The following is a 115,343-nucleotide window of genomic DNA, read 5'->3' as shown; positions in this document are numbered from 1 at the left end:
AAAAGGCGAAGGTCGCGACCTGGCCGTGAAATATGGCATCCGCTCCTACCCTTCCTTTCTTTTTCTTAATGGCGACGGCGAAGTGGTGAAGAAAAACCTCGGTTACATGGGAGAAAATGATTTTCTTACCATCGCCAAAGAAGCCAATAACCCCAAATTTCGCACCGCATCTAATAAAGATCTTTTCGACAAGGGAGAAAAAGATCCTGATTTTTTGCAGAACATGATGCGTTTGTACGTGGATAGTGATTATGAGCTGGCAAAAAAAGTATCTGAACGGTATTTCGATGTAAAAAAAGCCGAGCCTCTAACCAAAGATGATCTGGGACTGCTGTTGTATTTTGTGAAATCAACGGGAGATCCCAACTACAAAATTTTTGTAGCAAAAAAGCCGGAGATCATTCAGTTAATGTCGGAAGATGTTTACAATCAGTTTGATGCAAACATTAAGATCTCAAAAATATTAGAAAACGCGCTGGATCAAAAGACCGGCATTATTAATGACGATTATTTTTATAAAAATGCTGTCCCTTTAATCGGACAAAAAGATGCAGAAACTGCGATCAACCGGATGAAAGTTTTGTTTTATCCAACTGTAAATAATTTTACGGGTTACGAAAAAGCGGCCTTAGCCTATTACAAAGATTCTGAAGCTTTTGATGCGGAAGAATTGCTGAAAGCCGCCTGGATTTTCAGTGAACACGTTTCCAAACCTGCGTCGCTTAAAAAGGCCGAAGAATGGGCCGAGAAATCCGTAATGAAAACAGAAACTGCCGAAAATACATACATTCTCGCAAAATTATATTCCAAAACCGGAAAAAAGGAGAATGCGAAAATGTACGCGGTCATTTCTCAAAACCTTGCGGCGGTACAGGGAAAAGATGCCTCGTTAGCTACTCAACTTTTAGAAACCTTAAAATAAAGTATCTTGAAAAAATTACTTTTTGCTTCTGCATTTTCACTTTCGTTTTTCGCAAATGCACAGGCACAGGATTCAGTTGCTCCCAAAAAACTTTATATTAAAGCCAATGCACTTTTTCTTCCCTTAGGAATGCTGAATGCGGGCTTGGAATATCAGTTAAATAATAAAATGACTCTTCAGGGAGATATTTTCATTTCCCCCTGGAAATCCTTTGCCGGAAAGTACGCCCAAATCTATATGATGGGTTTAGACGGGCGTTATTATTTCGATGAAGCTTTCAAACATTGGTATGTGGGAGCAAATATTTCTGCAACCCGTTTTATCCTCCAAAAATATAATTACTGGAGTGACAAACCTGCCCAACATACTCCGGACTCGCCAATTTATAAGGCTTCGGACCTTTATCAGGACGGCTATTCTGTAATGGTGGGCGCTACCGTCGGGTATCAGTTCGAATTGAGCGAAAACTGGAATATGGATGTATACTTAGGCGCCGGCACAGTGCAAAGCATTTACAAAGGTTACCACAAAAAATTAGGCGTTAGATATGATGACGACGGCCGTACGTGGGACCGAAGCGGCGAATTCCTCCCCTACCGCGGCGGCGTAATGATCTCCTATAAACTCAGATAATGAATATAAAAAGTACAAGATATGCGGTAATCGCCGCGCTCACATTCATCATTCTATTCCTTTTTAATTATGTGGGAAATACCGAACCCGATAAACTGGAGCGCGCCTTGATGACCGCTGTGGCAGGAGTTGTGGGCTTAACCATCGGGATGTGGTTTGTCTATAGAAATTCCAAAGACGATACGCACCACGATTTCGATTAAGAAATTTTACAGACAGAGAATTCTTTCGGATCGTTGATTTCCACGGCCTTGGTAGTCTTTCTAGGTGAGGTGCGCCGGAGTTTTTTTACTTTTACTTTTTGCCTTTGTGCTTTACAATCCCGCGACTTCATTTTTTCGCCGGAATTAATGTTTTTCGTATTCTTTCATAATTCAATATCTTTGCACCATGATAAAAATCGGTAATATCGACCTGCCCGAATTTCCCCTTCTTTTGGCTCCCATGGAAGATGTTTCGGATCCGCCATTTCGCAGACTCTGCAAAATGCACGGTGCCGATATGATGTATTCGGAATTTATTTCGTCCGAAGGTCTTATTCGCGATGCCATGAAAAGCATGAAAAAACTCGATATTTTCGATTACGAGAGACCTGTCGGCATTCAAATCTTCGGCGGCGACGAAGAAGCCATGTCGCTTTCGGCAAAAATTGTGGAGGCCGTTAATCCCGATATCGTCGATATTAATTTCGGCTGTCCCGTAAAAAAAGTGGTCTGCAAAGGCGCTGGTGCGGGTGTTTTGAAAGATATCGATCTCATGATCCGCCTCACAAAAGCGGTCGTTAATTCCACGCATTTGCCGGTTACGGTGAAAACGCGTTTGGGTTGGGACACGGAAAGCATTAATATCATGGAAGTGGCGGAACGCCTGCAGGAAGTTGGCGTGAAAGCCTTAACCATTCATGCGCGAACGCGTGCCCAAATGTACAAAGGCGAAGCGGACTGGAATTACATCCACGCCGTAAAGAATAATCCCAATATCGAAATACCCATCTTCGGCAACGGCGACATCGATTCGCCCCAAAAAGCCCTGGAATATAAAAACAAATACGACTGCGACGGTATTATGATCGGCCGCGCCGCCATCGGTTATCCCTGGATCTTCAACGAGATCAAACACTTTTTCAAAACCGGAGAAATTTTGCCCGAACCTACGATCACCGACCGTCTGGAGGCTGTTCGTCAACACGCCGAATGGAGCACCGACTGGAAAGGCGAACGTTTAGGCCTCATCGAAATGCGCCAGCATTACAGCAATTATTTCCGTGGAATCCCGCATTTCAAAGATTTCCGCCGCCAGTTTCTGGAGGTTTTCACTTTAGAAGAAATGGACGTCGTTATCGAAAAAGCCGATTCCTTTTACTCCGAATACAGCTTCGACGCCTAAATTCAGTTGCAGATCTTTTTTAGGAGCAGAACATTTTGTTCTTCTCTGAAAAGTGTACGCGCTTTCCACTTTATCTTTTTATCCGCCGCGGCAGATAAAAAGGATGCCGTTCCAATCGCGGCTAAAACCAAGTTTTGTTTGGCTCCCGACAGATTTTAATTACCGTTTTTTATACATGAAACCCCACCCATAGCCCTGATTGAACGGCATGTTTGAGCTCTTTTTGCCAATTTCGGCGTTGATTTCAGCGTGGCGGAATTGGCAAAAAAGCGAGTAGTGAAAGCAGGTTCCCGGCTCCTGAAGATTAATCCGGGATTCGGTAACTTTACGCGTTTTTAAAAGACTAATCCTTTAAATATATTTCGATGCTGAAAGCAGAAAATGTGACCAAAACCTATAACGCAGGCAAAAAACTGGCGTTGGAGGATTTTTCAATCGATGTTCCCGAAGCCAGTATTTATGGGCTTCTTGGTCCGAATGGCGCGGGAAAAACCACTTTTATCCGAATCATCAACCAGATTACCCAAGCCGATTCCGGAGACGTTTATATCAACAGTCAAAAACTGAATCCCCAGCACATTCGCGAGATCGGGTACATGCCGGAAGAACGCGGCCTGTATAAAAACATGGGCGTCGGCGACCAAATCCTCTATTTCGGCGAGTTGAAAGGAATGAGCCGAAATGATGCGCAGGCGCAGGCGAAATATTGGTTCGAGCAGCTGCAGATCGATCAGTGGTGGAAGAAAAAACTCAGCGAACTTTCGAAAGGAATGGCGCAGAAAATCCAGTTTGTGGTAACGGTTTTGCACCGCCCGAAACTGCTGATCCTGGATGAACCGTTTTCGGGTTTCGATCCCGTGAACGCCAATTTAATTAAAGACCAAATCCTGAATTTAAAGAAGAACGGAACCACGATCATTCTATCCACACACCGCATGGAAAGTGTGGAGGAAATGTGCGATTATGTTGCCCTCATCGACAATGCGAAAAAAGTTTTGGACGGCAAAATATTCGACGTGCGCGAAAAATTTAAGAAAAATATTTTTGGCGTTACGCTTTCCGATGTTCAGCCTGAAATGTTTGAAGGTTTTAAAAACCGCTTTCAGATCAACGATTTTACGACGGAAAACCAACTGGTTTCCTTTGATTTGAAAAACGATAACGACCAGCAGCTCATATTAAATGAACTCATGAAAGTCGGCAAAATACGGTCTTTCGACGAGAAAATCCCGAGCATGAATGAAGTGTTCATCAACGCAGTTAATAGTAACTGATCGCCGGTTGATGATGACTGATGTAAAAATCGATCATCATTTAAACATATCAATAATCCATTTTCTATAAAAATTTATGAAAAATATATTTCTCATTACCAAAAGAGAATATCTTACGCAGGTAAAGAAAAAATCTTTTGTTATTCTTACGCTTTTAGCGCCCGTTATGCTCATCGGTTTCGGTCTTTTAATCGCCTTCATGTTCAAAGCGAATGAGAGTTCGAGTACTTTTAATGTTGTGGATAAAAGCGGACTTTTCGTCGGAAATCTAAAAAGCGACAAATCCGTCAAGTATGTTTTTGTGCCGCAGGAAAATGAAAGAGCCTTAAGAACCACACTGAAAGACATGACCGGGATTGAAGGTCTGCTCGTGATTCCTGCACTGAAAGAAAATAATTTCGTAGATCTGGAAAAGAATTCGAAACTGCTCCTCAATAAGAAAATCGGTTTCGATACGAAAATGAAAGTGGTGGCGGACCTGTCTAAAATCATCAAAAAAGAAAAAATAAAAACGCTTGGCATTTCGGAGGCGCAGCTGAGTAATCTAGATGAAAATTTCGAGCTGAACACGCAGAATGTTGTTGATAATAACAAGGGCGATTCGGATCTGGATTTTGGCGTGAAATCGGGCTTGAGCATGGTTTTAATGTACGCGGTCTTCATGTTCATCATTATTTACGGCGTTCGCGTGATGCGCAGCGTTTTGGAAGAAAAAAACAATCGCGTCGTCGAAATTATTATTTCGTCCGTAAAACCATTTGAACTGATGATGGGAAAAATCCTGGGCGTTACCTTGGTTGCGGTCACGCAGTTCAGCGTTTGGATAACGATGTCGGTGATTGGTGCGGTGTTTTTAAATACCGGATTTTCCTCGATGCAAAGCCAGATTCCAGGTGGCGGACAGTCCGCGGAAATGGTACAGAAATTCGATTTTAAACAGACGGCGACGGAAGTTTCGCACATTCTTTTAGATTTGAATTTTCCGCTTATCATTTTTGTATTTATCGTCTTCTTCTTATTGGGCTATATTTTTTACAGCTCCATGTATGCCGCTATCGGTTCTGCGGTGGACAACGAAACGGAAACGCAGCAGTTTACGCTTTTCGCGATTATTCCTTTGATGGTGGGGATGTACGGCAGTTTCACCATTATGAACAATCCGGAAGGCCCATTGGGTTTTTGGCTCTCCATAATTCCGTTTACGTCGCCGGTGGCGATGATTGCGAGAATTCCGTTTGGCGTTCCGGCCTGGCAGATTGCGCTTTCGATGGTTTTGCTCATCCTTTCGACGTTGCTGATGATTTACGTGGCGGCAAAAATTTACCGTGTCGGGATTTTGATGTACGGCAACAAGGCAAGCGCGAAGGAGCTTTGGAAATGGATTAGAAGTTAGAAGTGCGGCGTTGCATGATGATGGAAATAATGCGTTAACAGGTTTAAAAATTAATTCGCCTTCACTTCTATAGATAAAACAAATCCCATCAGGAAAAATTGATGGGATTTGTGTATGTATGAAAAGCTGTTTTACTGAAAAATATAACTCAGTCCTAAACTGAAGACCTGTTCCGATTTTTTCTTCTGGATGTTCGAATCGGTTCCCACTTCGTTCATCAGCCCCGGGTAAGTATTGCTTAAACCGAGATCATAGCGTCCTGTGATTTCGAGCATCCGTTTGAATGAAAAACCCAAACCGAAACCGACGGCAAAATTAAAACTTGCGGCTTTACCGTTAACGCCCGTCGCCGGGTCACCCTCGATGGTATATCTTAAGGGTGCATCGGTCACATTTTGGCTGATGAGAAAATTAAATTTCGGGCCCACCATTGCAAAGAATTCAGATTCCGCTTCGGAAAAATATCCTTTAAAATAAATGGGTACGCTCAGGTAATTGTTCGCATAAACCGCGTTGTAACCTGGTGTAGTTTTCGCATCCTTATCTTTTCCGGATTCTCCCGCGCCCAGATATTCAACCTCGGGCTGAATGTAAAACTGGTCGTTACTGCCCACCGGAATCAGCGCCAAAAAACCGCCGTAGGCCGAAAATCTCGACCCGGACGGATTGTGCGCGTTGCTGACGCCGGAATAAGTTGCGCCGGCCGTCACTCCAAATCTTGTGCTTCTAAGGTCAATTTGCGCAGACACAAAAGTAGCCGCGCAAAGTGCCGAACTGATTAAAAATTTTTTCATATTGTGTTGTGTTGTGTTTTATCCTAGAACCTTGGCGACCGTAGCCCCAATTTCTGCGGGAGAATCTACGACGTTGATGCCGTTTTCGCGCATAATGGCCATTTTCGCCTGTGCCGTATCTTCGTCGCCACCTACAATTGCGCCGGCGTGACCCATTGTTCTTCCTTTTGGTGCGGTTTGGCCCGCAATAAAGCCAACAACCGGTTTTTTAGAACCGCTTTCTTTGTACCATCTTGCCGCTTCGGCTTCTAAATTTCCACCGATCTCACCAATCATTACAACGGCATCAGTTTCGTCATCGTTGATGAATAATTCCAAAGCTTCTTTTGTAGTAGTACCGATAATGGGATCACCACCAATTCCGATTGCCGTAGAAACGCCATAACCTGCTTTTACTACCTGATCTGCAGCTTCGTAAGTTAAGGTTCCGGATTTGGAAACGATTCCTACTCTGCCTTTTTTGAAAACAAAACCTGGCATAATACCGATTTTGGCTTCGTCGGAAGTAATAATTCCGGGGCAGTTCGGACCAATTAATCTGCTGTCTTTATCAGCAAGGTAAGATTTTACTTTAATCATATCTTCCACAGGAATACCTTCGGTAATACAAACGATTACTTTAATGCTTGCTTCCGCAGCCTCCATAATCGCATCTGCAGCAAATGCCGGCGGTACGAAAATAATGGAAACATTAGCACCCGCTTTTTCTACGGATTCGGCAACGGTATTGAAAACAGGTTTGCCTAAATGCTCAGACCCACCTTTTCCCGGTGTAACCCCGCCTACAACGTTGGTTCCGTATTCAATCATTTGACCTGCGTGAAAAGTTCCTTCGTTTCCGGTGAAACCCTGTACAATTACTTTAGAATCTTTGTTTACTAATACTGACATTTTTTATTTTTTAAATTTATTTAAACTTTATCTTCTGCAAAAATACTTAATAATATCTGTTTTGACTTCAAAACGTTATTGCAGATTTTTGAGTTTGATTTCTTTTTTGAGATAATCTTTGAATTCTTCCGCGAGCGGCCCGAAATAAGTGCCTTTTTTCAGATCTTTGTTGACGCCGGTTTTGCCTAAAAGAACCGTTCCGCTTGCGACACGCACGCCGGAAGCCATGCCCACCTGGCCCCAAACCGTTACCTCATCTTCAAGAATGCAGCAGCCTGCAATTCCTGTGAGAGACGCGATCATGCAGCGTTTCCCGATGACAGTATCGTGACCGATCTGGATCTGGTTGTCCAGAACCGAACCTTCGCCGATAATGGTGGAATCTGTAACGCCACGGTCGATGGTACAGTTGTTCCCTATTTCTACGCGGTTTTGGATGATAACATTTCCCACGGAAATTAAACGGTCGAATTCGCCGTTGTGTTTTCTATAATAAAAAGCATCGCCGCCCAAAACGGTTCCGCTTTGGATGGTCACGTTGTCGCCGATGATGGTTCCGTCGCCGATAACCACGTTGGGGAAAATAAGACAGTTTTTGCCGATCTGCACCTCGTTGCCGATCACTGCTGACGGATGGATGTGCGTGCCGTCGCCGACTTCGATGTCGTGAAGTTCTTTCGTAAAATTAAAGATGCGTTTGAAGTGCGTATTAATTTTGTTAAAATCGCGAAAAGGATCGTCCGAAATTAAAAGTGCTTTTCCCGGAGGACAATCTACTTCTTTATCGATTAAAATAATAGTCGCAGCGGAATTCAGGGCTTTTTCGTAGTATTTTGGATGATTCACAAACACGATTTCGCCGGCTTTTACGCGGTGAATTTCGTTGGTTCCGAAAACCGGAAAGTCTTCGTCGCCGATCATTTTTGCGCCGATGATTTCAGCGATGGATCTGAGTGTTTGTGGTTGGTTAAAAGTCATATACTGCCGGTTGTTTTATTTTTCGCGGACTTTGCAGCCCGACTTGAGCGGAAATCCTTTTGTGAGGAACGAACAAAAGATTGGGAGCGGAAGGCGGAAAAAGCTGCCCAAATTAAGCCCGCAATACCATTTATTTTACGCGTTCCAAATAACTTCCGTCTTCGGTATTAACCTTAATTTTGTCGCCAGCCTCGATGAACAGAGGAACCATAACGCGCGCGCCGGTTTCTACTATGGCGTTTTTCAAGGCGTTCGTGGCCGTGTTTCCTTTCACGCCCGGATCTGCTTCAATGACGTCTAAGTAAACGGTTGGCGGGATTTCGGCGGAAAGTGGGGACTCGTCACTGTCTTTCAGAATGATGGTCACTTCTTCGCCCGCTTTCATAAACTGGGCGTTTTCGATCATCTCTTTGCCGATATAAATTTGTGTAAAATCGTCGTTGTTCATAAAGTGATAGCCGTTGTCATCTTCGTATAAATACTGGAATTTTCGCGTGATTACCTTTACTTCATCAATTTTGTGACCGGCGGAAAAAGTATTGTCGAGGACTTTTCCGTTGGTTACGGATTTCATTTTAGTTCTTACGAAGGCCGGCCCTTTGCCGGGTTTAACGTGCATGAATTCGATAACTTTAAAAATATCGTTGCTGAATTCGATACACATTCCTTTTTTAATATCGTTGCTTGTTGCCATTTATTTTGATAGTTGAATTTGATTATTGATGGTTGATTATGGAAATTGCTAACCTTAAATCGATTGTATTTAGTCTTTTCCGGTGCCGTAGCCTTTTACGATGCCGCTTGGGGAATTTTTGATGAACTCGAGGATCTCGTCGCGTTCCGCAGTGGGAAGCATTTCTTTCTCCACAAAGCTCATCGCCTGTGAGACGTTCATTTTCATCTGAAAAATTGCGCGGTAAATTTTTTGAATTTCGAAGATCTTTTCGTTTGTAAAACCTCTTCTGCGAAGGCCTACCGAATTAATTCCTGCATAGGAAATCGGGTCGCGGCCGACTTTTACATAGGGCGGAATGTCTTTCCGGATGAGGGATCCGCCGGAAATCATGGCATGTTTACCAATTTTTCCGAACTGCTGAATGGCGGAAAGCCCGCCCATGATGGCGTAATCGCCAATTTCGACATGTCCGGCGATGCCGCAGCCATTTGCGATAATCACATTATTTCCCAGAACGCAGTCGTGGGCGATATGTGAAGTCGCCATGATGAGGCAGTTTTCGCCAATTTTCGTATATCCCAAAGCTTTTGTCCCCCGATTTACGGTAACGCATTCGCGCAGTGTGGTGCCGTCGCCGATCATTACCTGCGTGTCTTCGCCGTCAAATTTAAGATCCTGTGGAACGGCAGAAATAACAGTTCCGGGGAAAATTTTGCAGTTTTTACCAATTCTTGCTCCGTCCATAATGGTGACGTTGGAGCCGATCCAGGTGCCTTCGCCGATTTCTACATCAGCAGCAATGGTTGTAAAAGGATCTACAATGACGTTTTTTTTAATCTTTGCGCGTTTATCGACGGCTGCTAATTGATGTACCATTTAATCGGTTTTGTTTTTTGCGACCTGTGCCATCAATTCTGCTTCTACAACTACACTGTCGCCAACGTACCCATAACCCTGCATGTGAACAATCCCGCGGCGGATGGGAGAAATTAGTTCTATTTTAAAAACCATGGTATCGCCGGGTACTACTTTTTTCTTGAATTTTACTTTATCGATTTTAATAAAATATGTAGAGTAATTTTCGGGATCGGGCACGCTGGCCAGGACCAAAATTCCGCCGGTTTGTGCCAAAGCTTCGACCTGCAAAACTCCCGGCATCACGGGTTCCTTCGGGAAGTGACCGACGAAGAAGGGTTCGTTCATCGTTACGTTTTTCAACCCGACGACATGCGAATCTGAAAGTTCTAAGATTTTATCGATCAAAAGAAAAGGCGGACGGTGCGGCATTAATTTCATAATACCATTGATGTCGAAGACCGGTTCTTTATAAATATCGATATCGGGAACATTTTTCTTTTTCTGCAGTTTCCACTGTCTGTTCAGTTTTTTTGCAAACTGGGTGTTTACAAAATGCCCCGGCTTGTTGGCAATTACTTTACCTTTAATTTTAACTCCTACCAAAGCCAGATCGCCAATAACGTCGAGCAATTTGTGGCGCGCAGCTTCGTTTGGATAGTTTAAAGTAAGATTATCTAAAATACCGTTCGGTCGGATGGCGATATCATCTTTTCCGAAAGCTTTTTTAAGTTTGTCTGCGGTTTCGGGCGTTAATTCTTTATCTACATAAACAATCGCGTTCGAAATATCGCCCCCTTTAATTAAACCTGCGTCTAAAAGCATTTCCAGTTCGTGCAGAAAACTGAAGGTTCTTGCGGAGGAAATTTCGTTTTTAAATTCGGAAATATCTTTTAAAGTAGCGTTTTGCGTGCCCAAAACCTTTGTGCCGAAATCGACCATTGTGGTGACTTCGTAACTGTCGGAAGGGATAATTGTCAGTTCAGAACCCGTTGCCGGATCGGTATAACTAAGCACTTCCCGTACTACCAAATATTCGCGAATTGCATTCTGCTCAGAAATACCCGCTTTTTCGATGGCTTCTACAAAAAACTTAGAAGAGCCGTCCAAAATGGGCGGTTCTGCACTGTTCATCTCCATGATCGCGTTGTCGATATCGCAGCCAACCAATGCTGCAAGAAGATGTTCGCAGGTGTGAATTCTCACGCCTAGTTTTTCCAGGGTTGTGCCCCGCTCGGTTGTAGTTACGTAATTTACATCGGCCTCCACATGTGGACGTCCTTCCAAATCCGTTCTCACAAAAACAAAACCAGTGTTTTCTTTCGCGGGTTTAATGGTCAGTTTTACTTCGCGTCCGGTATGAAGTCCTATTCCGGAGAGGGTAACCTCTTCCGTTAAAGTTTTTTGTTGATCACTCACTCGTTTTATCTTTAGAGGTGTTTTCTAAATTATTAATCCGTTTTACAATTTCTGAAAAATTTCGGAAATGAACGTAATTTCTTCTGTAATCTGCAGCATTTATGGCGGGCGAGCCATAAAGGATTTCGCCGTCTTTCGCACTGGAGTTGACGCCGCTTTGCGCCTGAATTTTCACCTGGTTACCAATGGTGATATGTCCCACAACTCCAACCTGACCGCCAATTTGATTCCAGTCGCCGATAACCGTAGAACCTGCGATGCCCGTTTGTGCCGCAATAACATTGTTTTTGCCAATTTTTACATTGTGAGCGATCTGAATAAGATTGTCGATCTTAGTTCCTTTCCCAATAACGGTGGAACCGATGGTGCCACGGTCAATCGTACAATTGGCGCCCACTTCCACATCATCTTCCAAAATCACATTGCCCAACTGCGGAATTTTTTGATAGCCTTCTTTCGTAGGCTGAAAACCGAAACCATCAGAACCTATCACCGTATTGGAATGAACGATGCAGTTATCGCCAATCACACAATAATCGTAAATTCTTACGCCACTGTAGATAACGCAATTTTTTCCAATCTTCACATTTTTGCCTATAAAAACCTGGGGATATATTTGACTTCCGTCACCAATTTTTACCTTTTCGGAAACACAGGTGAACGCGCCAACATACACGTTTTTACCAACTTTAGCAGTTTCATGAAAAACGGCACCATCTTCGATACCGGATTTTCTGCCCTGCATTTCTTTGTAGAGATTCATCAAAATCTGAAATGAGAGATAAGCATCATCTACAGCGATAATGGTGGCCGGATAAGAGTCTTTGGTAATTAGTTTTTCGGAAACAATAAGAACGGAGCATTTTGAAGTCTCAATAAATTCTGCAAAGCGCTCCTGCGCAACGAAAGAAAGGTGGCCTTTTTCGCCACTTTCAATAGGGGAAACCCCGCTAATAGCGGCATTTGCGTCGCCTATAATTTTTCCGTTAATAAATCCTGCAATCTGATATGCTGTAAACTCCATATCCTGCAAATATAGGAAATTCCCAAATATCTCAATTTGTTTTCAGCGAAAATTATTCCGTTAGATTTCCCTCGGAAAGGACAGTATAAACTTCGTATTCTGCTGGCTGATAAAGGAGGAAAGAATCTGATTTTCAGACTTCTCCAGCGTAATACGTGCGCCATTTTTCAGCAACAAATAAATAGGTTGGGTGTCGCGGTTGTATGGCAGTAAACTGCGGGAAATCTCCTCCACCAGTTCATCGCCATTCGTAATATTGAACTTTAAATTTACCTTTTCTACTTTTTCTTTAATAAACTCAGGATCAAAGGGTTTTGAAGAAATAATGGTCTTCGGAAACTCGCGGCGGATCACACATTTGCAAAGATAGGACAAAAGGAAATCTTCATTTTTGGTCCAGAATTTCATTGCCTGAATCAGGTCGTTATCATCGAGCTCCGTAAAGCGCTGAATGTCTTCTTCCGTCGCGCAGTCGAATTGATTTTTATGCAAAAAATATTTCAAATTCTCCGAAGCCGGCAACTCCTTCCCTTCCGACGTTAAAATTTTCGCGCGGTCCAAAATCTTAACCAGCAGGTGTTCTGCCAATGCCGAAGTTTTATGATAATACACTTGCCAGTACATAAACATTCGGGCGGTAAGGAAATTTTCGATTGAATAAATCCCTTTGGCATCCACAACAAGTTCATCGGCAGAGACATTCATCATCGAAATGATTCGCTGCGTGTTCACATTTCCTTCGGAAACTCCCGTGTAAAAACTATCGCGTTTTAAATAATCCAGCCGATCTACATCGAGCTGAGAAGAAATAAGCTGATTGAAAAATTTTCGTCTGTACTTGCCCTGAAACATTTCTATGGCCATGGAAAGTTCCCCCTTAAATTCTAAATTCATCTTATCCATCAGCAAAAGCGAAAGTTTTTCATGATGCCAATCATCCATCAACATATTTTCTAAAGCGTGCGAAAAAGGACCGTGACCAATATCGTGAAGTAAAATAGCCAGTAAAGCAGATTTTTCTTCTTCTTTCGAGATCTCGATGCCCTTTAGTTTTAAAGTTTCCAATGCGGTAAACATTAAATGCATGGCGCCTAGGGCATGATGAAACCTCGTATGCGTGGCTCCCGGAAAAATTAAATTTAAAAGACCTGTTTGAGAAATTCTGCGCAGTCTTTGAAAATAAGGATGTTCAATAACATCATAAATAATTTCAGAAGGTATTTTGATAAAACCGTGAACCGGATCGTTGATGATTTTGAGCTTATTGGTCATTAGGAAAGGCTTGGAGGTTGATGAGGGCTAATAATGGGCAAATTTAAAGGTTTTTAAATTGAAATACTCTTTAAACCAAAATAGTTTAGGGCGAAAAACGAGGTTCAAACCAGTTCTGGAGTGAATCATTTGAGGATTTTGGCAATTTTGAATTAACTCAACTTTAACTTTATTCTAAAAACCTTTGGGCAAAATTTAAGAACAAATGGTTGTAATTTTGAGGATCTCAAGAAGGGTTTCACGCAGAACCCAAAATAAATATTGAAATTATTTTATGACAAAACTTATTTGGATAGATGATGAAGTAGATTTACTAAAGCCTCACATTGTATTTTTAGAAAATAAAGGCTATCAAATTTCCCCCGTGAATAACGTGAATGAAGCCCTGGAAATGATCGAAAAAGAAAATTTCGTTTTGGCTTTACTGGATGAAAATATGCCCGGAATTTCCGGGTTGGAAGCCATTCCGATGATCAAGAACATCGATTCGGCCATCAAAATTGTAATGGTAACGAAGAATGAAGAAGAACAGATTATGGAGCAGGCCATCGGCTCGCAGATCGCTGATTACATTTTAAAGCCGGTAAATCCGAACCAGGTTTTACTTTCCCTGAAAAAAAATCTGCAGGAAGATACTTTGGTAGAACAAAAGACCATTTTGGAATATCAGCAGGAATTCCGTAACCTTTCGATGGAACTTTCTTATCTGAGAACGTACCAGGAGTGGGCAGAATATTACAAGAAAATTCTTAACTGGGAAATAAAATTCGACAAGGTTTTTGATAATGAGTTTTCCGAACTTTTGCAGTCTCAGAAAGAAGAAGCCAATATTCAGTTTTCCAAATTCATTGAAAACAATTACGAAGACTGGCTTCATACGAGCGATAAGCCGATGATGAGCCACACCTTATTTAAAGACAGAATTAAAACAGAAGTCGAGAAGGATAAAGTTTTACTCTTGGTGGTCGATAATCTGCGGTATGACCAGTGGAAAGTGATCGAACCCTTATTTACAAGATTTTACAACAAAACTTCGGAAGATTATTATTACAGCATTTTACCCACCGCCACGCAGTATGCGAGAAACTCCTTCTTTGCAGGTTTGCTTCCGTCGGAAATTGAAAAAAGATTCCCGCAATACTGGTTTAACGATAATGAAGAAGGCAATAAAAACGAGCATGAAAGAGATTTTCTGGAGGATCAAATGAAACGTCTTGGCCTTTCGGGCAAAAGCATGAAATATCTAAAAATACTAAATTCCGATTTTGAGCGGAAGGTTTTAGAAGATTTCAATCAGCATAAAAACAATGATCTTTTGGTCATTGTATATAATTTTATCGATATTTTATCGCACGCAAAAACCGATAATGTAATCGTAAATCAACTCATCAGAGACGATAAAACTTTCCGATCTTTAACCTATAACTGGTTTGAGAATTCCTCGCTCTTAAAAATCATTAAACAGGCCGCAGAAAATGGGTTCAAACTCGTGATCACAACTGATCATGGAACGATTTACGTGAAAAAACCGAGTAAAGTGGTGGGCGACAGAGAAACATCTACCAACATCCGTTATAAAACAGGACGTAGTTTAACGTATGAAAACAGCGATGTATGGGCGGTTTCCAATCCGGAAAAACTGTTTTTACCGAAAGGAAATTTAAGTTCAAAATATATTTTCGCGAAGAACAATTTCTTTTTAGCCTATCCAAAAAATTACAATCACTTTGTGAATTATTATAAAGAAACCTATCAACACGGCGGGATTTCCTTAGAGGAAGTCATTATTCCGATATGCGTTTTAGAACCCAAGTAGGTTTTTCATAGTTTATTTTATTTGGGTTCTATTTGGGCGGTAAAAATCTTCGGTTTTTACCGCCCTTTTTTATTTCCTGCAGCGCATTCTTTATGGGTGATAAATTTGGACTGAAAGTTAAACTGCGCTGAATTAACAGTGACTTCGCAGACAGCAAAGTCCTATTATTCGTACTTTTGAGAAAATTATTTCATGAAAATTATTTCTTATAACGTAAATGGAATTCGTGCTGCATTTACAAAAGATTTTTTAGGCTGGTTGAAAGTTGCAGACCCCGATGTGATCTGCATTCAGGAGAGTAAAGCCGGAAACGACCAGATCGATATTGAAAGTCTGGAAAAAAGCGGCTACTTCAGTTTCTGGCATTCGGCGCAGAAAAAAGGCTATTCCGGCGTTGGTATTGCCTCAAAAATACGGCCGAAGCACATTGAGTACGGGTGCGGAATTGAACATTACGACAGCGAAGGAAGAATTATGCGCGCGGATTTTGAGGATTTTTCGGTGATCTCCGTCTACGTGCCCTCGGCCTCGAATATTAAAAGGCTGGATTTTAAAATGAAATTTTGCTACGATTTTCTGGAGTACATTAAAGAACTAAAGAAAACAATACCAAACCTTGTAATATCGGGAGATTTTAATATTTGCCATCACGCTATCGACATTCACAACCCGGAAGGTTTAAAAAATACTTCCGGCTTTTTACCCATGGAAAGAGAATGGATGACGAATTTTATAGAAGAGTGCGAACTGATCGACAGTTTTCGGTATTTTAATTCGCAGCCGGAATATTATTCCTGGTGGAGTTACCGCCAGAATTCCCGCCTGCGGAACAAAGGTTGGAGGCTGGATTATAATTTCGTGTCTTATGCTTTAAAAGAGCGGCTTTCGCGGGCGGTTATTTTAAAAGAGGTCGTTCATTCGGATCATTGCCCTGTTTTGGTGGAATTGGATTTTGTTTAAATATAAACGAGATAAAATCCTTTAAGATGGAAAAGCTGCAGCTGAGCAGCTTTTTCGGGCCTATTACTGATATCAAAAATGACAGGAAGCCCTTCCAAAAGCTTAGTATCAAATAAAGGAAAAAAAACAACCAAATAAAAAGCCGACTCTAAAAGAGCCGGCTTCTGTATATTTTAACTTCAAGTTAATCGTTGTCGATAATTTCGTATTCAACAGGCATTGTTCCGCGGGACGGATTTCCAATGGCCTTAAACGCAGCTTTCGAAAGATCCAGTGCTCTGGAGGAATGGAAAGGACCACGGTCGTTAACTTCTACTACTACACTTTTTCCTGTTCTTAAGTTGGTTACTTTCAGCATAGTGCCGAAAGGGAGCGTTCTGTTGGCAGCGGTCATTTTCGAGTTACTGAAAAGGTCGCCGCTCGCTGTTTTTCTACCGTTAAATTTATCGTGATAGAAAGATGCGAAACTAGTTTTAGCATCATCGGCATTATAATTGTTAAAAGAATAAATACCGAGCGTTGAAATCATCATTATGATTAGGAGTATTCCACTTTTCATCATTTTGAATTATTTTTATTGGTTTTGACTGTGCAAATTTATTCCGAAATCATTACTTGCAACCCCAACACTGTTAAACCCTCTTAACGAATTGTTAATATTTTGTTAAGAGTCTCTGTCGATTCACTTCTGATGGGCGTTAACAAAGATTGTTAATTTGTGTTAAAAACGGTTGTTGAAAGTTAATTTTATTAACAAACCATTGCATAATATCCACCAATTGAACCTACAAAACGCTGATAATCAACACTCAACATAAGAAAAAACTTCCGAATAATCCGGAAGTTTTTTAGTGTTAATTTCTTGATGAATAATCAAAAATCGACCCGTTTATTACCTTTTTGCTAAACCAATTCGCCGTATAAATCAAACTCTTCAGCAGACGTAATTTTAATATCCGTAAATTCTCCGATGGATAAGTACACATTTTCCGCTGCTACCAAAACGGTATTATCCACATCCGGCGAGTCGAATTCTGTTCTGCCTACAAAATAATTCCCTTCTTTACGGTCGAAAATGCATCGGAAGGTTTGTCCAATCTTCGCTTGATTTTTTTCCCAGGAAATTTGGGACTGTAATTCCATAATTTCTTCCACCCGCGCTTCTTTCACTTCCTGTGGCACGTCATCTTCCAAAACGTACGCGGTAGTATTTTCTTCGTGCGAATAAGTAAAACACCCAAGGCGGTCAAAACGCTGCGTACGAACCCACTCTTTCATCTCCTGAAAACGCTCTTCTGTTTCTCCCGGAAAACCCACAATTAGCGTTGTTCTAATGGCCATATCGGGCACTTTCTCGCGGAATTTATTTAAAAGGGCATTTGTTTTCTCATGCGACGTTCCGCGTTTCATGGCTTTCAACACTTCGGAATTGATGTGCTGTAAAGGAATATCGATATAATTACAAACTTTGGGTTCAGTTTTAATGATATCGAGAAGATCCTCCGGGAATCCCGTGGGGAAGGCATAATGCAGACGAATCCATTCAATTCCTTCCACTTTCACCAAGCGCAAAAGTAAATCTCCCAGAGCTCTCTTTTTGTAAAGGTCCAACCCGTAATAAGTTAAATCCTGCGCGATTAAAATAAGTTCTTTGACGCCCTGTTTGGCTAATTTTTCGGCCTCGATGACCAAATTTTCGATCGGCGTGGAAATGTTTTTTCCGCGCATCAAAGGAATGGCGCAAAAAGAGCACGGCCGGTCGCAGCCTTCGGCAATTTTTAAGTAAGCGTAATGTTTGGGCGTGGTAAGTAAGCGCTCGCCTACCAGTTCGTGTTTATAATCGGCGCCTAAATGTTTCAGCAACAAGGGAAGATCGCGCGTGCCGAAATATTGGTCAACATCCGGGATTTCACGCACAAGGTCCGGCTTATAGCGTTCGGAGAGACATCCGGTAACGAAAACCTTTTCTACTTCACCCCTGTTTTTAGCATCAACAAAATCGAGAATGGTATTGATGCTTTCTTCCTTTGCATTGTCGATAAATCCACACGTATTGATGACCACAATATCGCCGCGGTCTTCGTGTACGACCTCTTTTCCATTCGCTTTTAACTGACCCATTAAGACCTCAGAATCGTACACATTTTTGGAGCAACCCAGCGTTACAATATTGATTTTCTTTTTTCCTACTGATTTTGTGCGCATTATAAAATTTATTGGGCGCAAAGGTAAGCATATTATCGTAAAAAATTATTTTTCTGAATTTTTGTCTTTTCGGAAGCTGGGGAAGCCTAAAAAATCGGGTTTGGCTTTTTTCTCGAAGATGAGGCCAATCATCATCACAAAAGTGGTGAGCAAGATAACCTGAATGACAACCGACTCATTAAGATACGGAAAGCGGTCTTTCGGCGTGATGCTTAAGAATAGGAGCACGGTGATTAAGCCTCGCGGCGCGATGTAAAACAGAGGCTGCATATCCATTTTCCCTAATTTTAAGAAAATTGCGCGAAAAACATAAATAGAAATTACGATGGATAAAGACCAGACCACGGAATCTTCATTGATGATGTCTTCCGTTTTCAAAACAAATCCAAAAACGATAAAAAAGAGCGTGCGAACGATAAACGTGGCTTCTACAACAACATCTTTAAAGTGCTTGACTTCTTTATTCAGTTTCGTGAAACTGAACTTTTTCAGAAATTTCACGCCCTTAAGTTCATCAATATTCCCGAGGATCAGACCAAAAAAGAGAATGAAAATTAAAGCCGGAAGGTGATAAATCTTCGAAATCTGATAAATTAAAATATTCAGAATGATGATGGGTCCGTATTTAATGTGGTGATCGATTTTTGCCAGAAGAAAAGCCAGTACCAAAGATGCAACCAAGGAAATAAGTAACATCAGCATAAACTGACCCACAAAATGGAAGGCACCCGTTAAGGTAATGGCTGTACCGAAGGTGGCAAAATTAAAGAAAATAACCCCGATGATATCCGACAAACTGCTCTCGTACGTAATAAATTGGCGTTTTTCTTTGGACAGGTTAATGGCACTCGGTATGGCGATGGAACTGCTGATGATGCAAAATGGGATAATATTGATCAAGCTCTGCTTGAACGGTATTTCCCACTCCAGATTAAGAAATAGGGAAAACCCGATAGCGATAATCACTAAGGGAAATAAGGCAATTAGTGCGGATTTCTTGACGACGCTTTGCGTAGAGCGGTTTAGTTCAAGCTCCAGAGAACCTTCCAAAACAATTAAGATAAGCCCGATGGTCCCAAGAATAGGCAGAATTACATTTAAATTCGGGATGATGATGTTGAACAAACCACCAACCTGATTTAAGAGCCAACCTGTTGCCAGCAAAAAAATAACAGAGGGAACTTTTGTGAATTTCGAGGTAATATCGAAGAGGTAAGACACCAGTAATACCAGGCAAATTCCTATAATAAACATTTCAGCCATTGGGTAAATATATAAAAAAAAACCTCAAATGCTTTTGAGGGTTTTTGAAGTTCAAAGTAAGACCTAGAGACAAAGGTGGAAAAGAAGATCATTTCTCGCCTCGCCGTTAAAAATTTAAAGAGGCCTTTTTCAACGGAACACCTTAATGTCGTTTTACATGGAATTTACCTGACTAAATTTTTAAGGTAATCGCCGTAGCCACTTTTTCCATATTTTTCTGCAGATTTCAGCAACTGTTCTTCGTTGATAAAGCCTTTTTTGAAGGCAATTTCTTCGATGCAGGAAATTTTGAAGCCCTGTCTTTTTTCCAAAACCTTCACAAATTCGGAGGCGTCGTGCAGAGAATCGAATGTACCGGTGTCTAACCAGGCTGTTCCGCGGCTCATCACGCCTACTTCCAAGTCGCCTTTTTCCAGATAAATTTTATTAACATCGGTAATTTCCAATTCGCCCCGGGGCGAGGGTTTTAAGTTTTTTGCAATTTCCACCACAGAATTGTCGTAGAAATACAATCCCGGCACGGCAAAATTAGACTTTGGTTCATTCGGTTTTTCTTCGATGGAAATTGCTTTTTGATGTTCATCAAATTCAACCACCCCATATCGTTCCGGATCCGAAACCTGATAGGCGAAAACGCACCCGCCTTTCACATTCACTTTGCTTGATAAAAGCTCCGGCAATCCGGCACCGTAAAAAATATTATCACCCAGAACCAAGGCTACAGAATCGTCTCCAATAAACGCTTCGCCCAAAATAAAGGCCTGCGCCAACCCATCCGGACTTGGCTGAACTTTATAAGATATTTGGCATCCAATGGAAGAACCGTCTCCTAATAACTTTTCAAAACCGCCAATATCATGCGGCGTAGAAATAATTAAAATTTCCTTTATTCCTGCTAAAAGCAAGGTTGAAAGTGGATAATAGATCATCGGTTTGTCGTAAACCGGCATTAACTGCTTGCTTACGGCAATAGTAAGCGGATAAAGTCTTGTACCGGAGCCGCCGGCTAAAATTATTCCTTTCATTGTATTTTCAAATTACGCGAATTTTCCGAATTTATAAAATTCGCCAGGTTATAAATTGATAATTCTTTTATATTTTAAAGATTTTTCTCCAAAATTAATAAGAATCCCTAATTTTTTATTGGTCGCTTTGAGGTAGTTTTGCAATTGGTACGAGAAAATATCATGTAAATAACTGACTGATTTTATTTCGATAATGATCTGATCGAAGCACAGAAAATCTGCCCGGTAAGTTTTCGTTAATCTTTCTCCATTATAGAAAATTTCTAACTTCTTTTCTTTTTCAAAGGGAATGTTATTTTTCTTAAATTCTTTTTCCAAAACTTCGCAATATACAGCTTCTAAAAACCCATTTCCCAATGTAGAATGGACATTCATACAAATCCCGATAATTTGATAACTTTCTTCTCTAAAAATAATCTTGTCATCCACAATTCGTCAAATTCGGGTAAATTTGGTTAATTCGAATATTGCTCTCTATAATAATTCTGATAATCTCCGCTCGTTACATGATCCAACCAATCTTTATTCTCCAGAAACCAGTCGATGGTTTTTCCTAAGCCTTGCTCAAAGGTAACGCTGGGCTTCCAGCCTAAGGTTTCATTTAGTTTGGAGGCATCAATCGCGTAGCGTAAATCGTGACCGGGACGATCTTTTACGTACGTAATTAATTTTTCTGAATGACCTGCGGGATTTCCCAGTTTCTCATCCATTTGTTTGATGAGTTCTTTTACAAGATCGATATTTTTCCATTCATTGAAGCCGCCAATATTGTAGGTTTCGCCGGTTTTAGCTTCAAAAAATATTTGATGGATGGCTTTTGCGTGATCGATGACGTAGAGCCAATCCCGCGTATATTTTCCGTCTCCGTATATGGGAAGTGGTTTTCCATTTAAAATATTGGAAATACATAAAGGAATCAACTTCTCCGGGAAATGATTCGGGCCATAGTTATTGGAACAGTTGGAAATAATGAAGGGCATCCCGTACGTGTTACCGTAAGCACGCACCAAATGATCGGAAGCCGCTTTACTGGCTGAATACGGAGATTTAGGATCGTACGGCGTTTCTTCGGTAAACAGTCCGGTTTCGCCCAGACTTCCATAAACTTCATCCGTAGAAACATGGTAAAATAAATTTTTACGGTTACCGTCAGGGAAATTTCCGTGCTGATGATCCGGGTTTAAAGTCCAGAATTCGCGCGCTAAATTTAAAAGATTGGCAGTGCCGTTCACATTGGTGTTGATGAAGGCATTCGGATCCGTAATGCTCCGATCCACATGGCTTTCGGCGGCCAAATGCACAATGGCGTCGGGATTGTATTTTTCGAAAACCTTGCGAAGTTCTTCTACATTTGTAATATCGGCTTTTTCGAAAACGTAATTCGGTTCGTTTTCAATATCTTTTAAATTCTCCAGATTTCCGGCGTAGGTTAAAGCATCAAGATTGATGATTTTAGACTCCGGATTATTTTTCACGAACTCGCGAACCACGTGGGACCCGATAAATCCGGCTCCTCCGGTAATGATAATATTTTTCATAAATATGTTTTAAAAATTTCCGTCAGCAAACGAAGGTTGAATGCGGTCTTTTTCCGAAAGAATAATCTCTTCAGTGTTTAAATGCCAGTTGATGTTTAAATCTTTATCGCTCCAAAGAACGCCACCCTCAGCTTCCTTGTTGTAAAAATTATCGCATTTATAAGCAAAAACGGCTGTTTCCGTCAATACCGAAAAGCCGTGGCCAAAACCTCTAGGAACGTAAAACTGTAACTTATTTTCCGCGGAAAGTTCCACTCCGAACCACTTTCCAAAAGTCGGCGAATCTCTGCGCAAATCTACCGCCACATCGAAAACTTTGCCTTCCAAACAGGACACCAGTTTAGCCTGTGCATGTTCGCCTTTCTGTAAATGGAGGCCGCGTAAAACACCATAAGAAGATTTCGAAACATTGTCCTGCACAAAATGGCCGTTCATTCCCGTCAATTCCTCAAATTTTTGCTCATTGAATTTTTCATAAAAATAGCCACGGTCATCTTCAAACACGGTGGGTTCAATAATGTAGCAGTCTTTTAAAGGAGTTTCTTTAATTTTCATATTAAATTTTAATTCTAATTTTTAGCGCTGTATATATTTTCAATGATTTTCAGAACCTTAATGCTGTCGCAGGTCGTGGTCTGAATTTCCTTTCCGAAGCGAAGAAAATCAACTACATTTTGATAGAGGTAATGGTGGTTCTGGGCAGAACCTTTAAAACTTCCATAATCATTAGGATGACTCGTTTCGGGCAACACTGGCAAAATATAATCTTTGATGATGCATTTTTCCACTTCATTCATGTACTGTCCGCCAACTTTTACAGAGCCTTTTTCGGCAATAATGGTCAACGAACTTTCTAAATTTTCGTTCCAGACCGAGGTGGAAAAATTAAAACTTCCGATGCCGCCCGACGCAAATTCAAATGTTATAATGCCGCTGTCTTCAAACTCGGTTAATTCGGAATGATTGAAGTCGGCAAATTTGGATTTTATATTCGTAATATCGCCGAAAAGCCAGTACATAATGTCCAAATAATGCGAAAACTGCGTAAATAACGTGCCGCCATCCAAGGCTTTTGTGCCGCGCCAGGATTCTTTCGTGTAATATCCGTCATTGCGGTTCCAGTAACACGAGATTTGCACCATGAATATTTTGCCTAAAAGATCATTTTCCAGAAGACTTTTTAACCACACAGCCGGCGGCGAAAATCGGTTTTGCATGACGGGAAAAATATGGACCTTTTTTTCAGCCGCTAAACTTTCCAGGGCAATGGCTTCATCTGAATGAAGCGTAATGGGTTTTTCGATGATCACACTTATTCCGCTTTCGATGATCGTTTTTGCCTGGTCAAAATGCAATCCATTTGGCGTACAAACGGCAATAAGATCGACGGAAAATTCCTGACCCAAAAATTCCTGCAAGGATTTAAAAACGGGAACGGAGAAATTCTGCGTGTCTTCCGCCGCAAATTTCGAATCGATTAAGGCAATCAGTTCAAAGTTCGGGTTTTGGGCAACCATTTCGGCATGTTTTTTCCCGATATGACCGTAACCTAGAATTGCTATATTTATTTTTTCTCCCATTAATACGCTGCCTTTTATTTTTGCAAATCGATACTCTTACGCAGAAGTTTGGCTTAAAATCATCTCACTTCGTGTCTCTAAAAGTTTTCCGCCACAACTTTTTTGATTCTTTCACGGTCCTCATCGGTGAGGCTGGAACCGGAAGGCAAACACAAACCGTTATTGAAAAGTTCTTCTGCTACGTTTTCGCCGTAATAAGGCGTATTCTCGAAAACGGGCTGCAGGTGCATCGGCTTCCATAAAGGGCGGGATTCGATGTTTTCTTTTTTTAGAGCCGTATGCAACTCTTGTCTACAAAAACCTGCTGTGTTTGGATCAATTTCAATCGCTGAGAGCCAGTGATTTGAAAAGTAATCATCATTTGGTTCTTTAAATACTTTAACACCCTCAATCTCTCGGAAAATATCCTGGTAAAAGAGGTTATTATTTCTTCTTGCTGCTATTCTTTTATCTAGCACTTCCATTTGGCCTCTCCCGATTCCAGCAGAAATATTGCTCATGCGATAATTATAGCCAATTTCAGAGTGTTGATAATGAGGCGCCTGGTCTCTGGCCTGTGTAGAAAGGAAGATAGATTTCTCTTTTGCTTCTTTCGTTCTGCATACCAAAGCACCACCCCCCGAGGTAGTGATGATTTTGTTGCCGTTAAAACTTAAAACAGACATTTCGCCAAAGGTTCCACATTTTTGACCTTTATAGGTAGAGCCCAAAGCCTCTGCAGCGTCCTCTATTAATGGAATTTTATATCGGTCGGAAATTTCAACTATGTCGTCCATTTTAGCAGGCATCCCATAAAGGTGGACGACAATAATAGCTTTCGGTTTTTTGCCTTGAGCAATTCTGTCTTTAATTGCAGCTTCTAAATATTCAGGATCCATATTCCAGGTATTTTTTTCACTGTCTACAAAAACCGGCTTAGCTCCCAGATAAGCAATAGGATTCGCTGAGGCCGAAAAAGTAAAAGTCTGACAGATCACCTCATCTTCAGGTTGTACTCCTATGACTATTAAAGCCAAGTGCAGTGCGGCAGTGCCAGAACTTAGAGCCGCCACTTCTACATGATGATCTAAATATTGTTTTAAGTCGTTCTCGAAGTTATTAACGTTAGGACCAAGAGGAGCAACCCAATTTTGCTCGAAGGCTTCGTGAATAAAATTTAATTCAGTACCACCCATATGGGGGGAAGAAAGCCATATTTTATTGTGCATTATGTAGAAATATTATATTTTATTTTTTATTATTATTCCAGGATTACCCACAACAGTGGCGTAGTCGGGGACGTTTTTGATAATTACAGAGCCGGCGCCAACCGTTGCCCATTTACCGATTGTGATTCCTTGAATGACTGAGGCGCCAATTCCGATATGCACCCCTTCTTCAACGGAAACATTTCCGGCCAACGAGGCGTTAGGAGAAATATGTACAAAATCGGCAATTTTACAGTCGTGCTCCACTACCGCGCCGGTATTGATGATGCAGTGCATACCAATTTCGGCATCGGGATTAACCGCTGCTTGGGCCATTATGACAGTGCCACTCCCTACTTTTGCATATTTGGAGACACTTGCATCCGCATGAATTCCCCGAATGTAATGGAACGGATACTTTTCTACGATTTTTTTTCTGTCAGAATTATTTCCAATGGCGATAAGTGCTTCCTGCTGAAAATCGGAAATATGATTAGGGGAAACCGCTATGCCAAATAAATGTTTTGTCTGCGGGTCATCGTCGATGATCAGATCTACCGAAAACCCATTGGAAATAAGGATATCAAGAACTACTTTGCTATGTCCGCTCGCGCCAAAAAGAATCATAAAAAATTACCTTTAAATTCATCCGACGTTACGTGCCCTTCCTGAGTTATTCCCTCGGAGCAAAAGACTTTTTTTACTGTCAAAAGCAGTATTTTCATGTCGAGCTTAAAATTTAAATTATCTACGTACCAGACATCAAACTTAAATTTTTGATCCCAACTGATGGTATTCCTGCCGTTGACCTGCGCCCAGCCAGTAATTCCAGGGCGTACCAGATTTCTCCTTTTTTGAAAATTATTGTAAAGGTGTAAGTAATCCGGAAGTAGAGGTCTCGGGCCTACCAGAGACATTTCGCCTTTTAAGACATTAATAAGTTGTGGGATTTCGTCTATTGAAGTTTTTCTTACGAAAGCTCCCACTTTTGTGACGCGCGCGGAATCTGGCAACAGATTACCCTCCGTGTCGCTTTTGTCGTTCATGGTTTTAAATTTAATGATATTAAAAAGTTCGCCGTCTTTTCCCGGTCTTTTCTGAAAAAAGAACGGCTTGCCGCGGTTAGAAAAAAACAAAGCAAAAGTAGCCAGAAATAACAATGGGCTCAAAAGCACCAAGCCAAGCAAAGATACGCTAAAATCAAATAATCTTTTTAAGAGGTTTCTGTACATTTATAAAATATTTATCTAAATCTAATTTTTATATTTTGGATTTCATTCTTCGTTTTACGGATTTAACGAAATCAAAGAGTTGAATGCCTTCGAGTTGTATTAATGGCACCATAGATAAGTCTCCAAACTTTTGGTACTATTATTAACGAAAAGACTTTAAAAATATCGTACATATAACAATTTTTGAAGGACTTCCGAGTTTATTCATGTTTATAATATATTTTCTAAATGTTAATTGATATCGTAATTTTCAAGGTAACGCGTTTATTCATGGTGATATTGGCCCTTATTATATATCACTTCTGGTTTCGAGAATCACCACAAATTCATAATGATCATCTTAGCAGGATGAATAATTTAATCCTCATGCTAAAAATTATTTTCTTTAAAAAAAGGAAGCGCCCTGTCCTTTTCTGAAAGAATTATATCTTCCGTAGGAAGTTTCCAGTCGATTTTTAGATCGGGATCATTCCAGATTACACTGCCTTCCGCTCCGTCCTTAAAATAATTGTCGCATTTGTACGCGAAAATTACTTCCTCACTCAGTGTTGAGAAACCATGTGCAAAACCTCGGGGAACATACAATTGTGTTTTATTCTCTTCTGACAGTTCTACACCAAACCATTCGCCGAAGGTGGGCGAATTCCGGCGCAAGTCTACTGCCACGTCCAAAACCTTACCCTTTATACACGAAACTAATTTCGCTTGGGCATGTTCGCCTTTTTGCAAATGCAGTCCACGTAAGACTCCATAGGATGATTTCGAAATATTGTCCTGCACAAAATGACCGTTCATTCCCGTAAGTTCTTCGAATTTTTTCTCGTTAAATTTTTCATAGAAATAGCCACGGGCGTCCTCAAAAATAGTAGGTTCTATAATGTAACAGTCTTTGAGCGGAGTTCCTTTAATTTTCATCATCAATTATATTAGGAAGTTAAATTCGTCTTTTTATCTTTAATTTGATCAGTATATAAATTATTGCCAAAGGGAACAAAAGTACGAGAAGACATACCCAGTTGGGCCACTTCAGCGTGATGATCAGTGCGTTAATAAAGATCTGAAGGCTCGCATAGGTTGTACTGACATATAAATGCGAAAGTTTTTTATCGTTTACCAATAATTGGTAAAGATGCCGGCGATGGGCAGTAAAAATATTTTCTTTCAACTTTAATCTTTCCAGAATAGTAAATATGGTTTCGATGCCGTAGACGGAGAGGAACAAAATCCATTTTATTTGCCATGTTTTCAACATTAGCATTGCCAAGAGCGCCACAATCCAAAAAGCAAGGGCCATACTGCCGATATCACCGAGGAAGCATTTTGCTTTGAGCCTAAAATTAAAAAAGAGAAAAACTAAAGCTGCGAGCAAAGGATAGATAATAAAATTATCCCCAACAAATGTCACCACATAGTGATTTACATATAATAAGGAACCAAGGATGACGAGACTAAATAAGCCGGACATACCATTGATGCCGTCCATAAAATTATAAGCGTTCAGAATGCCAATGATCAAGATGTAACAAATGGGTATCGACCAAATTGGAAACAGCTGAAAAGCGTTTATAAAGTAGAGTAAGAGGGAGACCGATATAAAATGAAAAACCAACCTGATTTTGGTGGACAAATCCATAAGATCATCCATAAAACTGATGATGCAGATCAGCAGGAGGCCGAGACCAAAAATCAGAAAATTTGGACTTCCGTCTGCTTCATTTATCTTATGATCCCTGCTGAAGATCAAACTCCCTATGAAAAGTAAATACGCTATAGGGATAATAATTCCGGCACCCCGAATGGTAACCTCTGTGTGTGCACTGCGGTGATTGGGTTTATCAATAATGTTGAACCGATCGGCGATCCGGAAATAAATCAACATCATGAGGAAGAAGGCAGCGGTAATAATCAGATACTCCATTATTTTTTAAAACTTTTGAGGGTTTTTATAATTCCTTCTTCGGTGGTTAATGGCAGACTTTCTATATTCAAGGCTTTCTTTATTTTTTCGTTGGATACTACATAATTGTCTGTTAACTTGCTCAATCGCTCGGTATTCAGCGGAAGCTTTAAAACATCCCCTCCTTTTGAGAGAGCAAGAATAATACTTTTTGGTAAAGTCCACATTTTTGTTTTTTTACCCAGGCCCGCACTGATTAAATTGACCAATTGGTTGGTTGAAATTGCCTGATCATCGGCAAAATTGTACACTCCTGAAGGTAATGATTTTTTCTCAATAATTTCGGACACCAAAAAACTAAGATTGTCGATGCTTAAAAAAGAACGTTTATTTTCGAATGCTGCCAGGGGCCAGGGCAGCCCTTTCCGTATCATTTGGTAAAGAAGGTTAAGATTACCTTTATTTCCGGGACCATGGATCATGCAGGGACGAATGATAAAAAGTCTTTTGTTTTCCCGTAATTGCTTTGAAAATAAGTAATTTTCAGCTTCAAATTTACTTTTTCCGTAAGGCGTTTTCGGATCAGAAGGGTGGTTTTCGTGCAAAATCCCTTCAATAGTATCTGCGGTGGCCTTTACGCTGCTGAAGAAAATAAAGTCTTTTATTTCTGAATTTAAAAATTCATCAAAAAGTTTGATCGTTAAGTCTCTATTGACTTTGAAATATTCATCATCAGCGGAAGTATTCGCAGTATCATGAGCTTTTCCTGCGAGATGAATGATCACATCCGCATTTTTATTTAAAGTGAATTCTGGATTTCTCAAAGAAAGTTTTCCAACAATATTTCCTTTGTCTTCCAAATATTTTGAAAGATTAGAACCTACAAATCCTGTTGCTCCGGTGATGATAATTTTCATTTGAATTGCTGTAATGTAACTTTATTAATTCTACTTCTCTCCTTATCAAAAATACCACCCCATTTACTGAAATAATGAATAGCAGATTTTACAAAAATTTTGAAAAGCCTTTTATCTTTATTTGCTCCAGATTCATAACCATGAACTATAGAAACTTTCGGAAAATAAACTGTTTTATATTTCAAATGCATTCTTCTTGATAAATCCCAATCTTCGAAATACATAAAAAAACGATCATCATAAAAACCAACTTCTTCCACAGCCGACATTCTAAAAAGAGTAAAACACCCCGATAAAATGGGCGCATTGTATATAACATCTTTCTTTACATTCCTTAGCTCATAATTATTAATAAACTTTTCATAATAGAATTTAGGTTTTTTAAATTTTCTCATGAAAACAGAAAACGGTGAAGGAAGTAATTTTGGTAAATTCTGTACGGTACCATCTTCATTCAGAATTTGTGGCATCATCATACCAATTTGTGGGTTTTTCTCCATGCATTCTATCATTGGGCTCACAACATCTTCATGAAGTAGAACATCAGGATTAATTACAAAATGATATCTACTATGATTCTCAATAGCTTTCTTAAAGGCAATATTATGAGCCGCACCAAAACCCGGATTGTTTGGTAAATGTATATATTGAATGTTTGGATGAAGTTCGGCTAAAGTATGGAGGGTATTTTTTGGAGAATTATCTACCAAATAAAATACCGTGTTTTCTTGATATTTCAAGATATCAAGTGTTATTTTTTTTATTTCATTAAAATCACTTTTATATAATACTATCGATGCGGAAACTGTCATTACATTTTATATTTTTCTTCTTGATTATAAATTTTTTTATAATTTAATTTCCACTCTTTAGAAACTTAATTTTCAAGACGGTTAAAATGAATTTAAGCAATGAAAAAGTAATAAAAAATGGCAAAAGAAACAGATATTGCGATTTATTCCTAAAGTATTTTATATACATTCTTATTTCACCTTTTCGCATTCTCCAAATATTTGAACTTGCTCCACCAGAAGACAGAACCGCTCGATCTAGTTTCACCAATGGTAGATATACAAAAAGAGCCTTCTTTTCTTTATCGATGATTCTCAACCATAGATCGTGGTCTTCCGCATACTTCATATTTTCCTCAAACTTAAAATCAAGAGATTTTTTCATGATAATTGAAGGCGTTACCATGCAATTTCGAAGAAGTATATCTTTTAAAAATATAATTTTCTCTTTGGGATTTTTTGATAGTTGCTCAAACGGTTTGAGTGTAAAATTATGAGCTAATAAGGAAAACCCCGAATCAAAATACTTTGACATTATTTGCAATTTATCCATATGCCATATATCATCGGAATCCAAAAGTGCGATCCAATCACCTTGAGCTACTTCCATTCCGAGGTTTCTTGCTGAAGAAACTCCTCCGTTTTTTTTGTGTATTAATTGGATAGGAATATTTTTATTTTCTTCTTTGTATTTCTGAACGATTTGCAATGATCGATCAGTACTTCCATCATTCACAATCACAATTTCGTGCGGCGAAAAAGTCTGATTCTGTACAGAATCTAAAACATTAAGAATTGTTTTTTCCGCATTATACATTGGGATTACTACCGACACTTTCATTACGATTTCATATTTTCATTCAATACCCTTTTCATTTCCCTCACTTGTGAATCTGGCGAATAGCATTTTTGTATCAATGCAAACGCATTTTCTAAAATCTGATTTTTTCTTTCAGGATGATTCAAAACATCTTGAATTAATTCTACATAATGATCAATATTATTAAAATCTGCAATAAACCCTGTAAATCCATCCAAAACATAATCGGTAACTCCTCCAACGGCATTGGCAATTACTAAAGTTCTCAATGCCATTGCTTCCATTATTACTCTCGGTAAACCCTCAGTATCAGAAGGAAGCAAAAATAGACATGCTTCTTTCATGTATGGAAGAATGTTATTGGTATTAGCAATAATTTCAATGTAATCTTCTAACTGAAAATCTACGATTTGTTTTTTTATTTCCTGAAAATATCCTGGTGAGCCATCTGCTTCATGAACTTTTCCGGTAAGATAAATTTTATGTGGGACACCGAGTTCTTTTAGTTTTTTGGAAACGCCGAGGGTGATATGATGACCTTTTTCAGCAATAAAACTTCCACTGTGGATAATGGTGAGGGTTTCATTCTTTTCTTTAGGTTCTTTAAAAATAGGTTTATTAAGATCGATTCCGTTCTTAACTACATAAATTTTATCAAGAGGAGCCATTTTCCCACTAAATAGTGCTTGTCGTGTAGATTGCGAAACCGCCATAAAAATGTCTGCTTTCTTGTAAACGTATTTATCCTTCAAAGAAATTTGTGAAGGGATAAACCACCCCCGTGCAAAGAGAACTTTTTTGTAGTTTGCACTTTCAGGTATTAAAGACAAGGTTTTGGAATTATTTACGATAAAAAAATCAGGTTTAAAATCATCAATAATCTTCTGTAGTTTTTCTTGTAACTTCTTCCTTTCAGCAAAAAAAGTGAGATAATTTGAGAGTTCTTTTAACTTATTTTTATCTTGAATAATAAAAGGTTGATCTCGTTTGTCCAAGATTCGACATTGCACCGTACTTTGTTCAACATCTTTAATAAAATCTATGTTAGACCCATAGAAATCTACGATTAAAGTATTGATTCCCGTTTCGGAATCTAATCTTTTGGCAAGTTCAATTGTGCTTTTCCTCGCGCCTCCGTGGTCTTGTACAGCTTCTAAAAAAATAATGTTCATAAGCCACTGATTATTAATTTCTCACCTTTTTTTAAAGATTCTGAAAGCTCTTTATTTTTTTTGGTGGTCAATTTATATTTCTTGTTTTTTTTGTCGACAAAAACAACGTTTTTCAAACCTAAATTAACGTTGCTTCTTTTACCTGGATTGGTAGCTATAGGAGCTTTTGAGTTATTTTGATAATTCAGATCATTGACGATAATGTTTCCGGATAATTTATTATCTGGAATTTTTTTGAAACCACGATCAACGAAAAATTCTAAGGCGATATCTGAGCCATAATCTTTATGTTTATTGACTAGCACATTAATATTTTTTTGTTTATCACCGATTAAATTATCAAAAACCATTAATAAACCTCTTTTGGCATTGTTGAAAGTGTACAGGTTTTCTATAATGATATTTTTAACATCATCGTTATTCGTATTAGGTTCAATATCTACTCCAGCTTCTGGTTCAGTTCCATTGGTATTGGATACAATTGCATTTTTTATGGTAATATTTTCCCCGCTTATAATTGATATTCCATTTCTCCTATTATTGTCAACGAATGCGTAATTGATGAATATGTTTTTGGAGGTTATATTTTTTTGATTTCCGATGTAGATTCCATCTCCCCAGCAGTTCGTTACTTTGGGGGAATATAAGTTGATATTTTCACTATGCTTGATCCAAATTCCCATGCCCCACTCTCCTTGTGTATCAAGATGTTGGTCTCTGTCTCCTTCAATATTAGCATTATAAATATCAATATTTTTCACTCCATCAATAAGAAGAATATGGTAGGTGTTTTTATTATTGGGCAAAAGCTTTAGTAATGTATTGGTTTGGAAAATCACCTTTGAATTACTTTTTAGTTTAATTCCATTAGGGTTTACTGCAATTGGAAAATTAGGAAGAAGCACCACGCTATGGTTATCAATCCCCTTTTGGAGATAATCGGTATAATCGATGTCTCCTTTTTGAGAAAATCCCTGAGGCAAATATTTAATAATATCCGTTGCGGAAGTAAGAATTTGGGAATCTACTTTATCATCACAGCGCTGAGTGCGATATGTTTTTAATATATTTTCCGGTACATTCTTATTGCTAAAAACTTGAGCATTTACATTACTTATAATAAATAATAATATTATAAGATTTAATTTACGTGATATTTTAGTCATTGCTTTTTTCTACATTAAACGATTCCCACATACTGTGAATATATAACTTCTCTCTATCTACATTTTCTACGGGTTCAAATATTGAATAGTAAGGATAATACATATCATACTTATGTGTACCTTTCATCAAATGATCGTAGGATATTAAATAATAAGAAGCTTTATAATAAAAAATAACGGAAAGTGAAATCACCACAAAGCCAAATTTCATTAAATTCAAACGATAAATTTTATGTAAATTACTAAGCGTGTTGGTAAAATATACAATCATAAATATACCAAAATAGTTAATAAACCTTCCAAATCCAGATATTAATACAAAAATTGTGGCAAAAAGAAAGTATGCAAACATTAAGTTTTCAAATTTTTGCTCTTCATTTTTCTTGTTAAGTTTTATGATATAGATTGGAAAAATGATAAACAATAAAGTATTCAAAATAATTCCATTAATATTCGCACTAATTCCCGAGTACACAGTGAATTTTTCAGACAACGCATCAGTAAACATAAAAGCTTGGATGGCTTCTGGAACAAATAAGAATGTCACAGATAGTATTAATACAATGGAGATAAGCAGAACGACACTTTTGGAATTCAATTTAATCTTATGTAATAAAGGAAATATCAATAAAACAATGGAAGAATAATGAAAAAGTATTGCTATGATATTAAGAAGATAATATTTTTTCAAATTCTTTTTTTCCAATAAAGGGTACATTATTAAAAAAATTGCCACGGCAATAGATTCTCGCAAAATTTCCATATTAAAATAAACGAAATACACGAAAAAGTAGAGTACCAAAGCAAAAAATTTGTATTCACAATTCTTTTTAATAAATCTAAAAATGACCGTATTTATAAAAATAGCATGAATAATCTGAAATACCCAAAACTCTTTTGTGAAAGTTTTTACTAAAGATAAAGACAGGGTGAATAAAGGTTCCCAAGTATAATTTGATCTGGCTACATATTTTGCCAAACCTTCTAAGGGCGGGGTGCGATCAAAACCATATTGATAATTAATAGTATCTCCTCCCACTTTCCATCGAAGTCCGGAAAAAAGAATGAAAATAAGCAACCATAAGTTATAAAATCCATCATCTTTAATTTTGACTTTTCTAAAATCAAAAATTAAAGAGGAGAGTAGTAAAAACAGGAAAATTAATATATAAATCATCTAAATAAGTCTTTTAATTTGTTTATAAGATTTATAAAAAAACAAACCATAAAACAAAAATATAGCGAAGCATACTAATAATTTATATCCTAAATATAAATTGATAAACATCGAGACTATTGCAATAATCAATGCAGGCAAAAATAATATTAAAAAATATAACTTATCAAAATTAATAGGATAAAGCCGCGAAGAGGTAAACCAAGAAACCAGAACTAAACCCAAGTTTGTTGAAATCATTGCAAACACCACTCCTTTCAATTCAAAAGCATGAGTAAACAAATATAATGTGATAAAATTTACCAATAAAGACACCACAAAATTATAACTTAAAAACTTGGTTTTTTCAGTTATTTTAGGTCCAATATCGATGCATTCTTTTACGATATATAATGCAAAAAACAAAGTTAATCCTCCAACATACTTTGATGAATCTAAATAGTCGTTACTAGCTAATATACTTACCAATTCTGAACTGAAGATACTAAAAATACATACAATCAAAAAAACGATACTTGATACGAAAGGCAAAACTTGTTTAAATACTTCCTTATTATTCACATTTTTAAATTGTTGATGCATAAATGGAGCCCAAGCCATAATGAAAGCAACATTAGCAAGCTGCATTGCAGATGCAATTTTCATTGATATTGAAAAAATACCAATAGACGTTAAACTAAGGATTTGTAAAATAAAAAACCGATTCGCTTGGCCGAGCAAAACGCTTCCAATTCTGGCAGGAAACTGAGGAAGAGCATACTTAAAATTCCTTTTTAACATGGAATTCGAATAAATATTCACAAAAAGATGTCTGTTATAATAAAATGCAAGGCATGAAGATAGAAACAAAGCGATTATTTGGGCCAAAAGCGCCCCTTTTATTCTTAATTCATAATAAAATACTAAAAAATAAACCAAAGCGATCATTAATATCACTTTCACAATGACGGTTTTTAAAAAACTAAGATTATTTTTCTCGTATCTTAAAAGTAATAATAAAAGCACACTTACGTTGAGCAAAGGAATTTGTATAGAAACAAGATTAATTATCGAAGAATAATTTACACTATGAAATAACAAGAAACTAATGGTTTCGGAAAAGGCGAAAACAAACAGCCCCGTAATGGATGATAGGACAAAAACCATAAAGATCACATTGGTAATAAGAACCTTTTTCTTAAAAGTGCTTACTTCATAGTAATATCGTTGCAGTGCTGTCTCAAGTTGTAAGGTCCCAAAAACCGATAATATAGCCAGCAATACTGCCATTAAATCCAGAACCCCATATTCTGTTGGATTAAAGATTTTCGTGTAAAAAGGCAACAAAGCAAAGCCAAGCATCGCTTCTATAGAAGTTGCAAGTCCAAAAAACAAAAAAGATTTCCCTAACTCTTTCATAACTAAGAACAGAAGTGCAATGACCAGTTTTTAAATTCAAGTTGAGTTAGAGTGTCCTTTCGATCATTGCTTTTTTGATGAAAAAGAAAACATGAAAATTTTACCAATACAAATTGAAGATGTGCACCAATTAAGAATGTATTCTTATCAATAGGCACAATCTCTCTTTGAATAATCATTTTAATTAAATTTTTTTACCACAATCTTGTTATAACCGAAAATTTCTACCATCTTAGAAATTTTTGTCGTTAAAACTCTTCCGCTTCTTCGAAGTGATGAGCACTCTTCAAACATTCACATGATTTTCAGTTTTTTTAAAGCTCCAAAGTCTTAAGAAACTTCACCATGATTATTTTCAATAAAAAAATTCTTTAACCAACTAGAAACATCATATTTTCTAATAATTTCAGTATTGATTTCTTCGTAATTCTTATTCATAAAATCGACAAGAGAATTGTGATCATCGACCTCTAAAATAAAAATGTTTGAAGGATTATAAAAATCGTAATTCTTGATATTCCTATCATTCGTTATAAGTTTCTTCTTAAAAAAGATAGATTCTAAAGGTCTTAGCGTAAGGCCTGATTGACCTTTTGGTTGCATATCAATTAATCCTTTGGTAGAAGACACATATTTATATAAGTATTCTTTATATGATATCGGAACCAACTGCTCTACATGGCTTTCATCCTTATCTGGAACTATATAAAAACGGCTTACCAATTTATTATCCGTAACAACGGTTTTGATATAATCTAAATATTGCCTTCTTCCTTTATTGTTTCCCAAGAAAAATGCATCATACTTCGGTTCACTTTGCTTGAGCTCTATATTATCAAAATAAAACTGATTATTATAATGGAGATTATACTTTTTGCAATCCTCCATGTCAAAAGACCATTTTTCACATAGTTCTTCAGGTACTTTATCGGGATGGATACACCTGAACGCAGGATTCCAATACCATAAAATAATTCGAATATTAGGATGCTTTTTTTTATATATTTCAAATGATCAATACGGTTTTCAGCAAAAACAATAACCGTGTCAGTATCATCTAATTTATTTTTCCAATCCGAAAACCAAAACTCGAATCCAATTTTTGTGAATTCTGAGAACTTTCGGAAAATTTTCTCAATGCCGTTCACTTTTTTAAAGCTTTTGTAAACAGAGATTTCTTTTTCCTTAAAATTCTGTCTAAAATAGCTTATAGAATCGTATAAGATAATAACTTTACTCTTATCATAATAGTCCATAAAAAGATTTATTTAGAGTCTTATCACATTATCAAAATTTTCCAAAACACCTTTCACATCATAAACAACTCCATTGGTATTCAGATATTTATCCCAATCTAATTTTTTAAATTCGTCATGCGAAACTCCTAGAACAATTGCCTCATATTTTGCATCCGGAAGTTGGGTGATGGTGGTTAAGCTATATTCGTGTTGTACTTCATCAGGATTTGCCCATGGGTCGTAAGAAGTAACTTTTGTTCCGTGATCTTCCAATGCTGCTAGAACATCTACTATTTTGGTATTACGAACATCGGGACAGTTTTCTTTAAAGGTCATTCCAAGCATCAATATATGGGCGTTATTCTATTCACAGGGATATCTTTTTTAATCATTGCCTTCACTACCTGCCCTGCTACATATTGAGTTCATCGGAAACCGCAAATGTATCATCATGGCCTTGCTTTAAATCGTTTACACGTTTTTCGTTGATATTAAAACCAACTACTGGAAATTTTGCAGCAAATAATCTTGCTAAAGGAAATCCTACATATCCGAGACCTAATACGGTGATTTTGTACTGCATCATAATAACAAGTACTAATTAAAATTTATCGCGAAGTTTCTGCCAAAAAGATCTTTTCTCAGCGCTATACCCATATCCGTATTTATTTCCGTAACCAAAATGTTCTTTGCTTACATCGTTCAATACAAATCCAACATTTTTAATTTTATTTGAATTAATTTGAGTATTAGCAAAATCAATTAATGATTTCTCTGTTATACCGGATCTAGCTACATAAAGAGTAACATCAGCAAATTCGGTAGTAAGCAAGGTATCGGTAACCAACATCAGTGGTGCCGTATCTACAATGATATAATCATATTTCTTTTTCAATTCACTGATGAGTACTTCATATCTGCCGTTAGCCAATAACTCAGTTGGGTTCGGTGGAATACTTCCGGAATATATCAGATCTAAATGTGGATTAAATGTAGAAACATGAATAATATCTTCAATTCTTTCATCTTCTTTATAGAGAAACTCTGTTAATCCATCTAATCCTTTTCTTTCAGGATTATAACGTTGCAATTGTGGATTTCTAATATCCGAACCGATAATAATGGTTTTGTTTCTCACAGAAGCTAATGTTAAAGCTAAATTCACGGAAGTAAATGTTTTACCTTCACCTTTCACAGATGATGAAACAAAAATTACTTTGCCTTCTGCTTTCTTAGGCAACATGAAATTCATATTGGTGATAAGGATTCTGAATGCCTCTGCCATTGGCGACAAATCATTCTGTACCACAATTTCGTTATCGCCTTTCTCTAAACTTGGCAATTCACCGATAACTGGAGCTTTAGTATTCTTCTCAATATCGTGTTTAGAGCGTATTTTATCATTAAATAATTCATGAAGGTAGATATAAGCAAACGGGAATAAAAGTCCCAACAATAAAGCTACTGCAGCTATGATCATTTTCTTAGGAGAAACCGGCTTATCCGATGGATACGCTACATCAATCACTCTTGCTTTCGGAGCGGTAATTGCCAAGGAAATAGCAGCTTCTTCTCTTCTTTGCAATAGCATTAAATAAAGATTTTCTTTAATCTGTTGCTGTCTTTCAATACTTCTAAAGAGTTTTTCTTGTGCCGGTATTTTATTGATTTTGCTGTTGATTAGGTTTTGTTCCCCTTCAATTTGATTAATTGAGGTTTGCATCGCTACTTTATTTTTCACCAACGCATCAATCACAGACGAGCGCAATACTGCAATCTGTTTGTTCAAATCCGCTACTACAGGGTTCTGGGGTGTCGCGTTTTCTAACAGATTGTTGCGTTCTAAAACCAATTGGTTATAAGCATTGATATTGGCAGAAGCGGTAGGATTGCTTAATCCAACACTTGAAGGAAAAGTTTGGTTACTTCCAAGTTTCGAAGCGTATGAAATAAGGTCATCGGTCAATTGAAGCTGAGTCTCGGTCTCCAGAAGTCTTCTTTGTATCGAAGCAGAATTTCCTAATGCCAAAGATGCTTCAGCAGGAATATCAGTAATGTTATTAGCTACTTTGAACTGTTCTTTCTGGCTTTCAACCTCTCCTAATTCATTGGCAATAATTCCAATTCGTTCATCGATAAATTCTTTGGTTTTTTTGGATTCTGAATTTTTATCCTGAATTGCATCGCTATTGTAGTTATCAACCAATTTATTGATGATATTTTTCCCTTTTTCGATATGTTCATAAGGAAGAGAAAGTTCAACTACCGTTGCGTCTTTGTTAACCAAATCTATTGTTATATTTTCCTGAAAACTGCTGATGGTAGCTTCCGTTGGCGAATAATGAATTTCCAAATCTCCTAATTCATCCTTTGGCTTGGGTGCATAATTCACATTCTTACGAATCATGATGTTTGCATAAGGCAAACTAATGGTTTTATTATAAGTAGTAATAATTGTTTTGGAAAGCTCTGGTGAAGAAAGCTCTAATTTATCTCCTGAAATTTTCAATGATAACGGCTCTTCGATGGGTTCATCATATTGCTTTTCATTAATAAGCTGAATGATAACCGGAGAAGATTTTCCATAGAGTTCTCTGGTTTTAAGTCCTTCTTTGCTATATAACTTTGTTTGAAGCCCCAACTCATTTACCACATCGCGCATTAACTTCTTGGATTTCAGCACCTCTATTTCATTATCGATACTGTTCGTCCCCATACTTCCAAAACCACCTAATTGAGAAAGCATCCCCATATCTGAAGAGGGAGCTTTTTTGGTGTCTTTTACCAAAACGGTTGAGGTAATTTTATACGAAGGGCTGGTTGATTTGATATACAGTATCGCTAAAATCAAGAATGCCAAAACAGAAAGAACAAACCACCACCATTTGGCAAGGTAAGGTTTGATGACTTCATTTAAATTAATATCTTCACTAGAAGCCGCAGCTTCTGAATTCTGTTGTAAACTCATGAATATGATAAAAAATTAATTCCTAAAAATAGTAATGAAGATTCCGGCAAGACCTACTACCATACCTGCTACAGCAATATAGATATTAATATTCGGATCCTGACGTGAGATTTTCTCTTTCTTTTCGTTTGAAGATACGTAAATCACGTCATTCTGCTTAAGCTGAAAATATGGAGAATTGATTAAATTATCATCCATCAAACTTATTCTTGCCTTTTCGATCGTACCATTCACATTTCGCACAATAAGAATACCATCTCTCTTAGCATACATCGTTACATCACCCACTAAACCCAATGCATTAAGCAAAGTAGTTTGACCTTCCGGCACTGAAATTTGTCCGGGACGCGCAACTTCTCCCAGGAAAGTGACTTTGAAATTGGCAAGCCGCATAGTAACGGTAGGATTTTTCACATACCTTGATACCCTGTCAGTTAATTCTGTTCTGAATGTTTCTAAAGTTTTATCGGTAGTATTTAATTTCCCAATTACCGGAAAATCTATGTCACCCTCACTATCAACCAGATACACCTTCTCACTATTAGGCGCATTAGAAATAGTAGGATCAGGTGAAGTATAGTAACCTTGGTTAAAAGGTCGTACCACTTCCATATTCCTGGCACTCACAAAAATCACCAACTGGTCTCCTTTCTGGATGGTGTTGCCCGCGGTTTTAAGAGCGGTCTCCGTAGCAACCTGCTCTACATTCTGCATGTAATTAAGCTCACTGGTCTTGTCTCTTGTTTTACAGGAAGTTACCAACAGCAGCATCGCGACGAAGAAGAGAAATATGTTTTTATTCATTATAGCCATTTAAAAAAAAGTCTTGCAAATATACAATTCTAAATTACTTATCCAAAACTTCGTAAATCGAGTTATTGCTTTTAAATTCCGGCACAACGTCTTTCAGAATTTGTACAACCTCTACCTTTTCGCGCCGTATGGCCGCCTTAATCAGATGGTTTGTAAATTTCTCTATTTCTCCGAATTCCATATTGGGATCTTTCGAGATCATAATCTTATCGTTATGCGTCGGCATCGTTTTCGCATCGTCGCTCAAAAGTTCTTCATACAGTTTTTCACCCGGGCGAAGACCAGTGTAGATGATTTTGATATCGATGTCGGGCTCAAAGCCCGAAAGTTTAATCATTCTTTTCGCAAGGTCAATAATTTTCACCGGTTCTCCCATATCGAAAACAAAGATCTCTCCTCCTTTACCCATCGTTCCCGCGTGCAGCACCAGTTCGCACGCTTCCGGGATCGTCATAAAATAGCGTACAATGTCGGGATGCGTAATGGTAACCGGACCACCATTTTCGATCTGCTTCTTAAAATGCGGAATAACCGACCCGTTCGACCCTAAAACATTACCAAAACGCGTGGTTATAAATTTGGTGACATTATTTTCGGAATTTTGCAGCGCCTGCACAAAAAGCTCCGCAACCCTTTTCGATGCACCCATGACGTTCGTCGGTTTCACGGCTTTATCGGTAGAAATCATCACAAAGCGGTTCACCTTATACTTGCTGGCTAACGTCGACAGATTCTTGCTGCCCAGAATATTCACCAGCACAGCTTCGTGCGGATTTTCTTCGATTAGGGGGACGTGTTTGTACGCTGCCGCATGGTAAACCATTGAAAACTGATATTTCTGAAAGAGCGGCTCGATGCGGTGGCGGTTTGAAATATCGGCAAGCACAAATTTAAAATTGATCATCGGGTACTTCTCCCGCATTTCGTGTTCTATTTCATAAAGCGGCGTTTCCGCCTGATCTAAAATAACAATCAACTCCGGATTAAACTGCGAAACCTGACGCACGATTTCGCTCCCAATAGACCCTGCACCACCCGTAATAAGAATAGTATTGCTGTAATGCCTTTTATTAACTTCCTCGTTTTCAATTTTGATGGGTTTTCGGTTCAGCAGATCTTCGATCTGGAGATTTTTAATGGAACCTCCCAGATCACTGTCCCGAAGTTTTTGTACCGATGGTGACGTATAGATCTGCAGATCTTTCTCCAGAAAAAGGTTCGCCCAGGAATTCATCTCTTCCTTCGACATCATTTCTTTAATAATCAGCACCCCATCTAAAGCCAGATTTTCTTTCGAATTATTTTCAATCTTATCTTTCGTGTAGATGGGCTTTCCTAAGAGATGCGCCCGGCGTGAATCCAGCCGCTGCGTTAAAAAACCTACAATCTGATACGGCAGATTCGGGTTATCGAGCACCGCTCGCGCGATGGCGATTGAAGTTTCGTCGATACCGAGTACGATGATGCGCTTCTTCAGTGTGCTGCGTCTGAACTCGCGAACAATGTGGAAAAATTCTTTCACAAAAAGGCGGAACATAAAAAGGATCATGAAAGAAGAAGCAAAGAAAATGGTAAAAAACGGGATGTGCGCGCTCACCAGTTTAAAGTCAGTGATCATGTAATACGTATAACTGATCACAAAAACCGTCAGCGTACTGCAAAAAGTAGAGAGCAGAAGTTTAAAAAGATCAATGAAGGTGGAATGGCGGATAATGCCCGCGTATGTTTTAAAAATATACATAAAGGCCACGCTGACGCCCACAATCACCGTAAACATGTGCACGTTATTATAAAAAACCTCCTTATTATAGCTGAGTTTTGAAATAATGTACGACGAGAAAAGGGTCGCCAGAAAGATGAGAAAAATATCGATCATCAAAATGATCCAGCGCGGCAGATATCTTACGTCGGAAAGATTGACAATATTATCGCCACTGTAAATTTTGCTCTTAAAACCCTTGCGGTAATTCATTATTCAGTAAGATTAGTTGATGCACCTGCCTTCCCCAACGATTTAATCTCGCGATGTTCAGTAGCGCGCAAATTTACAAAATAATTATCAGCCTTCAAATATTCTTTTTCGTTGCCGTGCTCTCAACTTTATCTAATGTGCAGACGTTCAGCCATTATTTTAAACAAAAAAACCCGGGAATTCCGGGTTTTGATATTTTAAGACTTTGTCATTTGTTTTTTCCTGTACGTCGTGTAAACGATAATGCCCACGCCGGTCAATAGGAGAAGCGGAAGGTAGTCGTCGACGGGAGTGGGATCTGCTGGATTTCCGACGCTATTAGCCGTCGGGGGCTCGATTTTTTGTCCATTATCCTTCGTACCGGTTTCATTGCTTTCATTTTCCGCGGCCGCAAATGGGTTAGTCTCCTGCTGCGCAGGGACCGCGAGGTAAAACAAAAGCATGAAGACCGAAACAAATTTTCTCATCAAAAGCATAATATAGGCAAAGATATAAATCAAATGTAATAAATTGATAAAAAACGACGAAGATTATTTTATAATTTTCTTCGCACTCACCTGGTTACCCTGTTCAATTCGCAGGAAATATATTCCATTTGATAACGAGTCCGCCTTAATTCGTGCCATTATTTCGTTGGGTTGAAGACTTAAAATTAATCTTCCGCTTGTATCCAGCACCTGGATTGACGTTATTTTTTTTGTTGAAGATTTCACGACGAAATCACTTCCATCTCTGTACACAAGAAGGTTTTCCTTTGTAACCCCATCCGTTGCCAAAACCGTTTCCGGCTGATAAATAATTTCAAATCTGCCTGTACTTTCCCCTGCATTTGCGGCGAATGTATAACTTCCCTGACTTAAATTCGTAATAATGCCTACTTGTTTGTCTTTAAGATAGATTGACTGTCCGTTGGCAAAAACACCATCTAATTGTTCACCGAGAGCAATCGTATAATTTCCGCTGACGAAATGTTTGCTTCCTAAGGGCTGCACATCCGTATTCACACAAGAATTTTTACCATTGATGGAAATCTGTTGACCCTCGACGATACTGTAAATCGCATCTGAACCACCTAATGATCTTGAATCTTCCTTGGTATATCCATTATCACCCCCTTCGAAATACACCATTGCAATTTGGGAAGTAATATTACTCGGGCTCGTCATATTCAGCCAGTAACGGTCAAACGGAACGGCTCCCCTCGCTCCTTTTCCGAAAAAACCTTGGGAAACTTCTTTAGATCTCATTGTATTTTTAAAAGTAATAATTTTTGAAGCAGCTGTAGTTCTTGCCATAAATCCTTGACCTACTTTTACAAATCCGGTTGGTTCTTTAGTGCTCGTAATATCACCTGTAGCTTTTGTTCCACTCCCTTCCCCTGGTGGCGTCGCTGCATTCCACTGGGCATAAGCCTGGCCTGGGTAGCCATCTCCCGCTTGTATGTACGTATCATTGGCGGTGCTGTCCCAGAAATTAAAAGTGGGACTTAAATGCTCAGCATTTTCATTATAAAAAGCGTCTAAATCTAAATTGGAAGGGTATGGATTCCCTATTAAATTGAAACCGCGGTTACTATCTTCTGGTTTTGAATTGACGAGCGTATAAGGAAGATTACCATTCACGGGTTCGCCGGTAAAGGTGGCTTTCATTATTGGGCCCGCTCCCACGGGGAATGCAGCTGCGGTGGCTTCTTTCACCGCCAAAGCCCTGCCGGCAATATAAGCACCCGAAGAATTATAAAATTTATTGTTGGCTTCATTGTGATACAACACGAAAGGAACCTTCACAGGCCCGCCCTCGGCGTTTTTGTAAATATCTGTCAGACTTACATTTTTTACGGGCGAAATTAAATAATTGTATTGCTGTCTAGCTGCGGAAAATTTCAGATCGCGTTTTACGGTAATAATTCCCTTGTTTACTGCAATCGGATTTACCTGAATTAAATTAGCGTCGGATTCTACAGTCAGCGTTCCGGTACTCACGTCGAGATCATTTTGAATTTTAAAGTAATTCCCTGTATTGATCTTTACAACTGCATTATTGGTTATTTTCAAGGCACAGACTTCCAGATTAACACTTGAACTGTAGTTCGCCTGTATTTCCGCCGAAAGGGTGGGTGTTGGTTCAATCGTCCATCCGGTAATATTTTTGTACAGCGTCGTTTTTGTTTCTATGGTTATGCTTTCCGAGGTCACATGTGTATTTAATAAGCAGGAAGTATCATTAGAAGTCATCTCCACGGTAATAACGTCGCCTTTCAATAATTCTGTAGTAGCAAAAACAGAACTGTTATCTCCTTTATTGTTACCATTCACTTTCCATTGATAACTGGGCGCAGTTCCACCATGGGTCGGTGAAGCCGTAAAAGTAAACGAGCTCGGAGTTCCTTCGCAGATTATATTGGTAGGAACAGAAATAGAAACGCTCGCAATCATGATTGGTTTTACAACTATTGTCACAACATTAGAAGTCGCCGGTGAACCTATTGAACAGGGACTTGCATTCGAAATCATTACTACATTTATTTTATCATTGTTAGTTAAATCAGTAGTAGTATAGGTGGAAGAATTCGCTCCGATAATATCAGTATTATTAAGTTGCCACTGGTAGATTGGTAAAGTTCCACCGTTGGTTGGTAATGCTGTAAATGTAACTGAGCTGCCCGCACAAACAGCATCTGATGTTGAAGATACAATTGAGACGCTGGCCGAACTAGCAGCTAGCTGCGCTTCCACTTTGAAAGGAGAGCTAGTAGGTGATATACAACTCCCATTCCCAGTAGTAACTGTATAATTTGTTCCAACTTCTAAACCAGAAATTACTCCACCATTTCCAACAGTTGGTCCAGTGGGAGAAAATATGTAACTATTGGTGGCTATATAATTGTTAATTTTTGCGGTTCCCTGTATTGAACAGGTCGGTGCCGTAGTTGTTACAGTTGGTGCTTCCGGTGTTGTTAATTTCGCGGCAACAGAGAAGGAAGCGCTAGCTACAGAAGTACAATTTCCATCTGTGGTCGTAACTGTATAACTTGTTCCAGGTACTAAACCAGAAATTACTCCACCATTTCCAACAGTTGGTCCAGTGGGAGAAAATATGTAACTATTGGTGGCTATATAATTGTTAATTTTTGCGGTTCCCTGTATTGAACAGGTCGGTGTCGTAGTTGTTACAGTTGGTGCGTCCGGCGTTGCAGGTTGTGGGTTGATTACCACATTAGCCGAAGGCGGAGAATCACAACCACTTACAGTAAATAACTGTGCGGTCGGAATTATTTGAAGACTCTGACTTGTACTGCTCCATGACAATTTAGACACAGCACCTCCTGCATTTTCATAATATTCCAAGATAATATCGTATTTCACCCCGGCTGTGAGCAAGATGCTTCCTGTATTAGTTATTGGGGAGTGATCATTCCAGTTATCAATAAGTTTCACCCCATTCACCCATAACCTTATACCATCATCACTAAGTGTTGAGAAAGTATAGTTCTCGCTATAAATTGGTTGTACAAGGCCTGACCATCTTGCGGAAAAACCGTCAACGGGGATCACTGTATCAGGACTTCCATTTCCCCAGTCAAAATTAATTGTTGGATCCGTACGCGTCAATGTGGGCGGACCACCGAGGGTGATATTTTTGAAATAATCTGCTTTTAATCCATTAGTGAAACTGTTTACAGAAAAAGTATAGCTTGTTCCTGCGACAAGCCCTGTAATGGTTGCACTTGTTCCTGTTCCTGCAATGGTAACATTTCCAGGATTTCTGGTAAGTAACCATGAACCCACGGGTAATCCATTTAAAACAGTACTTCCTGTGGCAGTGGAGCAGGTTGGTTGTGTAACTGTTCCTATTGTGGGAGCTGAAAGTTTGGGGTTCACCGTGAGTAAAACAGCATTAGAAATGGTTGTACAACTTGTACTTGCTGATACTAAACATCTTATATAATAACCATTATACGCAAATGGAGTATTACTAAAAGTAACTGTTGCAGTGGTATAATTAGTGGCATTAGGACCAAGAGTAGCGCTTATATTTGTCCAGTTTGTGTTATCTTTCGAATACTGCCATTGATAAGTTGGATTTGTCGCCGAAGTTACTACGGAAAAGCTACCAGAAGTATTTTCGCAAATGGTTAGCGCCGTTGGCTGTGTAGTTAACAAAGGAGCGGGATTAACAGTTACAGTTGTGGATGACGAAGTTGCCACCGCACAAGCACCATTTTGTACCACGGCTCTAAAAAGAGTAGTCTGCGTTAGAGGACCAGAGATGTATGTGGAATTGGTATTAGGGATTGGCGACCATGGACCTGAAGCATTTGGGGCGCTTTCCCATCTCACTACATTTCCCGTTTGACCAGATAACGTCAATACTCCACTGGAAACTCCGGAACAAATGGTTGTACCACCGTTCACAGCACCTCCAACAGTGGCCGCGTTTGTATTTACTGTGATTATATTACTTACTACACCCCCGGTAGCATCATTTGAACCTCTTGATTTCACAAGTCTTCTGTAATAACGAACGGTATTTGTGAGCGGACTGAGTGCTGGCACGTCATAGTTCTGTAAATTCCCCGCTGAATTTATGTCGGTCCATAAAACATTATCAGAAGATGTTTGCCATTGATATCCAACGTTTGGTCTCGATGGGTTTGCGCCACAGGACGGTGTATACGGATTTGCACTTAAGGTCCCAGGCGAACTCCCTGAACATAAATTATAAGAAGTTGAACCTGTAATTATATTAGGATTATTATTTTCAACAAATGGTTTCAAGGTAAATTTAACCACATTTTGCCCACCGTTTTCGTAATAGTCGAGGATTAAGTTGCTATTGCCGTTCAAGTATATTAAATTATCACAGTAAGACGTGGCGCCCTGTTCTCTCCATTCATTAACAACCAAAACACCGTCAACATAAGCTCTCACACCATCATCGCCTGTTACATTTATGAAATAATAACCTGCAGGTCTTTTCGAATTCATCCGGTAGCGAACTGCAAATTTTTCAGTGTAGATTGTAGTCGCAGCAGAAGTCACTAAAAAACACGCATTATCTCCACCAAAACCTTCATTAATTTCTTCGTTAGCAGTAGAATAATAGCCAACATAATTTGAGTTTACAAATGGATCACTTGCCGTTGGTGTTTCCGATGAATTTCCGCCAGGAGGAATCCCGGTACCAGAACTTAAATTGTAAACATGTCCTATCCACTTATCTGTATTGGTTAGAGTTTGGTCATCCTTTTTATTCCCTATATTATTTAATTTAAGGGTCAAACTACCATTTCGATCATTTATAGTATTATCACAACTTGCGCGGGAAAGCTGTATTTTTACCTTTCCAGAAAAAGTTGATGTCCAATTAATATAAGCACCGATATTTCCACTGTTGTAGCTTGTAGTGCCAAGACCATTATTTGAATTGTTCTCTGCATTAAAGAGTGTTAAGTTTTCCTGAGAAGTAAAAATATCACCCACTGAAAATGTATAATTAAACCCTTGGACGACATTAACAACTACATATTGACCTGCGTGGACAGCGGGTGTTGCAATAGTATTAACATTATCAATACAGAAAGTATAGTCCTCTCCAACCTTAGGATTTGGATTTGTCAACGCTGTATAACTACACTGTGAGTATACAGACGTATTAAAAGCAATTAATAATACGAATGCTAAGAAAATATTTTTATTCGTCTTTTTTGGAATTTCAAAAAGTACAGTAGCTGAATTTTTCAGAAAATCTATACCTTTTTTTATCAATAGGTCAATTTTTTTCATATGTTGTGTTTATTTTTTAAAATCAAAGACGCAGTTTTTGTCGGCTTATAATTCAATTTGAGTTGAAAGATTCGAAATATTTAAAATGGAAGTATGAGCGTTGCTAAGTGCACTATTTTGAAATTTCACGCCTTATTTTAAATATTGAACAGACATGAAAAAAGCCCGACACACTTTGGTGCAGAGCATATTCCCGACACACTTTGGTGCAGAGCATATTAACGATAAGAAGTATAAGTGTAATAGGATGGACAATCCCTTTTATGTGCAATTCATGCGGAATAAGCGTTTTTTTTCTCATTATCGGAATGTCATTTGTGTTTAGCGCTAAAGTAAAAACAAATCTTACATTTTTTTTAGCGTGCACAAAATTAGTAATATTTTTGTTAAAAATCTCAAAAAATATGATATTTAATACATATCACTTCTTCGTGTTGCGAAATTTAATAAACAAAAGCATTAATTATACATTGTTAATAATAATAAGAACTTTAATAAAGAATAATAAAATACATTTTAAGTTATGAATACCGAAATAATAAAAATCGCTTACTATCTGATACATAAGTAAAACGTCGTAATTATACCCAACACTCAATCCTTTATCATTATAGACAGAAAAGCCCCAACCTTCAGAAAAGATTGGGACTTTTATAGAGCACTGAATTTTACTTAATAATTTTTCGTGCGGTGATCTCGCCATTCTGATTAACGCGTAGAATATAGATGCCGTTGCTGAATGCACCTGCGTCTATACGGGCTTGTACAGAGTGCGGCTGAGCAGCATACACTAACCTTCCACTGGTATCATATACTTCTATTTCCGTGATCTTTGTATTTTTCGCCTCCACCACAAAATCTCCGGCGTTGCGATACACGACCAGCTTCTCTTTCGAAACAGCATCGGTTGTTAAAACAGTTTCGGGTTGATAAATAATTTCAAATCGGCCCGTACTTTCGCCTGCATTGGCTGCGAACGTATAATCGCCTTCACTCAGATTGGTAATGGTGCCCGTCTGCTTGTCTTTTAGATAGATGTTTTGGGAACCTGCGAAAATGCCTTCTTTGTCTCCCGGACTTAACGTATAGTTGCCCGCTGCAAAATGGTGGCTGCCCAGATTAATTTTTTCGGTATCTTCAAAAACAGGGCGTCCTTCGATCTGCAAGCGGCGATCGTCTGCCAGACTGTAAAGCATGTCGGATGCATCCACATTCATTTCGGAATCGTCCATTCCGAAACTGGCGGAACCGCCCTCGTAATAAACCACACCAATCGTATTAACCAAACCGGTTGGCGTAATGAGACGCAGCCAGTATCGGTTCGTTGCAGAATCTGCCGGTTTGCTAAAGAAACTGGCGCCCGTACTGTCCGTCGTGCGGATGGAATTGTTAAACACCAGATTGGTGCCCGCACCAAGTGCTCTTACCATAAAGCCTTGCCCCACTTTGGCAATTGCGTTAGGTACCTTAGTATTAAGAGTTTCCTGAGGACTGAGAAGATAACCCGCAGCATTTCCCATTCCGTTGGAAGCATTAAGCACGGCATAAGCTCTGCCATTGTACCCGCTTCCCTGCTGTTGGTACACATTATTCGCAGCGTTGTCCCAAAAATAGATGGTAGACGATATTTTGCCGCTGTTCAGCGTATAAAAGGTCTGCAGGTTAATGTTGGAAGGATACGGATTTCCCACGAGGTTGTATCCATGCGCAGCGTCCGTATAGGCCATTGGGAAATTGATAATACCGTTGGCAAGAGCACCTTTAAAGGTGGCATCCACATTATTCGCGCTGACACCCGCCATGGTAGCCTCTTTTACGGCAAGGCCCCTGCCCGGAATATAGGCGCCGGAAGAGTTGCCAAACATATTATTGACCTCATTATGATACAGGACATACGAAATGCCTGGGTAGATGGTTTTCAGCCTTTGTCCAACCACAGGCGAGATCAGATAATTGTACTCAGCCCTCGCGTTATTTCGGAATTTTATATTTCGTGTGGCTGTAGCCGAACCCGTGTTGGGAGATGCCGGCACGTCGGTAACCTGTTTCAGGTTGCCATCTGAAGCGATAACGAGATCTGCATCTGTGGCCTGGTTGATGATGCCATCCGTAACCGTCAAAGATCCGTTAGCCGCAATGTTCAATTTGCCGGTGCTCTCAATACGAAGGTTTTTGGCTACCGCGTTCGTTGAAGATAAAATATTAACGGGCGATTTGATGATGACGCATTTGTCCGCTATCGGAACTGAGCTATTAGGCTTCCAATTATTTGTTAACCAGTCTGTGGCAGTTGTATTCCATATCTTGCTGTTGTTCGGAATTATTATAGTTGCGGTGGCGGAACATCCATTACTTAAATTCGCAGTGGCGTTAACGTTCCAGTTTTCCTTTACTTCTAAATCTGCACTATTTGGTTTGACGCAAACGGAAGCGGCTCCGCCGGATGGAACTGCTGAAACACAATCGGCAGCGTTGTAAATAGTACCTGTATCTCCTGACCATGTGAAATTGGTTGCAAGTGGCTTGTCGCCATACAGTCTAATGTTGTCAATCGCAACCCCATCAGCCCAACCCGCCATGTATCTGAACCGTAGTCTCAGATTGGGTTGATTAATGTATGCAGATAAATCAACTTCTTTGGTTTCAAATCGAGTTCCTATCCCAATATTTGAGTTAAAATTTCGTGCAGTAAACCACGTAGTACCATTTGTAGAAACCTCAACGAATAATCCTTCGCCGGATGTTCCAAAATATGAATAATATCCATCGAAGGATAATTTTAGATTTAGATATCCAGTCGTATTGATAACCACAGACGAATATGTTAAAGCAGTATTGATTGAATAATCAGGCTGCGAAACAGGCAATACGTCTGAAGTCGCGAAAGCAAATTTGTTAGAACCGGAGTTAATTGCCGGATACCAAACCGCTCCAGTCGGAATAAATGTGCTACTCTTGTTTTGCCAAACTGTTGCAGCGTTAACAGTCGTACCATTATCGATTAAAGAATTTGAAGTAAATTTTCCGAGACCACTTTCGAAAGTCTCTGTAAATAACTCCACCTCCTGTTTATCACCTGAAGATGTAACTATTATTGAAGCTACATTACCACATATATCAGGATTAGAGGTGGAAAATGTGATATTTGGTGTAGGACTAACTACGGCTTTTACTGGTGTTCTTTTACCAGAGATACAAGTCCCATTAGTTGCACTAACATAATAAGTATAAGTGCCCTCAGAAAGAGCAACTGTGGTATATGTATTTCCAGTACCTAGAACACTCCCGCCAAATTCAGAACTGTACCACTCAAATCCTGTGGCCGTTGCAGATTTTGTTGCAGATAAAGTGACTGTACCCGAACCGCACCGTTGACCATTTGTTACGCCAGTAATTTTCGCCGCACAATCTGGAATTACATCGAAACTGTAATCTTCTGTTTCTCCATTTGCTCGGGGACCGCAAGGTCCAAAATAATATCCATCATTATCATATTGATAGTCGTAGTAATAATTTCGTAGCCTTATATTATAATTTCCGGCAAGAGTACCCAAAGGCACAACGTAGCCAAAGGTGGTTGAAACCGTCAAAACACTTCCCGAATCAAATACTTTTTCAGTAACCGGATCATAAATGCCATCTTTATTCCAATCAACCCAAGCCTTAATATAACTTGGACGGACTGAAGCACTACCAGTCGTGTTTATAAAAACATTAATACCTCCTCCTGGTATCTGCTTTGCTTTCGCGCTTGCCGCTCTGTAATCTTTATAACCTGGGGAGGTGTAATCAGAAGTTTGATCTGTATCAGGATTTAACGTTCCTAAAAATTTTACGTCGTTAATATATCTGTCTGACGATGCAGATGTAATGGTAGAACATGCAGAAGTATAAGTTATATTAAGATATGGCTTTCTGTTAGTAGCAGCACTGTAACCGTAAAAAACTCCATAATTGCCTGCGCCATTTATTGGAGTCCAAGCATTTCCAGTCGGATAAAATAAAATATTTACATACCCATCTGCTAATCCATTTTGCACATTCGTCCTACCGGCAGCACTAAATATGTTATCTTTAAACTGATTATTAGTATTGAAGTTTGTAGAATTGGCAGTAGAAAGATTTCCTGTATACGAATAAAACATATCTTCATAATAATAGCCAAATACTCCTGAATTTTGATAAGCCAACCAATGACGAGGATCTAGATTACTGCTTCCGGGAATATAGTTTCTACTGCCACTCATTACGCCCTGACCATTATATCTCCACAATCTTGATGTAGTTGAAGTAATGGTAGAACCAGCGGGAATCGCTGAGAGATCAAAACGAACATACCCATCAATTTCATCATTATACCAGTATCCAATTTGGATAATGTCATCAAAACCGACACCGCTCGAATCACATAGACCCGAAGAATAAACCTCATTTTTGGGATACGCACTAATGGAGGGATCAATAGCTAAAGGAAATATTCGCGAATCATCGTTCAGCCAACTTTGTTTTATTTTGAGCAAATAAGTAATTATATTTCCTTTGACTTTAACTTCAATATGAACAGGTTTATCTTTTGTCAATTGAAATTTTTCACTGCTCAGATATTCTTCAAAAACAACCGGCGCATGATAAAGAAAAACAGGTTCATCCTGTGTATCTTCAAGCAGAAGAACATTGCCATTTAATTTGTACTTCCATCCTTGTGGTAAATGAATATCTTCCGAAAAGACCAAATATTCTGCCTCTGCGGGAATTTTGCCGAGTGCTAAAATATCGGGAATGACATAAGTGAGTTTTCTTTTTCCCGTAAGCGATTTAAACTCTGCCGAAATCGTTCCATAGATATTTTTGTAATAAAGTTCATCCGCTTTTAGGGTCGCGGGCGCTCCTGAGTTTGCAATTTTATTAATAGCAACTCCATTTTTTTCCCAATACATGCTAGTATTTAGAAACTCTGTCAGTTCGCCTTCTTTTATGACAGATTTTATACCCGTTCTCGAATTTTCACCATAGTAGGACTCCATTATATTGGCTTTGTTACTGTAACCGTAAATACCTGCCTTTTCTTTTTTGATGGAAGTTACAATATCTTCCCACTTTCCATTATTCCGATAATGGATAGGGCCTGCAGCAATCAAAGAGGTAAAGCTATCATCCTCATTTACAAACGTTTTTGAGGTGGCGTTCCTTCTGGATAAAACTTCTCTCTTACTTTTCATTACATCCAACGGCAAACTATCAGATGTTACAAGTACTTTGTTTAAATCTTTGGACTTGAGAGTCTGCAAAGTCCTATTGCTAAGTCTTCTGATATCAATCCTGTTTGAAACTTTGTTAAGTTGTGCCGCTTCAGTTCTGGTTTGTCCAAGCAGCAGAGGTGAACTGAAAAGCACGCACAATAGCAATGACACCCGCAATGGGAGTAAATAAAAATTTTTCATCAATTTGTGTTTTGTGTTGGTTTGTATTTTATAGAATCTGTACAATCACTATAAAATACTACCAAATTTAGGGAAAGAACACCTTCACTTTCAGGGTGAAAACACCTTTTTTGATTAACAATTTTTATCTCAATACCTATTTTAACGAAAAATATTTTTCGCAATAATTGAAATTCCTAAGAATTAATTCCGTCCATAATGGCACAGCGCGCTCACAAAAAAAATCTCAAACCGAAAAGATTTGAGATTAAAGACACCAGCATGCAATGTTTTTATTTCATCACCTTTTTCATCGTCAGCAAACCGTGCTGGTCAATTCGCAGGATATAAACACCACCCGGGAATCGTTCCGCCGGAACGGTGACCTCGGTGGTGTTTGGCCGCGCTTTGTATAGCAAACGTCCCACCGCATCGTACATTTCCAGCGTAGTTATTGCTTTCGAGGCGGCTTTTACAACGAAATCACCGCCTTTGCGGTAAACCAGAACATCGTCCTTCACGGCCGAATCCGTGGCTAAAACTGCCTCGGGCTCGTAGATGATTTCAAACCTGCCCGTACTGGCGCCCGCACTTGCGGCAAAAGTGTACGATCCGGCACTTAAGTTCGTAATAATGCCCGTCCGAACGTCCTTCAGATAAATGTTTTGCCCGTTCGCGAAGCGGCCTTCCGCCGCATCCAGGCTGAGCGTATAGTTGCCCTCTGCATAATGCTGCGTTCCCAACGGTACTTCATCCGTCTTCACAAAAGCGCTTCTTCCGTCGATGGCAACTTTTTCACTTTCCACGCGGCTGTAAAGGGCATCGGACCCGCCCAGGCTGCGGGAATCTTCCGCGCCGAACAAATTGTTGCCGCCCGCGTAATAAACAATCGCGATCGTCGATGTAATTCCCGACGGTGCGGTCATTTGAAGCCAGTACCGGTCATCTTGTATTCCCGCTTGTCTTTGGCCTAGAAAATCAACCACGGACGTAGAATTTGTTCTGATGCTGTTATTGAATTTGAAATTATACGCGGCGATCAGAGATCTTGTCATAAAGCCCTGCCCTACTTTCACGATATTGGTCGGCACTTTCGAACCGAGCATCGATTTTGTTCCGGTTCCGTTTACACCGGACAAAACGTTGAATATCGCATAGGCCTGACCGCCGTACCCGCTTCCCTGCTGGGTCATCTGCGTGTTTCCCGTATTGTCCCAGAAGTAAAATGTCGCACTGATATTCGGCGATTCAATCTGAGACGAACCTGTTCTGCCGCCATTAAGATCATACAATTTCAGAAGATCGATATTGGACGGATAAGGATTTCCTATCAAATTATATCCATAGGTATTAACGCCCGTATCTTTATTCGCCACCGCAATCGTGATCGCTCCGTTTTGCGGCACACCTTTGAATATTCCCGTTGTATTGGTAGCGGTTGCCGGAATGGCAGCAGAAATGGTGGGCTCTTTTACCGCCAAACCACGTCCCGGAATATTCACGCCGGAGGAAGTTGAGAAATAATTTGTCGCCTGATTATGATAAAGGACCGTTGTGCTGGAGCCGGGGAAGATGGTTTGGAACGATTCTCCCGTCTGGAAATCGACCGGTGTTCCCAAATAATTGTACTGGTTGCGCGCACTGCCAATTTTTATAAGCCTTTTCGACGTAATATTATTCGCGTTCACAATACTGTTTTCTTCCTGCAGCAGGTTACCGTCGCTTTCTACAATAAAGTTGTCCGCCGCTCCTGCGTTGATGATTTTATTACGCACACTGAGCATTCTGCCCGCGGGAATGGTAAGATTAACGCCATTGTTAACTTCACATTCACATACTGACAAATCTGACGCCTGGCTTCCTGCAAAATTATAATTTCCTGCAAATACTGCTTTCTCGCGCGACGTCGGCCGGCTTGTATCGTCTCCTGTCCAGGCCGCGCCGGTCCACGTCTTGGATTTGGCGTTTCCGGCATCAACGTGAACGTTGTCGATGAGCCATAAATTTCGGTTAAATTGCTTGCCTGTATTAACTTTATCACGAGACCTTCCGGTCCTTGCCACGATTCGAAATTTAAAGTTATTAGTAAGTTCTGAAGTTGGAATATTAAGTTTAAATTTACCGTATTTCATCGTGCCTGTATTGTTGATGGTTACCAACACTCCATCAAAAGAACTTTCGGGAATTAAGGTTCCGCCAAGGCCATATTTATAAGATCTGTCAGCCCATTCATTGGAAGCATTTGAACCGGATCCGTACAATTTAATTTCATCAGACCAAGTTATACCATCTTTTTTCAATACCTGCAACAGAACGTAGTCATATCCATTTACACCTGATCCAGTAGTATTGCCACTTGACCCCACATTCGAACTCGAAAAAGCAGCGACTTCAAAATTCACACTTACTTCCTGTTGTCCGGTGATATCAATCGGTCCAAATTCTAAAGTGACGTCATTTGTTCCCGTTACGCCACTTTCGTCTGTACCATGACCCCTTACAAATAATGATCTGGTAGACGATCCTGCCGCAAATAAATTGGTAGAAGACGGATAAAGACCACTAACTCCTTGTATAATGGGGTTAGGAGAATTAGATGTATTACCTGTTGAACCAGGGATTCCACTAATCAAAACAGCACTGAGATTTGATCCCGATGTTTCAAAATTTTGAACTAATATGGGAACAGGTTCAAGGTTGCAGCTTTTTCCATTGCCTTTAACTTCAAAACGGAACGGATTATTAGGTGTAATGTTCGCTGCAATAACAATTTCTGATGTTGCTATACCCTGATCTGCGGGAACAAAGCGTACCGTAAAGGTTGCGTTTTGGCCTACAGAAATGGTATTTGGAACAGTTCCTATTATACTGAATCCGACATCGTTTGGGATCAGTTGAAGTGAACTTATTTTCAACGTCCGCGAGCCTGTATTTGTTATGCGATATGTTTTATCCACCGGGATGTCACTAGTCAGAACACTGCCAAAATCAGTATCATTAATTACCGATGCAGGATCATTATGGTTAATCAATGGAGGTTGTGGAACCTTGGTACCTCTAACGGAAATAGAGGTTACATCCTTAACTAATTTTAGATCATTGACTCCAAAAAAATTAATTGTAGCACCGCCTGTGCTGCTCGCTCCAACAACTCTTATTTTAACGAGGGAATTTACAGTTAAACCTGTAAGAGCAATTGAAAAATCATCCGCATCACCTCCCGCAATAAAAACCGATGCATTTAGATTTTTTTCTCCAATGAGGGCTTCCGGAAGACTGTCAACCTGCATATAGACTTTTATATTCCCGCTTACAGAACCAAAACCTAATCCGCCTATTCCGATGTGAAGTTGAAATATAATACCATCACTATAGGTTGAAGGAGCATTAAAAGAAAATCGGACTTCATCTAAATTGTTCTGAAACAATAAATGGTTAAGAAAAAAAATTGGTGCTACAACATTCGGTGGATCATAATATCTTACACTTGGATTGGTGATATCTATAGGACCTTGATTGGCATTCAGATTATTTGCCAAAGGGATATCCAACCAGTGTCTGTCCGAAATAACACGTGGATATAAGAGTAAAACAAATTATCAACACGTATTTTTTAAAAAATAGTATTTGTGTTTTCATCACCTAGGTTTTTGTGTTACCACAAAATTACCAAAGGCCCAGAAAAATATACGCGTGAAAACACCTTAATAATGAACGGTTTAAACCAGAAAATTACCTATATAGATTTTACTTTATTTTTAAGCAGATAATACCTAAAAAATTTCGTTTAACGGTATTCCCCGTTACGGTCCCGCAAAAATTAGATTTACTTTATATTCCGTTCGCAAATTTCACATCGATATTAATGTCCTTAAGGAATTTCTTTTTTATTTTAGCGAATTGGTATATCGAATACTACAATGTCAAATCAGTTTTATTTATTTTTTGCAGCGGACGTTATAAATAATTTGAACTTTTCTACGCCAGCTTTACTCCCGTCTTCATTTCCTTCCAAAAAGTTTCCAACATCGCATTAAAAAAGTCTTCCTAAGAATTGCTCACCAACCGTCTATACCATCAAAATACTCCACCTGCACATTCAAAAACCTGCAAAAATTTGCTGTAGCGCACCTTTAACGCTTCACTCCAATTTCCTGCCCAAAAGCCGTTTTCCGACCACACAATGGAATGGTCTACCGCATCTCGTCCGCAGCGTCCAGGTAATCTTTGAGATTTTCGCTGAGTTGATGAAGAAATTTAGTTCGGTCTATTTTTCGGTTTTTTATTTCTCCCATGGTGTTATGGTAATTCCCCAGATTAACGGAAAAGTGTTCCTCAAAAAACTTCACCGTTTCAGCCAGTGTTGCGGAACCTCCGTTAAAACAGCGGGTATGGTGCAGCGCATACACAAGTTCAGTAAGAGCAGCTTTGGACGCGGTCCACTGCAGGCCGCTGACCTTTGCCCGTTCACCCTCTGAAGCAAGCTCAAGATTCCGGATCTGTTGTTTAAGAAAGGCTTCGTAGTCATCATTGGCGAGGATATGAGCGATCAGGTGATCATGCGAGGTCGAAAACCTGTCGTCGTAGCTGTGAATATCCGTTGCGAGTTTTACATCAAGGTCATACCTGAAACGAACAAAATATTTTAGATCTAGATAAGACGCTTTCCGCCGGTAATAACTGATAAAAGCACTGTTTTCGCGCGAGAACTGCTGCAAAGTTTCGAATTCGGCCTCATACATTTTCTTTTTATACTTAGACCCAGACATGGGAAGAGACGACAGCAGCGATACAATCCGGGAATAATAAATAAACCGCGCGATGAACTTAGGCTTGAGCTCTCTAAAGAACAAAATCTCACTTTCCCAGCAGTCAAAGCGGTGTTCAAGAACCCACGACTTCAGCTTTCGGATCACCTCATCCGTTTCCGCCAGCCCATACTGTGCCTGCACAAGGTCATTATGATCTGTCCTGTTTAAAGACCTGATTTTATATTGCAGTTCATTCCATAATTCGGCGGTCTGTTCAAGAAGTATTTTTGAATTCATAGGCATTTTTTGGTAGAATCAGCTTCGATTTCAGTTAATATTTAGTTCTTTCTTTTTCTCACGGATAAAGTCAGATGGTTTAATACCGTTAATCTCATGAAACATCCTCGAAAAATGCTGCCGTGACCGGATACCGCATTCCTCTGCGAGACTTTCGTTATGAAACTTAAGGTACTTCGGGTCAGTATTCATCAGGTGCGTGATATAATTGATCCGAAGTGTTGTAAGGTAGGTGCTGAAGTGCATGTTCCTGTACTCGTTAATTACATAGGACAAATGGTTTTTGTTCGTGCCTAATTTTGCCGCGAGACTCAGCAGGGTAATTTTAGGGGAGGTGAAACCGGCCTCTTTTTCAAACTTTTCGAGTTTTATCAGTATTTTCTGCACAATTTCAGGACTGTATTCCATCCTGCGACCGGGATCAGGCTGCTCCGTTACAGTCAATGCCGCTGCTGCCTCTTGCTGAAGCCGCTGCTGGAGCTTTTGGTAATTTTGCACAATAATGCGCTGTCTGATATAGGCGTTCAGCAGAAATACAAGCAGCGCTCCGCTGAGGGCGAGCGAGAAAATTATAAATCCGTTGTCAGCAGCCCTAGCCTTCTGCAGCTCTTCCTTTTCACTCCGCAGCGTCTTTGTGTCATATTCCCGGTAAATACGTGACGACAGATACGGCAGGTCTACCTGAAAAATGCTGTCGGCTTTCAGCAACTGAGCCGTGTGTCGGGCCGTTTTATCCGGTTTCCCGGTGGTCTCCGCATCCTTAAGCAGAAATTCATAGGCTGCACGCACTTCTGGAAACATAACACCGTTTCTCCTGAAAAGGGAATCGACCTTCTCCATATAGGGTATGCCTCTTCCCCGTTGCTGCTGTTTCAGGTAGGCTGTGCCGATATAATAGTAAGTCACTGCCAGCACACCTTCATCTTTTTTACTTTTAATGATGGCGGCAGCCGGAAGCAGAGCCCTCAGGGAGGCGCGGAAATCCCCGCGGTGAAAAGAAAGAATACCTTGTTCTTTCAGAAAATAACCGTTCTCCTGCGCGAAATCGGGTTGATCCCGGTACGGGGCGGTGCGTTCGAGCAGGCTGTCCACCTTGTCAAGTTCCCCAAGCTGACGGTGGCTGATGCACATCTGATGAAGGCTGTTCAGATACCCTTTTGTATTGTTGTAGATGAAAGTGGGATGTTGCGCAGATTTCAGCTCCGCCGCGAAAAATTGGTTGCATGCCCGAAAATTTTCCAGTGCCTCACGGTGGTAGCCCAAAAAACTTTTTACAGCTCCAATATGATATTTTACTTTATAGATCAGATATTTATCCCGGCTTTTCTGCGCGTGCGTATCCGCCTCCAGATAATTGTGCAGTGCTCTTCCGTACTGCCGATAATTAAAATACCACACAATACCTCTTCCCAGCAAGGCCTTGCTGATTAGGGCTTCATCCTTCGTTCTGTATGCTGCCTGCACAGCACTGTCCGAATATTTGAGTTTTACTTGCCTGTCGGGTGAAAAATAAATCGCGTCTTCGTAGGCGTACACCAGATGTCTGAAATTCCGGTTCTTTCTTCCCACTTCAATGCTCTTCCGTACCGGGAACATCGCCTGCCGGTCATTTTCACCCAGGTGTGCGTACGTTTCGCGCATCGCGGTGTATTGCATAACCGGATTTTGCGCAGTGCACACTGAGCAGGTAAGGATGATCAATAAAAGAAGAATGTTTCTACACATATCCCACTTTTTAGACGCTGCCGTCCTTCCTCCGGCTGTTTCGGAATTCGCATTCTGGCGCAGCCTAACAGCAAAACAATATACGAAAAAAGATGACCGACACGCAAAACTGTACGGATGGACAGTGGAACCAGGTATCTATGATGCTACACTCATAGATACGTCCTGCCACCAAACACTTTTTTTATTGGTTTTGCCGTCCTAATTTCGGGATAGAATTCTAACGGTATAAACCGGCGCCGGGATAACTTTTAAATCTTAAAATTATGAAAAAAGTAATCTCAGTCTTAAGTTTCTTATTGATTATCAATGCATCGTCCTGCCGCGAAGTTCACGGAGCACCCGATGACCTCAGTGCAGAAAATGCCCAACCCATCCAGGCGCCCTCTGTGCAACGCGATTCGGCCGACGACTCCGCAGCTGGCGGTGGCCAGGACGAAGAACCGCCTCGTAAAGACATTCAACAGTGGAAACACAGGTAGTGGAATGGCAAAACAGAAACCGCATGAAGCTGGGCGCGGCGGCTCCCGCAGGCGGCTTAAACTTACCGCCAGGAGCGGTACCGCCTGTCCGCGAAGCGGCGAATGGGAAATTGCGGGCCCTGTGTCTACCGCCAGGGTGTTCGCGAAAGGCAGTATCATGCCTGAGCATTATGGCAAAAAGGTCATATGGATACTGATCCGTGCGGGCTGACATCACGGATGTCCGCCTCTGGTTCCTAACAAATTATAAACTTCAACACTATGAAAGCTACCGCGGCCAGGTGGGCCAGTTACTTTTTCACTCTGCTGTTTGTCTATGCAGCATTCAGCAAACTGCTGGATTTTGAGAATTTTCAGACCCAAATGGCTCAGTCCCCGTTACTCAGTGCTTATGCAGGATGGGCGTCCATCGGGATACTCGCGCTCGAGCTTATGACGGTGCTGTTGCTGGTATGGGACAAAACAAGGCGGGTTGGGCTTTACGCCTCGTTCGGACTGATGACGGCCTTCACGCTGTACATTTATCTTATACTTAACTACGCGGAAAATATCCCGTGCTCGTGTGGCGGTATTTTCGAGAAAATGAGCTGGGATCAGCATTTATTGTTTAATATCACAGGTGTGCTTTTGGCCCTGCTGGGGATTGTTTTCATAAGGAAAGAAGACGCGCGCGGCTGGATCCGCTCCGCTGTCGCCACGGTTCTTACTGCGGTAGTTTCAGGCGGCAGCATTATCGCCCTGTTTTTTTCATCCGAGTACCTCATGAAGAGGGAAAATGCTTTTATTAGGCGGTTTCCCCAGCATCCGGTCACCGAAGAACGCACTTTTGATGTAAAAGTCAATTCCTATTACTTTGCAGGCTTTGACCGGAATTATCTCTATTTAGGAAATCTTACATCACCTTTCCGGCTTCGCAAAATTAATTTTCAACTTAACGCAGAGAGAACCATGTTCATCAAACCGAAAATGACGGTACAGTTTCACCAGCCTCCACGTCTTCACGTGATGAATCAGCATTTTTTCTTTTATGACGGTTCTGCCCCTGTCATTTACCGCGGTAAAACAGATGCTCCTGAAGCTGAGCTTCTGATGTATAAAAATGCATATTTCAATCAGCTTGTCGTTCTGGATTCTGCTCATTTTGCTTTCCGTACCATTGTTCCCCAGTCCAAGCATTTTGCAGTCGGTACATTAGGATTTAACAGCCAACAGGGGATGATCATCCATAAGAATTTTTTACCGGGCAAGGTCAGCAGCTTATTTGAGACGGACGGACAGCTTCTCACCGACCCTGTTAATCAGGATGTGGTTTATCTCTATTCCTATCAGAACAGGTACACCGTGGGCAACAGATACCTTCAAAAAACGCAAACGTATAACACCATTGTAAAGGCCGGGTTGCAGCACATGAAGTACCGAACGATGAAAAATGGGGATAAGCGTTTAGAGACGCCACCGCTTAAACTTAGCGGAACAGCGGCCGTGTACGGCAATGTACTTTTCACGGTATCTGCCCTTATGGGACGGTATGAGCCCAGAAAAGCTTGGAAAGAAGCGAATATTGTGGATATGTATTCCACCGCAGGACAGGAATATCTGGGAAGTATTTATCTGTACCATCACGGTCAGGGTAAAATAACAGATATGGTGATTACCGGGGATTACCTTTTTGTATTGAGAGACGCGCTGATTACGCGATACCGTCTGAATACCGCTATTACGAAACATTTCCGGACAGGGGAAGTCGAAAACCTGAAAAAAGAGTAGGCATTAACAACCAATTTTTTTATTATGAAAAAATTCATTTTGCCGGTAGCCTTATTTGTATTTGGCGCCGGTGCAGCATTCGCAACGAATACTGCAAAGCCAGGAGAAGCTGCGACAGAAAATGGTTACCGCATTACCTCCAATCCAATGGAACCGTGCCAAAAAACGGAGGTTAAATGCAGTACTATTCCTTCGCAGGAACTCTGTACAGACGGCAGCGTAACGCTGCACCGCATTGGCGAAACCAGTTGTGGAAGTGACTTATTTAAACTTTAAAAAAGCTGCCCCGAAAGGGGCAGTTTAATTTTAAAACCACTTGGGCTTTTCTCCGTTTTTAAGATAATAGCCGAACCACCCTAGGATTTTTTCTGTGGCGTCGATTTGATTTTTCGGTTTTGTAAGTACATGCACATCATCCGGAAACAGCACCAGGCGTACTTCTTTTTTAAGACTCGATAGTGCCATAAACATTTCAACACTCTGCCGCCATTCTACATGTTCATCTTTATTTCCGGACCATAGCAGGAGAGGGGTTTTTATCTGGTCTGCCATTAGGATGGGGTTATTTTCCAGATACTCTTTTTTTAGCGCAAAGAAGCCATCCGAAAAGCCGAACTGTTCGTTGGTATATCTTGAAATATTGGAGTTGAGGTACATTTTATGAACCGTAAAATAATCGGCGATAATGTCCGCAATTCCGCTTCCGCTTACTGCGCTTTTAAAGAGCGATGACTGTGTGAGGATGTAATTGGTTTCGTAACCGCCAAACGAGTGTCCGATGATTCCGATATTCGCGCTATCCACCGAATACAATGACTGCACTTTCTTAACCGTTTCCTCCACTGCCCGGACCGCAGAATTTCCCACTTTATTTTTTGAGTAGATAATTCTGGGGAGAATAACGATATAGCCGTTCATGGCCATCAACGTTCTGTTAAAACCAGTGGCGTTGCGGAAGGTGGGGAACTCAAATTCCGTGTATCCTTGAGCCTCGTTTTCATATACCCGAACGATGGCCGGATATTTTTTTTCAGGTGAGTAGTCAGGAGGCAACACGATGGTAGTATAGGTCTTTTCACCGTTACTGTCCGTCCATTCGCACAGTTCGGTCTTCGGAAAGTGCGAATAATTCATCCCCTTACCGCTGTCATACGTGGTTTTTCCAACAATTTTACCGAATGGGTACACGATTACTTGAGGCGGCAGATTTGCATTCTGTTTAACATATGACATGGCGTGCTGTCCCATTCTAACATAGGTTACGGACTGTATCCCAGGAGGTAAAATGACGCGCAGCCTATGGTCTTTCCACAATGCTAATCCCTGCCTAAGACCAGATTTATCAGAAATCTTTAATGCCAGATGTTTCGTTTGAAGAACAGGGTTCTGGTGCCATTTCATTTTCGATACTCCACCTCCTCTGAAAGGCGCAACAATTCTGAATGAATAGTTCGGTCCGGTATGATCTGTGAGTTGAACAATCAGTCTTTTCTTAATATCATATTGCCAGATGTCATTTTTGGAAGTCAGGTAGATAAACCGGTAATCGCACGAAAACCACGGGGAGTCAACGGGGAACAATACCTTGGTATTAAGGCGGTCGAATGAATAAAAATCTGCCTTCAAAGAGGACGTCAAATTAACCGTTTTGCGGGACAATACATCATACCGGTACCAGTCCCGACCTTTAAAATAGAGCAGGTAGTGCCAGTTGCCCGACGGGTAAACACCGCGCACTTCTTGCACCTCCATTTCTATTTCGTCGGTTTTCCGGTTCCGCAACCGGATTTTTGGACGGGGTGAGATGTCATTAACTTTATAGTCGTAATTTTCCAGTTCTGCGACTTCCAGTATATAGTCCTCCCCAAAAACAACGTAAGGCTCGGTCAGAAATTTTCTGTATGTTTTCGGTGGTGACCCGCATCCCGAGACATCGTACAGCGTAATATCACGCGCAGTGGAAGCCATATTGATCAGTCTCGGTTTTACAGCTTTGTCGGCACTGCTCCAAACCTCTACACTATCGGTTACTATCGAACCCCCACTTATCAGTGGTTTTTGCTCCATGAGCGTATTGCTGCTCAGGAAGGACAGTGCACCCACAGAAGTACCGAATTCCATTTTCTCCGGAGATGTCACGCTGTTTCCAGAATGATCTACGGTCTGCATCCAATATCCTGTTTCGTTCTCCCACAATAGTTTTATATTTGGTTTGTCAGTCTCTGCCACGGCGGATACCAATTTATCTTTTACGTCTAATACACGCACTAGTTTTCCATAGGCCCGGTTCAGCAACAGAATTTGTGTTTCATTCCATAACAGAGAGCATGGTGATCCTGTAATGTCCTGGGTCTTGATGATGCTGTCGAACAGGTGTTGGGTGCCTTTTTTGAGATCCAGCCACCGAATCGTTGCACCGGTCTTAACAATCAGCGTTTCAAAAGAAGTGTCATATACAAAATCGGACACATCCGGATAAATTTTGCTGGTACCTCCACGTAAATCTTTCCATAACAGCTCCCTTTTCCCATTCAGGACGATGAAGTGGTGATTGTCCAGATCGAATTTTCCTGCTGCTTCAATGATGAGAGGTTGCAGCGTATTGGTGTTCTGAAGTACCCCTTCTGATTTTCCGCCATCATAAATTCTTGTAAAAAATGTCCATTTGCCATCATCAGAAACAGCACCGTTATACAGCCTATGCCAGCCCCGCTGATACACGGTTTCCAGAGATTGGGATTTCAAAGCCCACGGAAGACAAAAAAAAGAAAGATGGTGCAGCACCATGTTTTAATATCCATCGTTCTGCGGTTTAAGGTTGCTGTTCACGAGCAGTTCACGCTGGGGCAGCGGCCAGTTTTTCATAAAGGTCTGCCACTGCGGTTTTACAGATTGCATGGTAGTAGTAAGAAGATCCCATCTTTTGAGGTCTAAAAACCGATGGCCACCTTCTGTAAAAAATTCGTGACGTTTTTCCTGAATTATAAGATCCTGTATCTCCTGCGCGGTACTAGAGGAAGGGATGGTAAGGCCTGCCCGTTCGCGGATTTTGCTTAAATTCTGCAGTGCTGCAGTTGTATTTCCCATTCTGTTTTCAGCTTCTGCTGCAATCAGGTAGGCTTCCTCTATCCTTAACATCACAGAATATTCAAGAGAAGCTGGTGTTTTAGCATACTGCTTATATTTGTAGGGATAAAAATAGGTGTCTGTACCGGCCACTATCGCCTTCGTCCATTCACCGAGTCTCAAATCCCCTGTTTCAAATGAAGAAAGCAGGCCTGTGCTTAAAAAAGCATAAGGTGGCGGTGTATCCCGGATAATATACGTCTGCCCCTCTAGGGTATTGGCACCCGCTTCCACTGGTGCAAATTGCCACACCGTACTTTTGGCTCCTTTCAGAAATACATTAGCAAGGGATGTTTCCAGCGAGTAGATCGGGTCAGCTGTTACCAGATTTGCGTATCGGCGTGCCTTTTCCCAGTCCTGATGATAAATAAACACCCTGGCCAAAAGGAGACGCGCTGCCGTTCTGTTGATGCGCGTGCGTTCTGGAGTGGCGTAGGAGTCGCTCAGCAGATTTTCAGCATGTAGAAGGTCGTTCTGCAATTTCGAATAAATCTGAGGCAAGGTGTTTTTAGATATAGTCTGATTAACCTTATATTCTGTTGTTTCTACGTAGGGCACTTCTCCATACAGACCCGTCAGGTAAAGATGAAGGAGCGCCCGTATGGCCAGGGATTCTCCTGTAAGCATATTTCGCGTAGACTCATCCAGATAATCACCACTGCGCGCAGCTCCTTCGATTATATTGTTTACGGCATAAATATTCCTGTACGAACTGATCCAGATATCGTCCACTGCAGGAGTGGTACTTTGCAGGGTCAGGTCATAAAAAGCTTTCATTCCGTTTTGCTGCGTGTTATTCGTCTGAAGTTCGTCCGTGTAACATCCTGTCAGGAAAGGTACACCGGAAATATCGCCGGCTAGAAGACTGTTGCTGCGTAGGTTTGCATATACGTCGGCTAACGCCGAGAGCGCGGTAGCCCTATCTTTGAAGACCGTGAATTGGGAAATCTGGTTGGTAGGATAATCTACTTCTACGAAACGTTCACAGTGAACAAAAAAGCAGAGTAAGGTACCGGTAAGGACGTGTGAAAATATGTACTTTGTTTTCATTGTTTAGAATTTTAATGTTGCGGTCATACTGTAGGTTTTTAAGGTGGGCAGATATGTACCTCTGACCTCCGGATCCAAACCTTTAAAAGGAGTGATGGTAATCAGGTTCTGGCCGTGAAGCCCCAACTCAAGAGTCTTCCCGGAGTGCCCATAGGGCACGTTCCAGCTTAGCTGAAGTGAATTGAGCCGGATAAAGGAAGCATCTACGATAGCTGCGTCGCTGTACTGGTAATCCGTGAAAGCCTTTAAAACTGCGGCATTAGCTCCGGTGGTGGGCCGCTGATATTTCGCATCTGGGTTGCCGGGAGTCCAGTAATCCAGCATATAGGTAGCCACATTAGCCATCGTGCCGGGAGCCCCAAGACTATAAAGCAGATCAAACTGCTGCTGCTTTACAAACTGCCACAGAAACTCCAGCGACAGATTCCCGTACGAGATGCTGTTGCTCAGTCCACCAAAGAATTTTACGCCCATATCGACACTCTTCTTCCGGTCGTCTACCGTAATCTTTCCGTCGCCGTTCATATCGGTAAATTGGTAAATACCTGTTGCCGAATCAATTCCGGCGTACTCATACACCTTACGGATATTCATAGACCTGCCCACTTCATACGTATTCGCATACGTGCTGGTTTCTATATTCGGAAACTCAAGAAGCTTTGAAGCGGGAAACGATATATTTGCACTCACATTCCACCGTAACTCCTTTGTCCGGATCACCGTGGAATTTGCATCCAGCTCAAGCCCGGTATTCTGCACGGTTGCGGGAAAATTCTGCTGTAACGTGTCAAAACCCGTAGTAGCAGACAATGGTATTCCTACAAGCTGGTTGGAGGACCGGTTCCGGTACCACGCTGCAGTAAAATACAGTGCATCCCTGAACAGGCTCAGTTCCACTGCTGCTTCAAGTTTACCTGTTTTCTCCCATGTAAAATCCGGATTGTAAAGCCGCGATGGATACAGTACAGGTATTCCTCCATAGTTAGCAGTACCTGATGTATACGTGTTGAGATACTGATAATCTCCGATCTGATCACTGCCTGTGATACCGTAACTTCCGCGCAGCTTACCGAAACTTAGCCATGAGACCTCTTTTAAAAACTGCTCACGCGAAAATATCCATGCGACACCTGCCGCTCCGAAATTTGCAAAACGGTTATTCGGTCCAAAGCGGCTCGAGCCGTCGCGCCTTGCCGTCAGATTCACTGTATATCTGCCGTCAAATGTATAATTCGCCCTGCCATATAGTGCCTGATACCGGTATTTGATTTCAGTATCATTACTCACTTTCTGAACCTTGGCATTCGAAAGATTGTACAGCAATTCGTTCGTAGAGAAATCACTTCCCTGTACCGAGAATATATCAGTATTTCTTTCCTCAAAGGTGCTTCCTATAAGGGCGCTAATTTGATGTGCAGACCATCGTTTATCAAAGTTGACCTGCGGCTCCGCAATCCAGTTTCCGTGCTTGGTATTACCCACGGTGACCGCAGAATATTGCGCAGTCGCACCGTAAACAGGATTATATTGCGTGGACGGACTCGTCTTAAATTCCTCCAGAAGCGTTTGGGTGTAGCCGGCATTGAGACGGAAGGTAACTTCAGGAAGCAGCCTGTATTCAGTCAGAATGCGGCTTGCAAGCGTTTTTGTTTTCACGAGGTATTTGTTCTCCAGCTGTGCCAGTGGGTTTTCAAAGGTGTTGCCCTCCCAGTTCAGGCTGCCGTCCGCCTGGTACAGCGCTGGCGCATTGGGCGGGCGGAACGCCTGCCGCGTAAGGTCGGCCACTGCGAGCTTATTGTCTTCAGTGGTGTACTGCACCGAGGGTACAATCTTCAGTTTACCATCTTTCGAACGAATATTGGAATTCAGCGTAAATCCCGAGCGTTTGTATCTAAAACCGTGGCCGTAAACCGTACCGCGCTGTCCGTTAAAAATACTCACACGGGTTTGGTGCTGTACATTTCCGCCACTCAGTACAAGTTCCTGCTGTTGGTTCAGGAAGGTGCGGCCGATAAGCGTTTTGTACCAGTCCGCGTAGCGTGTGCTGTCCCACTTGCCGTTCATGTCGTAGGCGATGGCGGGGTATGCGGTGATGCCGTCCAGACTGAATGCATCTTCGCGCAGTTTGCGGTATTGTTCCGTGCTCGCCAACTCAACAAACTGGTTTGCATAAGACAGCGAAGTGCTCAAGGTAAGCGCGGTCTCAATATCTTTTGACGTCCCGTTCTTGGTGGTAATCAACACCACCCCGTTGGCACCTCTCGATCCGTAGATGGCCGTTGCGTCCGCATCTTTCAGTATTGCTACACTTTCAATATCGTTAGGATTTATTGCGTTGAGTGGACTCGACTCTCCTTTGGAGAGGATGCCGGTGGACAAGCTCAGAACCGAATTTGAATTGGAATTGAGCGGAACACCGTTGACGATGATCAGCGGAGCATTGCCGTCGAACCGCACGCTGTTCTGCCCACGTATGGCAATATCAAACCCACCGCCTGCATTACCGGTATTATTAGTAATCGATACGCCGGACATCCTCCCCTGCACGGCCGACAGCACATTGTTAACAGGCTGGTTTTCGATGTCTTTGGCGGTAACCTTCGCAATGCTCCCCGTGCTTTCTCTGGCTTTTACATTATAGTAACCCGCATTCAGCACCACCTCCTGAATAGTATTTATTTTTTCTTTCAGGGAAATCACAAAAGTGCTTTTTCCGCCGGCCGTTATTTTCTCTTCCGCATACTCCGGATGCCGGAAGATCAGTACCGGGTTTTCGCCCGTAGTTTGGAGACGAAACTTTCCCGAGGCTGACGTGGTGGCCATCTGATTCGTTCCTTCCTGCGTCACGGTCACGCCGCTGAGGGGTTTTTCTCCACTGTTTACCTCTCCCGTGACTGTACGGGTCTGTGCCTTGACCTGCGAGTGAACCGCTGAATATATAAGGCAACAGGAAACAGCTCCTACGTTTAATAGGATTTTTTTCATAGTTTTGTTTTGGTTTTAGTTATACGTTAATTAATTCCGCGCTCTTTCCTCTTGGGTCTGCAAACTTTAGGGAAAGGGCTTTTTTTTGTCCTCATTGTGCGCCGTTGTCATCGCGGGCGCAGCGAAGCGATCTCTTTTGCGAAGCAAAAGCCGGATTGTCCCAGGGGAAAGCGTGTAGAAACTTATGAAGGGGCACTTTCCCGCTGAAGACGAATCCTTTTAAATAGCTTGGTATGAAAGTTTACTTTTTTTACGAACTATCGTTAAAATAATATTGGTCCATTATTTCTGTTGCTTAAATTAATAATCGCTGCGCTCCGACCTGGGAGATTTTTGCGTTAAGGAAAAATTGAATTTCTTCCCATCCTGTACTCTCAACATTTACAATATAAAAATTTCCACTGTTTGAGTGGCGGCAAAAATCTTCGTACACAAAAACCCATCTTCTTTCCGCCCGAGTTTTGGAAATTTTCTTAGAAGAAATTCGATTTTTTTTGCCAAAAGATCCATGTCTTAAACTTTTGGTTCTTTTGTGTCAAGACAAAAGAACGAAATCCCGGATTGCTTCAGGGGAAAGCCAAACACAAATGATGAAAAAAAAGAACACTTTCCCGCTGAAGACGAATCCTTTTAAATAGCTAGATATGAAAACTTACTTTTTTTACGAACTATCGTTAAAATAATATTGGTCCATTATTTCTGTTTCTTAAATTAATAATCGCTGCGCTCCGACCTAGGAGATTTTTGCGTTAAGAAAAAATTATAATTTCTTTCTTAACCGATTTCTCTAATTTGAAACCACCTAAAAATTTCCACTGTTTGAGTGGCGGCAAAAATCTTCGTACACATAAACCCATCTTCTTTCCGCCCGAGTTTTGGAAATTTTCTTAGAAGAAATTTAATTTTTTTAGTAAAAAGATCCAAGTCTTGAACTTTTGGTTCTTTTGTTTCAAGACAAAAGAACTGAAAAAATATAGTCTGCATTTTTGGTTCATTTTTCATCAATGAAAAAAAATTTAAACTCGGATTGTCCCAGGAGAAGCCAAGTAAAAATTTATGAAGAGGGTACTCTCCCCCTGAAGACCAATCCTTTTGAAAGTAGTGATTTTTGATTATTACGTTCCTTAGGAGGTGTTGTTGAAAACATAAGTAATCATCATATCTAACTTTTTAATTAATAAACATGCTACTGCACTATACCGCGACCTCGGAGATTTTTGCGTTAAGAAAAAATTATAATTTCTTTCTTAACAGATTTTTCTAAGTTGAAACCACCTAAAAATTTCCATTGTTTGAGTGGCGGCAAAAATCTTCGTACACATAAACCCATCTTCTTTCCGCCCGAGTTTTGGAAATTTTCTTAGAAGAAATTCGATTTTTTTTGCCAAAAGATCCAAGTCTTGAACTTTTGGTTCTTTTGTTTCAAGACAAAAGAACGAAATCCCGGATCGCTTTAGGGGAAAGCCAAACACAAATGATGAAAAAAAAAACTTTCCCGCTAAAGAACAATCCTTTTTTTATTTTAAATGTCATCGCGAGCAACGCGAAGCGATCTTTTCTGTGAAGCAAGACCAATATTCAAATTACCGCATTTTCAAATCGCCACATTATCACATCATTGTCATCGCGAGCAACGCGAAGCGATCTCTTTTGCGCAGCAAAAGCCCGGACTGCCCCGCGGGAAAGCCTGTGTAGAAAGTGGGAACTTCCCCGCTGAAGACAATCCTTCTGAAGAGCATTGATATGAATGTCAGGAGCTCTTTACGAGGTATCATAGTGATTGGTATGAGCTGGCATATACGTATTTTAAGTTGTTCTTATTCTTTTCCTAACTCTTGTATTCAAATCGACCTGGGAGTTATTTACGTTAAGAAAAATGGAAATTTCTTCCGTAGATAATCTCCGATGATATCACACATAAAAATTCCCTTTGTCCGAAGCGCGGCACTCTCTGGTATTCGAAGTGCAGCCTATCTTCCCGCGCAAGTTTGGAAACCTAACGAAGTGGTTCGACGACCGAAGGGAGTCAAATTTTCTCAGAAGAAATTTTTTATTTTTTAGTAAATAAATCCAAGTCTTGAACTTTTGGTTCTTTTGTTTCAAGACAAAAGAACTGAAAAAAATATTCCTTCATTTTTATGGTTCTTCTTCATCAAGGAAATCACTGAAGTGATTCGCTGATCCCTAAAAAACATCAAAGAATGAAACAAAAAAGAATAAATCCTTCTGAAGAGCATTGATATGAATGCCAGGGTCTCTTTAGGAAGTATCATAGTTATTGATATGAGCTGGCATATACGTATTTTAAGTTGTTCTTATCCTTTTCCTACCTCTTGTATTCAAATCGACCTAGGAGTTATTTACGTTAAGAAAAATGGAAATTTCTTCCGTAGATAATCCGATGACATCACACATAAAAATTCCCTTTGTCCGAAGCGCGGCAATCTCTGGTATTCGAAGCGCAACCTATCCTCCCGCGCAAGTTTGGGAATTTTCTCAGAAGAAATTTTTATTTTTTAGTAAATAAATCCAAGTCTTGAACTTTTGGTTCTTTTGTTTCAAGACAAAAGAACTGAAAAAAATATTTCCTTCATTTTTATGGTTCTTCTTCATCAAGGAAATCACTGAAGTGATTCGCTGATTCCTAAAAAAAATATAAAAGAAGGAAGCAAAAAAGAACAAATCCTTCTGAAGAGCATTGATATGAATGTCAGGGTCTCTTTAGCAAGTATCTGTATTATGAGGTATCGTGCAATAAATTCATGGCTTAAAATGAGTGGTTGATGAAGTACGAAAAGTAGAAAAAAGTTCCCGCGAAAGCAGTAATGCCGCAATGGTTGTGCACACCATTGTAAGTGTCATTCTGAATGGAGCAAAGCGAAATGAAGAAACCTAGCAAAGCGGTTCGACGAAGTCAATCTCTTTTAGGGAGCCAAAACATTTCAATTACTCCTTTCATATACAGTGAAGCGGCTTAGAAATTTGTAGAGAAAGCGAACATCATGGGAAAACAAAAACGGCATGAAATCTCAACATTATCCGACTTGAGGTACTGGTATACCATGCAACAGATAAGAGATCGAGACTCACGCCTAGGTCGTGAGCTCTTCAGCTTATCGTCTCGTTGCTTTTAAATTACCAGTTTTCAAGTCGAGATTCTAAGCGAATAGCTTCTAATATTTTGAAGTATCGCAAAACTACATTTATAAGTAATTTGATACAAATATACCAAAAAATATTTCGGTATACAATAGTATACCGAAATATTTATCATTATGTATTTAATTGCAGCTATGATAAAGCAAGGTGAAAAAATTATAATTATAAAAACAGCGATTACTTTACGGACCTTGCTCAATCGTAATAAGACCTTACAACTCGCTGAACCAAATAAGGATATTGTATCCAGTTATGAAAAAATAGCAATAAACTCTAGTTCAGATCTTACTAAAGCAACAGTGAACAATGCATTCAGTGGTGTAAAAAGATCAGCAATGACTACTATCGTAGTTATCATTGAATGCATGGGTTATAATCTAAGTGAATTTGCTGCGGAATATGATAAAATCACCGATGAAGAAATCACTTCGTTCCAAAAAGAGATTATAGAAGAGAAAAATAAAAAGTCCTGACAAGATAGGGATTAGTAAATAATAAGGTGATGGTGGGATTATGCAATGAGAAACGACGCTGTTTTTACCTGCCTAACCGGAAAAAGAATTCAAAAATAAATCCTCTAAATTGGACTGAACTGACATAGTTTTTGAAATCGAAAAATGTTGTTACCAGTCTTGTAATCTAACGTTAGTTCTAATATAAACTGCAGTTTCGTACAGATATTTACCGTACACATTGTTTTTATTACGGATTATTTACGTACATTTGTAAAAATATTCAGGTATGAGCACGGCAACTAAAGAACACGCACGGTTTGACGCACGACTTCCTAAAGAACAAAAAGAATTCTTTGAAAGAGCTGCATATTTAGGCGGTTTCAGAAGTTTGACAGACTTTGTAATATTAACAGTACAGGAAAAAGCGAAAGAAATTGTTCAGGAAAAAGAACAGATAATAGCTTCTGAAAAAGACAGCCAAATCTTTTTTGATGCCGTTACAAAAGCCAAGAAACCTTCTGAAATACTAAAAAATGCTTTAGAGGATTATAACGTTTTTGTAACAAATTCAAAGGAATGATTGAACTTTTAAACAAAAAACATAATCGGGAAGATTTTAATTGTGGAAAGGATCTTTTAACCAATTATCTGAGAGCACAGGCCGGACAAGATATCAAAAGAAAGTTATCTGCTTGTTTTGTCTTATCTGAAAATGGTACAGGAATTCAGGGGTACTACACGCTTTCAAATAATAGCATTTCTTTGAGCAGTTTTTCGGAACACATTCAAAAGAAACTTCCAAGATCATATAATGCTGTTCCAACCACTTTACTGGGGAGGTTAGCAATTGACAAAAAACATCAGGGCAAAGGACTGGGAAAAATATTTCTGATTGATGCACTCAAAAGATGTTATGAAATATCAAAAGAAATAGGGTCATTTGCTGTTGTTGTAGACCCCATTGATGAAGAAGCCGAAAAGTTTTACAAAAAATATGATTTCATAAAACTTCCAACCAGCCAAAAAGTGTTCATAGCAGCCAAAACATTACAGGAGTTATTCGGGTGAAAGGCTATAGTCTGCGCAGTCGCAATAAAAGGGGAATTCGTTCGTATGTTCTGCCGGTCGAGATAGGTCGGATTGTTTCCCGTTTCCTTTACAACCTGAAGATTAAAGCTCTCTTTTATTTCCGAATATTTTCTGCTCCTGCCGGACGCAATTTCGGAATTTTTTCTCTAACCTCATAGCCAAAATTTTTAATGAATGCAGCTTCAGCATGTCCCGCAGTCCGTTCTGCGGTCGGAAGGTCGCTTACGAATACGCGGTGTATCCTGCTGCACAAATTCACGGAAATTATTCCGGCCGTCGGCACTAATACCCACCTGCGAGTCAGCCCTAACCGGGGAAGCCGTTGGTGATGTAGCGGATGTCAATGCGATTATGTATATAGTTATACCTTGCTTAAACCCCTTAAAATAAAGTCCTCGGATTTAAAGCTTCATCAAGATTGATGGCTTTCAGCTCCGCCTCATGCGTCGGGAACGCAAAATCCTGAATATCCCTGTTGCCCAGCCATTCTTTTTCCATCGCTTTCGGCAGAATAATCGGCATTCGGTGTTTCGTATTGTGGATTTCAGTCATCAGTTCATTGGCCTGCGTCGTAACAATAGAAAACGTTTTAAGCGTTTCCCCCGTTGCTTCATCGGTCCATTGCCCATAGATTCCGCCCAGTGAAAAAATTTCCGCATTTGGAAGGGTCAGATAATGTTTGTGTTTTACCTTTCCTTTCGCGTCGATCCATTTCCATTCATAAAATCCTTTAACCAACACGAGACAGCGTTGCTTATAATGTTGACGGAACGAGGGCTTTTCTGCCACCGTTTCTATCCTCGCGTTAAGCGTCTGTTTCTGGATTTTGCGGTCCTTCGCCCACGACGGTATCAGTCCCCAGTTGGCTGACGTCGCCACGCCCGGGTTCTCATCCAGAATGACGGGAACCAGTGCATGGCTAAATCCATTCAGAAATTTTTTGGGTTCATAGTCTTCCCCGTCGAATCCCACACCATACATTTCCTTTATTTCTGCCTTCGTAAGGCTTGAATCTACATAATTACACATAACCGTTCTATTTAAACGCTGATTTCAGCCAGTCCAAATGTACATATTTTATTAAAAAAAGATGGGTGCATTCTCTGATTAAAAGTTAGCGGCCGAAAAGCTGCGACCGGGACAGGGTTTAAAAAAAACACCGCACTGCTCTTTGAAAATTAAATTTATATATCTAAATTTGAGTTCATTAATCCTTTAAATTGACCGTCATGGGAATTAAAACGGGACCTAAGAAAATTGCAAAATCTACTGGAAAGCCAGACAGACGGCAGAGAGATAACAAAGAAACTCCTGCAAACAATCCGGCACTCAAGCCGCATAAGCATAAGAAAGGCGATTAAGATATTTGCTTCAGATGGTGGTTTCTCCACTCGTGCGAACGCCCACGTTTTACACCTTAGTTTCCACTTGGTACACCCCATGTTGGCAACTCCGGTTCTTGCCTCTTTCCAACCCCAGAGTCGTCACCTGCACCAATGCTCAAACAGTTTTATTCGAAAAAAATTACGGTACTACCGAAAGCCTACCGAAAAACTTCCGTTTTGTTTGCTCAACTTTGTTCTTATAAGCATCAAAACGATGAAACCCAGGATGACCCGTCTTTGCATCTATCCCAAAGATATTCAGCGTATTACCGGTAAAAGTGAACGGTATAGCCGTAATTTGCTGCACTCCATCAAAAAATCCCTCCAAAAAACCGACCATCAGGTCCTCACGGTAGAAGAGTTTGCCCTCTACATGGGCATTCCCTACGAAGCAGTACAACACTTCATCACCGACTAAATTTCCTTCATTCCCCCCCATCACCCTCAACCCTTCCACCCATCCACTCCTCAACCCGCCCACCCTCACCCCTCACCCCTCACCCTCCAGTAATCACCAATCTACCCCTCCACTCCTTCACTCCTCCACCCCTCCACTCCTCCACCCCTCCACTCCTCCACTCCTCCATCCCTCCACTCCTCCACCCCTCCACTCCTCCACCCCTCTACTCCTCCACCCCTCCACCCCTCCACCCCCACATAAAAAAGCCCCCCTTCCGGGAGGCTCATCTTTAGTCTTTACCATCTTCTGCGGAAAAAATGGATCAGATACTTAACCGTCAGGGTCACAAGGTAGCTGGAAACTCCGCCAATTCCGGCCAAAATTATGGTTTTTACCACCTCATCCCCATCCACCTGCATCAGCACGATAAGTACCATGCCACTTGCGGCACTGATGCGCTGGGAGGTGTCGAACGTTATCACCGCAACCGGTCGTTCGCCACCGCAGTCTGACTTACAATGCTGGCTATTGCACCTGCCAGCGCCGCATAACCGGCAGCTGTAGTCACTACAGCAGGCAACACAACAGGCGCGGTAACAATGGCACCGCCAATGCCCGTCAGGATCAGTCCAAAATTGCGGATCTTTCGGAAGAACTTCGGCGTGGGTTCCTGAACCCGCCGTACTACTTTTCTCATGATCACTCCTTTTTAATGATTAAGGTTACTTCATAGCCGCTATCCAGGATTGGATACAGGCAATCTTTCATTCTTTCCAAAGCAGGGCGCGAGCCGCTGCCTCTTCCTGCGCCTGTGTGCTGCAGCACGGGGGCGATACATCCTCTCAATTCTTTTTTAGCCTCATTGGCCGCATGGAATAGGATGTAGGATCTCTGCGGAACCCCCATCACTTCAAAGTGCCAGTGGAAACGGGGACTTTGCCGTTTTCGCAAAATATACCGCCCTTCCGGAATGCAGGACACGCGTGGGCGGTTATCCTGCCACGGCAGTTCAATCGTCCGGCACAGCTGCTTTCCCTCAAAAAACAGAATTCCATTCGCACCTTCCGGGTGATAGGTTCGGATCAACTGCACTTCCATCACTATGGGGTTCCTGAAACTTTCACAATCTGGAGGGCATTGAACGCGCCGTTTTTCATTTCGTAAAAAGTACCGTTGACCTCCTGATAAAAACTGATTCCAAAAACAAGGAATAGCGGATTCACCGACGCGGCCGGCAAACTGTTACTCAGCTGCAGCGCACTTGTAAGTACCGTATCGATAGGCTGCACGGGTTGTTCAGAGTGTTCTGAAGCATACGCTGCCGTCTCGAAATTAATATCCATCGCTGCGGCCACCATCTTGTAATGCGTGCTTCCGCTCGGCGCGATAATGCTGTCTGTAGGAATGAAAGGATTCATACTGATGACCGCGTCGCCGGTTACCCGGTCGATTGTAGCGGTAAACGGTGCGACGATGGAAGTGGAAAGCTTTCCGCTGATATTAAATTCAAATCCTTCCAAAAGTTCCGCCTCCCCGTCGATAACATTTCGCAGTCCACGCGGGTTGATCGCATCCATCTGAATAACTTTCACCATTTCCTTTGTCAGCCGGCTTACCATCCTCGGATCAGCCGAAGTCCGCAACAGACTTTGGATCGTCGACCGCAGAATTTTGCCTGCTTTCCCGGCCCTGCCAAACTCCGCCATATTTTCCCGCGTCCGCTGGAATTTTGGGTCTGTCATCATCCGTTCTGCGGAAATTCCGCCTTTTTCTCTGGCCATAAAGCCATCTCTCGTACGGTAAAAGGTAATGTCACCTAAGGTACCGTGCAGTTTAATAACACCTTTTTGTCTTGCCATTGTTTTAAGTTTTAAAATGAACATTCGGATGTTAAGGTACATCCGTGAAAACCTCTTGTGATCACAGGACAAAATTGATCAACAAACCTATACAAAGCAAGCACCCATGCCGGTTACAGCCGTTTTTGCCATAGTTACCATAAAGAGCCCGGAACCGACCAAAGTCGCCGGAAATTGCCGAAAAAAACAAAAAAATGATGACCGCAAAATACCACCATGCACCAGATTAAATCCTGCTGATCCTTAACGGCGCCTACTGCGTCCTCGTCCTGTATAACATGCTTTGGAATAATCCTGATTAAGGCCAGCGCAAATGCTTAATGCTTCATCCTTACTTCATAGATACTTCATGGATAATGCATGGATAAGGCGTGTAAAATTCTGCGCACCTGCTCTAAGTTCCCCCTCACCATCCACCACCCCTCAACAACCCTCCACCACCCCTCAACAACCCTCCACCACCCCTCAAAAACCACCCCTCACCCATCATCCAACAATTTCCCCTATTTTTGTAAAAAAAATACCCATGCTCCTCATCGACTCGCCTTCCCACAACGCCTATTTCAACATCGCTTCCGAAGAATACTTACTCCACCGCTTTCCTACCGAAGACCTTTTTCTCCTCTATGTAAATGCGCCCTCCATAATTGTCGGTAAATTTCAAAATACGCTCGCCGAGATTAATCTGGATTATGTGCAGCAAAACAACATCAAAGTCGTTCGTCGCATGTCCGGCGGTGGCGCGGTTTACCATGACTTGGGAAATCTCAACTTTTCTTTTCACACACTTTTGGGCGAAAACGATTTTGGAGATTTTTCCTTTTTTACCCAACCCGTTTTAAAGATGTTGAATAATCTGGGCGTACCCGCCGAGTTGCAGGGCAGAAATGATCTTTTGGTGGATGGCAAAAAGTTTAGCGGCAACGCGAAACTCGCGCGTCACGGCAAAATGATCCAGCATGGCACCCTCCTTTTCAATTCTGAAATGGAAGTCCTGGGTGAAGCCCTCAAAGCAAATCCCTTAAAATTTATCGATAAAGCCACCAAATCCAACCGCGCCCGCGTCACCAACCTTCTCGGTTATTTGCCTGAAGGAACAACAACCGATGACCTGAAAGATTTACTTACGCGCGAAATCCTCAAGATTCATCCCGATGCGACACGCTATATACTCACCGACGAAGATCTGCTCGGCATCAAAAAACTGCAGCAGGAAAAATATGAAACCTGGGATTGGAATTTTGGCTTTTCCCCCAATTATAACTTTAAGAGAGCCATCAAAATTCCCGCGGGTTTCATCGAGATTCATCTGGATGTCGTCCACGGGATAATAGACAAAGTAAAAATATTCGGTGATTTTTTCGCGTCCCAACCGATCGAATTGCTGGAACAGGAGCTTGTCGGTCAGAAACACGACCTCAATGCCCTAAGGCTGAAACTTTCTCAGCTCGATCTGACCCAGTTTTTTGGTAAGGTTACGCTGGAAGAAATCATCGGAGGATTCAAATAGAATTATTGCACATCCGGAAATATAGATCCATCCCTCAGGTCGAGTGAAATTATTCGAAACAACGCGCCGTCAAGTCGAATGCGTCAGGTCGAGTGAAATTATTTGCAGCGAAGCGAAAAATAATTTCGTATCGAGACCTTCCATAAAACTTCATGATACGCTGCGCTACTCGAAGTGACGATGAGGGTTACATAGAACCAGTCGTCAGGTCGAATGCGTCAGGTCGAGTGAAATTATTCGCAGCCAAGCGGAGAATAATTTGTATCGAGACCTTCCATAAAACTTCTCGATACGCTTCACTGCGTTGCGCTACTCGAAGTGACGATAGGGGTTACGTAGAACCATTCGTCAGGTCGAGTGAAATTATTCGAAGCGCAGCGAAGAATAATTTTGTATCGAGACCTTTTACACTAACTTCGCCACGCTGTTCCTCGGTTAACGTACCTCCTTAGGTGCCAGCGATCTCCCGGTATTCATTCAAAATAGCCTCCCAGATTCTTTTCTGACAGTATTTATCCACGATTTTTTTGCGGCTGTGCATTTGAAGCAGTTGCAGTTTATTTTCATCATCCACAACGCTTTGCATGGCGGCCAGCAATGCCCGGTCATTTTTTACAGGAATGATGAGTCCGTTATGACCATGTTCTACAATTTCGTTGCACCCGTTAATATCGGTTACAATACTCGGCACGCCCATCGCTCCCGCCTGCAATACGACATTCGGAAAACCTTCACGGTAACTGGGCAACACCAGACAATGGCTGAGCGCCAGATAAGGCCGTACATCCTGAACATACCCCGTCGAGATGATCTGGACATTTCGTTTTATTTCAGATAGCGTAATGTTCAGAATCGGATTATGCTCCTGTTCCAGAGCACCCACAAGAAGAAGTTTTATTTTCGGATACTTGGCCTGGAATACATGTCCGTTTTCGGAGGGTGGCGCCGTATAATCGCCTGCACCAGCACTCGAGCCATTTAGTCGGCCATAACCATCACGCATCACTGCGGGTTTCCGGTATAAAACGCGGCTCAGACGTTGCCGGAGTGCAAGCCCCGTAACCGATTGTCCGCTGGTATTCATGAGATTTCGCTCATTCGCAAAGGTTTGGCGGAGGTCGTCTGCGGCGGAAAGCTGTGGCGACCGCATTTGAATAAGGTGTGATTTGTCGCCGTTTTCCGGCCGCGGATATGTCTGGTCAGCCGGCATCTCCGACAGACTTTTAAACGCCGAAACCAACTCGTTAATCCCTTTGTCCTTTACAATCCTGCCCAGAAAAACAAAGACGAAATCGTCTTCCTCAATTTGCAGGTCTCTTTGCAGCGCCATCTTCTCAGCCGTTGAGACCGCCGTGGGTCTAAAATGAGACAGATCAATGCCGTTCGAACTTCCGTTTCCCAGGACCTTTAGTTTGGAGGCCGCGCAAAACTTTTCCTGCAGAATAATATTTTTGAGCGCAGCCGAATTCGGATACACTTTCGTACAAAAACGATAGGTTAACCACTCCACACGCGAGAGCAGCTGTCGTTTAAAGCCTGTACTTTCCAAAAGCGGTAAGCCTGCCACCGTATGCATGCGCACGGGCACCCGCGCCAGATAAGCCGCGATCATGGAGACAAGACCCGCTTTAGGTGTGTGCGAATGCACAATATCGGGTTTGTTTTTCCGAAAAAAGCGATACATTTTGTAAATAGACTTCAGGTCTTTTAGCGGCGTAATTTCGCGCGTCATTTCCACCGCATGGTGCTGAATTCCCAGATTTTGCGCCAGGCGTTGCAGATACTCTTCATCCGACGACACCGCGGTAACCTCATAGAAACCGTTCATAAAACTAAGCTGATTACCCAGGAGTTTCTCCATAGAAATCGGCACAGAAGTGATTCTGATTAATTTTTTCATGAATCAACTGTATTTAGACTTTTTCTAAAGTCCGGCCGGATTTGTAAATATTTTTCATAGCATTTGTGTTTTATACTGCAATAATATAAAAAATAATGCGGTTTCCCGTAAAAAATAGATTTTTTCCCCCACGAAAGTTCCAGAAGCTAAGTGGGAAGGTGTTTTTTGAGTAGGGTTTCCAACGCTAAGACGTCTCTTGCAAAAGTTCCGATCATTCGATCCTGGCCTTCTCGCGTGCGGATAAAGATTTCTTTTTGACACCCACAAAAAAATCACCCCGTTAATTTAAATGATTCTGATGGCTATATTTATTACTTTAACTTTACTTGTGGAAAATACAACTCGATCCGACATCCAGGCAATTTGAGGAACAGAGACTTTAAATACTATTTTCCCAGAATTAATTCTGCCATCTTCTTAGACGTTTTTTCAATATTGAAGGATTTCTCAACCAAAGCACGGCCTTTTTTGCCCATGTTTTCGCCGCTCATTTTATTGTTGATTAAGAAATGTAAAGCTTCTAGAAACTCCTCTTCCGTATCTGCCAAAAACCCGGTATCCCCATTTAAACACATCTCCGCATTCACTCCCACATTTGAGGCAATCACGGGTTTTCCACACGCCATATACTGAATGATCTTATACGCACATTTGCCTTCTTCCCAGGGAGAATGCCGCAAGGGCATAATGCCAACATCAATCTTGCAAATTGCTTCAACCTCAGTTTCTGCCGTCCAGGGCACATATTTGACGTGATCGCCGAGGAAAACATCATTTTCAGTAATGCCGATAATATGTATTTCGAGATCGAAAAGATCCTGCGCTTTGAGGAGCCAGTCTTTAATGGAAAGAAGGTGCTTTTCAAAAGTCGTTTTTGTACCGATCCACCCAATGATGAATTTTCTTCCTTTTGTAGATTCAGCCGATGGCACATATCTCTCTAAATCAACTACCGTTGGAACAATGATAACTTTTTTTGCGCCCGCTTTTTCCGCCCGCTTGGCGAGATAGCTGTTTCCTGCAATTACGACCTCCGCATGTTTCATGACAATATCGATCTTATTTTCAAGAAAAGTTCGAATGAAAAAATTGGAATTGCGATCGTAATTGTGAAATATCGCGTCGTCGTAATCAACGAGGTAATCTTTACCGCTTAGAAATAGAAGCCACTCCGCAAAAGGTGGAGAATAGGGAAAAATTTCTTTTTCGATATAAACCTTATCATACTTAAAGACGGTAAAAAACACCAAAAACCTTTTCATATAAAAATTGAAAAGTGACCATCTGCTTGGTTTTCCTCCATACAAATTATGGAGATAGGCATCATTGAAAAAGGAGGAAACCGTGCAATCGATTCCCGCAGCTTCGTAATGCCGAAGATACTGAAACGTCCGCATCCTGCTGCTGGCGCCTAAAGCGGTGTATTTGGTCAAAAAAAGTAATTTCATATTTGGTTCTTTAATTTGACGGCCATTTTTAAATACACAAACAGCAACAAGCCAAAGGGCACCGCAAAGAAAGTGAGGAGCTTTTTCGGTGAGTCGGCAAGAAACCTTCTGTTCGTGGCGATCATACTTCCGGAAACATAATGCACCGCATTGCGAAAGCGGTCTCTAAATGAAGGAGAATAAATCATTCGAACGGTCCGCGAATAATTAAACCCTTTGGGATTATTAAAATATGAGCGCACAATATTTTTCGTGGACCCATCGTCACGGTATTCTACTACACAAACCACTTCATTCAACGTGAGCATTTTGTAATCTTTGTCGATCATAAAGGGGAGGCAAAATATCGGCACAAACTTCTCGCCTGCGAATTCCGGATAGTTTGGGTATTTTTTCACCACGTCGGTTCTGTAAATCAGTTTTTTATCGCCTTTCAAACGGTGGATCCAGTAGAACCCGCCAATAGTGGTTTCAGGTAAATTATCGGGAAAGCGGTCACCGATGACACTGCCGTCTTTTAAACTGTCCAGCGCGAGAATCCCGGCATACTTTTCCGAACCATTCTTCTGCCAATGGTCGAGAATGACCTCCACTGCGGTAGTGGTACAGTAATCATCGGAATCCATACACATGTTGAGTTCGGTCTCGATCACTTTATAGGCTGCATTATAGCCGGTATGCATTCCACCATTTTCTTTGTAAAGATATTTAATTTCTATTTTTTGCTCCGCCAGCCACTCATCCACCAGATCCTTTGTATTGTCCGTGGAGCCGTCATCAATAATGAGCCAAAGAAAATCCTGCGAAGTTTGCGCACAGAGACTCTTGTACAAATCGCCAAGGCAATAGGCGCGGTTAAATGTGGGGGTAAAAACGGTTAATTTCTTCATTATTATCCTTTTAAAAACATAAAGTAGGTAAATAAATAATAAACGGCAATTACCACCCCAACAACTCTATATTGATTCGGAAATAGTTTGTACCGCAACAGCGGATAAGCAATAACGGGTGCCATCAAAAACCAGGAAAGGTACGCAAAGCGGTTAGAGAAATTCGCGCGAATGACAAGGATCCAGAAAGCATTAGCGATCATATAGGTGCCCCATATATGAATATAGAAGGTATCTGTTACTTTTTTCTTAAAGATAAAATACCACCCCGCAAAAGCGGCAAAGGAGGAATAAAAGAGAAAATCCCACCGAAAGCCGGTATAAGCGAACTGATCGTTATTTACATTTCCTTTGGTTAAATAATCTGCAGCCCGCGTATCATCCCCAAAACCCAGACCGCCAAAGAAACTTTCCCAGAATCCGCCCCCAATTAGGGAAAGTGGAATAGCAGCCAACCAAATATATAAATAGGTTTTGGGATTTTTATAAACACCCGAAACTGCGAAAGCGGCAATCGGAATAATTAGGGAACTATGAACACCAAATGATAAAGCCATTATAGCATACATTAAAAATCGTCTTTCGTAGAAGTAGAGCGCTAGAATAAAAATTGAAGTTCCCAAGCCATTCCGAATGCCATTGGTACCAAAAGGCCAGAACATATAAGAACCCACAAAAATAAAAAACACATAATACCAGTAAGAGCCACAGTATTTTTTCGAAAAGAGATAACACGGTATAATATAGATAACCGCGCAGAGAAAGAAAAAAAGCGGTCGCTCATTATGTTGGTGGAAGCGATTAGAAAATAATTGAAAAGATAATCTTTGATTATCACCGGCACTTCACCCGCAGCCACCAGATTAAAAAATTTGCCGTACGTTCCCATATCTCCGAACGTATAACTCACCGGTCTTGTTCCCAAATAGAGGATCATCATGACGAGTAAGGTAAAACCGAGGCCTGCCGAGAAATTCTTCGTTCCCCTGTCGAACAAATCATTTTGGTATGCATGAAAAAGCGTGACGAGCATAAGGATCATCATCATGTTGTAATAGATCGCAGTGTAACTGCTTAAGGAATATCCAATCGAACAAAGGCTAAGGTTGTGGTTAAGGTTAAGGTTAAGGTTCAGCTCCAAACCCTATTTTGAAAGCTTCAGTTCCGGATTTCGACAGGGTTAAGGTTTAGTGGTTAAGTGAGTAAAAAGGTCCTTCCATTGTTGCATGACTTTATCAATACTGAAGCGTTGCACATTTTCACGTGCGGCACGTCCCATTTTACGACGTAAATTTTCATCTGACATGAGCATTTTTAATTGTGCCGTAAAAATATCTAAATTTTTATAAGGAACGAGAAAAGAATCGTTTCCATTTCTCACAATATGTTGCGGACCAGTTGGCGAATCATAGGTAACGATAGGGATATCCACTGAAAGGGCCTCCAGCAAGACCATGGGAAAACATTCGGTTTCGGAAGTCACCGCATAGATGCTGTAATGCTGCATCTCCTTTTTAAGATCAGAGGTCACCCCTTTAAATTTGACCTTATCATTGAGTCCCAAAGTGCGAACCTGATCTTCGAGTTTTTGTTGGGTCGAGAGGTAATCCTCCCCAAAGAAGTGCAGTTCCCACTCCGGGAAATCTTTGCTTAGGCGAGCAAAAGCTTCAATCAGATCAGAGAAATTCTTAACGGGAGAAATTCTACCGGCAGCCAGGATTTTTTTTGAGATATAATCGGTTTGCTCGGCTGTCAATTCTGCCGGATTCGGAATGATAGTGATGTGGGAGTTCGTATAAAACGCCTTTTCAGATTCATTCAGAACCGCAATGCATTCATATTTCTCTTCTATCAGGCGGTTTAAATGTTGGAGAAATCTCTTCTTGATAGAAGCTGTGGGACCTGTATAAAAGAAACGCGAGCCGTGAAATTCCTTAATCTTTGGAATCTGCTTTTCGAGATAAGGCAAAAAATAAAAATCGGGACCAAAACTGCAGCTGATTACAACGTCGGGTTTAAGCTGGCACAAAAGTGTCAGCAAAGCATTACGGTGTGCTGGAATTTTCTTCAGATTTATGGGATGAAAATAACTTTTACCTATTTCGTAATTGATGTCTAAATCAAACATTTGAATTTTCGCACTGAAAGCATAAACCGGCTTTCTCCCCTTCTGATTGTAAGTTACGATGATCACCTCATCACCCAAGACATCAGCCAGATAATTGGCTTTGTGGGAAAGCACTTTTTCAATGCCACCGTGGAGATAGGTCTGATCGGTGAGGTAGAGAATTTTCATGGTTGCACAAAGATAAAAATTTTAGAGGTGTGGCCGCACCGCGGACTGTCCGAAACCAGAAAGTGTAATTTCTTCGGGTATTGTTGCAGATAGGTTGCCAAATTTCGGCCAAAAAGCAAGTTATTTGGGAGGATTCCCGAAGAACCCCGCAACAAAATCAAAAGGGCAGTAGAACAAATAAGTCATTTCAATGACGGACCAACGGAAAATCTTTTAATGACAAACTTATTTTACGGTCATTGAACAAGACTTAACTACAATTTAAAGACGCATTGCTGATGACGGAGACTTCCGAATAAGCAGCGAGGCACATGATTTAAAATTTATTACTGCCGCCATCATTCAGTGTAAACGCGAAGGGCTGCGAGGCCAGTCGCGTTTACCCCAAACTTCGGAACAACGCATCCCATTGCTGCACAATCTTGCCGGCAGAAAAACGCTGCACATTTTTCTTTGCTTTCGCTCCCATTCCTTTTCGAAGTTGATCATCATTCATTAAGACACTCACCTGCTTCGCAAACATCTCCATATTTCCATTTTCAATGAGAAAGCCATCTTCACCGTCGGTAATAATATCGGCGGGCCCGCTTGGACAATCAAAACTCACAACGGGAAGACCACAACCCATCGCTTCAATTAAGACCATACCGAAACCTTCTGAGCGGCTCGGAAGTACCAATAAAGAAGAATTCAAATATTCTTTCTCAATATCCAGAACAGGCGCATGAAAATGGATGTTTTTTAAATTTAAATCTTTTGCTGTACTGTGCAGATGATCATGCGTTCCTTTACCATAAATATGCAGTTCCCACGCCGGAAAGTTCTTTTCGGCTTTCGACCATATTTGGAGCAGTAAATCATACCCCTTATTGTAACTGTAACTACCAACAGCCATCACTTTTTTATTTTCTAATGACGAAACTTGGTTAGATTCGAAAGGAATAGGATTTGGAATGACCGCCAGATTTTTCAAATGCCACTCTTTCTTATTGCCTTCCGTGAGAAGCACAATTTTCGTAAAGCGTTTCCCTAAGACCTGTTTTAAGCGATGTTGAGCTTTTTTAAAAAGGGAAACTCCTTTGCCGCGATCGGCCAGGAGCAGAGAGGCGTGACTTTCATGAATCCATTTCGCTTTTGTGGAAATAAAGCCCGGAAGAAAAAATCCTTTTAGTGCATCATCACAAACCGATATAATGCCGGGCTGTATCTGATCTATTTTTTTTTGAAGGCTATTTTTATACTGTAAAAGATAGGTGACAGGATTGCCTCCCACTTCTACAGAATGGAAACGTATTTTTTTTGAAAAAGGGAAAAAAGGGTCTTTCGCGATTTCGTTCAGGCTCAGCATATGCACTTCATATCCAAGATCCTCTGCAAGCATGGACGCTTTGACCGACAAAACCCTTTCGAGGCCGCCGGAGCCGCTGATACCGTTGGTGATATAGAGAAGTTTCATTTTGAGGTTGATTTTAAAGTTAAGGCTGAGGCTGCGGTCTAAAATTTAAGGTTCGTAAAACAAATCCCTGTGTAAAAGGCAAAATGTCAAAATTCTGTGAGTAGATACCGATCCCTTTGGTGTCTCCCTGGGAAAAATCAATGGCACCAGTGCGGCGAGTAACCTTCTGCAAATAATTTAAACATTTTTCTTTGGCCTCATTACTTTCTATCTTCAATTCGGGGATTTCGGCAGCGACGGTTAAGAAATATGCCACCGTAGCCACGGTAGAAGAGTCTTTGCGGCTTTTCTCATCAAAAATTAGCCAGGTGTAGGAGCCATCAAGTAGTTGAAATTTTAAAACAGAATGTGCCACCTCAATAATCAGGTGCTTTAGAGTTGCCTTTTGAGGGTGTAATACGGGTAAGGCCCGATAAGTGTCTGCCAGGCCAATAAGAAACCAGCCCAGACCTCTTCCCCACCCAAATAATCCAGTGGGTATCTTGGTGTGGAGATGATACGTATGACACGGTATCTTTTCCTGAGGCATCAGTCCATATTTTACAAATTCGAAGACTTGATGTAGAGCTAATTGAATGGCTTCAGGTTTATTGAATTTTACACCGTATTTTACGAGAAATGGGCAGATGAATCCGATCGTATCTACAAACCGGAATTGTCTCACATGATTTTTATAGGCAATTGTTCCGTCTTCGCCCTTTAAAGAGAGAATCATTTGATATGTTTCGTCAAGTGCTGCTTTATACTTACCCGCATCTATAAAATCCGCGTTCAGTAGCGCATACCCCAGAATTGCGTGATCACTGTCAGTGGGTTTTATTTTCCAGCCACCCTGCGCAGTTGTTTTTGAAATAAAAAAATCAGCAATTTCTTTTTCGGTTTTTTGAGCAGCGGTTTTTTGAGCATAGGCGGTTAAACCCAAAACCAAAGAAGATTCCTGCCAGACTTGAATAGCGGGTCTGTCGTAATTGCCTTGCCATTTGTCAATAATAATCAATCTTTTATGATCGGTCAGGGGAATTACCGGAGTGTTATGCAACCATTTTTTAGCAGTTTGGAAAACTTTCTCATTCCAAATATGCTGATTGGGAAATCTTCCGATTTTAATTCGACTTTGCCAGATATTGAATTGAGGAATGGCGTCCATTACTAGAGCGCTGACAATTACAACCACTGAAAAACTTAAAAAATAAATCATTATTATTCCATTAATTGATAAAGCTTTTCAATTTCTTTTTCATAACTCGTTTCTTCAGATCGCAGTTTTTGCGAAAAAGCATTTTGCATATTTTTATCATCTAAAAGCATTTTAATCTTTTTTGCAATTGAAACCGCATTTAAATCTGCCAGCAAACCATTTACTCCATCCATTATCTGATCTTTTGCAGATGGATAATTGGTAATTACCATCGGTTTAGCAAAAAGTTTTGCTTCATCAATGGCAATGGATTTACCTTCGAAAATAGAAGTCTGGACATATACCGTGCATCTTTTTAAATATGGGTAAGGATTTGGCTTATTTCCTAATAGATGAAATTTATTTTCAAAGCCTTTTTCTTTAATTTTATTTTCTAAAAATGGGCGCAAAGATCCTTCTCCCAAAACAATCCATTGCAGTTCCGATTCTGTTTTCTGAAGAATTTCAAAAGCATCGATTGCTTTTTCAATTGCTTTTTGTTCAGTTAATCTGCCAATCGTTAAAATAAATTTTTGATTCACCCAGAGTGGAATATCCTCATCTGATAAAACGCACAGTTTCTCTTGCGAGGAAATGTTATGAATCAATTTGATCTTTTCTTTAAATTGAGGGAAGGTATTTTCCAGGGACTTAACACACTCTGCTGAAACCGTAACAATATGATTCAATTGCTTAAAGAAATGATGATCTATATCTTTATTTAAAGAAAGGGAAATGTAGTCATTATGAATCCAGCCAATTTTTTTCGCTGCAAGAGTGTGATCGACGACAAAATAGTTCGGATTTTTCTCTAAAAACCCAATCGCAGCATCGTATTGTTTAGACAAGGGATTCAATGTTTTCGATAAAGCCTTCCAGCCAAACTGCTCTGCTTCTGCTGAATTCTTTGCTTTCTTGCACTGACGCTTAAACTGAATGCGACGATAAATAACATTCCAGTTTCCCTGCAGTACATTTTCTTTTAGTATTTGCAAAAAAGGCATATCAAAATAGCGTAAGTTTTTAGGTGCTTCTAACAAGGTCACTTCTGAGGGAAGTTGATTAAGGAATAATCCCTCTTTTTTAAATAACAACAGATCAACTGCATACTTTTCATAATCAAAAATCTGCAAAAGTGATATCAATGCCTTTTCGGCACCACCCACATTCAAATTATTCATCACAAATAAAATATCTTTCTTTTTATGCATTTAAAACCTGGTAAAATTTTTCTATTTCTTCCTCTGTTCCGTAATCTTTGCTCTGCAAATTTGCAATAATTTTCTGGGTGAAATGTTTCTCTTCAAAGTATTTCACTATACTTTCAGCAAGAGATGAAGCAGACATTTCACAAATAATTCCGGTAACGCCATTTTCTACCTGATCTCTAGCCGTGGTGAAATCGGTTAAAATGATCGGTTTTGCCAATATTTTAGCTTCATCGATGGCAATTGACTTTCCTTCGTAGCGGGATGGCTGTACAAATATTTTTGCGTTTTTAATATAGGGATAAGGATTTGCTTTCAAACCTAAAAATGTAAAATGATTTTCCAGATGATAAGTAGCAATCTGCTGTTCTAAACTGCGCTTTTCATTACCGTCGCCAATGATATACCAATGAAAATCAACTTTATCTTGTTGCAAAATATGAGCGGCTTCTACGGCCAGATCAAAACCTTTTACAGTTTCCAGTCTGCCTACTGAAATAACAGCGTTTGATTTTAGATCAGGGTTTAATTGCACGCTGAGGTTACGGATCAAATGAGGAGAATTAATATTGTGAAGGACCATACTTTTAGATGCAAATTCCGGGAAAACAGTTTTAAAGTCTATTTCACAATGTTTCGAGACTAAAAGCACTTTATTCAGAGCCGAAAAATAGGTTTGATCGAATTGAAGATCTGTTTTTAATTTCGGATAATAGGTGTGAATAAATCCTATTTTATTTTGGGAAATGACCTTATCGACCACCAAATAAATGGATGATTTTTCTAAAAAACCAATCGCTGCAGTGTAATTCTCTTTTAATGGTAAAATAGAAGCAGCGATATATTTCCAGGATTTTTGTTCCGCAATGTTTTTATTTCCGTAGAATCTATTAATCAAAAAAAACATGATCCTTGCCCAAGTCAACTTAAACTGTAGTTTTTTTAAAAATAGTTTTAAGGAAGATGGAAGTGGTAACTGAAAAGTTAATAAATCAGTACTGTTGGCTAAAATATTTACTTCTTCCGGAACTTGCGGAAGAAACAGACCATTCTTTGAAAATAAAAACAGATCAACTTCATAGCGGGAATAATCGAGTTCCGCGAGAAGATTAACCAAGCTTTTTTCAGCTCCACCTGCAGCCAAACTGGGAATTACAAAAAGAAGTTTTTTTTTCATCAAGTCAGTTTGTTATCTAAAATAACCTTGTCAGGGTTTGGAACCCTGACAAGGTTGAGTACATCCATATTATTTCAAATCCAGAAGATATTCACCCGCTCGCGCAGCCCTCTTTTTTATTTCAGGTATTCTATTTTTAAGGGTTTCTTTTAACTGAAGTTCTTCCCTTTTCATTTCCTCAAATTTCGCGATCAGTTTCTCCGCATCTGAGATTTCTGAAAGATCAAGAACCAGTTTTTCTTCCCCAAAAATATCCTTTGCAATCCCTTTTGATTTCACACTGTATCCCAGAACCATGGTGGGGACCAAGCACGAGTACGCCGCAATAGTGGCGTGAGTTCGTGCACCGATAAAAAATTTCATTCGTGCAATATATCCCTTGTACTCAGTCGCGTTTAAAGTAGAGGGAAGCAAAATCACGCGTTTACTATCTTTAAATTTCTCGTAAAACTCATTTAGGATCTCGTGATCATCGTTACCAGACAGAGTAACGTGGGGTAAAAAACAGATGGTAAAATCAGTCGTTCCTAAAATATGGCTGATCAAAGCAAATGCAGCGCCTTTGGAGGCCGGATTTTTCTTGGAAACCAAAGGAGAAAAATTAAAGCCAATCGTGTTGCCTCCTTTCCAAATTTGTGGCAATGAAAGTTCTGTTTTTTCCATTAAAAAAGCGCCATCGGCAACCAACGCTACATTGATAAGCCCGGCATTCTTTAGAACTTTTTCCGTTAATGATTCCCTAGCCAAAATGAGATCAAAGTTTTTTAAATCTGCCAGTTTTTGTTCCGATAAATCTTCTTCCCCAATAGAGGCTCCCCAAAGCACTAATTTCTTTCCCGCTTTTTTAATCTGTCGATCAATTTCATAGATACCAGGCTGTTCGCCGTAACAATAGTTGTCGCCCCCAATGGAGAGGAAAAGATCGTAGTGTGGAATCAGTTTGATGATGCTTTCGTGAATTTTTTGGTATGCTAAACTTTCGTCTTTGAAGAGTTTTACCTTGAGGGCACTTATCAAACCCCGAAGTGAATAACGGTCCAACATGCCTTGCTTGTCTAAATGCAATACATCAATATTTGGAATCAACCGGTCGGAAGCTGGATCGCCAGAGCAAAGTGCCAATTCTGTAACGGGTTCATCGGATTTTAATAATTGAGCAGCCGTTCGGACAATAGCTTCGCACCCGCGGTTTTTACTTCCGGCGTGGAAGAACATTATTATTTTCATGAGTCTACAAGGTAATCAATTAACTTCTTTATATTCGTAGTAGTCCTAAATTTATTCATACGAATAATCTCAAAAGAATTAACCCCAAATTCATCACGTATTTTTTTACTATTGATTAGAACTTCGAGCTTATCAGCAAGATCTATGTAATCGCCGGTATTAAATAAATATCCATTTATATCATGTTGCACAAGTTCTGGGATACCACAATTATTTGCACCTACAATAGGCAACCCAACTGTCATGGCCTCCATTACTGTAAAGGAGAGCGCCTCATGCCGTGATGGTTGGCAATATACATCAGACTGCAAAAGAAAAGGAAAAACATCTTTTTGTGTTCCTTTCCAATGTAAATTATCAACATTTAAAGATTTTGCTAAGTCTTTCAAATGCAAGGTATAGTGGGCAGTGTCTGAAATTAAGCTACTTCCGATTTGATAGTACAACACGTTGTCAAAACCTCTTTCATTAAGTTCTGCAATAGCTCTTACAAAAATGTCAATTCCTTTTATAGGGGCGTGAAAACCGATACAGGAAATGATGATTTGATCCGTTTTATTTTTCGTTTTTGTTAAGATATCCACAAAACTATATTTATCTAATATGTCATCATCAAGACCTAAATAATTTACTTCAAATTTCTTATTATGCCCGAAAAAACCCCTAAATTCCTTTTGAACACCTTCAGATGCGCAATACACCTTATTTACGTAAAATAATTTTCTGAAAGTTTGTAAGCGATACCATAAAACGCCTAAATATAATTTCAAGTTATACTTCCATTTGGTATCGTAAGCATAAAAATTCCCCATGTACAAGCACCAAACAGTTTTAATTCCTGTTTTATTTGGTATTTGAAGAAAATTTAATGCAGCTTCAAATTGGCCAATTACTAGGGAGATATCGTTTTTAATTAAAAAATCTTTATAGATCTTAGAATTTCGCTTTAAATCTTTATTTGCGAATATATTCACTGAAATATTATTTTCACTGAATTTTTCTAAAATAAATTCGGGAGGCATACTAAGGTTATAAAAAAGAAAAATATTTCCTTGCTCATCTAACATATTCGCTAATTGAACATACCAGCGTTCTAACCCACCAAATTTTTCCGATGAATCTAAACCTGTTATAATTAAGGTGTTTTTCATTTTTTGACAGATAATAATTGATGTCTAAGTAAAAAGTATATATATATTACTTTCCTCAACTTTAGTGCAAAAAGTTTTATTAAAAAATGCCTTTTAATTTTGTTGCAATCTTTAAAAAATGGAAAATCCATCACTTCTATTATAAATCGCTTCCTCTCATCTACGAGTAAATTTGTAAAATTATTCAATAAGAAAAAACTCGCATCGTAGGTATTCCAATACAGTTCTTGTGAAATATAACTATTTATTATTTCATCACTTCCAAAACGACTTTCTAAAAATTTTTTAATTTCTATAATCTGAAAGTTCTTATCATTAAACATTTTAACAGTGAAGCTTTTAGCTAAAGAATTGGGTGTGGTAATATTATACTGGTATAAAACCTTGCAGGAAACATACAAACTACTAACATGTCGCAAATAATCTATATTAAACAGTAAATCCTCACCATAATTAAAATCCGAGTTAAAAGCCAAATCATTTTTAGTAATCAGCTCTTTTATATATAACTTACACCAAGGCATAAAGAGCAATCCAGTTTTAAGCAACATTATAAAATCAACCAATGATTTTTTATTTAAGTTTAAAACTCCTTCGTTGAAAGTCATCTCTTCCGAGCCGATGTAGCCACAGACTGACCATTGTACATCTCCTATTTTTTCATGTAAAGTTTGCAGATAGGTAGGAGCAATTGCGTCATCACTGTCTACAAAACCGATATATTGGCCACTAGCGATTTTTAATCCTGAGTTACGTGCAGCGGACACCCCTTTATTTTGTTGATCGATAATGATGATGCGATTATCTTTTTTCTGAAACTCTTTAAGTATCAGTAACGAATCATCGGTTGAACCGTCATTAATACATATAATTTCGATGTCCTGGAAAGTTTGTGCAATGACACTTTCCAGACATTCGGGCAAATAATCGGAAGTGTTGAACACGGGAATTATTACAGATAATTGCATTTGCGAAAATCACTTTAACAAAAATTATTTTTTGTTTTGGTCTTAAAAATTACATTCAAGACTCTCTTGATAAAATATATTAGTTCATCAGGCTTTCTAATTAATTTTAAAGAATATATAATATTGTTCTTGCTGTTGTTATCTTCGCCCAGTAGGTCTAAATAAGTATAGAATAACTCTGATCGAACTGCTTTCCGAAATTCAGGGAATCTATGCAAACCAATAAGTTGCTCATATCCCATCTTTATTTTATCAATTTGGGATTTTGACGTCCAGGCACCGCCAGGATGAGTTCTTCTAAATCCGAATATTTGATTAAAAAAGTATCCTTTACCTGTTAAAAGACAGATTAAAAAAATTACATTGTCACCTGAATATTTAAAAGTTTTTAATTTATCAGTGTCCAGACTTTTTGATCTGAAAAACATATTCAAGTAATGTGCTCGGAATCCATCTTTTTTATTAAATTCATAAGTAATACCATCAACATTCTCATGCAATTTCCTTACTACCAATCCACGAGCTGGCGTTATTGACTCATACCCACCCGTGCAAATGGTATAATCTGGGCTGCTTTCCAAGAAATCGAACTGCTTTTGCAATTTATTCTGGTCTGTCCAGTAATCATCTCCTTCTAACAATGCAATGTATTTTCCCGCCGCTTGCTCTAATGTATAGATTAGGTTTCCGTTGATGCCAAGATTTTTTGCCTGATTGTAGTAACGAATCTTATCACCGTGGGGATGATTTTCGATAATTCTTGTAATTACCTCATGGGTGCAATCTGTAGAATGATCATTGGACAATATAACTTCGTAATCAAAATTACACTCTTGCTCTAAAACGCTGTGAAGTGCTTCTTCAATAAATTCTTCATGATTGTAAGCACTGATACACACACTGACCCGAATTACAATATCTTTTATAGCCATCTGATTATTTTCCTTATAAATTCTGATTATTTTGAAGCCAAGAACTTGACATCGAAGCAGTTTCCGCATAAAACTGTTGCTCTTCTGTTAAATTACTTTGATTTACATACCAACCTCCATGTTTTGCAACAAAACTGTTTGCAAATCTATGAGCATTCAAGTACGGAACCTGATCATATTTCCGCGGATAACCAGGTTTGTACAAAGCAAATGTGGTGTCAATAGGAGCTATATAAATATTTTCAGATTGTTTATTTTGCCAAAATTTTGCTTCCCACTTTAATATCTTTTGTTTTAGGAGATTTTCCTTTGGTATGTCATCTAACTTTAATGCAAATCCTACCTTAGTAATCTGCGACCAATGCTTTTTTAGATGTATTATCATGTGCTTTAAAAAATCAGCAGGCAGATTTTCATTTGGTATAACGTCAGCATCAGTGACTACATAAAATCCTTTTCCGTATTTTTTTTGTAATACTTTATTTTTAAAAAATACCGCGTGACCATAGTTTTTCTCCATAAATTCTATCTCCACGTCATTGCTTATTTCTTCATAATATCTTAACAATGGTGGATAAGTTGATCGATTATCAATAATTACAATATTATTAAAGTTTCTCTCGAATAAAAAATCTACTAGTTGCTTTAAGTAAAACAATTGATTAAAATTGATTATAATTATTGGTATTTGTTTTGGCTGTTTTAACTGCTTTCGGACTATAGGATTACAATACAAATCAAAGCTGCGGTAAAAAATATTATTTATAACATTGTAAAGCCAAATATTAAAAATAGTTAATTTCATACTTTTGTAAATGCTTTACTTAATATTACTTTCAAAATATATATTTTGCTTTTAATCGGCATATAAAGTAAAAAAAGTTTCGTTATGTTTATTAAATCTCGTCGATCCACCTTTGTAAAAATTAAGGCGCAGTTTTCATAATTTTCAATAAAAAATCTTAACTGTGCTCTATCCATCTTTTTCTTGTAATCAAAAATTAATTCTCTACTGCTTTCCAAAATAGCTTCCTGCATCAAATTTGAATAAGCCATAGTTGAAGAAATATTGGATGCCGACATTCTAACATATACGACTGCTCTATTGATTGAAAATATATCTTTGTTCTCACAGAAATCTATAACTGCACGATCGTCTACCGACCACGCTAAAGGATAGTTTTTTAATCCATATTTTTTATATTTCAATATTCTAAATATATATTCTGATAGTGAACTTCGGTTTTGTCCCAAAAGTTTTCTTTGATACGATCGCAGTGCATTTTCGCTTTCAGGCTGTTGATAAACTTTTGAAATTTTGGTGCCACAGTCATTGATAATTTGTGTAGAAAACCTTACTACATTATGTGACTCATTAATTTCGTGGAAACTTTCGTAGAAACTTTCGATAGCATTTTGACCTAAACAATCATCATCACCCAAAATCATAAACCATTCTTCATCTTCCATCATTTCAATACATCTGTCCCAATGTTTGGTTAATGAAGTTCTTCCAAAATTCTCTTCAAATTTTTTGTATACGAAGTTAAATTTTCCTTCGAATTCTTTTAATAAATCTTCTGGATTTTCAGAAGAGGCATCGTTGCCGATATAAACTGTAAATCTTTGATCGGTTTGTGCTGCCAAAGAAGCTAAACATTCCCGAAAGAAAGTGCGTTTATAATAAGGAATAACTACGGCGAGAAGCTTCATTTCAGCAATTTATTTATACAAGCCATCATGGTATTTTCGTCAGACCTCAGTTTTCTGCGGCCTTTTTCGCCATAAATATATAAATTTGGAAGATGATGAATTAAATTATCTTTGAATTCGGAAATACAAATCATCTTCTTGTAACCGCCATATTTAAAAACATCGGTATTAACTTTGCATTTTCGGCTATAACAGTGTATTGGAATGAACTTTCTATCAAAGAATTTAATTTGCGCGTTTTTCCATTTTATTTTAAGCCAAGACTCTCTGTCATCTACTAATTCACAGAAATTTATTTTGCTTCCTATTTTATCTAATTGGTTCTTAGTAAGAATGAAGCTAGCCTGATGAACATTTTTAAAATGTGCGAATTTCTTTCCTCCATAGCTTCGCACAGAATTGAAATCCCACTCGAAAGGTTCATGATATCCAGGAAAATAAAACTCATCTCCTGATTTTTCATATTGAATTAAACCGGAGATCATATTTGAAGGAAGAATATTTTCATATTCCAAATGTTTATCAATATGCGTTTCTAAAAAAAGGTGATCATTTTCACCGTAAATAAAAAGGTCATAATTTTTCCTATGTTCCCAGATTGTTTTTCTGCAGGTTAAAGGCAGTAACTGGTAATCCTCAAGTTCAATAACTTTGACCGTATCAATTCCTTCTATTGAAAGAGGAATATTACTATTGACAAGTACATGAACATTATATTTTTTGAAACTCTTTAATTTCGTAACAACTGCCTTTAAATATGAAATTTGTTCATCACCATAATTAACCAAAACGGCCAGTATATGCATCTTATTTTGACTATCCATATTTTGTGGCGTTTATTTTAAAATCTGTATAATTTAATTTGATATGTTTTAATCGTATATCAGTCTTCCCACCACTTATAAGTATATTGAACGAAAACAATATAAGAATCTATATAGATGTTAAGAACTTCTGATTTGTAATTACCGTACAAGATTTTAATCCTGCAAAAGTAGAATAATAAATGTCGGAACGTTTTTTTCTTAATAGTTGAAGAATAGTAGCCAAGGTATTTTGTTCTCCCGCCCGGTTTGTGTCGTCCAACAAAATTACGAAATTCCCTGAAAATTCATGTTCATGTATGTATCCGATTACATCATATCTGGAAACCGGATTACATCCAAAGGGGCCGTCAATTAAAATAAAGTCATAGTCTGCTGAAAATTGATTCGTAAAATCTTTATATCTGTAGTATTCATTTTTTTCAAGCACACCCTTTTCCAGCTCTATTTCTTTAATTTCCGATCTGGATGATAACTGAAAATTTTTTGAAAAAAAATCAATCCATACAGGATCGTGCTCAGCTATATGATGGTGTGAATTTGGAAGGTAATTGTTGACGTAGGTTGAAATAAACTTTGTGGATTCACCTAATCCCAATTCTAAAATATTTTTAGGTTGAAAATCCTTCAGAATACGGTTCAGTAAATAAAAAAATGAATAATTACCAGCCCATCTGCCAATATTTAGCGGAAGTTTTTCCAGCGCGGAATACCCTCTGATACTGTCGTGATAAACATTTGCCCATATAGATTCTTCTACGGACTTGTCCAGATATTCTATTTTCTTTAACAATGCACCGACATCCTGTGGTGTATTAAGTAAATTTTTGAACTTTTTAGTAACTTTTGATATCATATTTAAACAGAATATTACCTTGATTTGGTGGTGTGAGACGGCCTGTGTTATAGTAGTCTTTTTCAATCACTGTAAATGGAACCACTTCCTTTAGCCAGTCGCTGACTTCTTTGTCTATCTCCAAATAAAGAGTAAGGCTATAATCACCTGGATATAGTGGATTTTGATTAATATAAAATGTTATTTCTGTCCCGGATGGGATTTGCTTTACGGAACAGTTTGTGGATGATAACCACCCAACCCGAACTCCATGATTATTGTTTATTCCGACATCAATACGATAATTATCTTTACTAAAATTGATATCTTTATTAAATTTCAAATTTACCTCCATCCCGGACAAACTTTCGACACGGCTTGCTTCTGTATCGATGCCTTTAATTGTAACATTTTGAAACTTTACCTTTCCTGTACCATTTCGGTTAATGATTTCCGATACTTTCTTAATATCTGGCTGGTAATCTTCCAAATATTTGTTTGTAATTAGTCCGATTTCTCCCTGGTTCGCAATATAGCCATTCTGCAATAATATACCTTTTTCACATAAATTCTCCACACTCGCCATATTATGACTCACAAACAAAACCGTCCTGCCCTCGCCTTTGGAGACATCGCCCATTTTTCCCAGACATTTTTTCTGAAACTCCGCATCGCCTACGGCTAGAACTTCATCTACAATCAAAATCTCCGATTCCAGATGCGCGGCAACAGCAAAAGCCAACCTTACATACATGCCGGAAGAATAGCGTTTCACCGGCGTATCGATATAGCGTTCAACCCCCGCAAAATCCACAATTTCGTCGAACTTCCTTTTGATTTCCTGGCGTCGCATGCCCAGAATAGCGCCATTCAGAAAGATGTTTTCCCGGCCCGTCATTTCCGGATTAAATCCCGTTCCTACTTCAAGCAATGACGCGATCCTGCCCTGCACTTCAAAATGTCCCGTTGTAGGTTTCGTCACGCGGCTTAACAGCTTCAACAGCGTAGACTTCCCTGCGCCGTTGCGCCCGATAATGCCTACGGCATCACCTTTCTCGATCTCAAAATTAATGTCTTTCAAAGACCACACATAGTCGCTCCCGCCTTTCGTGGAGCGGTCATTGCTCTCCCCAATCTTTAGAAAGGGATCTTCCCTGCCGCGCAGTTTTGCCCACGCCCGGTTCAGGTCATGGGACAGGGTTCCTGTACCGACTTCACCCAGCCGGTACTGCTTGGAAATATTATGGGCGATAATGGCTGTATTCTGCTTCATTTTTTTATTATCACAGGATCTATTGTCTTGAAAGAAAAATCCACAAGTTCAAAACGTGAATCTTTTTGCCGCCTTCTTTTTATATTCTTATTGGAATCGGCGAACCTCCTTCGTCGGTTTGCTAAAATCAATTTTCATTTAAGAAATTGCCAAACTCGGGCGGAAAGTTAAATTTAAAAATTGAACTGCTTTATTTGCCGCCACTCAAAATCGTTATAGAGTTCAAATTTAATAAATTATGTTTTAAAGAAATTCAATTTTGCTCACACAGAAATCTCCAAGTCGTTTAAAGTACTTCAAATAATTATACAATAATTTATTCTTGTACCTATTATTACTAAAATTTATAAGTGGCAAAGTCTTCTCGTAATCAAGCATAAATCAAAAAATGACCGCATTCCTAAACCGTATCCATAAAACTTTTTTCAACCTTGTTAAAGATAACCGTTCCGATGATAAGGATCACCGTTATAAAAATTCCGCTCCATAAAATATTCCTCAGATCAAAACTCCCCGAACCTAAAAAAGCATACCGGAAACATTCAAATATGGAGGATAAAGGATTCATATAAACAAGGAACCGAAATTTTTCCGGCAAAGCAGATGTAGGATAGACCACGGGCGTAACGTACATAAACAGCTGCGTTCCAAATGTCAGAAGAAACGTGAGATCTTTATATTTCGTCGTCAGCGACGAGAAAATCATGCCCATTCCCAACGCAAACATGGCCATGAGAAGGATCAGCAGGGGCGTAAGCAGAATCCACCAGTTCGGCTGCACGGCCTCCGTAAAAACGATGTAATACAGCAGCACCAAAATAAAAATACCAAACTGTACGGCAAACTTCATAAGTGACGAGGCGACAATCGACAGCGGCATAATCAGGCGCGGGAAATAGACCTTGCCAAACATTCCGGCGTTCGCCGTAAAGACGTTCGACGTCTTCGTCAGGCTTTCGGAGAAATAATTCCACACCGTGATGCCGGACAGATAAAATAACACCTGCGGCACACCATCGGTCGACAGCTTCGCAATATTTCCGAATAAAATAATATAGATCGCCGTCGTGAGTAAAGGCTGCACCACAAACCAAAGCGGCCCCAGAACGGTTTGCTTGTAGAACGTGATGAAATCCTTTTTCACCAACATCAAAAGCAGATCGCGGTACGCCCACACCTCCTTTAAATTAAGGGAAAAAACAGATTGCTTCGAGTTTATAAAATATGTTGGCTGCTTTTCGTTTGTCATTGTTTTTTTGATGAAATTGTGAAATTGTGAACGTGTGAACTTGTGAACTTGTGAACTTGTGAAGGTGTGAACTTGTGAAGGTGTGAACTTGTGAAGGTGTAAACGTGTGAACTTGTGAACTTGTGAACGTGAACTGGTTTACAGGTTCACTTCTTCACAGATTCACTTGTTTACTCCTTCACAGATGCACTTGTTCACTTCTTCTCAGGTTCACTTGTTTACCTTTTCACATACTAATCACTATCTAATTTCTCAATTAATTTCAAGAGCATTCTTTTTAGGTGCAAAAACAATTCTGAAAAGGCAGTGATATCAGAAACATACCCCAACCTTCTCGAAATCTCAATCTGGGTTTCCATTTCATTTAAGGAACCAAGTCCAATATATAAAAACTGAATAAACTCTTTCTTACCTCTTCTGCCCGCTCCTTCAGCGATGTTGGACGGCAGAGAGACTGCACTTCTTCTCAGCTGACTCGTCAGTCCAAATCTTTCTTCTGCCGGAAACGCCTTAGTGAGTCTGTAAATATATTCAACCAGGTCAAGCGATTTTTGGTAAAGCAGCACATCTTTGTGGTTGTTCATGTTTTGAGTTCTTTTTGGGTGTGAAGGTTTGAACTTGTGAAATTGTGAACGTGAACTTGTTTACAGGTTCACTTCTTCACTTCTTCACTTCTTCACAGATTCACAGATTCACCTTAAATAAATCTTTTCACCACTTCGGTTTTTCGTCGTGCGTATAGGAATAATAGCCGTAGCCGTATTTTTTGCCATAACGCGTGTTTTCGGGTTTGACGCTGTTCAGCACAAAAGCCATATTTTTAATCATATTTTCCTTGCGGAATCCTGCGGCGAAGTCGATCATCTCCTTCTCCGTAAAATCAGATTTCACAGCATACAGCACCACGTCGGAAATCTCCACCAAATGCAGCGTATCACTGACAAGCATTACCGGTGCAGAATCCAGAATAATATAATCATATTTTCTTTTAAGATAAGCGATCATTTGATTGAATTTAGGCATGTCCAGCAAATCATTAGGATTGGGGGCGATCTGTCCACTGAACATGACCTCTAGATTTTCGTTAATGCCGGACCTGCCGATGTATTCATCCGGTACGGTATCATCGGAAACCAAAAAATCCGTGAGTCCAAAGTTTTTTCCCAGGATAAAACGGTGCAGCTGCGGATTCCGAATATCTGCACCCACAATAATAACCTTGCTTTGTCCGGCCAGGGTCAGCGCGACGTTCATGGAAATCGTCGTTTTTCCCTCGCCTTTTACCGAAGACGTTACGAGGATCGTTCCTCCTCTATCTACATTTTTTGCCCGCAATAAAAATTTAAGATTAGATCCTAAAATCCGGAACGATTCCGCAAAAACCGAAAAATCGTTCGGATGAACCATCGCGTTTTCCTCCTTATTAACCGGAATTTCCGCGATTACGGAAGCATCTGGGAGGCGGGAAGCGATATGTTCCTTCGTATGAACTTTGGTATCTAAAGTGTTGATGCCGATAAATACCAGCAACGGCAGCAGAAATCCTGCAGCAAGCGACCCGTAGATGATCTGGCTGTAGTTGGGCTTTACAATACCGGTTGTAAAAGCGGGATTGACGATTTTAGCCTTTGGCGCCGTCACCGCCAGCGTGATGGCGTTTTCTTCTCGTTTTTGTAAAAGGTACAGGTAGAGTTGTTCCTTCAAAGTCTGTTGGCGGTCGATACTTCGGAAAACTTTTTCCTGCGTTGGATATTTCTCAATATTTCCCTTCGCAAGGTTGAGTTGCCCCTTAGCCTGAGCGATTTGGAGTTGCAGCGTCTCCCGGGATTCCAGTAAATTCTGACGCACCAGGTTTTTCAGTGCGGCAATCTGCTTATTAATTTCGATCATCGCCGGATTTTCTGGCGTGGCCTGCTTCAAGACTCTGTTTCGGGTGAGCATTAACTCATTGTATTCTGAAATAGTACTTTCTGCACCTGCAGGTAAACCCAATCCCGTCGGCAAAAGCTGATTCCCCGAACTTGCTGCAATAACGGAATTAATTAAATCCAACTGCATCGTTTGCGTTAAGATCTGCTTCGTGTTTTCCTCGGCTTTCCCCACCGATAAGCCAGCCTGAGTTTCCAGATCTGTAATTTGATTTTTACGCTTGAACTGTTCCTTTTCTCCTTCAATACCCGAAAGATCGTCCGTAATAATGGCCAGTCTTTCATTAATGAAATCCTGCGTATTTTTTGCTTCTTCGTTTTTATCTTTTACGCCGTCGATGATGTACTGTTTCGAAAGCTCGTTAAGGATATCTTCCGATTTTTTCGGCACAGGTCCAACCATTGATAACTCCATGAGCAACCCTTTGTTCTCCGGCAGAGAGACAGTTATTCCACCTTCTAAGGCGGCAACCGCATTTTTCGGATTTCTAAAAACTATTTTTAAAGGGGCAGTTAAAACAACACCAGGCTTCGCATCGATTTGAACTGTTCCAAAAGGCAGTTCCGCGGGGCTGCCAAAGCGGTATTGCTTCTTCAATCCGGAAAGTTTGTAAGAGTTTTTACCTACCGGCTCTAAAGTGTAAGCGGTACTGTAGAAAGTGTCCGGCTGATAAATGCGGAGGATTTTTCCCTTGAGTGGCGAATCCTGATAAAGTTCTACTTCTTTAATGGTTCCCAGACTAAAAAAAGTAACATCCAAATCAAGATTTTTAACCACCGCTCCTAAAATCGGTTTAGAGACGATAACCGTAGTTTCACCCTGTAGTTCGTTATCGCCACTCACGCCCATGCCCAGATTTTTTAAATCGCTGAGGGCCGTAGACTTTCCTTTTGATTCCTGAAGTTTTAAAGAGGTTTTTGAATAAAATTGCGGTTGTGCGTACCGCAAATAAATTTTCGCTGCGGTATAAAACAAAATGATGCTCAGTAAAAACCACGGCCATTTCCGTAAATACTTGCCAATCTCCTTTTTAATATTGAGCGGCTTAGCCTTTTGCGCCGGTACCGAATTTTCTAAAAGTTCCATCTGCTTCGTTATCGGGTTAAGGAAATGATCAGGGTAAGCAAACCAAGTCCTACGCCTCCATATTTGATCCATTTATCTGTTGACGAATCGTTATTTACAGAAACCTGTTTGTTCCGATCTGGTTCTACATAAAGGATATCATTCTGCTGCAGATAATAATAGGGAGAGTTCACAATAGAAGCTTCGGAGAGGTCCAAAGAAACGACCTCATCTTTTCCGCTGGTCTCTGAGGTTCGGAGCAATTTTATATTGGTTCGGTTCGCATCGTATGTTAGATCGCCGGATAAAGCGATGGCTTGGAAAATATTTAATTTTTCGGTAGGACTCGTTTTTTGCCCCGGACTTTTAACCTCTCCTAAAACACTGAAATTGAAATTGGAAAGCGTAATGGTAACAAGGGGTTCCGTAATATACCGTTTTAGCCGGCTCTCCAGATCATCTTTGAGTTGCTGTTTCGTCATGCCTTTGCAGTAAACCGCTCCTAAAACCGGGAAGATAATATTTCCTTCCGACGTTACAATATATTCGTTTGCTGCCGTGGAACTTCCGGTGCCACTTCCTGAGGCCGCGTCGCCCGTTCCCGTCATCGTAGACCGGTTGAAAGGCCGCACCGCGATTTCTTCGAATGCGGAGACCTGAATTTGCAGCTTGTCGCCCTCCTGAATATGAAGACCTGAATATTTTGCCTGCGAGACTTCCTGTTCGAAATTATTGTTGGAGAGATAAACGATGTTTTTCTTCGGCTTGCAGGAGAACAGGAGAAGTAGGGTGAGTATCACAGAAAATACCGAAAAGTATTTCATCATTTCTTATTTTTAAGATTACAAATATAAAGATAGTTCCGGAACCCATAATCTTTACATTATTTCGTCTCCTACCACCAGTTTTCGTTAAAGTAATAATTAATGCCCAGCGCTAAAAGCCTGTTGTAGGTGTTCCGGCGGTCATTATTGGGATAAACGGTTCCGAAGCCGCGATCGTATCTTAAAAATGCTTCAAATTGTTGCGTCACTTTTAAGCCCGCGCCAAATGAAATCCCGTAGCCGAATTTATTTACCTCGTCGTCGCCATTATATTGGTAGTATGCCAGATCGTAAGCCGGATCCACCTCCCGCTTTTCGTGGACCAGATATTCGATGCGCGGTCCGGCAAATAAATAGAGATCCCGCTTCATATTTCCCTGATGGAAAAAGTATTTTAAATACACCTGCATGGCAATATAATCGTGATGAAATTTCTGTATACCAAACTTATCCTGCTCTGCCTTAGCAATCTCGCCCTGCATACTGTATTCCAGCTGCGGCATTAGATAAAGCCATGCAGAATCGAAAACATCATTTTCCACGAGCGACCATTGTCCGAAAATCCCTACTCCGCCACCATAAGCACCTTTGGAAACATCGTGCACCCCAACTATGGAACCTTTATGGAAATTCCCCGTCACCCCGTAATTAAAAGTCTGTGCAGTCGCTGTGACCATGAGGAAAACAGCGATGATGAGAGTTATTTTCTTCATATCATGTTATTGATATCGGCTATTAGTTATAAAATACGAGTGCAAATTAATTAAAATATTCAAATAATTCTCATTTTTTTTTAATCCGCCGCTCCGTCTTTAAGAATTTGGTTAATAAAATCATATTCAAATCCTCTTCCGAGTAAATAATTCACCGTTTTTGCTTTTTTTTGATACGGCTTTGCGGCGGTTTGTTTGGAATAGTAATTCTCATAAATTTTGCGCAGTGTTTTTTCATAATCTTCCTCCTCAATCTCATCAAAACAGGAGGTAATTAACTTGTCGGAAACACCCTTAAATTTTAGATGGTTGCGGATTTTATTGCGTCCCCAGGATTTCATATAAAACTTGCCGCGGATGTAACTCCGCGTGAAACGCTCTTCGTTCAGATAATTCTCCTTCATCAGGTAAAGCAGAATTTCTTCCTTTGCTTCGGGGATGATCAGATAATCGCGCATCTTCTCTTCCACTTCTTTATGGCAGCGGTCCTGATAAACGCAGTAGTTCACCATCTTTTGTTTGATTTCGAGGAAAGTATAGGATTTATGTTCCAAAGTAAGGTTGAGATTATGGTATAAATTTAAATTCCGGTTTGGTATACACTTATCGTTTAGCTAAAGTTCTCGATACAATTTTGCTCCGCAAAATCACTCGAACTGACGAAAGCGTGTAATTAATACAATTCTGCTTAATGTAACTCCGTCACTTCGAGTAGCGCAGCGTATCGAGAAGTTTTTTATGTGCTCCTCAGCAAATCATTCAAACCATCGTCACTTCGAGTAGCGAAGCTTATCGAGAAGTTCTTTATCAAACATCTTTTTTTTATGTAATTCTTATAAATGAATTCCGTTCTGTTATCACGTATCGTTTACTTAAAGTTCTCGATACAATTTTGCTCCGCAAAATCACTCGAACTGACGAAGTCTAATTAATTAACCAATTCTAGAAATCTAAACCCCTCATCACTTCGAATAGCGCAGCGTATCGAGAAGTTTTTAAAATATATTTTCGCACTAAAATCCCAGCACCGTACTTCTCATTTTTTAAAAACCTTTTTCGCGAGCGCCGGAAGATCGTCATACCGGCTTTCAATGAGCGCCAGTTTCTTTGCCCGCGACCATTTTTTGATCTTTTTTTCAAATTCAATGGCAAGATTAATATCCGTAAAACTACAGAAATAGACCAGTTCGACAGGCAATCTTTGGGCGGTATAGGAATCACCGTGCTTTCCGCCCTGATGCTCCTGCACCCTTTGTTCCAGATCACTTGTTACTCCCGTGTAAAAGGTACCATCGGAACATTTTAAAATATAGATGTATGAAAGCTCCATCTTGTCTGTTTTTTAATATATCAGTCTTAAAAGTTCTCGATACAATTTTGCTCCGCAAAATCACTCGAACTGACGAAGGCGACTTAATCACTCCAGTTTGAGAAAATTAAACCCCCGTCACTCCGAGTAGCGAAGCGTATCGAGAAGTTCTTTATCGAGCATCACTTTCTATTTATTATAATTATAAATTTCCATTTGGTATCCGCTTATCGTTCACTTAAGTTCTCGATACAATTTTGCTTCGCAAAATCACTCGAACTGACGAAAGCGTTTAATTAATACAATTCTGATAACTTAAACCCACCGTCACTTCGAGTAGCGAAGCGTATCGAGAAGTGCTTTTGGACCAGCCTTAGTTATAAAGTTCTCGATACAATTTTGCTTCGCAAAATCACTCGAACTGACGAAAGTAGCTAATTAGTGCAATTCTTACAAATTTACCCCCGCCGTCACTTCGAGTAGCGCAGCGTATCGAGAAGTTTTTAAAATATATTTTCGCACCAAAATACCATGACCCTACTGCTCATTTTTTAAAAACTTTTTTTGAAAGCGCCGGAAGATCGTCACACCGGTTTTCAATAAGCGCCAATTTCTTTGCCCGCGACCATTTTTTGATCTTTTTTTCAAATTCAATGGCAAGATTAATATCCGTAAAACTACAGAAATAGACCAGTTCGACAGGCAATCTTTGGGCGGTATAGGAATCACCGTGCTTTCCGCCCTGATGCTCCTGCACCCTTTGTTCCAGATCACTTGTTACTCCCGTGTAAAAGGTACCATCGGAACATTTTAAAATATAGATGTATGAAAGCTCCATCTTGTCTGTTTTTTAATATATCAGTCTTAAAAGTTCTCGATACAATTTTGCTCCGCAAAATCACTCGAACTGACGGCGTGATTTCTAATTAAAAGGCATCCGAAAACTTGAGCCGGTCGTCACTTCGAGTAGCGAAGCGTATCGAGAAGTTCTTATCAAACATCTTTTTCTGGTGTAATTCTTATAAATCAATTCCGTTCTGTTATCACTTATCGTTCACTTAAGTTCTCGATACAATTTTGCTCTGCAAAATCACTCGAACTGACGGCGCGATACTTCTTACGGTTTGCGCTTGTTAACGGACAAACGAAAGCCGTCAACCCACCGTCACTTCGAGTAGCGCAGCGTATCGAGAAGCCTTTAGATTATATTCTTGTACTCAAAATCCCATCACGTACTGCTCATTTTTTAAAAACCTTTTTCGCGAGCGCCGGAAGATCGTCATACCGGCTTTCAATGAGCGCCAGTTTCTTTGCCCGCGACCATTTTTTGATCTTTTTTTCAAACTCAATGGCAAGATTAATATCCGTAAAACTACAGAAATAGACCAGTTCGACAGGCAGTCTTTGAGCGGTGTAGGAATCACCGTGCTTTCCGCCCTGGTGCTCCTGCACCCTTTGCTCCAGATCACTTGTTACTCCAGTGTAAAAAGTATCATCGGAACATTTTAAAATATAGACGTATGAAAGCTCCATCTTGTCTGTTTTTTTTTAATATATCAACTATTTCAGTCTTAAAAGTTCTCGATACAATTTTGCTCCGCAAAATCACTCGAACTGACGGCACGATTATTACTTAAGGGTCATTCGAAAACTTGAGCCGGTCGTCACTTCGAGTAGCGCAGCGTATCGAGAAGTTTTTAAAATATATTTTCACACTAAAATCCCATCACCGTACTGCTCATTTTTTAAAAACTTTTTTTGAAAGCGCCGGAAGATCATCATACCGGTTTTCAATGAGCGCCAGTTTCTTTGCCCGCGACCATTTTTTAAGCTTTTTTTCAAATTCAATGGCAAGATTAATATCCGTAAAACTACAGAAATAGACCAGTTCGACAGGCAATCTTTGGGCGGTATAGGAATCACCGTGCTTTCCGCCCTCATGCTCCTGCACCCTTTGTTCCAGATCACTTGTTACTCCAGTGTAAAAGGTATCATCGGAACATTTTAAAATATAGACGTATGAGAGATTCATTTTGCCTGCTTTTTTCTTATATCAACTATTTTAGTCTTAAAAGTTCTCGATACAATTTTGCTCCGCAAAATCACTCGAACTGACGGCGTGATTTCTAATTAAAAGGCATCCGAAAACTTGAGCCGGTCGTCACTTCGAGTAGCGAAGCGTATCGAGAAGTTTTTTATGTGCTCCTCAGCAAATCATTCAACCCACCGTCACTTCGAGTAGCACAGCGTATCGAGAAGTGCTTGTGGACCGGCCTTAGTTATAAAGTTCTCGATACAATTTTGCTCCGCAAAATCACTCGAACTGACGGCGCGATTTCTAATTAAAAGGCATCCGAATCTTCAGTCGGTCGTCACTTCGAGTAGCGAAGCGTATCGAGAAGTTTTTTATGTGCTCCTCAGCAAATCATTGAACCCGCCGTCACTTCGAGTAGCGAAGCGTATCGAGAAGTTCTTTATCAAATGCTCCTTTACATCTCCCTTCAACTCTCCGTCACTTCGAGTAGCGCAGCGTATTGAGAAGTGGTTTTGGACCGGCCTTAGTTATAAAGTTCTCGATACAATTTTGCTTCGCAAAATCACTCGAACTGACGGCGTGATTTCTAATTAAAAGGCATCCGAATCTTCTGTCGGTCGTCACTTCGAGTAGCGCAGCGTATCGAGAAGTTTCGTATAAAATCATCAACCTCAAAGCAGTCAGCAGCCTTAATAATTAAACAACGCCTTCCCTTCCATCATCTGATTCGCTTTCTTCCGAACCTCCGCAATTTTGCCCTCATCGTTAATGTTCATCACCACCTCGTTGATCAGTCCGGCCAGAACTTCCATATCCCTTTCTTTCAAACCTCTCGTCGTGATCGCTGCCGTTCCCAAACGGATTCCCGACGTCGTAAAGGCAGATTTGTCATCGAACGGCACCATGTTTTTGTTGCACGTAATATCGGCTTTTACCAAAGCTTTCTCGGTTTCTTTGCCGTTCACATTTTTATTGCGGAGATCCACGAGCATCAGATGATTATCCGTGCCGCCACTTACAATATCGAAACCATTGTCGATCATGGCTTTGGCCAAAGCACGTGCATTGGCAACAACCTGCTTGGTATAGACTTCAAATTTCTCATCAATCGCTTCTGCAAAGGCGACGGCTTTTCCGGCGATCACATGTTCCAGTGGCCCGCCCTGAATTCCCGGAAATACGGCACTGTCCAAAACCTGACTCATCATTTTAGTGTCACCTTTTGGTGTTCGATGTCCGTATGTGTTTTCGAAATCTTTGCCCATCATTATTAAACCGCCTCTCGGTCCGCGAAGTGTTTTATGGGTTGTTGTGCTCACCACATGGCAGTGTTCGAAAGGCGAACTCAAAAGACCTTTAGCAATCAATCCCGCGGGATGCGCAATATCGGCCCAAAGTGTCGCCCCTACCTCATCAGCCACTTCACGGAATTTTTTAAAATCCAGATCACGCGAATACGCCGAATACCCTGCGATGATCATTTTCGGCTTTACCTCCAATGCTTTCTGACGCATGGCTTCGTAATCGATGAGACCGCTTTCCCGCTCCACGCCGTAGAAATTGGCGCCGTATTGAATTCCGGAAAAATTCACAAAAGATCCGTGCGTTAAATGGCCGCCCATGGACAGATCCAAACCTAAAATCTGATCTCCCGGCTTCAGTACCGCCAGGTAAATGGCTGCATTCGCCTGGGACCCGGAATGCGGCTGCACATTCGCATACGCCACACCGAAAAGTTCTTTCGCTCTTTCGATGGCCAGAGTTTCCACCTCGTCTACGACTTCGCACCCGCCATAATATCGTTTTCCGGGATAACCTTCCGCATATTTATTTGTTAAAACGCTTCCGACCGCTTTCATCACGTTTTCGGAAACAAAATTTTCCGATGCAATAAGTTCGATGCCGTGCGTTTGCCGTTGTCTTTCCTGTTCAATAAGGTCAAAAATTGGATCCATAGGGTATAATTGATGTTTTTAAGCTGATTAATATGCCTTCAAATTTATGGAAATTTTCGGGAAGATTTTTGCAGCATAATGCAAAGTACACATCCGGGGATTTGGGTGAAAATTCATGGCATTAAAAACCGTGATCACAAAACCTTTAACGCTAAATATCATGGATGACGTTAATGATACTTTTCTACGCACTTCAAAGGTACGGCCAGAACAGAAATTTTCTTATTTTCGCTGCAATGAAAAGTACGAAATGAAAAAAGGCGACTCAGTTTCGGTGGTGGACGAAAATTTAAAAGGAAAAATTATCTCCATTCAGGGAAAAAAGGTGATCCTCGAAGATGAACACGGCTTCCGGTATGAGTACGACGAGTCTGACCTTGTGCTGCAGGCTGCCGGGCTTTACGACGAAATGCACACCGTTCAAAAAACAGAATTTTCTAAATCGGTCTCCAAAAAGCATCACAAAAAACCGGTCCTGCTCGATCTTCATTTTGAAAACCTCGTGAAAAATACGGCCGCGTACGATTCCTTCGAAAGACTTTTTCTCCAAAAGGAAAAACTTCTCTCGACATTGGATTACTGCCGAAAAAACAACCTGAAGAAGCTCGAAATCATCCACGGCATCGGTGACGGCGTTTTGCAACAAATGGTCCACGACGTGTTGGAAAGCCAGACGAACCTCGAGTTTCATAACAAGGAAATTCTGCATCATCAATCGGGCACCGTCCTCGTTTTTTTTCGATAACGGCCTCAGGTCCTATCCCCAAATTCAGCTCATGTATTACATAAAGGCTCATAATAAAGAAAATTCCGAAAGCCGATTAATTTTAATAAATTTGCTGGCGTAAAGCATGGAACAACTCAAATTACTTTTTACGAAAGACGGCCTGCAATATCAGATTTCCCGAAACAGAAATGTTTCCGGGGAAGATTCTTTTTTTGTGAGCGAAGATTCGCCCGAAAACTTTCTGCAGACAAAACTCGACGCTGTTTTAGAGCAGAAAAACTTTAAAGAAATCAGCGTCATCTCGGCGCTGAATCATTTTACTTTGATGCCCGAAGGTTTTTCGGACCACGATTTAGGTTATGACCTGATCGCCTTTAACGCCCCTGTCGACCGCGAAAAAGAAGAATTAATGCTCTCCGTCAACAAAAAGTTTGGCCTTCAGTTTTATTATACCTTGCCGAAAGTGACCTATCGCAAAATTAAAGACCTGGCGCTGCCCACGAATTTCAATTTTTCGGGGGAGCAGTTTTTGAATACAATTTCTGGAAAAAATCAGAAGGAAATTCATATCAATCTCTATCATCAGCAGTGTGAATTTTTCGCCCTCGACCACAAAAAAGTGATTTTATATAATAATTTGGACGTAAATTCGGAAGTGGATTTCCTTTATTTTATTATGTTCACGCTCAGCAAAATTGGTTTCGGCAGTAACGACACCCAGTTTTATGTTTATGGTGAAACCACCGAAAATGAAACGTTTATTTCCGAACTGAAAAAATTCGTAAAAAATTTAAAGATCGTTTACGATAATATTCCGAAAAAGAATTTTATTTTGAATGCCCGGTAAAATTCCAGAAGCAAGGCAAAGGTGAAAAAGCTAACTGAAAATTGCGGTAAATGGTCGGTTTTTATGAAAGTTATTGCGGTACTAAAAAAGGCTCTGGGTTTTGACTTGACTTTGCAAAGTGAAACGCCTTTGCGCCTTAAAGAGTAAGCAACAATTGATCTCGCGCCTTTGCGTTAAAAAAATAAAATTCTTTTCTCAGTCCTGCTTTTATCTATCATTTAACAAACACCAACCTCTCAATGTACAGAATCATCAGCGGCCAATGGAAAGCCAAACGAATTTCCGCTCCGAAAAATTTCGATGTAAGACCCACCACGGATTTTGCAAAAGAAGCCCTCTTCAGCATTATCGAAAATCGGTACCGGTTCGATTTCGCGTCCATTTCGGTGCTGGATCTGTTTGCAGGAATTGGCTCCATTACGCTGGAATTCGCTTCCAGAGAATGCAAAGACGTGACTTCTGTAGAAATGAATACCAAACACGCCGGCTTTATCAATTCCACCGCCACCGACCTCGACATGGGCGCCCAGATTAATGTAATGCGTGCAGATGTTTTTGAATACCTGAAGAAAAACCGAAACCGAAAAACCTTCGAAATTGTTGTAGCGGATCCGCCTTTCGAAACGGAAGAAAAAAAGTACCAGGAACTGATTTCTTTGGTGCTGAACAATAATTATCTCAAAGAAAACGGCGTTTTTATCCTCGAACATCAAAGCCGTACGAAACTGGAACATCCGAATTTAATCGATACGCGCAAGTACGGAAACGTAAGCTTTTCGTTCTTTAAACCAAACGAGGTTGCGGAAGTAATTTAATTTTTATATCAAATCCTGGTCTTCAAAGACTGATAAATCTTTAATTCAGAAATAACTAAAAAGTTTCCTTTTTGTCGTCAGCTTCTACGTAGAAAATATTAAACATTCGTGTTTTCGTGGCAATTTCCTAGAATTCGGCGCAAGAAACTTAAAGTACTTTCAGTTCCAGATCAATACTTTTGCCGAAGAACTTTTTTGAGATTTTCTCGAAATTCTTTGTGATATCCGACAGGTAAAAATGATAGGTCGGTTTTGGATTGTTTTCGTTTAGGAGGTTGTGTTTTTCCAGAATCATTTTCAGCTGATTTGCAACAATTGTCGGAGAATCAATAACGCGAACTCGGTTTCCGTAAAACTGTTTGATTTCCGGCAGCAATAACGGATAATGCGTACATCCTAAAATTAAAGTTTCAATATTCTTCAGTTTACTGCTGCTCAAATAATTGTAGATAATTGAATGCGTGATCGGATGGTTACGAAAACCTTCCTCAATGGCCGGCACCAGCAGCGGCGTGGCCAGTTCCTCGACTTTGATGAACTTATTGTGCTTGCGGATGGATTTTTTATAAAGTCCCGAATTCACCGTAGCTTTCGTCGCAATAACGCCCACATTGGTGTGGATTTCGTACGAAACTTTTTCGGCCACGGGATTAATGACGTCGATAACGGGAACCCGATGATCCACCAAATCCAGAACCTCTTTCAATGCGTTTGCAGTGGCGGAGTTACAGGCGATTACGATTGCTTTACAGTTTTTCTCCAGCAAAAAATCCGTGATTTTCGTAGAATATCCCACGATCGCTTCGCGCGATTTTTCGCCGTAGGGCAGGTGTTTCGTGTCCCCAAAATAAACCAGATCCTCGTGCGGCAACAACCGTTTAATTTCTTTTGCGACGGTTAATCCACCCACGCCGGAATCGAAAATCCCAATGGACTGTTTAGCAGAAAGGTGGCTGAAATCGGGCTTTTTAGTTTTCAAGAGCTAAAATTTTTACAAAAATACGAATTATGCTGCAATGGTGCGGGCGGAATGTAAAGGTGAATGTGCTTGTAATTCAATTGTGTTATTCCTGAATCGTCGAAGAAGAGCCAGAGCAAAAGGCAAGAGCCACTTAAGCTCTTTTAACATCAAAAATCTTAAAAAAACGGTATGAAAGAATTGTTATCAGAAAGTCGAAAACGCCGCACCATATTTTCCGAAAAATATGAATAATAGTAACCGCTTAATGGCTAATTTTTTTTTATTTTGAACTTCGTACCGCTTACAAAATAAACAGATCGGCAGCAATTCCGTCCGCGAGGAACCAGTGTTTTTCCGGAATTTTCAAATAATTATTTTCGATGACCAGAATTCCATCCGCAATTTTTTGTTGAATTTGCGTTTGAAAAGACTCGGTCAATTCGCTGCTGAATTTCTCCTTTAATGAAGATAAATTTACGCCCCACGTGGTCCGCAAACCAATCATCAGCATTTCATTGAACTGATCTTTTTGTGTTAAAAT

Annotated in this window: 98 protein-coding genes and 1 pseudogene (2 of these 99 only partly in view); 19 read left to right on the top strand and 80 right to left on the bottom strand. The window is 40.2% G+C overall.

Going from position 1 to position 115,343, the window contains the following annotated elements:
* The 6 genes from L0B70_RS08170 to L0B70_RS08145 form a co-directional block, all read left to right on the top strand.
* Positions 1 to 922, top strand: the 3' portion of a protein-coding gene (locus L0B70_RS08170; RefSeq protein WP_235141331.1) for a thioredoxin family protein. Its footprint begins 251 nt before the window's first position; only the last 922 of its 1,173 coding nucleotides appear in the window; its start codon lies off the left edge, out of view; its stop codon occupies positions 920 to 922.
* 6 nt (positions 923 to 928) lie between these two features.
* Positions 929 to 1,555, top strand: a complete 627-nt coding sequence (locus tag L0B70_RS08165; protein ID WP_235141330.1) for a DUF3575 domain-containing protein — start codon at positions 929 to 931, stop codon at positions 1,553 to 1,555.
* Entirely contained in the window at positions 1,555 to 1,758 is a 204-nt protein-coding gene (locus L0B70_RS08160) for a hypothetical protein (protein ID WP_235141329.1), read from the top strand. The genes L0B70_RS08165 and L0B70_RS08160 overlap by 1 nt, the downstream gene beginning before the upstream one ends.
* A 187-nt stretch (positions 1,759 to 1,945) precedes the next feature.
* Entirely contained in the window at positions 1,946 to 2,941 is a 996-nt protein-coding gene (dusB, locus tag L0B70_RS08155; RefSeq protein ID WP_235141328.1) for a tRNA dihydrouridine synthase DusB, read from the top strand.
* A gap of 365 nt (positions 2,942 to 3,306) precedes the next feature.
* Entirely contained in the window at positions 3,307 to 4,215 is a 909-nt protein-coding gene (locus L0B70_RS08150) for an ABC transporter ATP-binding protein (protein ID WP_235141327.1), read from the top strand.
* A 76-nt stretch (positions 4,216 to 4,291) separates the two neighbouring features.
* Positions 4,292 to 5,608: an ABC transporter permease gene (locus tag L0B70_RS08145; protein WP_235141326.1), complete on the top strand. Its 1,317-nt coding sequence runs from the start codon at positions 4,292 to 4,294 to the stop codon at positions 5,606 to 5,608.
* Positions 5,609 to 5,739: 131 nt separating this feature from the next.
* Here the strand turns inward: L0B70_RS08145 and L0B70_RS08140 are convergent, their stop codons facing one another.
* The 8 genes from L0B70_RS08140 to L0B70_RS08105 form a co-directional block, all read right to left on the bottom strand.
* Positions 5,740 to 6,402, bottom strand: coding sequence for a porin family protein (locus L0B70_RS08140; protein WP_235141325.1), 663 nt, complete (start codon positions 6,400 to 6,402; stop codon positions 5,740 to 5,742).
* A gap of 18 nt (positions 6,403 to 6,420) precedes the next feature.
* Positions 6,421 to 7,293 carry a succinate--CoA ligase subunit alpha gene (sucD, locus tag L0B70_RS08135; RefSeq protein WP_235141324.1) on the bottom strand — a complete coding sequence of 291 codons (873 nt, stop codon included), beginning with the start codon at positions 7,291 to 7,293 and terminating at the stop codon, positions 6,421 to 6,423.
* A 75-nt stretch (positions 7,294 to 7,368) separates the two neighbouring features.
* On the bottom strand, positions 7,369 to 8,271 hold the full coding sequence (locus L0B70_RS08130; RefSeq protein WP_235141323.1) for an LpxD N-terminal domain-containing protein: 903 nt from the start codon (positions 8,269 to 8,271) through the stop codon (positions 7,369 to 7,371).
* A gap of 130 nt (positions 8,272 to 8,401) precedes the next feature.
* The gene (gene efp / locus L0B70_RS08125; RefSeq protein WP_235141322.1) at positions 8,402 to 8,965 is read right to left on the bottom strand and encodes an elongation factor P; all 564 of its coding nucleotides are present in this window, start codon (positions 8,963 to 8,965) and stop codon (positions 8,402 to 8,404) included.
* Between the two features lie 69 nt (positions 8,966 to 9,034).
* Positions 9,035 to 9,823: an acyl-ACP--UDP-N-acetylglucosamine O-acyltransferase gene (gene lpxA / locus L0B70_RS08120; protein WP_235141321.1), complete on the bottom strand. Its 789-nt coding sequence runs from the start codon at positions 9,821 to 9,823 to the stop codon at positions 9,035 to 9,037.
* A complete protein-coding gene (locus L0B70_RS08115; RefSeq protein WP_235141320.1) occupies positions 9,824 to 11,221 on the bottom strand; it encodes a bifunctional UDP-3-O-[3-hydroxymyristoyl] N-acetylglucosamine deacetylase/3-hydroxyacyl-ACP dehydratase in 1,398 nt (465 codons plus the stop codon).
* Positions 11,214 to 12,245 (bottom strand): UDP-3-O-(3-hydroxymyristoyl)glucosamine N-acyltransferase, encoded by a 1,032-nt coding sequence (lpxD, locus tag L0B70_RS08110; protein WP_235141319.1) that lies wholly within the window; start codon positions 12,243 to 12,245, stop codon positions 11,214 to 11,216. The genes L0B70_RS08115 and lpxD overlap by 8 nt, the downstream gene beginning before the upstream one ends.
* 60 nt (positions 12,246 to 12,305) lie before the next feature.
* Positions 12,306 to 13,517, bottom strand: coding sequence for an HD domain-containing protein (locus L0B70_RS08105; protein WP_235141318.1), 1,212 nt, complete (start codon positions 13,515 to 13,517; stop codon positions 12,306 to 12,308).
* A 274-nt stretch (positions 13,518 to 13,791) separates the two neighbouring features.
* Here L0B70_RS08105 and L0B70_RS08100 point away from each other — a divergent pair, with 274 nt between their 5' ends.
* Together L0B70_RS08100 and L0B70_RS08095 are read left to right on the top strand one after the other, a co-directional pair.
* Positions 13,792 to 15,333, top strand: a complete 1,542-nt coding sequence (locus L0B70_RS08100; RefSeq protein ID WP_235141317.1) for a PglZ domain-containing protein — start codon at positions 13,792 to 13,794, stop codon at positions 15,331 to 15,333.
* A gap of 192 nt (positions 15,334 to 15,525) precedes the next feature.
* The gene (locus L0B70_RS08095) at positions 15,526 to 16,293 is read left to right on the top strand and encodes an exodeoxyribonuclease III (RefSeq protein ID WP_235141316.1); all 768 of its coding nucleotides are present in this window, start codon (positions 15,526 to 15,528) and stop codon (positions 16,291 to 16,293) included.
* A gap of 184 nt (positions 16,294 to 16,477) precedes the next feature.
* On the opposite strand, the gene L0B70_RS08090 is transcribed toward L0B70_RS08095, so the two are convergent.
* The 32 genes and pseudogenes from L0B70_RS08090 to L0B70_RS07935 all read right to left on the bottom strand — a co-directional run bounded on the left by L0B70_RS08090 (position 16,478) and on the right by L0B70_RS07935 (position 60,562).
* The gene (locus L0B70_RS08090; protein WP_235141315.1) at positions 16,478 to 16,855 is read right to left on the bottom strand and encodes a septal ring lytic transglycosylase RlpA family protein; all 378 of its coding nucleotides are present in this window, start codon (positions 16,853 to 16,855) and stop codon (positions 16,478 to 16,480) included.
* Positions 16,856 to 17,196: 341 nt separating this feature from the next.
* Complete coding sequence (rimO, locus tag L0B70_RS08085; protein ID WP_235141314.1) at positions 17,197 to 18,498, bottom strand: 30S ribosomal protein S12 methylthiotransferase RimO; 1,302 nt, start codon at positions 18,496 to 18,498, stop codon at positions 17,197 to 17,199.
* Between the two features lie 45 nt (positions 18,499 to 18,543).
* Positions 18,544 to 19,752, bottom strand: a complete 1,209-nt coding sequence (locus L0B70_RS08080; protein WP_235141313.1) for a cation:proton antiporter — start codon at positions 19,750 to 19,752, stop codon at positions 18,544 to 18,546.
* A 173-nt stretch (positions 19,753 to 19,925) separates the two neighbouring features.
* Complete coding sequence (gene rfbA / locus L0B70_RS08075; protein ID WP_235141312.1) at positions 19,926 to 20,786, bottom strand: glucose-1-phosphate thymidylyltransferase RfbA; 861 nt, start codon at positions 20,784 to 20,786, stop codon at positions 19,926 to 19,928.
* A 48-nt stretch (positions 20,787 to 20,834) separates the two neighbouring features.
* Positions 20,835 to 21,215 (bottom strand): GxxExxY protein, encoded by a 381-nt coding sequence (locus tag L0B70_RS08070; protein ID WP_235141311.1) that lies wholly within the window; start codon positions 21,213 to 21,215, stop codon positions 20,835 to 20,837.
* A gap of 26 nt (positions 21,216 to 21,241) precedes the next feature.
* Complete coding sequence (rfbB, locus tag L0B70_RS08065) at positions 21,242 to 22,324, bottom strand: dTDP-glucose 4,6-dehydratase (RefSeq protein WP_235141310.1); 1,083 nt, start codon at positions 22,322 to 22,324, stop codon at positions 21,242 to 21,244.
* Positions 22,325 to 22,333: 9 nt separating this feature from the next.
* Complete coding sequence (gene rfbC, locus L0B70_RS08060; protein WP_235141309.1) at positions 22,334 to 22,879, bottom strand: dTDP-4-dehydrorhamnose 3,5-epimerase; 546 nt, start codon at positions 22,877 to 22,879, stop codon at positions 22,334 to 22,336.
* Positions 22,880 to 22,893: 14 nt separating this feature from the next.
* On the bottom strand, positions 22,894 to 23,904 hold the full coding sequence (locus L0B70_RS08055; protein ID WP_235141308.1) for a Gfo/Idh/MocA family protein: 1,011 nt from the start codon (positions 23,902 to 23,904) through the stop codon (positions 22,894 to 22,896).
* 77 nt (positions 23,905 to 23,981) lie between these two features.
* The gene (locus L0B70_RS08050; protein ID WP_235141307.1) at positions 23,982 to 25,112 is read right to left on the bottom strand and encodes a DegT/DnrJ/EryC1/StrS aminotransferase family protein; all 1,131 of its coding nucleotides are present in this window, start codon (positions 25,110 to 25,112) and stop codon (positions 23,982 to 23,984) included.
* A gap of 12 nt (positions 25,113 to 25,124) precedes the next feature.
* Positions 25,125 to 25,718: an acetyltransferase gene (locus L0B70_RS08045; RefSeq protein ID WP_235141306.1), complete on the bottom strand. Its 594-nt coding sequence runs from the start codon at positions 25,716 to 25,718 to the stop codon at positions 25,125 to 25,127.
* Positions 25,715 to 26,323, bottom strand: coding sequence for a sugar transferase (locus tag L0B70_RS08040; RefSeq protein ID WP_235141305.1), 609 nt, complete (start codon positions 26,321 to 26,323; stop codon positions 25,715 to 25,717). The genes L0B70_RS08045 and L0B70_RS08040 overlap by 4 nt, the downstream gene beginning before the upstream one ends.
* 369 nt (positions 26,324 to 26,692) lie before the next feature.
* Entirely contained in the window at positions 26,693 to 27,238 is a 546-nt protein-coding gene (gene rfbC, locus L0B70_RS08035; RefSeq protein WP_235143573.1) for a dTDP-4-dehydrorhamnose 3,5-epimerase, read from the bottom strand.
* Positions 27,239 to 27,257: 19 nt separating this feature from the next.
* Positions 27,258 to 28,241: a glycosyltransferase family 4 protein gene (locus L0B70_RS08030; protein ID WP_235141304.1), complete on the bottom strand. Its 984-nt coding sequence runs from the start codon at positions 28,239 to 28,241 to the stop codon at positions 27,258 to 27,260.
* Entirely contained in the window at positions 28,241 to 29,137 is an 897-nt protein-coding gene (locus tag L0B70_RS08025) for an NAD-dependent epimerase/dehydratase family protein (protein WP_235141303.1), read from the bottom strand. The genes L0B70_RS08030 and L0B70_RS08025 overlap by 1 nt, the downstream gene beginning before the upstream one ends.
* Positions 29,134 to 29,949, bottom strand: coding sequence for a glycosyltransferase (locus L0B70_RS08020; protein ID WP_235141302.1), 816 nt, complete (start codon positions 29,947 to 29,949; stop codon positions 29,134 to 29,136). Before L0B70_RS08020 ends, L0B70_RS08025 begins: the two co-directional genes overlap by 4 nt.
* A gap of 43 nt (positions 29,950 to 29,992) precedes the next feature.
* Positions 29,993 to 30,769 carry a glycosyltransferase family A protein gene (locus tag L0B70_RS08015; RefSeq protein WP_235141301.1) on the bottom strand — a complete coding sequence of 259 codons (777 nt, stop codon included), beginning with the start codon at positions 30,767 to 30,769 and terminating at the stop codon, positions 29,993 to 29,995.
* Positions 30,769 to 31,920 carry a glycosyltransferase family 4 protein gene (locus L0B70_RS08010; protein ID WP_235141300.1) on the bottom strand — a complete coding sequence of 384 codons (1,152 nt, stop codon included), beginning with the start codon at positions 31,918 to 31,920 and terminating at the stop codon, positions 30,769 to 30,771. The genes L0B70_RS08015 and L0B70_RS08010 overlap by 1 nt, the downstream gene beginning before the upstream one ends.
* The gene (locus L0B70_RS08005; protein WP_235141299.1) at positions 31,917 to 33,086 is read right to left on the bottom strand and encodes a right-handed parallel beta-helix repeat-containing protein; all 1,170 of its coding nucleotides are present in this window, start codon (positions 33,084 to 33,086) and stop codon (positions 31,917 to 31,919) included. The genes L0B70_RS08010 and L0B70_RS08005 overlap by 4 nt, the downstream gene beginning before the upstream one ends.
* Positions 33,079 to 34,263 carry an EpsG family protein gene (locus L0B70_RS08000; RefSeq protein ID WP_235141298.1) on the bottom strand — a complete coding sequence of 395 codons (1,185 nt, stop codon included), beginning with the start codon at positions 34,261 to 34,263 and terminating at the stop codon, positions 33,079 to 33,081. The genes L0B70_RS08005 and L0B70_RS08000 overlap by 8 nt, the downstream gene beginning before the upstream one ends.
* Entirely contained in the window at positions 34,264 to 35,661 is a 1,398-nt protein-coding gene (locus L0B70_RS07995) for a lipopolysaccharide biosynthesis protein (protein WP_235141297.1), read from the bottom strand. It lies immediately after the preceding gene.
* A gap of 330 nt (positions 35,662 to 35,991) precedes the next feature.
* Entirely contained in the window at positions 35,992 to 36,549 is a 558-nt protein-coding gene (locus L0B70_RS07990; RefSeq protein ID WP_235141296.1) for a hypothetical protein, read from the bottom strand.
* A 380-nt stretch (positions 36,550 to 36,929) separates the two neighbouring features.
* Positions 36,930 to 37,321: pseudogene (locus L0B70_RS07985) on the bottom strand (UDP binding domain-containing protein); the annotation flags it as partial.
* Positions 37,312 to 37,482, bottom strand: coding sequence for a hypothetical protein (locus L0B70_RS07980; protein ID WP_235143572.1), 171 nt, complete (start codon positions 37,480 to 37,482; stop codon positions 37,312 to 37,314). The gene L0B70_RS07980 and the pseudogene L0B70_RS07985, both read right to left, overlap by 10 nt.
* 18 nt (positions 37,483 to 37,500) lie before the next feature.
* Complete coding sequence (locus L0B70_RS07975; RefSeq protein WP_235141295.1) at positions 37,501 to 39,867, bottom strand: tyrosine-protein kinase; 2,367 nt, start codon at positions 39,865 to 39,867, stop codon at positions 37,501 to 37,503.
* Positions 39,868 to 39,882: 15 nt separating this feature from the next.
* The gene (locus L0B70_RS07970; protein WP_235141294.1) at positions 39,883 to 40,671 is read right to left on the bottom strand and encodes a polysaccharide biosynthesis/export family protein; all 789 of its coding nucleotides are present in this window, start codon (positions 40,669 to 40,671) and stop codon (positions 39,883 to 39,885) included.
* Positions 40,672 to 40,714: 43 nt separating this feature from the next.
* Positions 40,715 to 42,652, bottom strand: a complete 1,938-nt coding sequence (locus L0B70_RS07965) for a nucleoside-diphosphate sugar epimerase/dehydratase (RefSeq protein WP_235141293.1) — start codon at positions 42,650 to 42,652, stop codon at positions 40,715 to 40,717.
* A 197-nt stretch (positions 42,653 to 42,849) separates the two neighbouring features.
* Positions 42,850 to 43,152 carry a hypothetical protein gene (locus L0B70_RS07960; protein ID WP_235141292.1) on the bottom strand — a complete coding sequence of 101 codons (303 nt, stop codon included), beginning with the start codon at positions 43,150 to 43,152 and terminating at the stop codon, positions 42,850 to 42,852.
* A gap of 30 nt (positions 43,153 to 43,182) precedes the next feature.
* On the bottom strand, positions 43,183 to 48,438 hold the full coding sequence (locus L0B70_RS07955; protein ID WP_235141291.1) for a PA14 domain-containing protein: 5,256 nt from the start codon (positions 48,436 to 48,438) through the stop codon (positions 43,183 to 43,185).
* Positions 48,439 to 49,106: 668 nt separating this feature from the next.
* On the bottom strand, positions 49,107 to 53,879 hold the full coding sequence (locus L0B70_RS07950; RefSeq protein WP_235141290.1) for a GEVED domain-containing protein: 4,773 nt from the start codon (positions 53,877 to 53,879) through the stop codon (positions 49,107 to 49,109).
* 272 nt (positions 53,880 to 54,151) lie between these two features.
* Positions 54,152 to 57,397, bottom strand: coding sequence for a DUF1573 domain-containing protein (locus tag L0B70_RS07945; RefSeq protein WP_235141289.1), 3,246 nt, complete (start codon positions 57,395 to 57,397; stop codon positions 54,152 to 54,154).
* Between the two features lie 654 nt (positions 57,398 to 58,051).
* Positions 58,052 to 58,906, bottom strand: a complete 855-nt coding sequence (locus L0B70_RS07940) for an RteC domain-containing protein (protein WP_235141288.1) — start codon at positions 58,904 to 58,906, stop codon at positions 58,052 to 58,054.
* 30 nt (positions 58,907 to 58,936) lie between these two features.
* Positions 58,937 to 60,562, bottom strand: a complete 1,626-nt coding sequence (locus L0B70_RS07935) for an AraC family transcriptional regulator (protein ID WP_235141287.1) — start codon at positions 60,560 to 60,562, stop codon at positions 58,937 to 58,939.
* 335 nt (positions 60,563 to 60,897) lie between these two features.
* On the opposite strand from L0B70_RS07935, the gene L0B70_RS07930 reads away from it, so the two are divergent.
* The 3 genes from L0B70_RS07930 (at position 60,898) to L0B70_RS07920 (ending at position 63,156) form a co-directional block, all read left to right on the top strand.
* Positions 60,898 to 61,113, top strand: a complete 216-nt coding sequence (locus L0B70_RS07930; protein ID WP_235141286.1) for a hypothetical protein — start codon at positions 60,898 to 60,900, stop codon at positions 61,111 to 61,113.
* Positions 61,114 to 61,374: 261 nt separating this feature from the next.
* Positions 61,375 to 62,880 carry a MauE/DoxX family redox-associated membrane protein gene (locus L0B70_RS07925; RefSeq protein WP_235141285.1) on the top strand — a complete coding sequence of 502 codons (1,506 nt, stop codon included), beginning with the start codon at positions 61,375 to 61,377 and terminating at the stop codon, positions 62,878 to 62,880.
* 24 nt (positions 62,881 to 62,904) lie between these two features.
* Positions 62,905 to 63,156 carry a DUF6520 family protein gene (locus L0B70_RS07920; RefSeq protein WP_235141284.1) on the top strand — a complete coding sequence of 84 codons (252 nt, stop codon included), beginning with the start codon at positions 62,905 to 62,907 and terminating at the stop codon, positions 63,154 to 63,156.
* A 30-nt stretch (positions 63,157 to 63,186) separates the two neighbouring features.
* On the opposite strand, the gene L0B70_RS07915 is transcribed toward L0B70_RS07920, so the two are convergent.
* The 4 genes from L0B70_RS07915 to L0B70_RS07900 all read right to left on the bottom strand — a co-directional run bounded on the left by L0B70_RS07915 (position 63,187) and on the right by L0B70_RS07900 (position 71,046).
* The gene (locus L0B70_RS07915; RefSeq protein ID WP_235141283.1) at positions 63,187 to 65,667 is read right to left on the bottom strand and encodes a S9 family peptidase; all 2,481 of its coding nucleotides are present in this window, start codon (positions 65,665 to 65,667) and stop codon (positions 63,187 to 63,189) included.
* Between the two features lie 3 nt (positions 65,668 to 65,670).
* Positions 65,671 to 67,056 carry a RagB/SusD family nutrient uptake outer membrane protein gene (locus L0B70_RS07910; RefSeq protein ID WP_235141282.1) on the bottom strand — a complete coding sequence of 462 codons (1,386 nt, stop codon included), beginning with the start codon at positions 67,054 to 67,056 and terminating at the stop codon, positions 65,671 to 65,673.
* A 3-nt stretch (positions 67,057 to 67,059) separates the two neighbouring features.
* Positions 67,060 to 70,041: a SusC/RagA family TonB-linked outer membrane protein gene (locus L0B70_RS07905; RefSeq protein WP_235141281.1), complete on the bottom strand. Its 2,982-nt coding sequence runs from the start codon at positions 70,039 to 70,041 to the stop codon at positions 67,060 to 67,062.
* A 774-nt stretch (positions 70,042 to 70,815) separates the two neighbouring features.
* Positions 70,816 to 71,046, bottom strand: a complete 231-nt coding sequence (locus L0B70_RS07900; RefSeq protein ID WP_235141280.1) for a hypothetical protein — start codon at positions 71,044 to 71,046, stop codon at positions 70,816 to 70,818.
* A gap of 2,270 nt (positions 71,047 to 73,316) precedes the next feature.
* Here L0B70_RS07900 and L0B70_RS07895 point away from each other — a divergent pair.
* From L0B70_RS07895 to L0B70_RS07885, 3 genes are all read left to right on the top strand, one after another.
* Complete coding sequence (locus L0B70_RS07895; protein ID WP_235141279.1) at positions 73,317 to 73,673, top strand: hypothetical protein; 357 nt, start codon at positions 73,317 to 73,319, stop codon at positions 73,671 to 73,673.
* A gap of 268 nt (positions 73,674 to 73,941) precedes the next feature.
* Entirely contained in the window at positions 73,942 to 74,235 is a 294-nt protein-coding gene (locus tag L0B70_RS07890; RefSeq protein ID WP_235141278.1) for a DUF1778 domain-containing protein, read from the top strand.
* Complete coding sequence (locus L0B70_RS07885) at positions 74,232 to 74,723, top strand: GNAT family N-acetyltransferase (RefSeq protein ID WP_235141277.1); 492 nt, start codon at positions 74,232 to 74,234, stop codon at positions 74,721 to 74,723. Before L0B70_RS07890 ends, L0B70_RS07885 begins: the two co-directional genes overlap by 4 nt.
* Before the next feature lie 402 nt (positions 74,724 to 75,125).
* Here L0B70_RS07885 and L0B70_RS07880 read toward each other — a convergent pair whose 3' ends face one another.
* The gene (locus L0B70_RS07880) at positions 75,126 to 75,773 is read right to left on the bottom strand and encodes an SOS response-associated peptidase (RefSeq protein ID WP_235141276.1); all 648 of its coding nucleotides are present in this window, start codon (positions 75,771 to 75,773) and stop codon (positions 75,126 to 75,128) included.
* 582 nt (positions 75,774 to 76,355) lie between these two features.
* On the opposite strand from L0B70_RS07880, the gene L0B70_RS07875 reads away from it, so the two are divergent.
* Positions 76,356 to 76,547 carry a hypothetical protein gene (locus tag L0B70_RS07875; protein ID WP_235141275.1) on the top strand — a complete coding sequence of 64 codons (192 nt, stop codon included), beginning with the start codon at positions 76,356 to 76,358 and terminating at the stop codon, positions 76,545 to 76,547.
* A gap of 278 nt (positions 76,548 to 76,825) precedes the next feature.
* Here L0B70_RS07875 and L0B70_RS07870 read toward each other — a convergent pair whose 3' ends face one another.
* The 4 genes from L0B70_RS07870 to L0B70_RS07855 are packed head-to-tail and all read right to left on the bottom strand — an operon-like array spanning position 76,826 to position 78,388.
* On the bottom strand, positions 76,826 to 77,011 hold the full coding sequence (locus tag L0B70_RS07870; protein WP_235141274.1) for a hypothetical protein: 186 nt from the start codon (positions 77,009 to 77,011) through the stop codon (positions 76,826 to 76,828).
* Positions 77,008 to 77,226, bottom strand: coding sequence for a hypothetical protein (locus tag L0B70_RS07865; RefSeq protein WP_235141273.1), 219 nt, complete (start codon positions 77,224 to 77,226; stop codon positions 77,008 to 77,010). The genes L0B70_RS07870 and L0B70_RS07865 overlap by 4 nt, the downstream gene beginning before the upstream one ends.
* A gap of 2 nt (positions 77,227 to 77,228) precedes the next feature.
* A complete protein-coding gene (locus tag L0B70_RS07860; RefSeq protein ID WP_235141272.1) occupies positions 77,229 to 77,627 on the bottom strand; it encodes a DUF5675 family protein in 399 nt (132 codons plus the stop codon).
* A 2-nt stretch (positions 77,628 to 77,629) separates the two neighbouring features.
* The gene (locus L0B70_RS07855; RefSeq protein ID WP_235141271.1) at positions 77,630 to 78,388 is read right to left on the bottom strand and encodes a hypothetical protein; all 759 of its coding nucleotides are present in this window, start codon (positions 78,386 to 78,388) and stop codon (positions 77,630 to 77,632) included.
* A gap of 526 nt (positions 78,389 to 78,914) precedes the next feature.
* Here L0B70_RS07855 and L0B70_RS07850 point away from each other — a divergent pair.
* Positions 78,915 to 79,898: a lipoate--protein ligase gene (locus tag L0B70_RS07850; RefSeq protein ID WP_235141270.1), complete on the top strand. Its 984-nt coding sequence runs from the start codon at positions 78,915 to 78,917 to the stop codon at positions 79,896 to 79,898.
* 448 nt (positions 79,899 to 80,346) lie between these two features.
* Here the strand turns inward: L0B70_RS07850 and L0B70_RS07845 are convergent, their stop codons facing one another.
* The 29 genes from L0B70_RS07845 to glyA all read right to left on the bottom strand — a co-directional run bounded on the left by L0B70_RS07845 (position 80,347) and on the right by glyA (position 111,452).
* The gene (locus L0B70_RS07845) at positions 80,347 to 81,798 is read right to left on the bottom strand and encodes a glycosyltransferase family 4 protein (RefSeq protein WP_235141269.1); all 1,452 of its coding nucleotides are present in this window, start codon (positions 81,796 to 81,798) and stop codon (positions 80,347 to 80,349) included.
* Positions 81,799 to 82,184: 386 nt separating this feature from the next.
* Complete coding sequence (locus tag L0B70_RS07840) at positions 82,185 to 83,246, bottom strand: glycosyltransferase family 4 protein (protein ID WP_235141268.1); 1,062 nt, start codon at positions 83,244 to 83,246, stop codon at positions 82,185 to 82,187.
* The gene (locus tag L0B70_RS07835) at positions 83,243 to 84,136 is read right to left on the bottom strand and encodes a glycosyltransferase family 2 protein (protein WP_235141267.1); all 894 of its coding nucleotides are present in this window, start codon (positions 84,134 to 84,136) and stop codon (positions 83,243 to 83,245) included. The genes L0B70_RS07840 and L0B70_RS07835 overlap by 4 nt, the downstream gene beginning before the upstream one ends.
* Before the next feature lie 2 nt (positions 84,137 to 84,138).
* Positions 84,139 to 84,876, bottom strand: a complete 738-nt coding sequence (locus L0B70_RS07830) for an EpsG family protein (protein ID WP_235143571.1) — start codon at positions 84,874 to 84,876, stop codon at positions 84,139 to 84,141.
* Between the two features lie 440 nt (positions 84,877 to 85,316).
* On the bottom strand, positions 85,317 to 86,432 hold the full coding sequence (locus tag L0B70_RS07825) for a glycosyltransferase family 4 protein (protein WP_235141266.1): 1,116 nt from the start codon (positions 86,430 to 86,432) through the stop codon (positions 85,317 to 85,319).
* Positions 86,433 to 86,811: 379 nt separating this feature from the next.
* Positions 86,812 to 87,888: a glycosyltransferase family 4 protein gene (locus tag L0B70_RS07820; protein ID WP_235141265.1), complete on the bottom strand. Its 1,077-nt coding sequence runs from the start codon at positions 87,886 to 87,888 to the stop codon at positions 86,812 to 86,814.
* Between the two features lie 19 nt (positions 87,889 to 87,907).
* Positions 87,908 to 89,086, bottom strand: coding sequence for a glycoside hydrolase family 88 protein (locus L0B70_RS07815; RefSeq protein WP_235141264.1), 1,179 nt, complete (start codon positions 89,084 to 89,086; stop codon positions 87,908 to 87,910).
* 2 nt (positions 89,087 to 89,088) lie between these two features.
* Complete coding sequence (locus tag L0B70_RS07810) at positions 89,089 to 90,276, bottom strand: glycosyltransferase (protein ID WP_235141263.1); 1,188 nt, start codon at positions 90,274 to 90,276, stop codon at positions 89,089 to 89,091.
* Positions 90,269 to 91,450: a glycosyltransferase gene (locus L0B70_RS07805; RefSeq protein WP_235141262.1), complete on the bottom strand. Its 1,182-nt coding sequence runs from the start codon at positions 91,448 to 91,450 to the stop codon at positions 90,269 to 90,271. Before L0B70_RS07805 ends, L0B70_RS07810 begins: the two co-directional genes overlap by 8 nt.
* 69 nt (positions 91,451 to 91,519) lie before the next feature.
* Positions 91,520 to 92,677 (bottom strand): polysaccharide pyruvyl transferase family protein, encoded by a 1,158-nt coding sequence (locus L0B70_RS07800; RefSeq protein ID WP_235141261.1) that lies wholly within the window; start codon positions 92,675 to 92,677, stop codon positions 91,520 to 91,522.
* Positions 92,674 to 93,828, bottom strand: coding sequence for a glycosyltransferase family 4 protein (locus L0B70_RS07795; RefSeq protein WP_235141260.1), 1,155 nt, complete (start codon positions 93,826 to 93,828; stop codon positions 92,674 to 92,676). Before L0B70_RS07795 ends, L0B70_RS07800 begins: the two co-directional genes overlap by 4 nt.
* Complete coding sequence (locus tag L0B70_RS07790; RefSeq protein WP_235141259.1) at positions 93,825 to 94,796, bottom strand: glycosyltransferase; 972 nt, start codon at positions 94,794 to 94,796, stop codon at positions 93,825 to 93,827. The genes L0B70_RS07795 and L0B70_RS07790 overlap by 4 nt, the downstream gene beginning before the upstream one ends.
* 14 nt (positions 94,797 to 94,810) lie before the next feature.
* Positions 94,811 to 95,728: a glycosyltransferase family 2 protein gene (locus L0B70_RS07785; protein WP_235141258.1), complete on the bottom strand. Its 918-nt coding sequence runs from the start codon at positions 95,726 to 95,728 to the stop codon at positions 94,811 to 94,813.
* 13 nt (positions 95,729 to 95,741) lie between these two features.
* A complete protein-coding gene (locus tag L0B70_RS07780; RefSeq protein ID WP_235141257.1) occupies positions 95,742 to 96,533 on the bottom strand; it encodes a glycosyltransferase family A protein in 792 nt (263 codons plus the stop codon).
* Entirely contained in the window at positions 96,530 to 97,441 is a 912-nt protein-coding gene (locus L0B70_RS07775) for a glycosyltransferase (protein WP_235141256.1), read from the bottom strand. Before L0B70_RS07775 ends, L0B70_RS07780 begins: the two co-directional genes overlap by 4 nt.
* Complete coding sequence (locus L0B70_RS07770) at positions 97,438 to 98,265, bottom strand: hypothetical protein (protein ID WP_235141255.1); 828 nt, start codon at positions 98,263 to 98,265, stop codon at positions 97,438 to 97,440. Before L0B70_RS07770 ends, L0B70_RS07775 begins: the two co-directional genes overlap by 4 nt.
* A gap of 109 nt (positions 98,266 to 98,374) precedes the next feature.
* Positions 98,375 to 99,121, bottom strand: coding sequence for a hypothetical protein (locus L0B70_RS07765; RefSeq protein WP_235141254.1), 747 nt, complete (start codon positions 99,119 to 99,121; stop codon positions 98,375 to 98,377).
* Positions 99,102 to 100,373 (bottom strand): ABC transporter ATP-binding protein, encoded by a 1,272-nt coding sequence (locus L0B70_RS07760; RefSeq protein ID WP_235141253.1) that lies wholly within the window; start codon positions 100,371 to 100,373, stop codon positions 99,102 to 99,104. Before L0B70_RS07760 ends, L0B70_RS07765 begins: the two co-directional genes overlap by 20 nt.
* A 400-nt stretch (positions 100,374 to 100,773) precedes the next feature.
* Positions 100,774 to 101,622: an ABC transporter permease gene (locus tag L0B70_RS07755; protein WP_235141252.1), complete on the bottom strand. Its 849-nt coding sequence runs from the start codon at positions 101,620 to 101,622 to the stop codon at positions 100,774 to 100,776.
* 233 nt (positions 101,623 to 101,855) lie between these two features.
* On the bottom strand, positions 101,856 to 102,206 hold the full coding sequence (locus L0B70_RS07750) for a four helix bundle protein (RefSeq protein ID WP_235141251.1): 351 nt from the start codon (positions 102,204 to 102,206) through the stop codon (positions 101,856 to 101,858).
* A 127-nt stretch (positions 102,207 to 102,333) separates the two neighbouring features.
* A complete protein-coding gene (locus tag L0B70_RS07745) occupies positions 102,334 to 104,637 on the bottom strand; it encodes a tyrosine-protein kinase (RefSeq protein ID WP_235141250.1) in 2,304 nt (767 codons plus the stop codon).
* 8 nt (positions 104,638 to 104,645) lie between these two features.
* The gene (locus L0B70_RS07740) at positions 104,646 to 105,443 is read right to left on the bottom strand and encodes a polysaccharide biosynthesis/export family protein (protein ID WP_235141249.1); all 798 of its coding nucleotides are present in this window, start codon (positions 105,441 to 105,443) and stop codon (positions 104,646 to 104,648) included.
* A gap of 68 nt (positions 105,444 to 105,511) precedes the next feature.
* Entirely contained in the window at positions 105,512 to 106,153 is a 642-nt protein-coding gene (locus L0B70_RS07735; RefSeq protein ID WP_235141248.1) for an outer membrane beta-barrel protein, read from the bottom strand.
* An 80-nt stretch (positions 106,154 to 106,233) separates the two neighbouring features.
* Positions 106,234 to 106,665 (bottom strand): regulatory protein RecX, encoded by a 432-nt coding sequence (locus L0B70_RS07730; RefSeq protein ID WP_235141247.1) that lies wholly within the window; start codon positions 106,663 to 106,665, stop codon positions 106,234 to 106,236.
* Between the two features lie 524 nt (positions 106,666 to 107,189).
* Complete coding sequence (locus L0B70_RS07725) at positions 107,190 to 107,483, bottom strand: GIY-YIG nuclease family protein (RefSeq protein ID WP_235141246.1); 294 nt, start codon at positions 107,481 to 107,483, stop codon at positions 107,190 to 107,192.
* 523 nt (positions 107,484 to 108,006) lie between these two features.
* A complete protein-coding gene (locus L0B70_RS07720) occupies positions 108,007 to 108,300 on the bottom strand; it encodes a GIY-YIG nuclease family protein (protein ID WP_235141245.1) in 294 nt (97 codons plus the stop codon).
* Positions 108,301 to 108,701: 401 nt separating this feature from the next.
* The gene (locus tag L0B70_RS07715; RefSeq protein ID WP_235141244.1) at positions 108,702 to 108,995 is read right to left on the bottom strand and encodes a GIY-YIG nuclease family protein; all 294 of its coding nucleotides are present in this window, start codon (positions 108,993 to 108,995) and stop codon (positions 108,702 to 108,704) included.
* Between the two features lie 205 nt (positions 108,996 to 109,200).
* A complete protein-coding gene (locus tag L0B70_RS07710; protein WP_235141243.1) occupies positions 109,201 to 109,494 on the bottom strand; it encodes a GIY-YIG nuclease family protein in 294 nt (97 codons plus the stop codon).
* Positions 109,495 to 110,186: 692 nt separating this feature from the next.
* Positions 110,187 to 111,452, bottom strand: coding sequence for a serine hydroxymethyltransferase (glyA, locus tag L0B70_RS07705; RefSeq protein WP_235141242.1), 1,266 nt, complete (start codon positions 111,450 to 111,452; stop codon positions 110,187 to 110,189).
* Between the two features lie 115 nt (positions 111,453 to 111,567).
* On the opposite strand from glyA, the gene L0B70_RS07700 reads away from it, so the two are divergent.
* From L0B70_RS07700 to rsmD, 3 genes are all read left to right on the top strand, one after another.
* Positions 111,568 to 112,197, top strand: coding sequence for a Smr/MutS family protein (locus tag L0B70_RS07700; RefSeq protein WP_235141241.1), 630 nt, complete (start codon positions 111,568 to 111,570; stop codon positions 112,195 to 112,197).
* A gap of 106 nt (positions 112,198 to 112,303) precedes the next feature.
* Complete coding sequence (locus tag L0B70_RS07695; RefSeq protein ID WP_235141240.1) at positions 112,304 to 113,026, top strand: DUF3822 family protein; 723 nt, start codon at positions 112,304 to 112,306, stop codon at positions 113,024 to 113,026.
* 239 nt (positions 113,027 to 113,265) lie between these two features.
* Complete coding sequence (gene rsmD, locus L0B70_RS07690) at positions 113,266 to 113,841, top strand: 16S rRNA (guanine(966)-N(2))-methyltransferase RsmD (RefSeq protein ID WP_235141239.1); 576 nt, start codon at positions 113,266 to 113,268, stop codon at positions 113,839 to 113,841.
* Positions 113,842 to 113,989: 148 nt separating this feature from the next.
* Here the strand turns inward: rsmD and murI are convergent, their stop codons facing one another.
* Both murI and hemW read right to left on the bottom strand, forming a co-directional pair.
* On the bottom strand, positions 113,990 to 114,820 hold the full coding sequence (murI, locus tag L0B70_RS07685) for a glutamate racemase (protein WP_235141238.1): 831 nt from the start codon (positions 114,818 to 114,820) through the stop codon (positions 113,990 to 113,992).
* A 283-nt stretch (positions 114,821 to 115,103) separates the two neighbouring features.
* A protein-coding gene (gene hemW / locus L0B70_RS07680; RefSeq protein ID WP_235141237.1) for a radical SAM family heme chaperone HemW crosses the window boundary here: on the bottom strand, positions 115,104 to 115,343 show its end. Its footprint extends 885 nt past the window's final position; 240 of the gene's 1,125 nt are visible here — the last part of the coding sequence; its start codon lies beyond the right edge, outside the window — the gene reads right to left on this strand; the stop codon is at positions 115,104 to 115,106.

It is taken from the genome of Kaistella sp. 97-N-M2 (genome assembly GCF_021513235.1).
Classification (GTDB): Bacteria; Bacteroidota; Bacteroidia; order Flavobacteriales; family Weeksellaceae; genus Kaistella.
The sequence above is the reverse complement of the archived record's forward strand: the minus strand, read 5'-3'. Positions and strand labels throughout refer to the sequence as shown.

What these genes read in the sequence shown, in the direction of transcription:
- L0B70_RS08160 (WP_235141329.1), top strand. Translation starts at nt 1,555, where the DNA reads ATGAATATAAAAAGTACAAGATATGCGGTAATCGCCGCGCTCACATTC.
- dusB (WP_235141328.1), top strand. Translation starts at nt 1,946, where the DNA reads ATGATAAAAATCGGTAATATCGACCTGCCCGAATTTCCCCTTCTTTTG.
- L0B70_RS08150 (WP_235141327.1), top strand. Translation starts at nt 3,307, where the DNA reads ATGCTGAAAGCAGAAAATGTGACCAAAACCTATAACGCAGGCAAAAAA.
- L0B70_RS08145 (WP_235141326.1), top strand. Translation starts at nt 4,292, where the DNA reads ATGAAAAATATATTTCTCATTACCAAAAGAGAATATCTTACGCAGGTA.
- L0B70_RS08140 (WP_235141325.1), bottom strand. Translation starts at nt 6,402, where the DNA reads ATGAAAAAATTTTTAATCAGTTCGGCACTTTGCGCGGCTACTTTTGTG.
- sucD (WP_235141324.1), bottom strand. Translation starts at nt 7,293, where the DNA reads ATGTCAGTATTAGTAAACAAAGATTCTAAAGTAATTGTACAGGGTTTC.
- L0B70_RS08130 (WP_235141323.1), bottom strand. Translation starts at nt 8,271, where the DNA reads ATGACTTTTAACCAACCACAAACACTCAGATCCATCGCTGAAATCATC.
- efp (WP_235141322.1), bottom strand. Translation starts at nt 8,965, where the DNA reads ATGGCAACAAGCAACGATATTAAAAAAGGAATGTGTATCGAATTCAGC.
- lpxA (WP_235141321.1), bottom strand. Translation starts at nt 9,823, where the DNA reads ATGGTACATCAATTAGCAGCCGTCGATAAACGCGCAAAGATTAAAAAA.
- lpxD (WP_235141319.1), bottom strand. Translation starts at nt 12,245, where the DNA reads ATGGAGTTTACAGCATATCAGATTGCAGGATTTATTAACGGAAAAATT.
- L0B70_RS08105 (WP_235141318.1), bottom strand. Translation starts at nt 13,517, where the DNA reads ATGACCAATAAGCTCAAAATCATCAACGATCCGGTTCACGGTTTTATC.
- L0B70_RS08100 (WP_235141317.1), top strand. Translation starts at nt 13,792, where the DNA reads ATGACAAAACTTATTTGGATAGATGATGAAGTAGATTTACTAAAGCCT.
- L0B70_RS08095 (WP_235141316.1), top strand. Translation starts at nt 15,526, where the DNA reads ATGAAAATTATTTCTTATAACGTAAATGGAATTCGTGCTGCATTTACA.
- L0B70_RS08090 (WP_235141315.1), bottom strand. Translation starts at nt 16,855, where the DNA reads ATGATGAAAAGTGGAATACTCCTAATCATAATGATGATTTCAACGCTC.
- rimO (WP_235141314.1), bottom strand. Translation starts at nt 18,498, where the DNA reads ATGCGCACAAAATCAGTAGGAAAAAAGAAAATCAATATTGTAACGCTG.
- L0B70_RS08080 (WP_235141313.1), bottom strand. Translation starts at nt 19,752, where the DNA reads ATGTTTATTATAGGAATTTGCCTGGTATTACTGGTGTCTTACCTCTTC.
- rfbA (WP_235141312.1), bottom strand. Translation starts at nt 20,786, where the DNA reads ATGAAAGGAATAATTTTAGCCGGCGGCTCCGGTACAAGACTTTATCCG.
- rfbB (WP_235141310.1), bottom strand. Translation starts at nt 22,324, where the DNA reads ATGAAAAATATTATCATTACCGGAGGAGCCGGATTTATCGGGTCCCAC.
- rfbC (WP_235141309.1), bottom strand. Translation starts at nt 22,879, where the DNA reads ATGAAAATTAAAGAAACTCCTTTAAAAGACTGCTACATTATTGAACCC.
- L0B70_RS08055 (WP_235141308.1), bottom strand. Translation starts at nt 23,904, where the DNA reads ATGGGAGAAAAAATAAATATAGCAATTCTAGGTTACGGTCATATCGGG.
- L0B70_RS08050 (WP_235141307.1), bottom strand. Translation starts at nt 25,112, where the DNA reads ATGCACAATAAAATATGGCTTTCTTCCCCCCATATGGGTGGTACTGAA.
- L0B70_RS08045 (WP_235141306.1), bottom strand. Translation starts at nt 25,718, where the DNA reads ATGATTCTTTTTGGCGCGAGCGGACATAGCAAAGTAGTTCTTGATATC.
- L0B70_RS08040 (WP_235141305.1), bottom strand. Translation starts at nt 26,323, where the DNA reads ATGTACAGAAACCTCTTAAAAAGATTATTTGATTTTAGCGTATCTTTG.
- rfbC (WP_235143573.1), bottom strand. Translation starts at nt 27,238, where the DNA reads ATGAAAATTAAAGGAACTCCGCTCAAAGACTGTTACATTATAGAACCT.
- L0B70_RS08030 (WP_235141304.1), bottom strand. Translation starts at nt 28,241, where the DNA reads ATGGAGTATCTGATTATTACCGCTGCCTTCTTCCTCATGATGTTGATT.
- L0B70_RS08025 (WP_235141303.1), bottom strand. Translation starts at nt 29,137, where the DNA reads ATGAAAATTATCATCACCGGAGCAACAGGATTTGTAGGTTCTAATCTT.
- L0B70_RS08020 (WP_235141302.1), bottom strand. Translation starts at nt 29,949, where the DNA reads ATGACAGTTTCCGCATCGATAGTATTATATAAAAGTGATTTTAATGAA.
- L0B70_RS08015 (WP_235141301.1), bottom strand. Translation starts at nt 30,769, where the DNA reads ATGAAAGTGTCGGTAGTAATCCCAATGTATAATGCGGAAAAAACAATT.
- L0B70_RS08010 (WP_235141300.1), bottom strand. Translation starts at nt 31,920, where the DNA reads ATGAACATTATTTTTTTAGAAGCTGTACAAGACCACGGAGGCGCGAGG.
- L0B70_RS08005 (WP_235141299.1), bottom strand. Translation starts at nt 33,086, where the DNA reads ATGACTAAAATATCACGTAAATTAAATCTTATAATATTATTATTTATT.
- L0B70_RS08000 (WP_235141298.1), bottom strand. Translation starts at nt 34,263, where the DNA reads ATGATTTATATATTAATTTTCCTGTTTTTACTACTCTCCTCTTTAATT.
- L0B70_RS07995 (WP_235141297.1), bottom strand. Translation starts at nt 35,661, where the DNA reads ATGAAAGAGTTAGGGAAATCTTTTTTGTTTTTTGGACTTGCAACTTCT.
- L0B70_RS07990 (WP_235141296.1), bottom strand. Translation starts at nt 36,549, where the DNA reads ATGGAGGATTGCAAAAAGTATAATCTCCATTATAATAATCAGTTTTAT.
- L0B70_RS07980 (WP_235143572.1), bottom strand. Translation starts at nt 37,482, where the DNA reads ATGCAGTACAAAATCACCGTATTAGGTCTCGGATATGTAGGATTTCCT.
- L0B70_RS07975 (WP_235141295.1), bottom strand. Translation starts at nt 39,867, where the DNA reads ATGAGTTTACAACAGAATTCAGAAGCTGCGGCTTCTAGTGAAGATATT.
- L0B70_RS07970 (WP_235141294.1), bottom strand. Translation starts at nt 40,671, where the DNA reads ATGAATAAAAACATATTTCTCTTCTTCGTCGCGATGCTGCTGTTGGTA.
- L0B70_RS07965 (WP_235141293.1), bottom strand. Translation starts at nt 42,652, where the DNA reads ATGAATTACCGCAAGGGTTTTAAGAGCAAAATTTACAGTGGCGATAAT.
- L0B70_RS07955 (WP_235141291.1), bottom strand. Translation starts at nt 48,438, where the DNA reads ATGAAAAAAATTGACCTATTGATAAAAAAAGGTATAGATTTTCTGAAA.
- L0B70_RS07950 (WP_235141290.1), bottom strand. Translation starts at nt 53,879, where the DNA reads ATGAAAAATTTTTATTTACTCCCATTGCGGGTGTCATTGCTATTGTGC.
- L0B70_RS07940 (WP_235141288.1), bottom strand. Translation starts at nt 58,906, where the DNA reads ATGAATTCAAAAATACTTCTTGAACAGACCGCCGAATTATGGAATGAA.
- L0B70_RS07935 (WP_235141287.1), bottom strand. Translation starts at nt 60,562, where the DNA reads ATGCAATACACCGCGATGCGCGAAACGTACGCACACCTGGGTGAAAAT.
- L0B70_RS07930 (WP_235141286.1), top strand. Translation starts at nt 60,898, where the DNA reads ATGAAAAAAGTAATCTCAGTCTTAAGTTTCTTATTGATTATCAATGCA.
- L0B70_RS07925 (WP_235141285.1), top strand. Translation starts at nt 61,375, where the DNA reads ATGAAAGCTACCGCGGCCAGGTGGGCCAGTTACTTTTTCACTCTGCTG.
- L0B70_RS07920 (WP_235141284.1), top strand. Translation starts at nt 62,905, where the DNA reads ATGAAAAAATTCATTTTGCCGGTAGCCTTATTTGTATTTGGCGCCGGT.
- L0B70_RS07915 (WP_235141283.1), bottom strand. Translation starts at nt 65,667, where the DNA reads ATGGTGCTGCACCATCTTTCTTTTTTTTGTCTTCCGTGGGCTTTGAAA.
- L0B70_RS07910 (WP_235141282.1), bottom strand. Translation starts at nt 67,056, where the DNA reads ATGAAAACAAAGTACATATTTTCACACGTCCTTACCGGTACCTTACTC.
- L0B70_RS07905 (WP_235141281.1), bottom strand. Translation starts at nt 70,041, where the DNA reads ATGAAAAAAATCCTATTAAACGTAGGAGCTGTTTCCTGTTGCCTTATA.
- L0B70_RS07895 (WP_235141279.1), top strand. Translation starts at nt 73,317, where the DNA reads ATGTATTTAATTGCAGCTATGATAAAGCAAGGTGAAAAAATTATAATT.
- L0B70_RS07890 (WP_235141278.1), top strand. Translation starts at nt 73,942, where the DNA reads ATGAGCACGGCAACTAAAGAACACGCACGGTTTGACGCACGACTTCCT.
- L0B70_RS07885 (WP_235141277.1), top strand. Translation starts at nt 74,232, where the DNA reads ATGATTGAACTTTTAAACAAAAAACATAATCGGGAAGATTTTAATTGT.
- L0B70_RS07880 (WP_235141276.1), bottom strand. Translation starts at nt 75,773, where the DNA reads ATGTGTAATTATGTAGATTCAAGCCTTACGAAGGCAGAAATAAAGGAA.
- L0B70_RS07875 (WP_235141275.1), top strand. Translation starts at nt 76,356, where the DNA reads ATGACCCGTCTTTGCATCTATCCCAAAGATATTCAGCGTATTACCGGT.
- L0B70_RS07865 (WP_235141273.1), bottom strand. Translation starts at nt 77,226, where the DNA reads ATGAGAAAAGTAGTACGGCGGGTTCAGGAACCCACGCCGAAGTTCTTC.
- L0B70_RS07860 (WP_235141272.1), bottom strand. Translation starts at nt 77,627, where the DNA reads ATGGAAGTGCAGTTGATCCGAACCTATCACCCGGAAGGTGCGAATGGA.
- L0B70_RS07855 (WP_235141271.1), bottom strand. Translation starts at nt 78,388, where the DNA reads ATGGCAAGACAAAAAGGTGTTATTAAACTGCACGGTACCTTAGGTGAC.
- L0B70_RS07850 (WP_235141270.1), top strand. Translation starts at nt 78,915, where the DNA reads ATGCTCCTCATCGACTCGCCTTCCCACAACGCCTATTTCAACATCGCT.
- L0B70_RS07845 (WP_235141269.1), bottom strand. Translation starts at nt 81,798, where the DNA reads ATGAAAAAATTAATCAGAATCACTTCTGTGCCGATTTCTATGGAGAAA.
- L0B70_RS07840 (WP_235141268.1), bottom strand. Translation starts at nt 83,246, where the DNA reads ATGAAATTACTTTTTTTGACCAAATACACCGCTTTAGGCGCCAGCAGC.
- L0B70_RS07835 (WP_235141267.1), bottom strand. Translation starts at nt 84,136, where the DNA reads ATGAAGAAATTAACCGTTTTTACCCCCACATTTAACCGCGCCTATTGC.
- L0B70_RS07825 (WP_235141266.1), bottom strand. Translation starts at nt 86,432, where the DNA reads ATGAAAATTCTCTACCTCACCGATCAGACCTATCTCCACGGTGGCATT.
- L0B70_RS07820 (WP_235141265.1), bottom strand. Translation starts at nt 87,888, where the DNA reads ATGAAACTTCTCTATATCACCAACGGTATCAGCGGCTCCGGCGGCCTC.
- L0B70_RS07815 (WP_235141264.1), bottom strand. Translation starts at nt 89,086, where the DNA reads ATGATTTATTTTTTAAGTTTTTCAGTGGTTGTAATTGTCAGCGCTCTA.
- L0B70_RS07810 (WP_235141263.1), bottom strand. Translation starts at nt 90,276, where the DNA reads ATGCATAAAAAGAAAGATATTTTATTTGTGATGAATAATTTGAATGTG.
- L0B70_RS07805 (WP_235141262.1), bottom strand. Translation starts at nt 91,450, where the DNA reads ATGAAAAAAAAACTTCTTTTTGTAATTCCCAGTTTGGCTGCAGGTGGA.
- L0B70_RS07800 (WP_235141261.1), bottom strand. Translation starts at nt 92,677, where the DNA reads ATGAAAATAATAATGTTCTTCCACGCCGGAAGTAAAAACCGCGGGTGC.
- L0B70_RS07795 (WP_235141260.1), bottom strand. Translation starts at nt 93,828, where the DNA reads ATGAAAAACACCTTAATTATAACAGGTTTAGATTCATCGGAAAAATTT.
- L0B70_RS07790 (WP_235141259.1), bottom strand. Translation starts at nt 94,796, where the DNA reads ATGCAATTATCTGTAATAATTCCCGTGTTCAACACTTCCGATTATTTG.
- L0B70_RS07785 (WP_235141258.1), bottom strand. Translation starts at nt 95,728, where the DNA reads ATGGCTATAAAAGATATTGTAATTCGGGTCAGTGTGTGTATCAGTGCT.
- L0B70_RS07780 (WP_235141257.1), bottom strand. Translation starts at nt 96,533, where the DNA reads ATGAAATTAACTATTTTTAATATTTGGCTTTACAATGTTATAAATAAT.
- L0B70_RS07775 (WP_235141256.1), bottom strand. Translation starts at nt 97,441, where the DNA reads ATGAAGCTTCTCGCCGTAGTTATTCCTTATTATAAACGCACTTTCTTT.
- L0B70_RS07770 (WP_235141255.1), bottom strand. Translation starts at nt 98,265, where the DNA reads ATGGATAGTCAAAATAAGATGCATATACTGGCCGTTTTGGTTAATTAT.
- L0B70_RS07765 (WP_235141254.1), bottom strand. Translation starts at nt 99,121, where the DNA reads ATGATATCAAAAGTTACTAAAAAGTTCAAAAATTTACTTAATACACCA.
- L0B70_RS07760 (WP_235141253.1), bottom strand. Translation starts at nt 100,373, where the DNA reads ATGAAGCAGAATACAGCCATTATCGCCCATAATATTTCCAAGCAGTAC.
- L0B70_RS07755 (WP_235141252.1), bottom strand. Translation starts at nt 101,622, where the DNA reads ATGACAAACGAAAAGCAGCCAACATATTTTATAAACTCGAAGCAATCT.
- L0B70_RS07750 (WP_235141251.1), bottom strand. Translation starts at nt 102,206, where the DNA reads ATGAACAACCACAAAGATGTGCTGCTTTACCAAAAATCGCTTGACCTG.
- L0B70_RS07745 (WP_235141250.1), bottom strand. Translation starts at nt 104,637, where the DNA reads ATGGAACTTTTAGAAAATTCGGTACCGGCGCAAAAGGCTAAGCCGCTC.
- L0B70_RS07740 (WP_235141249.1), bottom strand. Translation starts at nt 105,443, where the DNA reads ATGATGAAATACTTTTCGGTATTTTCTGTGATACTCACCCTACTTCTC.
- L0B70_RS07735 (WP_235141248.1), bottom strand. Translation starts at nt 106,153, where the DNA reads ATGAAGAAAATAACTCTCATCATCGCTGTTTTCCTCATGGTCACAGCG.
- L0B70_RS07730 (WP_235141247.1), bottom strand. Translation starts at nt 106,665, where the DNA reads ATGGTGAACTACTGCGTTTATCAGGACCGCTGCCATAAAGAAGTGGAA.
- L0B70_RS07725 (WP_235141246.1), bottom strand. Translation starts at nt 107,483, where the DNA reads ATGGAGCTTTCATACATCTATATTTTAAAATGTTCCGATGGTACCTTT.
- L0B70_RS07720 (WP_235141245.1), bottom strand. Translation starts at nt 108,300, where the DNA reads ATGGAGCTTTCATACATCTATATTTTAAAATGTTCCGATGGTACCTTT.
- L0B70_RS07715 (WP_235141244.1), bottom strand. Translation starts at nt 108,995, where the DNA reads ATGGAGCTTTCATACGTCTATATTTTAAAATGTTCCGATGATACTTTT.
- L0B70_RS07710 (WP_235141243.1), bottom strand. Translation starts at nt 109,494, where the DNA reads ATGAATCTCTCATACGTCTATATTTTAAAATGTTCCGATGATACCTTT.
- glyA (WP_235141242.1), bottom strand. Translation starts at nt 111,452, where the DNA reads ATGGATCCAATTTTTGACCTTATTGAACAGGAAAGACAACGGCAAACG.
- L0B70_RS07700 (WP_235141241.1), top strand. Translation starts at nt 111,568, where the DNA reads ATGGCATTAAAAACCGTGATCACAAAACCTTTAACGCTAAATATCATG.
- L0B70_RS07695 (WP_235141240.1), top strand. Translation starts at nt 112,304, where the DNA reads ATGGAACAACTCAAATTACTTTTTACGAAAGACGGCCTGCAATATCAG.
- rsmD (WP_235141239.1), top strand. Translation starts at nt 113,266, where the DNA reads ATGTACAGAATCATCAGCGGCCAATGGAAAGCCAAACGAATTTCCGCT.